This is a genomic window from Variovorax paradoxus (genome assembly GCF_009498455.1).
GTDB lineage: Bacteria > Pseudomonadota > Gammaproteobacteria > Burkholderiales > Burkholderiaceae_C > Variovorax > Variovorax paradoxus_H.
Map to the genome: position 1 here is coordinate 2520018 of NZ_CP045644.1, position 115343 is coordinate 2635360.

95 protein-coding genes, 1 tRNA gene and 2 pseudogenes (2 of these 98 cut by a window edge) are annotated in these 115343 nt (G+C 67.3%); 35 read left to right on the top strand and 63 right to left on the bottom strand.

Going from position 1 to position 115343, the window contains the following annotated elements; all coding sequences use genetic code 11:
* Positions 1–200 carry the 3' end of a Mur ligase gene (locus GFK26_RS11515; protein ID WP_153282083.1) on the top strand. The gene continues 1504 nt to the left of window position 1, outside the view, so the window shows 200 of its 1704 coding nt (coding positions 1505–1704); its start codon lies off the left edge, out of view; its stop codon occupies positions 198–200.
* A gap of 37 nt (positions 201–237) precedes the next feature.
* Here GFK26_RS11515 and GFK26_RS11520 read toward each other — a convergent pair whose 3' ends face one another.
* Positions 238–2328: a sensor histidine kinase gene (locus GFK26_RS11520; RefSeq protein ID WP_153282084.1), complete on the bottom strand. Its 2091-nt coding sequence runs from the start codon at positions 2326–2328 to the stop codon at positions 238–240.
* A 67-nt stretch (positions 2329–2395) separates the two neighbouring features.
* Here GFK26_RS11520 and GFK26_RS11525 point away from each other — a divergent pair, with 67 nt between their 5' ends.
* Entirely contained in the window at positions 2396–3070 is a 675-nt protein-coding gene (locus GFK26_RS11525) for a response regulator transcription factor (protein WP_265590130.1), read from the top strand.
* 121 nt (positions 3071–3191) lie between these two features.
* Positions 3192–4007 carry a DNA-binding response regulator gene (locus tag GFK26_RS11530; protein ID WP_153282086.1) on the top strand — a complete coding sequence of 272 codons (816 nt, stop codon included), beginning with the start codon at positions 3192–3194 and terminating at the stop codon, positions 4005–4007.
* A gap of 100 nt (positions 4008–4107) precedes the next feature.
* On the opposite strand, the gene GFK26_RS11535 is transcribed toward GFK26_RS11530, so the two are convergent.
* The 7 genes from GFK26_RS11535 to GFK26_RS11565 all read right to left on the bottom strand — a co-directional run bounded on the left by GFK26_RS11535 (position 4108) and on the right by GFK26_RS11565 (position 13320).
* A tRNA-Arg gene (locus GFK26_RS11535) sits at positions 4108–4182 on the bottom strand.
* A 61-nt stretch (positions 4183–4243) separates the two neighbouring features.
* Positions 4244–8350: a translocation/assembly module TamB domain-containing protein gene (locus GFK26_RS11540; protein WP_153282087.1), complete on the bottom strand. Its 4107-nt coding sequence runs from the start codon at positions 8348–8350 to the stop codon at positions 4244–4246.
* A gap of 8 nt (positions 8351–8358) precedes the next feature.
* A complete protein-coding gene (locus tag GFK26_RS11545) occupies positions 8359–10293 on the bottom strand; it encodes an autotransporter assembly complex protein TamA (RefSeq protein WP_153282088.1) in 1935 nt (644 codons plus the stop codon).
* Between the two features lie 57 nt (positions 10294–10350).
* Complete coding sequence (locus GFK26_RS11550; protein WP_099792873.1) at positions 10351–11538, bottom strand: vWA domain-containing protein; 1188 nt, start codon at positions 11536–11538, stop codon at positions 10351–10353.
* Between the two features lie 31 nt (positions 11539–11569).
* The gene (locus GFK26_RS11555; RefSeq protein ID WP_153282089.1) at positions 11570–12157 is read right to left on the bottom strand and encodes a GNAT family N-acetyltransferase; all 588 of its coding nucleotides are present in this window, start codon (positions 12155–12157) and stop codon (positions 11570–11572) included.
* Positions 12158–12206: 49 nt separating this feature from the next.
* Positions 12207–12461: a hypothetical protein gene (locus tag GFK26_RS11560; RefSeq protein ID WP_056577818.1), complete on the bottom strand. Its 255-nt coding sequence runs from the start codon at positions 12459–12461 to the stop codon at positions 12207–12209.
* 4 nt (positions 12462–12465) lie between these two features.
* Complete coding sequence (locus tag GFK26_RS11565) at positions 12466–13320, bottom strand: AAA family ATPase (RefSeq protein WP_056577821.1); 855 nt, start codon at positions 13318–13320, stop codon at positions 12466–12468.
* Between the two features lie 150 nt (positions 13321–13470).
* Between GFK26_RS11565 and GFK26_RS11570 the strand changes: the two genes are divergently transcribed.
* A complete protein-coding gene (locus tag GFK26_RS11570; RefSeq protein ID WP_153282090.1) occupies positions 13471–14163 on the top strand; it encodes a c-type cytochrome in 693 nt (230 codons plus the stop codon).
* Positions 14164–14244: 81 nt separating this feature from the next.
* On the opposite strand, the gene pcaG is transcribed toward GFK26_RS11570, so the two are convergent.
* Together pcaG and pcaH are read right to left on the bottom strand one after the other, a co-directional pair.
* Entirely contained in the window at positions 14245–14856 is a 612-nt protein-coding gene (gene pcaG, locus GFK26_RS11575; RefSeq protein WP_153282091.1) for a protocatechuate 3,4-dioxygenase subunit alpha, read from the bottom strand.
* An 11-nt stretch (positions 14857–14867) separates the two neighbouring features.
* Positions 14868–15590, bottom strand: coding sequence for a protocatechuate 3,4-dioxygenase subunit beta (gene pcaH / locus GFK26_RS11580; protein ID WP_153282092.1), 723 nt, complete (start codon positions 15588–15590; stop codon positions 14868–14870).
* A gap of 103 nt (positions 15591–15693) precedes the next feature.
* Here pcaH and GFK26_RS11585 point away from each other — a divergent pair, with 103 nt between their 5' ends.
* Complete coding sequence (locus GFK26_RS11585; protein ID WP_228121973.1) at positions 15694–16689, top strand: LysR substrate-binding domain-containing protein; 996 nt, start codon at positions 15694–15696, stop codon at positions 16687–16689.
* A 6-nt stretch (positions 16690–16695) separates the two neighbouring features.
* Here the strand turns inward: GFK26_RS11585 and GFK26_RS11590 are convergent, their stop codons facing one another.
* A complete protein-coding gene (locus GFK26_RS11590) occupies positions 16696–17130 on the bottom strand; it encodes a DUF1841 family protein (RefSeq protein WP_153282093.1) in 435 nt (144 codons plus the stop codon).
* Positions 17131–17439: 309 nt separating this feature from the next.
* On the opposite strand from GFK26_RS11590, the gene GFK26_RS11595 reads away from it, so the two are divergent.
* The 7 genes from GFK26_RS11595 (at position 17440) to GFK26_RS11625 (ending at position 30880) form a co-directional block, all read left to right on the top strand.
* A complete protein-coding gene (locus GFK26_RS11595; protein ID WP_228121974.1) occupies positions 17440–21885 on the top strand; it encodes a hypothetical protein in 4446 nt (1481 codons plus the stop codon).
* A 90-nt stretch (positions 21886–21975) separates the two neighbouring features.
* Entirely contained in the window at positions 21976–22473 is a 498-nt protein-coding gene (locus tag GFK26_RS11600; protein WP_153282094.1) for an OmpA family protein, read from the top strand.
* A 111-nt stretch (positions 22474–22584) separates the two neighbouring features.
* On the top strand, positions 22585–25689 hold the full coding sequence (locus GFK26_RS11605; protein ID WP_153282095.1) for a glutamate ligase domain-containing protein: 3105 nt from the start codon (positions 22585–22587) through the stop codon (positions 25687–25689).
* Positions 25686–25979, top strand: a complete 294-nt coding sequence (locus tag GFK26_RS11610; RefSeq protein ID WP_153282096.1) for a hypothetical protein — start codon at positions 25686–25688, stop codon at positions 25977–25979. The genes GFK26_RS11605 and GFK26_RS11610 overlap by 4 nt, the downstream gene beginning before the upstream one ends.
* A gap of 91 nt (positions 25980–26070) precedes the next feature.
* Positions 26071–27912 carry a peptidase domain-containing ABC transporter gene (locus GFK26_RS11615; protein WP_153282097.1) on the top strand — a complete coding sequence of 614 codons (1842 nt, stop codon included), beginning with the start codon at positions 26071–26073 and terminating at the stop codon, positions 27910–27912.
* Positions 27913–28016: 104 nt separating this feature from the next.
* The gene (locus GFK26_RS11620) at positions 28017–29312 is read left to right on the top strand and encodes an HlyD family type I secretion periplasmic adaptor subunit (RefSeq protein ID WP_228122061.1); all 1296 of its coding nucleotides are present in this window, start codon (positions 28017–28019) and stop codon (positions 29310–29312) included.
* Complete coding sequence (locus tag GFK26_RS11625; protein ID WP_153282099.1) at positions 29309–30880, top strand: TolC family protein; 1572 nt, start codon at positions 29309–29311, stop codon at positions 30878–30880. The genes GFK26_RS11620 and GFK26_RS11625 overlap by 4 nt, the downstream gene beginning before the upstream one ends.
* A 170-nt stretch (positions 30881–31050) precedes the next feature.
* Here the strand turns inward: GFK26_RS11625 and GFK26_RS11630 are convergent, their stop codons facing one another.
* From GFK26_RS11630 to GFK26_RS11705, 16 genes are all read right to left on the bottom strand, one after another.
* On the bottom strand, positions 31051–32466 hold the full coding sequence (locus GFK26_RS11630; protein ID WP_153282100.1) for a sigma 54-interacting transcriptional regulator: 1416 nt from the start codon (positions 32464–32466) through the stop codon (positions 31051–31053).
* Between the two features lie 16 nt (positions 32467–32482).
* Complete coding sequence (locus tag GFK26_RS11635; RefSeq protein ID WP_194274070.1) at positions 32483–34507, bottom strand: TadG family pilus assembly protein; 2025 nt, start codon at positions 34505–34507, stop codon at positions 32483–32485.
* A gap of 13 nt (positions 34508–34520) precedes the next feature.
* Positions 34521–34991 (bottom strand): TadE/TadG family type IV pilus assembly protein, encoded by a 471-nt coding sequence (locus GFK26_RS11640; protein WP_153282102.1) that lies wholly within the window; start codon positions 34989–34991, stop codon positions 34521–34523.
* A gap of 5 nt (positions 34992–34996) precedes the next feature.
* Positions 34997–35473: a TadE/TadG family type IV pilus assembly protein gene (locus GFK26_RS11645; RefSeq protein WP_153282103.1), complete on the bottom strand. Its 477-nt coding sequence runs from the start codon at positions 35471–35473 to the stop codon at positions 34997–34999.
* 48 nt (positions 35474–35521) lie between these two features.
* Entirely contained in the window at positions 35522–35950 is a 429-nt protein-coding gene (locus GFK26_RS11650) for a DUF3613 domain-containing protein (protein WP_153282104.1), read from the bottom strand.
* Complete coding sequence (locus GFK26_RS11655; protein ID WP_153282105.1) at positions 35947–36873, bottom strand: tetratricopeptide repeat protein; 927 nt, start codon at positions 36871–36873, stop codon at positions 35947–35949. Before GFK26_RS11655 ends, GFK26_RS11650 begins: the two co-directional genes overlap by 4 nt.
* Entirely contained in the window at positions 36870–37829 is a 960-nt protein-coding gene (locus GFK26_RS11660; protein ID WP_153282106.1) for a type II secretion system F family protein, read from the bottom strand. The genes GFK26_RS11655 and GFK26_RS11660 overlap by 4 nt, the downstream gene beginning before the upstream one ends.
* Positions 37826–38839 carry a type II secretion system F family protein gene (locus GFK26_RS11665; RefSeq protein ID WP_153282107.1) on the bottom strand — a complete coding sequence of 338 codons (1014 nt, stop codon included), beginning with the start codon at positions 38837–38839 and terminating at the stop codon, positions 37826–37828. The genes GFK26_RS11660 and GFK26_RS11665 overlap by 4 nt, the downstream gene beginning before the upstream one ends.
* A complete protein-coding gene (locus GFK26_RS11670; protein WP_153282108.1) occupies positions 38832–40148 on the bottom strand; it encodes a CpaF family protein in 1317 nt (438 codons plus the stop codon). Before GFK26_RS11670 ends, GFK26_RS11665 begins: the two co-directional genes overlap by 8 nt.
* A 7-nt stretch (positions 40149–40155) precedes the next feature.
* A complete protein-coding gene (locus tag GFK26_RS11675) occupies positions 40156–41451 on the bottom strand; it encodes an AAA family ATPase (protein ID WP_153282109.1) in 1296 nt (431 codons plus the stop codon).
* Positions 41452–41486: 35 nt separating this feature from the next.
* A complete protein-coding gene (locus tag GFK26_RS11680; RefSeq protein ID WP_153282110.1) occupies positions 41487–42851 on the bottom strand; it encodes a type II and III secretion system protein family protein in 1365 nt (454 codons plus the stop codon).
* Positions 42852–42892: 41 nt separating this feature from the next.
* A complete protein-coding gene (cpaB, locus tag GFK26_RS11685) occupies positions 42893–43882 on the bottom strand; it encodes a Flp pilus assembly protein CpaB (protein ID WP_153282111.1) in 990 nt (329 codons plus the stop codon).
* 78 nt (positions 43883–43960) lie between these two features.
* Entirely contained in the window at positions 43961–44455 is a 495-nt protein-coding gene (locus GFK26_RS11690) for an A24 family peptidase (RefSeq protein ID WP_153282112.1), read from the bottom strand.
* A gap of 22 nt (positions 44456–44477) precedes the next feature.
* The gene (locus GFK26_RS11695) at positions 44478–44651 is read right to left on the bottom strand and encodes a Flp family type IVb pilin (protein WP_153282113.1); all 174 of its coding nucleotides are present in this window, start codon (positions 44649–44651) and stop codon (positions 44478–44480) included.
* A gap of 412 nt (positions 44652–45063) precedes the next feature.
* Positions 45064–46449 (bottom strand): L,D-transpeptidase family protein, encoded by a 1386-nt coding sequence (locus GFK26_RS11700; protein WP_228121976.1) that lies wholly within the window; start codon positions 46447–46449, stop codon positions 45064–45066.
* A gap of 77 nt (positions 46450–46526) precedes the next feature.
* A complete protein-coding gene (locus GFK26_RS11705; RefSeq protein ID WP_153282115.1) occupies positions 46527–47705 on the bottom strand; it encodes a nuclear transport factor 2 family protein in 1179 nt (392 codons plus the stop codon).
* Between the two features lie 206 nt (positions 47706–47911).
* Between GFK26_RS11705 and GFK26_RS11710 the strand changes: the two genes are divergently transcribed.
* Positions 47912–48916 carry a Bug family tripartite tricarboxylate transporter substrate binding protein gene (locus GFK26_RS11710; RefSeq protein WP_153282116.1) on the top strand — a complete coding sequence of 335 codons (1005 nt, stop codon included), beginning with the start codon at positions 47912–47914 and terminating at the stop codon, positions 48914–48916.
* Positions 48917–48995: 79 nt separating this feature from the next.
* On the opposite strand, the gene GFK26_RS11715 is transcribed toward GFK26_RS11710, so the two are convergent.
* Entirely contained in the window at positions 48996–49793 is a 798-nt protein-coding gene (locus GFK26_RS11715) for an IclR family transcriptional regulator domain-containing protein (RefSeq protein WP_153282117.1), read from the bottom strand.
* A 137-nt stretch (positions 49794–49930) separates the two neighbouring features.
* Between GFK26_RS11715 and GFK26_RS11720 the strand changes: the two genes are divergently transcribed.
* From GFK26_RS11720 to GFK26_RS34215, 7 genes and pseudogenes are all read left to right on the top strand, one after another.
* A complete protein-coding gene (locus tag GFK26_RS11720) occupies positions 49931–50632 on the top strand; it encodes a 3-oxoacid CoA-transferase subunit A (RefSeq protein WP_119552256.1) in 702 nt (233 codons plus the stop codon).
* Entirely contained in the window at positions 50629–51276 is a 648-nt protein-coding gene (locus GFK26_RS11725; RefSeq protein WP_153282118.1) for a 3-oxoacid CoA-transferase subunit B, read from the top strand. Before GFK26_RS11720 ends, GFK26_RS11725 begins: the two co-directional genes overlap by 4 nt.
* A gap of 28 nt (positions 51277–51304) precedes the next feature.
* Positions 51305–52510: a 3-oxoadipyl-CoA thiolase gene (gene pcaF / locus GFK26_RS11730; protein ID WP_153282119.1), complete on the top strand. Its 1206-nt coding sequence runs from the start codon at positions 51305–51307 to the stop codon at positions 52508–52510.
* Positions 52510–53487, top strand: coding sequence for a Bug family tripartite tricarboxylate transporter substrate binding protein (locus tag GFK26_RS11735; protein WP_153282120.1), 978 nt, complete (start codon positions 52510–52512; stop codon positions 53485–53487). The genes pcaF and GFK26_RS11735 overlap by 1 nt, the downstream gene beginning before the upstream one ends.
* A gap of 58 nt (positions 53488–53545) precedes the next feature.
* Positions 53546–54559 carry a Bug family tripartite tricarboxylate transporter substrate binding protein gene (locus GFK26_RS11740; protein WP_153282121.1) on the top strand — a complete coding sequence of 338 codons (1014 nt, stop codon included), beginning with the start codon at positions 53546–53548 and terminating at the stop codon, positions 54557–54559.
* Positions 54560–54920: 361 nt separating this feature from the next.
* Positions 54921–55007: pseudogene (locus GFK26_RS34465) on the top strand (ESPR domain-containing protein); the annotation flags it as partial.
* Positions 55008–56058: 1051 nt separating this feature from the next.
* A complete protein-coding gene (locus GFK26_RS34215) occupies positions 56059–58020 on the top strand; it encodes an autotransporter outer membrane beta-barrel domain-containing protein (RefSeq protein ID WP_228121977.1) in 1962 nt (653 codons plus the stop codon).
* 20 nt (positions 58021–58040) lie between these two features.
* On the opposite strand, the gene GFK26_RS11750 is transcribed toward GFK26_RS34215, so the two are convergent.
* From GFK26_RS11750 to GFK26_RS11770, 5 genes are all read right to left on the bottom strand, one after another.
* Positions 58041–58463: a ribbon-helix-helix domain-containing protein gene (locus GFK26_RS11750; RefSeq protein WP_225616799.1), complete on the bottom strand. Its 423-nt coding sequence runs from the start codon at positions 58461–58463 to the stop codon at positions 58041–58043.
* Between the two features lie 75 nt (positions 58464–58538).
* A complete protein-coding gene (locus GFK26_RS11755) occupies positions 58539–59117 on the bottom strand; it encodes a DJ-1/PfpI family protein (protein WP_153282122.1) in 579 nt (192 codons plus the stop codon).
* Between the two features lie 127 nt (positions 59118–59244).
* Positions 59245–60099, bottom strand: a complete 855-nt coding sequence (locus GFK26_RS11760) for a carbohydrate ABC transporter permease (protein ID WP_153282123.1) — start codon at positions 60097–60099, stop codon at positions 59245–59247.
* Entirely contained in the window at positions 60096–60986 is an 891-nt protein-coding gene (locus GFK26_RS11765) for a carbohydrate ABC transporter permease (protein ID WP_153282124.1), read from the bottom strand. Before GFK26_RS11765 ends, GFK26_RS11760 begins: the two co-directional genes overlap by 4 nt.
* 92 nt (positions 60987–61078) lie before the next feature.
* Positions 61079–62302: an ABC transporter substrate-binding protein gene (locus GFK26_RS11770; protein ID WP_228121978.1), complete on the bottom strand. Its 1224-nt coding sequence runs from the start codon at positions 62300–62302 to the stop codon at positions 61079–61081.
* A gap of 330 nt (positions 62303–62632) precedes the next feature.
* Here GFK26_RS11770 and GFK26_RS11775 point away from each other — a divergent pair, with 330 nt between their 5' ends.
* Genes GFK26_RS11775 through GFK26_RS11785 form a run of 3 tightly spaced genes read left to right on the top strand, consistent with a single transcriptional unit; the run spans position 62633 to position 66115 of the window.
* On the top strand, positions 62633–63421 hold the full coding sequence (locus GFK26_RS11775) for an SDR family oxidoreductase (RefSeq protein ID WP_416222551.1): 789 nt from the start codon (positions 62633–62635) through the stop codon (positions 63419–63421).
* 36 nt (positions 63422–63457) lie between these two features.
* Complete coding sequence (locus tag GFK26_RS11780) at positions 63458–64654, top strand: ABC transporter ATP-binding protein (protein ID WP_153282125.1); 1197 nt, start codon at positions 63458–63460, stop codon at positions 64652–64654.
* Between the two features lie 18 nt (positions 64655–64672).
* Positions 64673–66115, top strand: a complete 1443-nt coding sequence (locus GFK26_RS11785) for an aldehyde dehydrogenase family protein (RefSeq protein ID WP_228121979.1) — start codon at positions 64673–64675, stop codon at positions 66113–66115.
* A gap of 33 nt (positions 66116–66148) precedes the next feature.
* On the opposite strand, the gene GFK26_RS11790 is transcribed toward GFK26_RS11785, so the two are convergent.
* From GFK26_RS11790 to GFK26_RS11825, 8 genes are all read right to left on the bottom strand, one after another.
* Complete coding sequence (locus GFK26_RS11790) at positions 66149–67087, bottom strand: LysR family transcriptional regulator (RefSeq protein ID WP_153282126.1); 939 nt, start codon at positions 67085–67087, stop codon at positions 66149–66151.
* Positions 67088–67129: 42 nt separating this feature from the next.
* Positions 67130–68614, bottom strand: coding sequence for an N-acyl-D-amino-acid deacylase family protein (locus GFK26_RS11795; RefSeq protein WP_153282127.1), 1485 nt, complete (start codon positions 68612–68614; stop codon positions 67130–67132).
* A gap of 19 nt (positions 68615–68633) precedes the next feature.
* On the bottom strand, positions 68634–69929 hold the full coding sequence (locus GFK26_RS11800; protein ID WP_153282128.1) for an amino acid deaminase: 1296 nt from the start codon (positions 69927–69929) through the stop codon (positions 68634–68636).
* On the bottom strand, positions 69926–70903 hold the full coding sequence (locus tag GFK26_RS11805) for an ABC transporter ATP-binding protein (RefSeq protein ID WP_153282129.1): 978 nt from the start codon (positions 70901–70903) through the stop codon (positions 69926–69928). The genes GFK26_RS11800 and GFK26_RS11805 overlap by 4 nt, the downstream gene beginning before the upstream one ends.
* A 160-nt stretch (positions 70904–71063) precedes the next feature.
* On the bottom strand, positions 71064–72101 hold the full coding sequence (locus GFK26_RS11810; protein WP_153280375.1) for an ABC transporter ATP-binding protein: 1038 nt from the start codon (positions 72099–72101) through the stop codon (positions 71064–71066).
* Positions 72101–72940 carry an ABC transporter permease gene (locus GFK26_RS11815; protein WP_153282130.1) on the bottom strand — a complete coding sequence of 280 codons (840 nt, stop codon included), beginning with the start codon at positions 72938–72940 and terminating at the stop codon, positions 72101–72103. Before GFK26_RS11815 ends, GFK26_RS11810 begins: the two co-directional genes overlap by 1 nt.
* A 3-nt stretch (positions 72941–72943) precedes the next feature.
* Positions 72944–73885, bottom strand: coding sequence for an ABC transporter permease (locus GFK26_RS11820; RefSeq protein ID WP_153282131.1), 942 nt, complete (start codon positions 73883–73885; stop codon positions 72944–72946).
* Positions 73886–73894: 9 nt separating this feature from the next.
* Positions 73895–75481, bottom strand: a complete 1587-nt coding sequence (locus GFK26_RS11825) for an ABC transporter substrate-binding protein (RefSeq protein WP_153282132.1) — start codon at positions 75479–75481, stop codon at positions 73895–73897.
* A 227-nt stretch (positions 75482–75708) separates the two neighbouring features.
* Between GFK26_RS11825 and GFK26_RS11830 the strand changes: the two genes are divergently transcribed.
* From GFK26_RS11830 to GFK26_RS11845, 4 genes are all read left to right on the top strand, one after another.
* Positions 75709–80430, top strand: coding sequence for an RICIN domain-containing protein (locus GFK26_RS11830; RefSeq protein ID WP_153282133.1), 4722 nt, complete (start codon positions 75709–75711; stop codon positions 80428–80430).
* Between the two features lie 66 nt (positions 80431–80496).
* Entirely contained in the window at positions 80497–81249 is a 753-nt protein-coding gene (locus GFK26_RS11835; protein ID WP_153282134.1) for a hypothetical protein, read from the top strand.
* A gap of 38 nt (positions 81250–81287) precedes the next feature.
* Positions 81288–82319, top strand: coding sequence for a TRAP transporter substrate-binding protein (locus GFK26_RS11840; RefSeq protein WP_153282135.1), 1032 nt, complete (start codon positions 81288–81290; stop codon positions 82317–82319).
* Between the two features lie 32 nt (positions 82320–82351).
* Positions 82352–83221 carry a fumarylacetoacetate hydrolase family protein gene (locus GFK26_RS11845; protein WP_153282136.1) on the top strand — a complete coding sequence of 290 codons (870 nt, stop codon included), beginning with the start codon at positions 82352–82354 and terminating at the stop codon, positions 83219–83221.
* Between the two features lie 33 nt (positions 83222–83254).
* Here the strand turns inward: GFK26_RS11845 and GFK26_RS11850 are convergent, their stop codons facing one another.
* On the bottom strand, positions 83255–83695 hold the full coding sequence (locus tag GFK26_RS11850; RefSeq protein ID WP_153282137.1) for a JAB domain-containing protein: 441 nt from the start codon (positions 83693–83695) through the stop codon (positions 83255–83257).
* Positions 83696–83804: 109 nt separating this feature from the next.
* Positions 83805–84074: a hypothetical protein gene (locus tag GFK26_RS11855; protein WP_153282138.1), complete on the bottom strand. Its 270-nt coding sequence runs from the start codon at positions 84072–84074 to the stop codon at positions 83805–83807.
* 307 nt (positions 84075–84381) lie between these two features.
* Between GFK26_RS11855 and GFK26_RS11860 the strand changes: the two genes are divergently transcribed.
* Entirely contained in the window at positions 84382–86595 is a 2214-nt protein-coding gene (locus GFK26_RS11860; protein WP_153282139.1) for a TonB-dependent receptor domain-containing protein, read from the top strand.
* Positions 86596–86618: 23 nt separating this feature from the next.
* On the opposite strand, the gene GFK26_RS11865 is transcribed toward GFK26_RS11860, so the two are convergent.
* The 4 genes from GFK26_RS11865 to rtcR all read right to left on the bottom strand — a co-directional run bounded on the left by GFK26_RS11865 (position 86619) and on the right by rtcR (position 90400).
* Positions 86619–87569 carry an ornithine cyclodeaminase family protein gene (locus tag GFK26_RS11865; RefSeq protein ID WP_153282140.1) on the bottom strand — a complete coding sequence of 317 codons (951 nt, stop codon included), beginning with the start codon at positions 87567–87569 and terminating at the stop codon, positions 86619–86621.
* A gap of 79 nt (positions 87570–87648) precedes the next feature.
* Entirely contained in the window at positions 87649–88221 is a 573-nt protein-coding gene (locus tag GFK26_RS11870; protein ID WP_153282141.1) for an exonuclease, read from the bottom strand.
* Positions 88218–88757, bottom strand: a complete 540-nt coding sequence (locus tag GFK26_RS11875; protein WP_153282142.1) for a 2'-5' RNA ligase family protein — start codon at positions 88755–88757, stop codon at positions 88218–88220. Before GFK26_RS11875 ends, GFK26_RS11870 begins: the two co-directional genes overlap by 4 nt.
* 23 nt (positions 88758–88780) lie before the next feature.
* Positions 88781–90400, bottom strand: a complete 1620-nt coding sequence (gene rtcR, locus GFK26_RS11880) for an RNA repair transcriptional activator RtcR (protein ID WP_153282143.1) — start codon at positions 90398–90400, stop codon at positions 88781–88783.
* 693 nt (positions 90401–91093) lie between these two features.
* Here rtcR and GFK26_RS11885 point away from each other — a divergent pair.
* Genes GFK26_RS11885 through rtcA form a run of 4 tightly spaced genes read left to right on the top strand, consistent with a single transcriptional unit; the run spans position 91094 to position 95056 of the window.
* Positions 91094–92245 carry a slipin family protein gene (locus tag GFK26_RS11885; RefSeq protein WP_153282144.1) on the top strand — a complete coding sequence of 384 codons (1152 nt, stop codon included), beginning with the start codon at positions 91094–91096 and terminating at the stop codon, positions 92243–92245.
* A 48-nt stretch (positions 92246–92293) separates the two neighbouring features.
* Complete coding sequence (locus GFK26_RS11890; protein ID WP_153282145.1) at positions 92294–93523, top strand: RtcB family protein; 1230 nt, start codon at positions 92294–92296, stop codon at positions 93521–93523.
* Between the two features lie 49 nt (positions 93524–93572).
* Positions 93573–93926 (top strand): zinc-ribbon domain-containing protein, encoded by a 354-nt coding sequence (locus GFK26_RS11895; RefSeq protein ID WP_153282146.1) that lies wholly within the window; start codon positions 93573–93575, stop codon positions 93924–93926.
* Positions 93927–93949: 23 nt separating this feature from the next.
* Positions 93950–95056 (top strand): RNA 3'-terminal phosphate cyclase, encoded by a 1107-nt coding sequence (rtcA, locus tag GFK26_RS11900; RefSeq protein ID WP_153282147.1) that lies wholly within the window; start codon positions 93950–93952, stop codon positions 95054–95056.
* 4 nt (positions 95057–95060) lie between these two features.
* Here the strand turns inward: rtcA and GFK26_RS11905 are convergent, their stop codons facing one another.
* Positions 95061–95420, bottom strand: a complete 360-nt coding sequence (locus GFK26_RS11905) for an alpha/beta hydrolase (RefSeq protein WP_099792768.1) — start codon at positions 95418–95420, stop codon at positions 95061–95063.
* A gap of 120 nt (positions 95421–95540) precedes the next feature.
* Positions 95541–97199, bottom strand: a complete 1659-nt coding sequence (locus GFK26_RS11910; RefSeq protein WP_153282148.1) for an adenylate/guanylate cyclase domain-containing protein — start codon at positions 97197–97199, stop codon at positions 95541–95543.
* Between the two features lie 55 nt (positions 97200–97254).
* Between GFK26_RS11910 and GFK26_RS11915 the strand changes: the two genes are divergently transcribed.
* Positions 97255–97965, top strand: coding sequence for a Crp/Fnr family transcriptional regulator (locus GFK26_RS11915; protein WP_153282149.1), 711 nt, complete (start codon positions 97255–97257; stop codon positions 97963–97965).
* Between the two features lies 1 nt (position 97966).
* On the opposite strand, the gene GFK26_RS11920 is transcribed toward GFK26_RS11915, so the two are convergent.
* The 5 genes from GFK26_RS11920 to GFK26_RS11940 all read right to left on the bottom strand — a co-directional run bounded on the left by GFK26_RS11920 (position 97967) and on the right by GFK26_RS11940 (position 102263).
* A complete protein-coding gene (locus tag GFK26_RS11920) occupies positions 97967–98434 on the bottom strand; it encodes a DoxX family protein (protein WP_153282150.1) in 468 nt (155 codons plus the stop codon).
* Between the two features lie 134 nt (positions 98435–98568).
* Positions 98569–99573: a Bug family tripartite tricarboxylate transporter substrate binding protein gene (locus GFK26_RS11925; protein ID WP_153282151.1), complete on the bottom strand. Its 1005-nt coding sequence runs from the start codon at positions 99571–99573 to the stop codon at positions 98569–98571.
* 46 nt (positions 99574–99619) lie between these two features.
* Entirely contained in the window at positions 99620–101032 is a 1413-nt protein-coding gene (locus GFK26_RS11930; protein WP_153282152.1) for an amidase family protein, read from the bottom strand.
* A 121-nt stretch (positions 101033–101153) separates the two neighbouring features.
* Positions 101154–101936: a FadR/GntR family transcriptional regulator gene (locus GFK26_RS11935; protein WP_153282153.1), complete on the bottom strand. Its 783-nt coding sequence runs from the start codon at positions 101934–101936 to the stop codon at positions 101154–101156.
* A gap of 126 nt (positions 101937–102062) precedes the next feature.
* On the bottom strand, positions 102063–102263 hold the full coding sequence (locus tag GFK26_RS11940; protein WP_153282154.1) for a hypothetical protein: 201 nt from the start codon (positions 102261–102263) through the stop codon (positions 102063–102065).
* A 312-nt stretch (positions 102264–102575) separates the two neighbouring features.
* On the opposite strand from GFK26_RS11940, the gene GFK26_RS11945 reads away from it, so the two are divergent.
* On the top strand, positions 102576–103238 hold the full coding sequence (locus GFK26_RS11945) for a hypothetical protein (RefSeq protein ID WP_153282155.1): 663 nt from the start codon (positions 102576–102578) through the stop codon (positions 103236–103238).
* Here GFK26_RS11945 and GFK26_RS11950 read toward each other — a convergent pair.
* From GFK26_RS11950 to GFK26_RS34560, 6 genes and pseudogenes are all read right to left on the bottom strand, one after another.
* Entirely contained in the window at positions 103235–104311 is a 1077-nt protein-coding gene (locus GFK26_RS11950) for a DUF6708 domain-containing protein (protein ID WP_153282156.1), read from the bottom strand. The two genes, GFK26_RS11945 and GFK26_RS11950, sit on opposite strands and share 4 nt — an antisense overlap.
* Positions 104312–104331: 20 nt before the next feature.
* Positions 104332–105396: a DUF6708 domain-containing protein gene (locus GFK26_RS11955; protein ID WP_153282157.1), complete on the bottom strand. Its 1065-nt coding sequence runs from the start codon at positions 105394–105396 to the stop codon at positions 104332–104334.
* A complete protein-coding gene (locus tag GFK26_RS11960) occupies positions 105389–108382 on the bottom strand; it encodes a T6SS effector BTH_I2691 family protein (protein WP_153282158.1) in 2994 nt (997 codons plus the stop codon). Before GFK26_RS11960 ends, GFK26_RS11955 begins: the two co-directional genes overlap by 8 nt.
* On the bottom strand, positions 108379–109380 hold the full coding sequence (locus GFK26_RS11965; protein WP_153282159.1) for a hypothetical protein: 1002 nt from the start codon (positions 109378–109380) through the stop codon (positions 108379–108381). The genes GFK26_RS11960 and GFK26_RS11965 overlap by 4 nt, the downstream gene beginning before the upstream one ends.
* Positions 109377–110492, bottom strand: coding sequence for a type VI secretion system Vgr family protein (locus GFK26_RS34555; protein WP_322745837.1), 1116 nt, complete (start codon positions 110490–110492; stop codon positions 109377–109379). Before GFK26_RS34555 ends, GFK26_RS11965 begins: the two co-directional genes overlap by 4 nt.
* 154 nt (positions 110493–110646) lie before the next feature.
* Positions 110647–112332 (bottom strand): annotated as a pseudogene (locus tag GFK26_RS34560) (type VI secretion system Vgr family protein); the annotation flags it as partial.
* A 248-nt stretch (positions 112333–112580) separates the two neighbouring features.
* Here GFK26_RS34560 and GFK26_RS11975 point away from each other — a divergent pair.
* Entirely contained in the window at positions 112581–113339 is a 759-nt protein-coding gene (locus GFK26_RS11975) for a sulfite exporter TauE/SafE family protein (RefSeq protein ID WP_153282160.1), read from the top strand.
* A gap of 7 nt (positions 113340–113346) precedes the next feature.
* On the opposite strand, the gene GFK26_RS11980 is transcribed toward GFK26_RS11975, so the two are convergent.
* The 3 genes from GFK26_RS11980 to GFK26_RS11990 form a co-directional block, all read right to left on the bottom strand.
* Positions 113347–113709: a DUF1428 domain-containing protein gene (locus tag GFK26_RS11980; protein ID WP_153282161.1), complete on the bottom strand. Its 363-nt coding sequence runs from the start codon at positions 113707–113709 to the stop codon at positions 113347–113349.
* Between the two features lie 67 nt (positions 113710–113776).
* On the bottom strand, positions 113777–115252 hold the full coding sequence (locus tag GFK26_RS11985; RefSeq protein ID WP_153282162.1) for a DHA2 family efflux MFS transporter permease subunit: 1476 nt from the start codon (positions 115250–115252) through the stop codon (positions 113777–113779).
* 49 nt (positions 115253–115301) lie between these two features.
* On the bottom strand, positions 115302–115343 hold the final stretch of the coding sequence (locus GFK26_RS11990) for a VOC family protein (protein ID WP_153282163.1). 378 nt of this gene lie beyond the right edge of the window; 42 of the gene's 420 nt are visible here — the last part of the coding sequence; its start codon lies beyond the right edge, outside the window; it ends in the stop codon at positions 115302–115304.

Consider the following 115343-nt stretch of genomic DNA (forward strand, 5'->3'; position numbering starts at 1 on the left):
TGACGGGGCATTTCTTTCCCGAGCTGGCGATGTTCTTCAAGAACCCGGGGCGGGTGGTGGGGAGCTTTTTTATCCGGCACCACAGCTTCCGGGTCCGGATCGATGACGTGGAGCACTACCTTTCCGGCTACGTGGCGTATCGGAAGTATTTGCAGCGTGTCGGGTCGGTGGTTCGACAGGAATCGAAAATCAAGCGGTAGGGCGCATGGATGCTGTTTCCGCACGCCGTGCGACGGGTCATGTGCCTTGCTCGAGCGGCGCAGCCGGAAGCGAAAGGCGGAATGTCGACCCGCTGGTGCCAGTTTCGTGCAGTGTCACGTCGCCGCCATGGCGCACCGCGATCTCGCGCGACAGGTGAAGCCCCAGCCCGGTGCCGGGCACTGCACTCGCGGTTTCGGCACGGAAATACTTCTCGAAGATGCGGGCCTTGTCGGCCATTGCGACGCCGGGTCCGCGGTCGATCACGTCGACCTGCACGATGTCGCCCACCTGCCGCAGCACGACATGCACCGGTTGCTCCGGCGGCGAGTACTTCAATGCGTTCTGTATCAGGTTCTGCAGCGCGATCTCGAGCAGCGCCCGATCGCCGCGCACCTGGGACAGGGGTTCGCACACGTCGATCAACAGGCGCGGAGCGACGGGAAAGTGGAAGCTCTCGCACAGCCCCCGCGCGAGCGCCGCCATGTCGAAGACTTCGTGGCGCAACACCCGGTTCTCAGGCTGGAGGCGGTCGGCCAGCAGGATGTTCTCGATGAGCATGGTCAGGCGCTGCACGGCGCGCCGGATCCGCTCGGTGCGCTGCTTCACCACGGGCTCCGCGCCGAGCTTCGAGATGTCGAGCGATTGCGCCGCGCCGTCGATCACCGTCAAGGGCGTGCGGAACTCGTGCGACACCATCGAGACGAACTCGCGCTGCTGCACGATCGCCTGGCGCTCGACCTCGAGCGACTCGCGCAGCCGGGCTTCCAGACGGGCGCGGGCCGCGATCTCCTCATGCAGCGCGGCATTGGTCTGCTGAAGTTCGGCGGTGCGCCGCACGACCGTGCCTTCGAGCGCCTGTTCGGCTTCCAGCCGCACTGCGAGCACGCGCTCGCGCTCGGTGCGGTAATCGCGCTCGGCGCGCCGCGTCCGGTCGGCCACGGCCACATTCAGCAGGATGAGGTGGAACATGCTGCCCAGCCAATAGATGCGGTCAGGTGGCACGCCGGGCACGCTGTCGCCGAGCCAGAGCTTCAACAGCCCATAGAGCCCCAGCACCGTTCCCACCGCGAAGGCCGAGGCCGGGAGCAGGTATTGGAACTGCCGCCGCACGAAGAGCAGGTAGCAGACGAAGACCGCGCCGAACACCGTGGACGCGGTGCTGCCCGCGCTGACCCAGGTCGCCATGGCGGCGTGATGGCCGGCCAGGACCAGGACGAACGCAACGAAGTTGAACACCACGACCGCATGGAAGAAATATGCCGCGGGCGGCCAATGGCGTCGGAACTGGAAGATGCGCGACATGAACGCGGTACCCACCATGTTGAAGAAGCAATTGACGGCAAGCAGCGTTTGAGCAACGCGTTCGGGGCGAGCGTCGAGAAACCACTGCGCTGCGAACCCCTGGCGGTTGGCCGACAGCGCTGCGATGCAGAGCACGTAGAGCGCGTAATGGGCGTAGAGCCTGTCCCGCAGCCAGGCCCCGAAGATCAGGTTCATGCAGACGGCGAGCAGGGCGGCGCCAAGCAGCACGCCCATGATGGTGTAGTCGGCCGTGCGGTCACGCTCGAAGCCCGCAGGCTGCCACAGGTCCAGTTCGGCCCGCAGCGACGGCCCGTCGTTGCGCACCCTCAGGAAATAGACAGCGGGCTCGGTCGAAATGTCGAGCGGGAAGACGAAGTTGTGGTCGGGGATCTCGCGTGCCGCGAACGGGCGGGCGTCGCCCAGCGGCGTCTCGACGAATCCGCCGCGCCCGTCCGGCGCATACAAGGTGGCTTCGTGGATGCGCGGCGGTCGCACGCGCAGCAGCCATCGTGCGGGCGCGTCGACCGTGCGCGCGAGCGAGAAGCGCAGCCACACGGCGTCGCGGCTGAAGCCTTCCTGCACCGGCCCTTCGAGCGGCGCGAAGCCGCTGTGCTGCGCACCGCGCGCGACGTCGGCGATACGCCACCGGCCCAAGGGGTCGCGCTGGATCTCGAGGCTCCCGGAGAGTTGGACGCCGCCGCTGAGGCCATCGGAAGCCGACAGTACCAGCGCCCTGGCGGGCATTGCAAAGCACCACAGCAGCAGGAACACAAGAGCGAGCAGGCGGCCCGGACCTGCCCGGGTGGTTTCGACGTCGAGGCGCATTGGGACGCGACTTTATACTTTCCGCGCCATGCCATCCCCGAGCCAGCGCACCGGTTTTCGCATCCATGTGATCGAGGACGACGAAGACATCCGTGCAGAAACCATCTTCGCATTGGGAGAGCTCGGCTTCGACGCGCAGGGCTTCGGCGACGCCGCGTCCTTCTACAAGGCGTTCGCGGTCCAGCCCTGCGACATCGTCGTGGTGGACATCGGCTTGCCAGGCGAGAGCGGCCTTGCGGTCGTTGCACATCTGCGCGCAGTGCAGCGACGGCTCGGGCTGGTGCTGGTGACCGCGCGCGGCGAACTCGAAGATCGGCTGCTGGGGCTGCGCGAAGGTGCAGACGCCTACCTGGTCAAGCCGGTGAACATGCGGGAATTGGCCGAGACGCTGAACGCCGTCGGTCGCAGGCTCACGGCCGCACCGCCGGAGAACGCAGCGCCCGCGCCCCCCGCAGCGGCCACCTGGCGTCTGCTCGAGAGCGACTGGATCCTCGGCGACCCCGAAGGCCGTCAGATGGCGCTCACCACCAGCGAGCGCGCGTTCCTCGCCTGCCTTTTCAGGCAGCGCGGCACAGAGGCGAGCCGCGACGACCTGATCCGCGCGCTCGGTGGCGACGTGTTCGATTTCGACGAGCACCGCATCGATGCGATCGCCAGCCGGCTGCGGCGCAAGGCCGCGAAGCTCGGCATGCGCCTGCCGCTTCATGCGGTGCGCGGCAAAGGGTACGTGCTCGCGAACTGAGGCTGCCGGGCATGCGGGGGCCAGGCGCTTGGTCAGGAACCGTCAGGAAAGGTCAGGAAGGGCGCATGAAACAAAAGATCGGGACTTGCACCATGCGGCACGCGCAACGCGCCGCATCTTCATGTCCTACTGGTTCCAATCTTCCGCGCCTGCGCACATCATGGTCATCGACGACAGCGTCGAGGAGCTCCAAGTGCTGCTTACCGCGCTGCAGCGCGCCGGCCATCGCATCAGCCTTGCCTTCGACGCGCTCGAGGGCTACCGCCGCGCCGGAGTGCTGCAGCCGGACTTGATCCTGCTCGACGTGCACTTGGGGGCCACCAGCGGCTTCGAGACGTGCCGGCTGCTGAAGGCGGACCACGCCACCGCGCACATCCCGGTGATTTTTCTCACGGCCGGTGCGACGCTCGAGGAGCGGCTGACCGGTCTACGGGCCGGCGCGGTCGACTACATCCTCAAGCCCTTCGAACCCGAAGAGGTGCTGGTTCGCATCTCGGTCCATCTCACGCTCGCAGGCGGTGGCGCGCAACCGCCCGGCGGTGTCGCCGAGGCGCCTCGCAGGCCGCTGAAATCCGGGGACGAAGCACCCCACGACCTGGACCGCGTGATAGCCAGGGCCGCGCAGCGGCTCATCGAGAACGACCTTGCGAACATTCCACCGCTGCCGGCGCTCGCCGCACGTGTGGGCACGCACGAGAAGCGGCTGACGCGGGCGTTTCGGATCCACACGGGGCGCACCGTGCTCGAATTCGCGCGCGAGGAGCGGCTCTTGCGCGCGCAGCATCTGCTCGTCCAAACGCCGCTCGGCATCGAAGAGGTGGCGCATGCGATCGGGTTCTCGGGTGCCGCGAACTTCACGACGGCATTCAAGGAACGCTTCGGCAGTACGCCTGCGGCGTACCGGCAACTCAGTCGCGACTGCGCGTGCGGCGCCTGAAAAGCAGCGTTCTGCTCAGCAACGCATGGTTGCGTTCGATGTGATGCCGCACCCCCATTTTCGGCAGCAATCAACAGTGAGACGTTGTGATGTCTGTATTTGGTGCCTTCGACAGGAATCGAACCTGTATCTGAGTCTTAGGAGGACCCCGTTCTATCCATTGAACTACGAAGACGGTGCGCGCTGCGGCTGCTGCTGCGCGGCCCGCACTTTACCAGTTTGGGGTGTCCGCACCCTCAGTCGTACTTCACCGTATAGATCAGGTCGACCCCGCTCGTCTGCCCCGCCTGCCCCCGCAGCGTGAGGCGCTTGGTCAGGTCGTAGAAGATGAAGAGGGTGCCGAAGGTGCCGCCCAAGCTGCGTTCGTAGGTGATGTAGAAGTCTTTGGACAGCCGCTTGCCGAGCGTCACGGCCGATTCGCGCAGGTCGCCGCCGTTGCCGGGGCCCTTGAAGCCGAGTTCGTCCAGGCCGAAGCGGCTGGCCAGGCTGCCGCCGGTGTTGGTGCCGCCGATCTTGCCGAGCAGCGACAGGGCGGCCTGCTGCAAGAGGGCCGATTCGCCGCCGCTGGTGGCCGAAGCGCGGCCCAGGATGACCCATGACAGCGTTTCGGCGTCGGACAGCGCGGGCTCGGCGTAGAGCTTCACGCGGGGCGACTGCGCGGAGCCGGTGATCTGCACGCCGGCGCGCTGCGCGATGTTCGGGCGGATGGCCAGGATGTCGAGCGCGGGGTTGTCGAAGGGGCCGTTGAAGCGCGCGATGCCGGTCTCGACGTCGAGCTGCTGGCCGTAGGCGCGGTACTGGCCCTTCACGGTCTTCACTTCGCCGGTGATGCGCGGCGGAGCATCGAGGCGGGTGCTGCGGATTTCGAGTTCGCCCTCGAGCCGCGTGGTGATGCCGCGGCCCTGCACGGCGAAGTCGTCGCCGAGGTCGAAGGTGACGACGATGTCGGGCGGCTTGGCGGTCTGGGGTTTGGCGGCCTTGGCCGCCTGGGCGTCGGCCTTGGCGGCTTCGCGCTGTGCGGCTTCGGCGTCTGCCTTGTCCTTGGCGGCCGAGCGCACGACGACGTCGCTGCCCAGGCTGGGCGCGGTTTCGTCGGGCAGGATGATGACGGCGCGGTCGGTCTTGAGCTTGCCGCGCACGTTGAACTGGCCGTTGTCCAGCCGCGCCTGCAGGTTGCCCGACAGCGACACCTGGCGGTCGGTGCGCACCAGCACGCGCAGGGCGCGCAGCTCGGCCTGCAGGGCCATGCGGATGCCGGTGCTGGTCGCGCTGTTGTTGCTGCCCCAGCTGAGGTCGCCGCGCGCAGTGAGCGAGCCGCCGTCGGTGCGCGCCTCGCTGGCGGCGGTGCTGCGGTTGCCGCTCTGTCCGCCGATGCGGGCGTTGCTGCCGGCGCCGCCCTTGAGCGTGAACTCGGCAATTTCGAGGCGGTCGCCGGTGAGCGAGGCGCGCAGGCGGCCGTCGCGCAGGTCGAGCCCTTCGACGGGCGCGCGCAGCGCAAGCTGGTCGGCGCCGAGCGTGCCGTTCCAGCGTGGCGCGGTGCGGCTGCCCGACAGGGTGGCGTTGGCGTCGAGCGTGCCGGCGATGCGCCAGCCGGGCGGCGCGAGCATCGACCACACACCGAGGTTGGGCAGCGCGGCGCGCAGGGTGCCGTTGAGCGGCGCGTCGGGCGCCCACTGCCAGCCGCCGCTGCGCTGCTGCATGCGGGTGCCGAGTTCGGCGTCGAGGCGGCCGGCGCGTTCGCTGTCCCAGGCCAGGGTGGCGCGCACGGCGTCGCCTTGCGCGTCGAGCTGCAGTTCGGCGCGGCGCAGGCCGGCCGGGGTGGCGGTGAGATCGACGCCGTTGACGTCGTTCTTGCCGCTGCCCGAACTCATGGTGCGTTCGCTCGCGGTGCCGGTTCCCGTGCTGGTGATGCGGGTGACGAGCGCGGCCTCGCCGGCCTGCACGCGGATGTCGCCGCTCTGGCGCGCAAGGCGGGCCTTGGCGCGCAGGGTGTCGCCGGCGTCGATGTCCCAGTCGCCGTTGAACAGGAGGTCTCCGCTGATGCCGAGTTCGCTCAGCGTGGCATTGGCACCGAAGGCGCCGGCCCAGGCCATGGGCAGGCCCTGCATCTGGCCCTTGGACTGCAGGCGGAACACGCGGTTGGGTGCGGCGCCGCTTTGGTTGAAGCGCAGCGGCTGCCAGTCGATGCGCACGGTGCCGGGCAGCGGGCCGCGCAGGGTGGCCTCGGCGGCGGAAGCTTCGACGTCGAGGCGGTTGTCGGCGGCGCGCACAGTGGCCGTGACTTCACGGCCCAGCTCCAGCACCCAGGGCCCTTGGCCGGGGCGCGCGGTGGCGGTGTCTTGTGCCTGCAGGCGCAGGCTGGCGAGGGTGGCGCGCCACTGGTTGGCGCTGGCGAGGCCGCCGCTGGCGCGCGTGTCGAGCGCCAGCTTCTGCGTGCCGGTGGTGGCTTCGCCCTTGAGCGTCAGCGTGGCCTGGGCAATGCTGCCGGCAAGGTCGGCCTGCAGCTCGCGCAACTGCACGGAGGTGGCCGTGCCGCCAGGCTGTGCGGCGGGCAGGCTCAGATCGAGGCGCGGCACGGCAAGCGCGGCCTTGAGGCTGGGCTCGGCGCTGCTGCCGCGCGCGGTGGGCGCGCCGGGGTTCTCGATGCGGCGCTGCACGGTCTGCCAGCCGCCTTGCCAGCTGGCGTCGAGGCGGGCGCTGCCCTTGGCGCTGGCGTTCGCGAACACGCCCGAGAGGCCCGGCAGGCCTTGCACCCAGCGCTGCATCGCTTCGGCGTCGTCGATGCGCGCCTTGAGGTCGCCGCCGCCGGTGCTGGGCGCGATGCGGCCGTCGAGCTGCGCGCTGCCGCCCGGCAGCGAGAGGTCGAGCTTGCCGCTGGCGGCCTGGTCGGCCACGCGCACCTGCAGCTTGCCGTCGATGCTGGCGCGCATCGCTTCGACGCGCAGGGTGCGCAGGTCGAGCACCTGGTCTTTCCACTGGCCCTGCGCGAGTGCGCGGTCGAGGCCGAAGCCGGGCAATGCCTTGCTGCCGGCGCCGCCGTTGCCTTCGGCCTTGAGGGCCACGTCGAAGACGAGGGTGTCGGAGTCTTCGGCCTGCCGTGCACTGATCTGCCCGCCGAAGGGCGCGCCCGACAGCTCGCTGTACAGCGCGCCGGGCCGCACGCCGCGCACGGTGGCGCGCACCTGCCAGGGCGAGGGCGCGGGGCTCCAGCTGCCTTCGGCGTCGATGCGGCCGCCGCCGGCGCGCACGGTGGCTTCGGGCACGGTCCAGGTCGTGCCATCGAAGCCGACCTGCGCTTCGACCTGCTCGACCGGCAGCTTCTGTTCGTCCCACGGGCCGGCGACGGCGTTGCGGATGTCGGCCGAGGCCTTCCACGCAGCGGGCCCGGTGGCGGCGTCGGGTGCGAGTTCGACGGTGCCGGTGAGCCGGGTCTGCGGCGCGCCGGGCCAGAGGCTGGCGGCGTCGACGTTGCGCAGGTCGGCCTTGGCATCGACCACGGGCTGCGGCAGCCAGGGTGCGATCTGCGCGCGCAGTTTGGCTTCCATCGGCGCTTCGGCGTTGGGCTCGGTGGGTTGCAGGTCGGCGGCGACCTGCAGGCGCGCCTCGGGGCCGGCCAGCGTGCCCTTCACAGACGCCTTGGCCTGCACCTCGATGTGGCGGTCTTCGGCGAGCGGGGCTTTCACGCGGCCGTCGAGCGTGGCGTCGAGCGCCATCGGCGCCGGGCCCTGCAGCCGCACGCGGGCGCTGTAGTGGCCGTCGGCGATGTCTACGCCTTCGATGTCCAGCGCGTGCTGCGCGCCGAGGTAGCTGTAGCGCCCGGCGAGGCCGGTGGCCTGCAGCGGAGGCGGGCCGGCCCAGCGCAGTTCGTCGATGCGGAAGGGCACCTCGGCCACCTCGACGGGCAGCGCGACCTGCGCGAGCGGCTCGGTCGGCGTGTCGCTGGGCGGGCCGCGGCGTTCGATCGACAGGCGCGCGGCGTGGATCTCACCGAGCTGCACCTTGCGCTGGAACAGCGGCGCGAGCTGCCAGCCGAGCGTGGCGTCGTTCACCTCGACCGCGAGGGTTTCGCTTTGCCATTTGAGCCAGCCGATGCGCCCGCCGGTGCGCAGCGAGCCGGTCACGTCGCGGCTTTCGAGCGTCTGGCCCGCGGGCAGGCGTTGCGCGGCCTGTGCGAGCGCGAAGGCCAGCGAGGTGTTCGAGCCGAGCCACCACCAGGTGCCGGCGGCGAGCAGCAGCACGACGAGCAACAGGCCCGCCAGCGTCCAGCCCAGCGCGCGCAGCACGCGACGGCTGCGCGAGCGGGGACGGGGACTGGGCGGGGCTGCGGCGGGCGTGGTCGGCATGAAGCGGGTCAGAAGGTGAAGCCGAGACGGAAGTGCAGGCGGAATTTCTTCGAGTCGACGCCGTAGGCCAGGTCGGCCTGCACGGGGCCGACGGGGCTGCGCCAGCGTGCACCGACGCCCACGCCGACCTTGGGCTTGAGCTCGCCGGGCTTGTCGGCCACGGCGCCGGCATCGACGAACACCACGCTCTCCCATTCGGTGAGCTTGTCCTTGTAGACGAAGGGGCGCTGCCATTCGAGGCTGGCCACGCCGAGGTAGCGGCCCGCCACGGTCTGGCCGTCGGCGCGCACGGTGCCGATCTGCTTGTAGCTGTAGCCGCGCACGGTGGTGTCGCCGCCGGTCAGGAACATCAGCGTGGACGGGATCTGCGCGATGTCCTTGGCGGCGACGGCGCCGGCCTCCAGGCGCATCTGCAGCCGGCTACGGCGCGCGCGGGCGTTCTTGTCGTCGGCCGCGCCCAGCGGCAGCACGCCGAGAAAGCGCGCGTAGGTGCGGGTGAAGGGCAGCTGTTGGCCCGTGAGCGTGTAGCCCGCGGCCATTTCGAGCGCCAGGCCGTAGCCGCGCGAGGGCGCCGCGTTGTCGTCGAAGTAGCGACCGGTCCAGCCCCAGTTGGCGGTGACGGCCGAGGCCGAGGGCGGCGCGTCGATGCCGCGGTTGTGCGCGTAGTCGTACTGCAGGAAGTAGCTGCGGTCGATGTGGTCGCTCGACTTGTTGCGCCCGCCGCGCAGCCGGCCGCTGTCGACCACGTAGCTGCCCGACTGCTCGCTCTTGAGTTCGCCGCCGGCAAACCAGCGCCAGCCGCGGTCGTTGGGCACGGCGTTCCACTCGGTGCCCAGCGACTGGATGTCGTTGTCGAGCGAGAGCCGCGACACCGCGCGCCAGCCGAGCAGCGGCATGCGGTTGTGGGTGTGGTCGATCGACAGGCGCGGGCCGTTGTCGGTGGTGAAGCCGACGCCCATCACCACCTTCTGCAGCGGCGCCTCGCGCAGCTGGGCGATCACGGGCGCGGCCAGCGGCGTGTTGTTGTCGGTGTCGAGCGTGAGGAACACCGAGTCGTAGTAGCCGCTGCTGGCCAGGCGCTGCTGCGCGTCGAGCAGCTTCTGCTGGTCGTAGTCGGTGCCGGTGGGCAGGCGCGCGATGCGGCGCGCGGCGTCGGCGTCGTAGCGCTCCACGCCGCGCAGCACGAGCGGGCCGAACTTGTAGGCCGGGCCCGACTGGTAGGTCACGCCGAGCCGGGCCTCGTGGCGATCGGCGTCGATCTCGGCGCGGCTGACTTCCACGCTGCCGGTGGGAAAGCGCCTGGCCGTGAGGCTGCGCAGCGCGGTGGTCTTGGCGTCGTCCCACGCGCCCTGGGTGAAGGGCTCGCCGGCGCGCAGCGCCCAGCCGGTGCGGATGGCGTCGCGCTGCGCTTCGGCGGTGGGGTCGTCGGCGATCTGGCCGGCGTAGCGGATCTGCACGGTCGACACCTTGGTGCGCTCGCCGGGCGCGACGGTGATGACGACCTCGCGCGGGGCCTCGGTGCCGTCGGGCGTTTCCTTGAGCTCGAGCGTGAGCGTGGGCGTGAAGTAGCCCAGCGTGCCCAGCAGCTCGCGTGCATTGGCCTCGGCCGCGACCATGAGGCGCGAGACCTCGGTCACGCCCAGGTCGTCGAGCTCGCGGTAGCGCTGGATTTCGAGGTGGCGCGTGAGGTAGTCGCGCTCGGTCTCCGGGCCGCGCACATCGACGGTGAAGGCGCGACGCCGGCCGTCGGCCTTGGCCTTGCCGTCGTCGTCCTTGGCGGTGTCGCCTTTGCTGTCGCCACTGCGCACCACGCCGACCGTGGACGCGCCCGTGTCCGCCGCCTCTTTTTTAGGCAGCAGGCTGCAGCCTTGCAAGAGCAGGACGCCGGAAAAAAGCAAAGCCGGCCACAACGCCGGCGAAAGAACGAATGCCACCCTGACCATGGAGGCATTCTGACAGCACACGTGTGACGCGTGCCCCCGCCTGTGCGGGGCCGCGGGTTACTTGGACAGCATGCGCATCGCCTCTTCGAGGCCGCGCAGCGTGAGCGGATACATGCGGTTGGACATCAGTTGCTGCATCACCGCGATGCTCTGGCGGTACTGCCACACGCCCTGGGGCTCGGGGTTGATCCAGGCGAACTTGGGGAAGGTGTGCGTGAGGCGCTGGATCCATTCGGCGCCGGCCTCTTCGTTGTTGTATTCGACGCTGCCGCCAGGTTGCAAAATTTCGTAAGGACTCATCGTGGCGTCGCCCACGAAGATCAATTTGTAGTCTTTGTTGTACTTGCGCAGGATGTCCCAGGTCGCGAACTTCTCGGAGAAGCGGCGCTTGTTGTTCTTCCACATGAAGTCGTAGACGCAGTTGTGGAAGTAATAGAACTCCAGGTGCTTGAACTCGGTCTTCACGGCCGAGAACAGCTCTTCGACGCGCTGGATGTGCTCGTCCATCGTGCCGCCCACGTCCATCAGCAGCAGCACCTTGACGTTGTTGTGGCGCTCGGGCCGCATCTTGATGTCGAGGTAGCCGGCGTTGGCCGCGGTCGAGTGGATGGTGTTGTCCAGGTCCAGCTCTTCCACGTTGCCTTCGCGCGCGAACTTGCGCAGCCGGCGCAGCGCGACCTTGATGTTGCGCGTGCCCAGTTCCTGCGTGTCGTCGTAGTCCTTGTAGGCGCGCTGGTCCCACACCTTCACGGCGCTCTTGTTCTTGCCCGCGCCGCCGATGCGGATGCCCTGTGGGTTGTAGCCGCCGTTGCCGAAGGGCGAGGTGCCGCCGGTGCCGATCCACTTGCTGCCGCCTTCGTGGCGCTCTTTCTGCTCTTCGAAGCGCTTCTTGAGCGTTTCCATGAGCTCGTCCCAGCCCATCTTCTCGATCTTGGCTTTCTCTTCGGCCGTGAACTCGCGTTCGAGCGTCTTCTTGAGCCAGTCGAGCGGCACTTCCTTGGTGAAGTCGGTGAGCATCTCGACGCCCTTGAAGTAGGCGGCGAAGGCGCGGTCGAACTTGTCGTAGTGCTTCTCGTCCTTCACGAGCGCGGTGCGCGAGAGGTAGTAGAAGTCGTCGATGCCGTAGGCGCCGTCGGAGTTCGGGCCCACCACGTCGGCCTTGAGCGCCTCGAGCAGCGTGAGGTATTCCTTGACCGACACCGGCAGCTTGGCCGAACGCAGCGTGTAGAAGAAGTCGATGAGCATGGGGTGCGCTCCTTGTGTGTCGTCGCCGGCGTCAGTCGCGCGGCCGGTCGAGCAGGTACTGCAGCTGGGCCTTCACCTCGGGCCATTCGCCCGCGCGCAGGCTGTACATGACGGTGTCGCGGATGGTGCCGTCGCGGCGCATCACGTGGCCGCGGATCACGCCGTCTTTCTTCGCGCCCAGGCGCTCGATGGCGCGCTGCGAGGCGAAGTTGAAGTTGTCGGTGCGCCAGCCCACCACGTGGCAGCCGAGCGTGTCGAATGCGTGCGTGAGCATCAGCAGCTTGCAGGTGGTGTTGACGTGGGTGCGGTGGCAGCGCGCGGCGTACCAGGTGTAGCCAATTTCGACGCGCTTCACGCCCGGCAGGATGTCGTGAAAGCTCGTGCTGCCGAGCACCGTGCCGGTGGCCTCGTCGGTCACGGCGAAGGCGAAGCGGTCGGCCGTTTTGAGGGCGGTCTCGATGTAGGCGCGCGTGTCCTGCGGCTCGGGCACGGAGGTGACGCGCAGCTTCCACAGCTCGCCGTCGGCGGCCGCGGCGCGCAGGCCGTCTTCGTGGGGGAGTGCGAGCGGCACCAGCGCGATGCCGCGGGCCTTCAGGGTGACAGGTTCGACGAACGCCATATCAAAGACTCTCTCGTGAGCTGGGGCTCGGCTTGCGGCTTGTTTGTGCTCAGCCGCGCGGGTTGCCGTACTTGCGTGTGTACCAGGCACGCGCCAGTTGCACGCCGGCACCGCCGCCCAGGCCGATCAGCAGGATGCCGAAGATTTCCTTGTTGCCGTAGCCGCCGGCGCCGAAGGCGTCGAGGCCCAGCAGCAGGCCGATGCCGCGGCCGAGCAGGGCGCCCGCCACGAACAGCACCGCCTGGGCAATGCCCAGCTTCATCAACTGGCCGGTGGAATGCGGCGGTGGCTGTTGCTGGCTCATGGGCTCAGCGGTTGTTGCGTTGCATGAAGACGAGCTTCTCGAACAGCGTCACGTCTTGCTCGTTCTTGAGCAGCGCGCCCACCAGCGGCGGCACGGCGACCTTGTCGTCCTTGCTTTGCAGGGCTTCGAGCGGAATGTCTTCGGCCACGAGCAGCTTGAGCCAGTCGAGCAACTCGGAGGTCGAGGGCTTCTTCTTCAGGCCGGGCAGGTTGCGCACGTCGTAGAAGGTTTTCATTGCCGACGTGAGCAGCTCCTGCTTCAGGTTCGGGAAGTGCACGGCGACGATGTGCTTCATCGTCTCGGCATCGGGGAACTTGATGTAGTGGAAGAAGCAGCGGCGCAGGAACGCGTCGGGCAGTTCCTTCTCGTTGTTCGAGGTGATGAACACCAGCGGACGGTGCTTGGCACGAATGAGTTCGCGCGTCTCGTAGCAGTAGAACTCCATGCGGTCGATTTCGCGCAGCAGGTCGTTCGGGAATTCGATGTCGGCCTTGTCGATCTCGTCGATCAGCAGCGCGACCGGCTGGTCGGCCGTGAAGGCCTGCCAGAGCACGCCCTTGATGATGTAGTTCTGGATGTCCTTCACGCGCTGGCCGCCGTCCACGTCGGCGAGCTGCGAGTCGCGCAGGCGGCTCACGGCGTCGTATTCATACAGGCCCTGTTGCGCCTTGGTGGTCGACTTGATGTGCCACTGCAGCAGCGGCATGTCGAGCGCTTGCGCCACTTCCTCGGCCAGCATGGTCTTGCCGGTGCCGGGCTCGCCCTTGACGAGCAGCGGGCGCTGGAGTGTGATGGCCGCGTTGACCGCCAGCATCAGGTCCTGAGTGGCGACGTAGTTGTCTGAGCCCTTGAATTTCATGAGTGGAGCGGAGGCAGGGTGGAGAAAAGAACACACTCGAACTGCATTGCGCAGCCTCTTGTGCAGCTCGCGCGAGGTTCCCGTGGGACCCTTGCATATAATCGAATGTTGATTCGAAAAACTGTATCTCCACGAGATTGTGCGCGCAAAATGAACAAGTTGTTGACCACGATGTTTGCCCTTGCTGTCGCTTGCGTGACGCTCTCGGCACAAGCCCAGCAAGTCACTGGCAAGCCCCAGGACGGCGCCAAGAAGGTCCAGATGTGCGTGGGTTGCCACGGCATCATCGGCTACCAGGCGAGCTTCCCCGAGATCCACAAGGTCCCGATGATTGCGGGCCAGAGCGCCACCTACATCTCGGCCGCGCTCACCGCGTACAAGGGTGGTGACCGCAAGCACCCGACGATGCGCGCCATCGCCGACAGCCTCACCGAACAAGACATCGCCGACCTCTCGGCCTACTACAGCCAGCTCGGCGTGAAGGAAGGCGATGCACCGCCGGCTGCACCGGCCAAGGCCGCATCCGAGAACGTCCAGGCGCTCATCGCGCGCGACAAGGACAACAGCTGCACCAAGTGCCACGGCGCCAACTTCAACACGCCGAACGACGGCACCGTGCCCAAGCTGGCCGGCCAGCACGCCGACTACCTGTTCGTCGCGCTCAAGTCGTACCGCGTGAAGAACAACCCGCACCTCGGCCGTTCGAACGCCGTGATGGCCGCGCAGGTCGAGCCCAAGAAGTTCACCAACGCCGAACTGAAGACCCTGGCCACCTACATCAGCTCGCTGCCTGGCGAACTGAAGATCGTGCCGGAGTCGCGCCTGCATCACGCGCCTCAGTAAGCAAGACGGGCACTGAGGCCCGCTGCGCCCAAGAGAAAGCCCGCAGATGCGGGCTTTTTTGCGTCCGGATTTTCCCGGAGGTCAGACGTCGAAGAAGGCCGTCTCGTCCGCGCCCTGCATGCGGATGTCGAAGCGGTACGTCACCGCGCCGCCTTGTTCGATGCGCTCGGCGATCAGCGTGTGGCGGCGATCGGCCGGCACGCTCTGCAGCACCGCGTCCTTCGCGTTGGCTTCGGCCTCGTCGCTGAAGTACACGCGCGTGAACGCATGCAGCAGCAGGCCGCGCATCAGCACGATCACGTTGATGTGCGGCGCTTCGCCGGGCGCTTGTGCGCCGGGCTTGACGGTGTGGAACACGAAGCGGTGCTGCGCGTCGGTGCCCGTGCCGACGCGGCCGAAGGCGCGAAAGCCCAGGGCGCGGGCCTCGTCGGGCGTCTGCGGGTAGCGGCCTTCGCCGTCGGGCTGGCTGATCTCGATCAGTGCGTCATGGATCGTGTTGCCGTCGCCGTCGATCACGCGGCCTTCGAGGCGGATGCGCTGGCCGCTGGCGGTGTCCAGCGCCAGCACGGCGTCGAAGGGTTGGTTGAAGTTGTAGCCGTACTGCGTGGCGGTGAGACCGTACGCAAAGTAGGGGCCCACGGTCTGGGACGGGGTCTGGCCGAAGTCGGCTGCCTGGGCGGTCATCAATGGCATGGGGAATCCTTTCAGCGGTTCTCGAACGGCGTTTCATCGGCGCCGCGCAGCACCATGTCGAACTGGTAGCCCAGGGCATAGCCTTCCTCGGTGATGTCGAGGCTGAAGTCGGCAATCAGGCGGTTGCGGTAGCGCTCGGGCGTGCCGGTGACCATCGGGTCGTACTGCAGCAGCGGGTCGCCGGGGAAGTACATCTGCGTCACGAGGCGGCTCGCGAAGCTCTGGCCGAACAGCGACAGGTGGATGTGCTGCGGACGCCAGGCGTTCGGGTGGTTGCCCCAGGGGTAGGCGCCGGGCTTGATGGTGAGGAAGCGGTAGCGGCCTTCGCTGTCGGTCAGGCAGCGGCCCGCGCCCAGAAAGTTGGGGTCGAGCGGGGCGTCGTGCTGGTCGACCTTGTGCACGTAGCGGCCCGAGGCATTGGCCTGCCACAGCTCGACCAGCGTGTTGGCGACCGGGCGGCGGCGCTCGTCGAGCACCTGGCCCGTGAGGATCATGCGTTCGCCCAGCGGCTCGCCGTTGACGCGCGCGTTGCGCGTGAGGTCGTGGTCGAACGCGCCGATGCTGTCGTGGCCGTACACGGGCTGCTGCAGTTCGCCGAGCGAGGCCTTCAGCGGAATGAGCGGCTTCTGCGGGCCGCGCTTGCCGGTCGACTTGTAGCCGGGGTAGATGTAGCTGGGGTGGGCTTCCCAGTCGCGCGGGGTGAGGACGGGCTGGGCGCCGGGGGTCTTGGTCATGTACGTTGTCTCCTGTCGTGGGACGAATCCGGAGCCCGCACTGTAGAAGTCGCAATCAATGATGTAAATTGAAGATTTTTCCAGTTTCAATAACCAGAAGGCATTGAAAAAGTCTCCCGCCGAGCTTCGCCAGGATTTCGTGCGCAACGTGCAGCTGCGGCACCTGCGCGCCTTTGTCGCGGTCGCGCAGGAGCGCCACCTGGCGCGCGCGGCCGAGCGGCTGGCACTGAGCCAGCCGGCGGTGTCGAAGACGCTGTCGGAACTCGAGGCCGTGGTCGGCACCCGGCTGGTGGAGCGCAGCCAGGCCGGACGCCGCGGTGTGCAGGGCCTCACGCCGGCCGGCGAACAGCTGCTGGCCCACGCTCTGCGCGTGCTCGAAGCGATGGACGCCAGCGCGCAGGCCGTGGCGCCGGCGGCGGGCGGGCGCATCGAGCGCCTGCGCATCGGCGCCTTGCCGAGCGTGGCGCCCGCGCTGCTGCCGGTGGCGCTGGCGCGGCTGCGCGAGGGCTGGCCGGCGGTGCAGATCCTGGTGAAGAGCGCGGCCAACGCCGTGCTGCTCGACGAGCTGCGCGCCGGCGAGCTTGATCTGGTGGTCGGCCGCATGAGCGATCCGCGCCTCATGGGCGGCCTGAGCTTCGAGCTGCTGCACACCGAGCCGCTGGTGTTCGCCGTGCGCGCCGGCCATCCGCTTGCACTCAAGCCGGCGCCGGTGCAGGCGGTGCTCGACTATCCGCTGGTCGTGTACGGCGAGGGCACGGCGCCGCGCCACAACACCGAGAGCTTCCTGTCGGCGCGCGGCCTGGCGCTGCCGCCCAATGCCTTGCAGACGCTCGACGTGGCGGTGGCGCGTGCGCTGGTGGCGGTGTCGGATGCGGTGTGGATCACGCCGCTGGGTGCCGCGCGCAGCGAACTGGCCGACGGCCGCCTGGTGCGCCTGCCGATCGACACCACCGGCACCGAGGAGCCCGTCGGCCTGTTGCAGCGCAGCGAGGCCGAGCCGTCGCCGTTGCGCGCCGCGATGGCGGGGCTGCTGCGCGAGGCGGCGAAGGCGCAGGGCGCGTTGCCGTCGCGAAAAGGAACGCCGCGCGTTTCCGGCTGAGCCGGGTCAGTCCTTCGTGGCGCGGCGCTGCACGCAGGCCACGTAGCCATCGCCATCCGGCGGACGCCCCGCGCGCTGGCTCTCCCACATCATCTGACCCAGGCAATCCATCGCCTCGTGATGCGCGTGCAATAGCGAGCCGCGGCGCGCGGCCAGCAGCTCGACGGCCTGGCGGATGCCGCGCGGCTGGTCGATGGAGCACTGCTCGCTGATCGACAGGTGCATCGACAAGTGAAGGAACGGGTTCTCGCGGCCGTTCGATCCGTCATAGACCCGCGCCACCGCTGCGTCGGCGTCGATCAGGTCCTCGTGGTACTCGGGGTGCTCGTCGATCCAGCCGGCCGCGATGCTTTCCAGCGGCTCCATCGGCAGGCCCTGCCGGTGCTTGGCGTACACGTCGCAGAAGAAGCGGCGCACGTCTTCCTGGGAGGGATTGAACATATAGATAGAGGAGAGAGGAAGGGAGAAGAAGAGAAAGAAAAAACAGGCGGCGCGGTGTGCATCGCGGCCCGGTGGAAAGTGCGAGAGACGTGTCCGGCGTTCCGGGTACGTGGCGTTACATCGTTACGTAACGAATCGCGAAATGAGGTCTTCGTGAGCGGTTTCGGCGGCCGGCATGCGACGCGGTTTTCAGAAAAATTCTCATACAAATCAATCACTTGAAGCGCCAGCGAGGCCTTGTTGGCACGGCGGCGGAAAAGCGGCACGCAAGTTGCCCCTGTAGATGCATCTTTTGTCACAGAGGCTGCCATGACCGCTCCACAAGCATCGACCGTTTCGACCGAAGGGCTCTCCGCCAATGGCGCTGCGCCCGTGCTTCTTGCCCAAGCCACCGTCACGCCGCTGGGCGCGCCGGGTATGAGCGCCGGCGCCTCCGCCGCGCCTGCGGCCGTGGCGTCTTCCAGCGTGGGCACATTGTCCAATGCTACGCCCGGCGTTGCAGTGATGCGCGAGGGTGTCCGCATTCCGGTGGACGGCAATCAGACCCTGATGGCCGGCGACCGCGTGATCGTGCCGGACGGCGGCCAGGCCAACGTGCTGTTCCCCGGATCGGCCTCCAACAAGGCGCCGCTGGCCGGCGTCTTCACCGGCGGCACCGATGCCACCATCGGCTCGACCAAGCTGCCCGGCGGCCTCGAACAAGTGAATGTGGACGTCGCCTCGGGCGACCTGCAAGTGACCCCGCCGGACAGCGACGCCGATGCGGCCGCTCTGGCAGTGACCAAGAAGACCGCGGCCGGCAGCGGCATCGGCCTCGGTGAATTCGCGCTGGGCGCCCTGGGCGCCGCGGCGCTGGGTGCTGCGCTCAGCGGCGGTGGCAGCGACGGTGGCACCACCGGCTTCCCGCTGTTCGTGGGCGGCCCGGGCGGTGAGTCCGATGCGGACGCTGATTCGGACTCGGATTCCGACTCGGACTCGGACAGCGATTCGGACTCCGACTCGGATTCGGATTCGGATTCGGATTCGGATTCGGATTCGGATAGCGACTCGGATTCCGACAGCGATTCGGACAGCGACTCTGACTCTGACTCGGACAGCGACTCCGACAGCGACAGCGACTCGGACTCCGACTCCGACTCCGACTCCGACTCGGACAGTGACTCCGACTCTGACTCGGACAGTGACTCCGACTCTGACTCGGACAGTGACTCCGACTCTGACTCGGACAGTGACTCTGACTCGGACAGTGACTCTGACAGCGATAGCGACTCTGATTCGGACAGCGACTCGGATAGTGACTCGGACAGCGACAGCGACAGCGACTCTGATTCGGACTCCGACTCGGACAGCGACGCAGACGCGGACAGCGATGCCGACGCAGACGGCGACAGTTTGCTCAACCCCGCGGACGGCATCCTGGGTGGCGCTGTCGGTGGCCTGGATGACGCGCTCGGCCTCGGCGGCTCGCTCACCCCGGTGTCGGAGACGGTCGACAACCTGACCGACGTCGTCGACGACGTGCTGGCTCCGCTGCTCGGCGAAGAGTTCCAGGCCAACGACCCGAACCAGTTCGACCCGATCGACGACACCGTCGGCAGCATCACCGACCCGCTCGGCGGCGTGCTGAGCCCGGTGCTCGATCCGCTGCTCGGTGCCGGCGCCGCCGGTGCCATCACGGACGGCCTGCTCAACCAGGTCGACTACGTGACCGACGCGCTCAACAACGGGCTCGAGAACCTCGTCGGCGACAACGGCATCGTCAGCGGCCTCACCGACGCCCTCGGCCTCGGCGGCGTCACCGACGAACTGCTGGGCGACGACGGCGCGCTCGGCGGCCTGCTTGAGAACGTGCTCGGCGAAGGCAGCCTCGTGGAAGGTGTGCTGGCCGAAGACGGCCTGGTCGGTGGCCTGCTGGCACCGGACGGCCTGGTCGGCGGCCTGCTGGGTGAAGACACCGCCGTCGGCGGCCTGCTCGACACCGTGCTCGGCGACGACGGCCTCGTCGGCGGCCTGCTCGGCGATGGCGCTGTCGGCAACCTGACCGGCGGCCTGCTCGGCGCGGAAGGTCTGCTGGGCGGCCTGCTCGGCGACGAAGGTGCGGTCGGCGGCCTGCTGGGTGACGACGGCCTCGTGGGTGGCCTGCTCGGCGGCGACGGCGCACTGGCCGGCCTTGCCGGCTCGGAAGGCCTCACCGGCGAACTGCTGGGCCAGGGCGGCCTCGTCGACAACCTGCTCGGCCAGGACGGCGCGATCTCCGGCCTGCTCGCAGACAGCCCGCTGGGCGGCCTGCTCGGCGGCGACGACGGTCTGCTGGGCGGCGTGCTCGGCGGTGTCATCGGCGAAGGCGGCCCCATCGGCGGCCTGCTCGGCAACGACGGCCTGGTCGGCGGTCTGCTGAGCGACGACGGCCTGCTGGGTGGTGTGCTCGGCAGCGACGGCCCGCTGGGCGGCCTGCTGGGTGACGACGGCCTGGTCGGTGGTCTGCTCGGCGATGCCGGCCCCATCGGCGGCCTGCTCGGCGGCGACGGCGTGCTGGGCGGTGTGCTCGGCGACAACGGCCTGGTCGGCGGTCTGCTCGGCGGCACCGGCCCCATCGGTGGTCTGCTCGGTGACGACGGCCTGCTCGGCGGCCTGCTGGGCGACAACGGCCCGCTGGGCGGCCTGCTCGGCGGCGACGGCGTCGGCGGCCTGCTCGGACCCGACGGCGTGGTCGGCGGCCTCCTCGGCGAAGACGGCCCTGTGGGCGGTCTGCTCGGTGAAGAAGGCCTGCTCGGCGGTCTGCTGGGTGGTGTGGTCGGCGGCATCGGCGGTGGCGGCACCCCCGGCACCGGCGCGGCACTGCTCGACCCGACCGACAGCGTGGTCGCCGGTCTGGTGGACGGCCTGAACGAAGGCGTGCTCGGTGACCTCGGCCTGGGCGACGTCCTGGCCCCGGTCTCGCAACTGACCGACAGCGTGACCGACACCGTCGGCGGCCTGCTGGCCCCGGTGCTTGGTTCCAGCTTCACGCCGAACGACCCGAACGTGCTCGACCCGGCCGACGGTCTCGTCGATGACGTCACCGACGGCGTGGCCGACCTGGCCAGCCCGGTGGTCGACCAGCTGCTCGGCGCCGGCGCAACGAGCGGCCTGCTGACCGCGGTGGACACGCAGGTCGACTTCGTGACCGACGGCGTGGCCAACCTGATCGGTGGCGACGGCCTGCTGGGTGGTGTCCTCGGCGGCGACGGTGGTCTGCTCGGCGGTGTGCTGGGTGACGACGGTTTGCTGGGCGGCTTGCTCGGCGGCGAAGGCGGTCTGCTCGGCGGCGTGCTGGGTGACGACGGCCTGCTGGGCGGCGTTCTCGGCGGCGAAGGCGGTCTGCTCGGCGGCGTGCTGGGTGACGACGGTCTGCTGGGTGGCGTCCTCGGCGGCGAAGGCGGTCTGCTCGGCGGCGTGTTGGGTGACGACGGCCTGCTGGGTGGCGTGCTCGGCGGCGAAGGCGGTCTGCTCGGCGGCGTGCTGGGTGACGACGGCCTCCTGGGCGGCGTCCTCGGCGGCGAAGGTGGCCTGCTTGGCGGCGTGTTGGGTGACGACGGCCTCTTGGGCGGTGTCCTCGGCGGCGACGGTGGCCTGCTCGGCGGCGTGTTGGGTGAAGACGGTCTCTTGGGCGGCGTCCTCGGCGGCGAAGGCGGTCTGCTCGGTGGCGTGTTGGGTGACGACGGCCTGTTGGGCGGCGTTCTTGGCGGCGAAGGTGGCCTGCTCGGCGGCGTGTTGGGTGACGACGGCCTGTTGGGCGGCGTCCTCGGCGGTGACGGTGGTCTGCTTGGCGGCGTGTTGGGTGACGACGGCCTCTTGGGCGGTGTCCTCGGCGGTGACGGCGGTCTGCTTGGTGGCATCCTGGGTGACGACGGCCTGCTGGGCGGTGTCCTCGGCGGCGTGACCGGCGGCGACGCTGGCGGCCTGCTCGGCGGCATCCTCGGCGACGACGGCCTGCTCGGCGGTGTCCTCGGCGGCGTGACCGGCGGCGACGCGGGCGGCCTGCTCGACGGCATCCTCGGCGACGACGGCCTGCTGGGTGGTGTCCTCGGCGGCGTGACCGGCGGCGACGCTGGCGGCCTGCTCGGCGGCATCCTCGGCGACGACGGCCTGCTGGGCGGTGTCCTCGGCGGCGTGACCGGCGGCGATGCTGGCGGCCTGCTCGACGGCGTGCTGGGTGACGACGGCCTGCTCGGTGGTGTCCTCGGCGGCGTGGCTGGCGGCGACGCTGGCGGCTTGCTCGACGGCGTGCTGGGTGACGACGGCCTGCTCGGTGGCGTCCTTGGCGGTGACGGCGGCCTTCTGGGCGGCGTCCTCGGCGGCAGCGAAGGTGGCCTGCTCGGCGGCGTCCTCGGTGACGACGGCCTGGTCGGCAGCCTGCTCGGTGCGGACGGCCTCGTGGGCGGCCTGCTCGGCGGCCTGACGGGTGGTGCGGAACCGGTGGCCGGCATCCTGGAACCGGTGACGAGCCTGCTCGACGGCTCGGCCGGCTCGGTGGTCTCGACGGTGGTCGAAACGGTGACGACCGCGGTCGAACCGGTGACCGACATCCTCGCCGGCACGCCGTTGACGGCGCCGGTCGGCGACGTGGTGGCCGGTGTGCTGGACACCGTCGAACACACGGTGGCCCCGGTGCTCGACAACGTGCTCGCCCCGATCTCCAGCCTGGTCGATCAGAGCCCGACCGGCGGTGCCCTGGCCCCCGTGACCAACATCCTGCACGGCCTGCTGGGCTGATCCAAGGGATACGAAGAGGGAGGAAGGGAAACCTCGATAGCAAGCAGACAGGGACAGGCCGGCAGCGGCCTGTCCCGCGAAAGGACCGTCATGAACAAGAATTTCCGGATACTGGCCCTCGTGGCAATGAGCGCAAGCCTCGTTGGGTGCGGTGTGGCCTCCAAGACGGGTCGCGACGACGCGACCTACTACTACTCCAACAAGAGCCTGCGCGAAGTGCCCAAGGTGGAGCCGGCGCCCCCGGCGCCGCCGCCGAACACGCCGGCCAAGATCGTCTACTTCGACTTCGACAAATACGACGTCAGGGCGGGCGACCGCAGCATCGTCGAGGCGCACGCGGGCTACATGCGCAACCGGCCGGCGAGCCGCGTCGTGATCGAAGGCCACACCGACCTGCGCGGCGGCCGCGAGTACAACCTTGCGCTCGGCCAGCGCCGCGCCGAGGCCGTGCAACGCATGCTCACGCAGATGGGCGTGCCGGGCGAACGCATCGAAGCCGTCAGCTGGGGCATTGAAAAGCCCGCATCGCTTGCCACCACCGAGGAGGGCCATCAGCTCAATCGCCGCGCCGAATTCAGCTACCGCTGAACCGGGTCCCCGCGATGATTCCGAGGGCAGTGTCCGGCTCGCGATCACGTCATCCAGGCGAGAGCAGATGACGGACGCGACCGGTCGCCGCCCGCATTCGACCGGAGCCGAATGATGTCCTTCTCAGACCAGCTCCACGCCTGCCACGAGCGCCTGGTGTCCGTGTGCGCGGCACTGCCCGCGCCGTACCCGGCCTTCACGCTCTTCTTCTCGGTGAGCGACGGCGCCCAGCGTGCACACGTGGTGCATGCACGGGCCGACGACTTCGAAACCGCCTGGCGCGAAGGCGCCGACCTCGTCGAGCAATGGGTGCGCGAGCGCGGCATCGTCTCGCCCTGGCTGCGCATCGACTGGGTCGAAGGCGCCAGCCCCATGGACTGGACGCAGTTCAAGACCCAGCTCACCGCGGTCAAGCGCAACTACTTCCGGCTCGGCCTGGCCTTCGACCAGGACTTCGGCTTTGCCTTCACCGAGCAGGAGCTCAACGCCAACGCCATGCTGTGCGGCGATTCGACCATCGCGCATTCGGTGGTGAACGTGCGCAACTTCGATGTGTATGCGCAGGCCCGCTTCGAGCACACGCTGCCGCTGGAAGCGTCGTCGGATCGCACCGTCTATCTGCTGGCCACGGTCGGCGTGTTCTGCCAGCCCGACGGCGTGGTGCACAAGCTCGTGGGCACGGGGCTCGACGCGGGCCGGCGCCAGCTGCCGGCGCTCAACCCGCAGTCGGTGCTCGAGCTGGTGCGCAGCGGCTCTTCGTACCTGGCGCGCCAGATGCAGAGCGACGGCCTGTTCGTGTACGGCTACTTTCCGTGCTTCGACCGCCGCATTCCGACCTACGACGCGATGCGCCACGCGGGCACCGTGCACGCCATGCTCGAGGCCTGGGAACTCACGCGCGACGACACGCTGCGCGCGGCCATCGACCGCGCCATCGACCACCTCGCCGACGCGCTGATCCGCGACTACACGCTGCCCGACGGCCGCGAGGTCGCGTACCTGGTCGACACCGGCGGCGAGATCCGCCTGGGCGGCAACGCGGCCTGTGTGCGCATGCTCGTGCGCTACTGCGAGCTGATGGAAACGCGCCACTGGCTGCCGCTGCTCGAGAAGCTCGCGCTCGGCATGGTCGCTTTGCAAGACCCCGCCAGCGGGCGCTTCGACCACGTGCTGCACGCGGCCGACCTGACGCTCAAGCAGGCCTCGCGCGTCATCTTCTACGACGGCGAGGCGGCCTTCGGGCTCATGCGCCTGTACGGCCTCACGCGCGATCCGCGCTGGCTGGCCTCGGTCGAGAAAGCCTTCGACCATTTCATTGCGAGCCAGCACTGGCAGTCGCACGACCACTGGCTCAGCGGCTGCGTGAACGAGCTCACGCAGTGGAGCCCGCAGGAGCGCTACTTCCGCTTCGGGCTGCAGAACGTGGCGGGCTACCTGGACTTCGTGCTCGACCGCAAGACCACCTTTCCCACGCTGCTCAGCCTCATGCTGGCGGCGCAGCAGATGCTGCAGCGCCTCGAAAGCATGCCCGCCATGCGACACCTGCTCGACGAGCTGGACACCGAGAAGTTCTACCGCGCGCTCGACTACCGCGCGCACTACCTGCTCAACGGCTTCTTCTGGCCCGAGATGGCGATGTACTTCCGTCGGCCGTCCACGGTCGTCGGCGCGTTCTTCGTGCGACACCACTCGTTCCGCGTGCGCATCGACGACGTCGAGCAGTACGTGACGGGCTTCGCGGCCTACCACCGCTACCTGCTCGACCGGCGCAGCCAGCCTGGCGGTCCCGGCCCCGGAAGCGGTGGCAGTGGGGGCGGCGGCGGCGTGCGCGACGACGGCGCCGTCTGGACCGCGAGCGAGATGGCGCGCGTCACCGGCGGCGAATGGGTCGTCAAGCCCGACGACGGCTGGCGCGCCACCGGCGTGACCCAGCGCACCTTCATGCGCAAGGGCCGCGTCGTGTTCGAACACCAGGCCCGGCCCTCGAAGACGCCGCTGGCCGCCGTCACGCTCAAGGGCGTGCTGCAGCCGGCCGCGGCCGTGCTGTGCACCGACCCGAAGCCGCACCTGGACAAGCGCGTGCCCGTGCTGCAGGTGGCCAACGTGCTGCAGGCCGTGCTCGAGCTGGGCGACCACGCGCGCACCGAGTTCACCGGCCGCGTGTGCGGCGTGCTCGGCAGCGGCGCGGGCAGCAGCACCGTGGCCGCCATGCTGGCCGGCGCGCTCACCGTGTGGGGCGAAGTGGCGCAGCCCGAAGGCAACATCAGCCTGCCGTCGGGCATCGCGTGGAACCTCACCTGCATGCCGCGCCATGCCGCCTACTGGGTGCTCGAGATGGGCACCTCGCACATGCCCGCATCGGCGCAGCTCATGCGGCCGTCGCTCATCGTGGTGACGGGCATCTCGGCCGCCTCGCAGAAGCACCGCGGCCCGTCGGAGGCCGCCGCGCGGCTCGACTGCCGCATGTTCCAGGCCATGGCCCCGGGCGACCGCGTGGTGCTCAACCGCGACATGCCCGAGTTCGCCACCTTCGCCGAAGCGGCCATGGCGCACCAGCTGCAGATCGTGACCTACGGCGAGCACAAGGACGCCGACGTGCGCCTGCTCGCCTTCGACCACGGCGAGGTGCAGGCCGAGGTGGCCGGCGAGCCTTTTCAGCTGCGCCTGAATGCGCCGGGCCGCCACATGGGCGCGAGCGCTGTCGCCGCGCTGGCCGCGCTGCAGGCGCTGCGCCTGCCGCTGGCCGCGGCCGTCGAACCCTTTGCGCACTTCGAGCCGCCGGGCGGACGCGGGGCGCTGCACACCATTCACATCGGCGGCGGGAGCTTCAAGCTGATCGATGAAACCTACGACGCCAACCCGAGTTCGATGCGGGCGGCGCTTGAGTTGCTGTCACAAGCCCCCTGCGAGCCTGCGCGCCGGGTGGCCATCCTGGGCGACATGCAGGAGCTGGGGCCCGCGGCGCAACGCCACCACCTCGACTTGGAGGCCGAGTTGCTGGCGTCGCAACCTGACCGCGTGCTCCTTTGCGGACCCTTGATGCGGGCGCTTCACACGCGCATCCGCACCAAGGTCCGCTCCCATTGGTTTGTCGATGTGTCCGACCTCTCCACCGCACTCGGCGGGCTGCTGCAACCAGGCGACTGGGTGCTGGCCAAAAGCTCCGCCGGTGTCGGTCTTTCCCGGCTCGCCCGGGTTCTGAAAGCACTGCCATGAGATGGAACGCACTGGTCCACATCCCCTATGAATCCGAACGCGAGGTACCCCCGCGGCGCTGGTGGCTGGGCTGGCTGCAGCTGCTGTGCGCCTGGGTGCTGCTGATGCTGCTGTGCGCCAACATCGCCCTCGCGTTTGCCGACAACCTGCCGTCCCCGTCCGGCCGCAGCGCGACCCGCACGTACGCCCATCCAGCGGTGAATTGCACGTCCAGGGACAGCGCCGCGCCGCAAGGAACGCACGGTGCGCAAGCGACCGGTCCGGCGCAGGTTCGCGCGCACCGATGCTGAGAGGCGTCAGAGGCGAATTTCTGCCTTGTAACGATCGGGTAACAGTTGATAATGGTGCCGGCGTCGTTGCCCGACGGATCGGTGTTTCTCCATGATCAAGTTCCTCTTGCCCAGCCAGCTGGTTGCCGACAGGCCGGACGCGCCTGGTGCCAGTCCGTATGCCGGTGCGCTGAACGATGCGTTTCGCGCGGCCTACCCCCTCGTCAAGAGCGCGGCCTGGCTGTCGCTGCCCATCAGCCTGTTCGGGCTGCTGCCTTCGATCTTCCTGCTCCAGGTGTATGACCGCGTGCTCTCGCGCAGCGGCGTCTCCACGCTCGCCGCGCTGGTGTGCGGCATCCTGTTCTTCCTGTGCATCGAGTTCTGGCTGCGCACGCGGCGCTCGCGCCTGCTGCGCAACGCGGGCGCCACCGTCGACCACGGCGTGTCGGGCGCGCTGTTGCACTCCATGCTCGGTCGCCCGCTGCGCGCGCTCGAGGCGCGGCCGGCCTCGTCCTGGCAGCTGTTCTTTCGCGACGTGGGCTCGGTGCGCGGCACCGTCACCGGCGGGCTCGCGCAGTCGATCTTCGACCTGCCGATGGCGATCTTTGCGCTGATCGTGATCGGCATCGTCGCGCTGCCGGTGCTGCCCGTGGTGGCGGCCTTCCTGGCCATCATGGCGTTCCTGGCCTGGTGGTGGGCCGACGAAGTGCGCGCCGGCCGCGTCGAAGAAGTGCTGCGCGGGCGCGGCCTGGACCGCATCACCTCCGAGATCTGCCATGCGCGCGAGACGCTCAAGGCGCAGTCGAACGACGGCCCGACCATCGAGGTCTGGCAGCAGACCTACAACGCCTGGCTCAGCGAGAGCTTCGGCAAGAACGGCCAGATCGAAACCGCGCGCGACGGCACCACCGTGCTGCTCACCGTGTTCTCGGTGATCGTGGTCACCGTTGGCGCCATCGCCGTCATGCAGCAGTGGATGACGGTGGGCGGCCTCGTCGCCTCCAACATGCTCGCGCTGAAAGCGCTGCAGCCGGTGGCCGGGCTGGTGTCGAACTGGCGCGCGCTGGCCACCGCCAAGGAAGCCGCCAAGCGCCTGGAAACCGTGCTCGGCGAGCCCGTCGAGAAGGCGCCCACCGGCATGGCGCTGCCGCAGCCGCTGGGCCGCGTCACGCTGAAGGACGTGAGCTTCAGCTTCACCGAAGACGCGCCGCAGCCCGTGCTTGAAAACGTCGACCTCGACATCGGCCCCGGCGGCCTGCATGTGATCGTCGGGCGCAACGGCGCGGGCAAGTCGACGCTCGTGAAGCTGCTGTCGGGCCTGTACACGCCCACGCACGGCGTGGTGAGCATCGGCGAGTACGACCTGTCGCAGTTCGGCCGCGAAGAGCTGTCGCGCTGGATCAGCTACCTCTCGCAAGAGGTGTACTGGTTCGGCGGCCCGCTGGTCGACACCATGCGCCGCGGCGCGCCGGGCCAGAGCGACGAGCAGATCGTCGCGGCCTGCAAGCTCTCGGGCGCGCACGACTTCATTTCGCGACTGCCCGACGGTTATCGCACCGTGGTGGGCGAGGGCGGCACCGGCTTCTCGGTGGGCGAGCGGCGCAAGCTCGCGCTCGCCATGAGCTTCCTGCGCAAGCCCTCGGTGCTGGTGCTCGACGAGCCCAGCAACGACCTCGATTTTCAGAGCGAGCGCAACCTGCTCGCGACCATGCTCGCGGTGGCCAAGGTGCGCACCGTGGTCGTGGTCACGCACTCGCTGCGCATCGTGTCGGCGGCCACCGCCGTCTATCACGTCACCGGCCAGGGCAACGTGGAAATCGGCTCGGCCGCCGTCATGGTGCCCAAGCTCTTCGGCGTGAAGAAGCCGCTGGTGGCGCTGGGCGACACGGACGACGGCAGTGGCGGCAACAGCAACCATGCAGGCGCCCCGGCCGCCTCGCGCTCGATGGCGTGAGCAGGGCCATCGCGGCATGTGATGCGTGATTCGTGAGTGACACGGATCGACCGACTGACAGACAGAGACAGGGGTACGGGATTTTGAAACCAGACTTGCCGCAGGTGCTTCAGGGCGAGAGCGAGAAACAGGCGGCGCAGACCACGCCGCAAGGCCGGCGGCGCCAGTGGATCATCGGCGGCGCGGTCGCGGTGCTGGCGGTGGTCGGCTTGGGCTTTCCGATGGAAACCGTCGTCGTCGCGCCGGGCCGCGTGATTCCCTCCGACCGCGTGAAGTCGATCCAGCATCTGGAAGGCGGCATCGTCAGCAACGTGCTCGTGAAAGACGGCGACAAGGTCAAGCAGGGCCAGTCGCTCGTCGAGATCGACCTGGGCGGCAGCGGCCTGAACTTCGAAGAACTCACCGCGCGTTACGCCGCCACGCAGGCCACGCGCGTGCGCCTCATTGCCGAGAGCCGCGGCCAGCCGCTCAAGCGCGATTCGTTCGATGCCGACATCGACGAAGCCGTGCTCGAAGGCGAGGTCGGCGCCTACCAGGCGCGCGCGCTCGAACAGCGCGGCGTCATGGCCGGCGCCGTGTCCGCCCTGGAACAGGCGCGCAGCAAGCAGCTCGAGCAGCAGGCCAAGGCCAAGGGCCTGGCCGACCGGCTCGAACTGATGCAGAAAGAGCAGGAAATTTCGGAGCAACTGCTCAGCGAGAAACTCGTCGGCCAGGTCGAGGTGCTCGAGAAGCGCCGCCAGGCCGAAGCCGTGCGCAGCGAACTCGCCGTGGCGCGCCAGGGCATCATCTCGGCACAGGCTGCCATCACCGAAGCGCAGGCCAAGATGGCCGAGGCCGAAGGGCGCTTTCGCCGCCGCGCCTCGGACGAACTTGCAACGGTCGAACGCCAGTTCGCGAGCCTGAGCGAAGACCTCGCGCGCGCGCGCACCCAGCGCTCGCGCACGGTGGTGAAGGCGCCGGCCGACGGCATCGTGAAGGGCCTGCGCAGCTCCAGCGCCGGCTGGGTCGTGAAGCCCGGCGAATCCATCCTGGAGGTCGTGCCCGACGAGGACGAGATCATGGTCGAGGCGCGCCTCAACCCCAACGACCGCGGCTTCGTCGAAGTGGACCAGCTGGCGCGCGTGAAGATCACCGCTTACGACTACCTGCGCTACGGCGCCGTCGACGGCAAGGTCAAGCTCGTGGCGGCCGACGCCGACCGCGACGCCGCCATTTCCAACGGCGCGCCGTACTACCGGCTGCTCATCAGCATGTCGCAGTCGCACGTAGGGCGGCCCGAAAACCGCGTCACCGCCGGCATGGAAGCCGAAGTCGACCTGCGCGTGGGCACCGATCCGTTCATCTGGTACATCCTGCGGCCTGTGCTCAAACTGCGGCGCGAAGCCTTCCGCGAACCATGAGCAAGCCCGTGTTGCCGGGCCGGCGCGCGCGCATCGCCCCGGGTGTGCTCTGCGCGACCTTGTGCGTCAGCATGGCGCTGCCGCCCACCGCGTATGCCCAAGCCTCCGAGCCCGAGGTGCCGCCGGCATCGCTCGCGCTGTCGCGCCGCCTGTCGCCGCCGTCGCTCGGCGCTGCGAGCTACGCGCAGCGCGTGAAGCAGGCGCTCATCGTGCTGTCGCAGGAATACCCCGAGGTGCTGACCGCGCAGGCCGCCGCCAACACCAGCAGCTTCGGCGTCGACGCGGCCCGCATGGCGCGCTACCCGCGCTTCAAGGTCGGCACGTCGTCGGGCACCTACAGCAGCGGCGCCAGGGATGCGAAGAGCGAGAACTACACCGTGCTCACCGCCGAAGCGCGCGTGAGCCTGATCGACGGGGGTGCCATGAGCGCCGCGCAGCGCGCCGCCGAATTCGGCAACCAGGCCGACGACGAAGCCGTCACCACCACTTCGCAGAAAGTGGTGCTCGATGCACTCACCGCCTACCTGCAGGTGCAGCGCTTTGACCTGAAAAAGCAGATTGCACGCCGCGCCACCGAGGTCGTGGCGGAGCTGTCGAAGGCCGAGGCGCGCCGCGTGGCCCTCGGCGTGAGCGGCGACAACGACCTCAACATGGCCGCCTCGCGCCGCGCCCTCGTCGCCGCGCGCGAGTCCGACTTCGAGGCCCAGCGCGACGAGGCGCTGGCCAAGTTCCGCAACTACTTCAAGTTCTCGCCCGCGCCTGAATCGTTGCCCGTGCTCGCTGCGCCATCGCACTGGCGCATCGCCTCGCAGGAAGAAGCGCTGCGCCGCGCCGAAGCGCGCAGCACCGAACTGGCCGAAGCCCAGGGCCGCGTGGCGCGTGCGCGCGCGCTGGTCGACCAGACCGAATCCAGCCTGTACCCCACGCTCGACGCCGTCGTCGTGAAGAGCAAGGACCCGCGCGGCGTGTCGCCGCAAGACCCCACGCGCGCTGCGTTTGAATTGAACTGGAACTTCGGCAACGGCTTCGATCGCCAGCTCAAACTCAAGGGCGCCCTGGCCGAAGTCGCGAACCAGGAAGCCAAGATGGAGGGCGTGAAGCTCAACCTGATGGAGCTCACCGCGTCGTCGTGGTCCCGCACCGTGGCCGGCCGCGAACGCGAGCGCCAGCTGATGGAAGCCGTCAGCACCTCGGGCCAGGCCTTCCGCGGCCGTCGCCGCCTCATGGAGTTCGGCCGCGAGACCCTGCCCCAGGTGCTCGACGCGCAGCTCGACTACTACACCCTGCTGTTCGACTACATCGACGGCGTGTTCGATCTGCGCATTTCGGAACTGCGCCTGGCGCGCACCACCGGCGAACTGCGCGTCGACCCCCTCGGCGCCAACAACTGGATCGACCGCATCTTCGGGCCCCCGAGCCGCAACGTCCTGACCGAGGATGGTTTGCTGGGCGTGCTGTGCATCTCGAGCAATACGACGTGTGCGAGCGAACCGCTGGTTGATCGCGCCCCGGGCGCAGCGATTGCGAACCCGCCGCTGCGCAGGTCGACGCGCCTCGGAACTCAATAGCCTTCAGCGGCAAGCGAAGCGAAGCCCCTTCGCGAAACACCATGGAACCGGCTTTGCCGGGCCGTAGGTGTTGCCCCCGGTAGGGGGTTGGCGAAGCGACACGAAGTGCGCGCAGGCTGGGGGCGAGCCCAGTGCTCGACACGAAGTGCCGCGCAGCCTGGGGGCGAGCCTTATTCTGTTTCGGGGATGCCGGGCTCGCCGTCGAGGATCTGGTACTTGCGCATCTTTTCCCACAGCACCTTGCGGCTGATGCCCAGATGCTGCGCCGTGTCCTGGCGCTTCCAGTCGTTGATTTCGAGCGCCGCGATGATGCGGTTGCGCTCGCCGCTGTTCCAGCCCTTGCGATCGCCGTTCGCATCGAGTGCCACACCGTTGCCGTTGCGGTCGGTGGCCAATGCAGCCGGTGCCGGCGTGCCACGCGTGAGAGCGATCGCGCGCTGGATCAGGTTCTGGTCCCAGGCGTGCAACTGCCGCGCGATCACGCCCACCCGCTCCGCGAGGTTGCGCAGCTGCCGCACGTTGCCGGGAAAGTAGGTTTCGGCCACCGCATCGCTGAGCCAGTGCGGCGTTTCGCCCAGGGCTTCGAGCTCGTCACCGAGCACGTTCGTCAGCAGCGCCTTGAAGATCGCGATCTTGTCGATCTCGCCGCGCTCTTCGAGGCTCGGCACATGCAGCTCGATGACCGCGAGCCGGTAAAACAGATCGGCCCGAAACTCGCCACTCGCCACCATCTCGCGCAGGTTGCGGTTCGTCGCCGCCACGAGCCGGAAGTCCACGCGAATCGGCGACGTCGCGCCCAGCCGCGTGACCGCGCTGTCTTCGAGCACGCGCAGCAACTTCACCTGCTGGTAGCGCGGCAAGTCACCGATCTCGTCGAGGAACAACGTGCCGCCCGTGGCCTGCTCGAAGTACCCGCGGTGCGCATGCACGGCGCCGGTGAACGAACCTTTTGTGTGGCCGAAGAACAGCGACTCGAACAACCCATCGGGAATCGCGCCGCAGTTCACCGCCACGAACGCGCCCTTGCCGTATTGCTGGTGCCCGATGTGAAGTTGTTGTGCGATGCGTTCCTTGCCGACCCCGGTCTCGCCGCGCACCAGCACCGGATGGTTGCAGTCGGCGAAGGCATTCACTTCGGCGAGCAGTCCCTTCATCGCATCGGAATGCGCCACCAGCATGTCGGGCGCCTGCGGCGCGACATCGCGCGCGCGCAGCTGGCGCACAAGCTTGGCCACCATCGTGCGCAGCTCGGCGCAGGTGAAGTCGTAGGGAAGAACGTGCAGGTACTCGGGCGGATACGTGCGCGAATCGCGCTCGCGCGAAGCCGCAGCCACCCAGATCACGGGCATGCCTTGCAGCAGCTCGGTCGCGTGCGGCAACCCACCGCCGTCGATCACGGTGACGCTGATGATCGCGACGGAAGGGCGCAGTGCGACACCACGGTCCTGCGAAGGCGGCGGCAGGCCATCGGCCCGGATGACTTCCACGTCGAAGCTCGCCATGCACCGCGCAATGCGGTCGAGGATGTCGGCTTTGCCTTCCCAGACAAAGAGGTCGAGTTCGTCGAAGTTGGAGGAGGCGCTCATCTAGGGAATCAGCATTTCAATAAACAAGCTCCGCGCTCCCGTCGCATGTGAGTCGCCCGCCGACTTCCGTCTGAGCGAGATTGGCACCGAGCACGTCGCGGATCAAAGTGTTCACGAGAGGGTCGAGCAGCGGCGCGAGAACGCCGCCGACAACGTCCTGGAGGACGCCGATAACGGTGCCCAGGGTATTCGTCAGGGCGGTGAGCACGTTCTGCAGTCCTCCGTTGGGACTGCCCGTCGGCGTGATGACGCTCAGCATGTTGAGTCCGTCGAGCGTCGAAGTCAGGCTATTGATGATGTTCAGCGAAGTGACGGGGAGGAAGGGTGTTTCCTGTTCAAGGTCGGCAAGATCGGGCGGATTGACGAAGGTCTGCGATGCACCGGACTTGGCGACTGGCACGTCGGCCTTGAGGCCCAGGCCGCCACCGTAGAAGGCCTTGCGATGCGCCTCGTCGCACTCGACGGGGATCAGTCCGAGCAGCAGGCGCGTGCATTTGAGTAAACCGATGTCGATCACGGGTACGGGAGCAACCGCAGGTGGCGCGTTCGAGGCGAACACCTTGCTCTTCGCATCGGCCATGGAGGTCCCCATCTTGCCGATTCGCAGTTGAGCGGCTGCGGTAGAGGTCTGTACCGACAGGGTCTTCGCGTCCGCCGGGCAACTGAAGTTGTTCACGCGCGATTCGCCGCCGCCCGCATCGAGATTGATGTCGAGACGAATCGGGGCGGGTAGGATGTCCACGTCGGTGACATCCTTCGTACAGGCGATCACGCAACCCAGAACGTCGCTGAGAAGATCCAGCTTGAAGCTCAGCAGATTGTTGAGAAGAGTGGTCACCGGCGACACCAGTGTTGTTACGGCATTGAGCAGGCTAGTTACCCCGTTCAACGCCGGCAGTTCCACGGAGATCAAGGTCCGGATCTGCGCGGTGCGCACGTAGATCTGGTTGGGCCCGGTCGGATCGAGCTTGGCCAGCCTCGGATCGCCGACGGCGGAAATCTGCGGAGGCTCGATGACCTGGATGTTCGCCGTGACTGACAGCGCGCCGGGAACCGTGAGCGGGACGCTAGCGACCAGTGCGTTCTTGCCGTTCGCTACCTGGACCACGCCCTGTAGCAGCTGGAACAGCTGAAGATCGAGGTTCAGTCCCGCCGCATCCGATCCGGTCTGGACGCCGAGCAGATCGCCCAGCTTCACGACGGTCGGCGAGATCTCCGCGGCCGTCTGTATCAAGCCCAGTGCCTGGATGGCGGCAGTGGCAGTCGCCCCGCTTTTCTGCAGCGCGTTGATCATGGCCTGGATCAATACCCCGACACTGACGTCGGTTTCCAGCACCTGGTCGTACTTCCCGGCCCCTATCCCCAGGTCGATGCCGAGCTGGTCGAGGAAGCTGAGCAGCTTGATGTTGGTGTTGACGAGCCCCCGCCAGCCCGCGATATCGAGCGACAGCGAGCCGCCGAGCAGCCCGCCAAAGACGGCATTCAACAGGGACACCTGAGTCGGGTCGACTGTCAGCAGCGTGCTGCGTATCGTCAGTGACGCTAGGGGCTGCCGTTGAGCCGCAACTGCTTGAACACATATCGTCCGATTGCCTGCAAAGAAAGGAAGCAAAGTAGAAGACGGCGGCTTGATTCGCACGCGAAATGCGTTCTCTGGCGGGGCAAGGGGAGAAAAGTGGTCATCGGTGCCAGCAAAGCAGTCCGTGCTGACTGGCGTGACTTTCGTCGGGTCCCAGTGCCCGCATATTGCTTCTGTAAGAACAATGCCCGCGAAGTTCTTTACTGCGTTTGCGCGCGCGGCTAGCTCTGCAGAGTCGCATGCACTGGTTCCCCCTGGCTGCCCCAGCTTCTGCGCTCCAGCAAGGGCGGCGAGGTCTGCGGTTTTCTGAAGCTCTCGCTTCAGGTAGAACTGGTATCCCAGTTCCGCGCCCACAAGCGTGATCACGATGAGGCTTAGCGCGATGGCCGTATTGATGATGATCGACCCGCGCGCAAGCCGTCGCACGGGGGATCGAATGGGGCGTGTCGGTGTCGTGTTCATGCCGAGAGCCATTTCATGAAGCCTTGAGCGCCACAGTTGCGCGGCTTTGCAACTTGGGCGGAACCCAACTGGTATCGAACAACGACACCAAAGGTAGGATGGGGTTGTCCCCGTAGCGATAGGTGACGGTCACTGCGCAACTTGCGTCAGTCGATGAGCATCCGGTGAGCGAGACGGAGGTCAGGTCTGAGGCGCTGCTTGGGCAGGTGAGCGGTGGCACAACCGAGCTTGCCAGCGAGTTGGAAACGGCTTGGCACACGCTGGCCAGCGACGGCGGTTGCGGCAGCAACCTGGCCGCCCGAGCCCCATCCTCTGCCGCACGCGAGATGGCTTGCTGCGTATAAAAAACTGCACCGAAGGTCACCACGCCGTACATCGCAATGAACAGCAGCAAGAAGACAAAAGCGAACTCAATGGAGGCGATGCCGCGTTGACGTCGGCCTGCATGGGGGGGGCGCCGCGGCTGGGTGTTGAGGACGAACATGGTTCTTACCTCAGTTCCAGCAGCATGCTTGCCTTGCCGGCGATCTGGTCGGGAACGGCAAAGCCCGGCAAGGGGGGCAACAGCGATCCAAGGTTCTCGGCTTCAACGACGACGTGGACCTGGCACCGTTGGCTCCATGCGGGGCCACAGCTGACTGCTGGACACAGCGGAACCCCCGCTGCGCCCTCTACCCGGCAGATGGAAACATCTGCCGGCAGTTTCACTTGAGGCATCCATTCGCTTCGAATTTTTGCGACATCCTGTGCGCGGAGTACGCGAGCGCCGAGATTGCTCTGGTACTGCAGCGCCGCCCGCGCCCCATCTTCCGCCGCGTTCTGCAACCCCAGCCGAAACGCGAACAGCATGCCGTAGCAGATGACCGCGTAGAGGAGAGTGAAAAAAATCAGGAACACCATGGCGAACTCGATCACATACACACCGCGCTGGCAGCGCGGCGAAGGGAGTGCATGGGTCGTCCGCATGGTGTGGTGTGCGCCGGCGCGATGTGTCGAGAGCGGCTGTGTCTCGTCTTACTTGCTGCCGCCGCCGGTCGACGTCTTGACCGTCGAACTCATGTGCTCTGGAATGGGATGCTCGAAGCTCTTCAGATAGCGCTCGTAGCTGCGGCTGGCGACACTTCCCGCGATAGGTCGGGGTGTATTCGACGCGATCTCTCCGCTTCGCTGCCAAGCGAAAAGGTTTGACGTCGCATCGCCAACCTGAAGCGGGAGGCTGTAGGTTTCTTCTTCCTCTGCCACAACGGCCGGGGCCTCCATGGCCGGCTTCGCAGCGGCGGCGGCAGGATCCGCGGCCGGTGCTGTGGTGCTGCTGGTGCCGCCCTGCGCGGGATTTGAACTGACGGTCTGCGCAGAGGCTGCCGTCGTCACGAAGAAAAAGGCCGCGGCTAGCGCGCAGGCGGGCAGCGTGGAGAACCGGTGGGCAAGCTCGTTGTTGTTCATGGTGTCCCTCGTGGTGAAGTCGGGTTCGGTGAAAGACGTGCGTCTGCGGCCGAGGCGGACGGGTTCAACTGGGCGGCGGTGCGCACGCCACCCATTCCAGCCCAGCGGGTGGGCTTGAGTGCGAGCGGCAAGGGTGCCGTCGGCTCATCGCGCTGCAGCGTTGCGGACGCAGGGGCCGAGGCGGCCGAGCTGCCTGCGGCGGCGCGCATCTGCAACGCAGCTGCGCGCACGGCTGCGCGCGTGGCTTCGGGCATGCGGTTCGCATCCATCAGGGCCGTGGCTTGTTCGGGCTGATGCGTGGCCTCGAGGTAGAGCGCCACGTTGGCCTGTGCCTGCTTGCTGTCGGGCTGCAATTGCAGGGCCTGCATCAGGGGCAGCCGTGCTTCCTCAAGCTGGCCGGCGCGCAGGCTCGCATAACCCAGATCGCTCAGCAGCAACGCATCCGTCGGCGTTCGGCGCTGTGCCTGCTTGAACAATTGCACTGCCTCTGCGTAGTGGCCGCGTGCACCGGCTAGCAGGCCCAACCCCCTGTAGCCCGCGCTCTCCTGCGGCGTGTTCAGCAAGCGTTTGTAGGCGGCTTCGGCAGGCTCAGCTTGGCCAGTCTGGCGCAGCGCGTCGGCGCGTACACGGGTGGAGTCGGGCGTGATGCCCCAGCGCTGCTCCAGGGCGTCGATGTGCGCAAGCGACGCGAACCACAGGCCCTGTTGCTGCATCTGGCCGACGACCTTGAGATAGGTCGCCTGAGTGTCGATATTGGCGCCAGTCTTCATTTCGCTGGCGGCCTCGAAGGCTTGCCGCTGCTGGGCGTCTTCGCCGGCGGCATAGTGGTCCTTGGTGGCTGCACAGCCGGAAACTGCGAGAACCAACCCCGCGGTCACGGAGGTCCATGCGACGCGTACAAGTGGATTGAAGGTTGCTTTCATTTACCGACGTTCCCCAAAGCACGAATGATGGCCATAACACCAGGGCCCGCCGTCACTATCACCAGTGCGGGAAGCAGCGTGGTGACCATGACCGCTGTCATCTTTACCGTGATCTTTCCGATGCGTTCCTTCATTTCCGAGCGACGATGCTCGCGAAGGCGATCGCTGAAAGCCCGCAGCGGCTCCTGGACCGCGCCGCCATGGCGGTCGACCTGCACCAGCAGTGCAACTAGGCTGCCCAGGTTTTCGTTCTTATGCAGCGTGGCGAGGCGGTGCAGCGAATGTTCTCGGGTGCGGCCTTGGGCGTATTGCCGATTGGCTAACGTCAATTCGTGCCCCAGAACGCGCAGTACATGTGAGAAGTCACTCGCCATGACCTGCAAACCCTGGTCCAGGCTCATCCCGACGCCTTGCAGCAACTTCAAGAGATCCACGAAGAGTGGCAGTTCTCTAGCGACTTGCGTTCGTCGACCCGCGGCGATTCGGCCCAGCACCCATTTCGGCCCCATGAAACCGATCACGAAGAGGACGGCAAGCACGAGGATGACGGTGCTTTGCTTGTGCCCTCCGCTCCAGAAAGCAAACGCCAGCAAGGGCAGCAAGATCGCCAGCAGCACGCGCGTGACGAGAAATATCAACTGAGCACGCTGGGAAGGCAGCCCGCATTGATCAATAAGGTTGCGGTCTTCGTCGGCAACGAAGGCCCGTCCGAGGCGCGAATCCAGCCAGTGGAATGGCAACTCGACGTCGGGCTTGTACGGTCCTCCGAACGCCGTGTCGACTTCGGTGGTGCCCGTGGCCGCAGCCACTGTGCCTTGGTGAATCGCCTTGCCGATCGCCTGGCCGCTGCGTGCACGGCGCAGCTCCGACGCAATCAACGTCCCGGCCGCCACGAGCAGCCCGAGCGCCAGCAGCCCCAGGCTGATGGCCGTCAATACGTTGGTTGTCAGCATCATGCGATCCTCGCAAGCCGGTACAGCAGCAGGCCGCCCAATGCCTGAAGTCCAACGCCCGTGAGGACGAGCATCCGGCCGCTGTCATCGTTCCACATCCCCAGGAAGTAGCCGGGGTTTTTCATGATCATGAAGGCGCACACCGCGATTGGAAGCAGACCGAGAATCCAGGCCGACAGCCGCGTCTCCGACGACATCGCCACCAGCTCGTGCTCGGCTTGTTCGCGATCGCGCATGAAGTTGCTCACGCGCTCGAGCAACAGGTCGGCGCGTCCGCCGTAGCGCACGCCCAGCCCGAGGATCGCGGCCAGAAGAAACATCTCCTCGACGCGCACGGTGGTGGCGGTCTGGTGCAGTGCCTTGTCCAGGTCCACGCCCGCACGCACCAAGGAGGCTGAGCGTTCCAGATGGCCGCGCAGCGGCTCCTGCGTGCTGCCGATGGCAAGCTGGAAGGCGGCCTGCGTCGAATTGCCGATGGTGATCAGGCGAACCATGGCGTCGATGTACCCGGGCAATTGGCTCACCAGCTTGCGACGCATCTTTTGCAACCGAAGCCAGACGCCGAAAGTGCCGGCCAGCGCGAGCAGCACCAGCGCGGCGAACGCGGCGAGCCAGCCACCGAACAAGCCGGCGACGAGCGATAGCGCCGCAATGGCGACCAAGCCGAGAGCGAGCAATCTAGCTTCGACCACACCCACCAGCCAGCCGGGCAACGCCCGGTCAAGCCAGCGCTTGGGCCGAGCGGCCGCTGCGGCCGTGGCCTCGGTCTCGAGCCAGGGGTCGGTGGTCAGGCCGGAGACGCCGCTGCCCATCGGCTCGGCCTCCCGCGCGGGCGGCATCGCGGAGAAGGTCGCTGGTGCCGATGCGGCCGTTCCCGCTCGGATCTGTTGGTCGAGATGCCGCCCCACGGTGAGTTGTGTCTGGCGCTTCTTTGCCCATTGCCACAGGAACAGCCCGCACGCCGCCAGCAGCAGCGCGGCCACTGCAACGCCGAGCAGCACGACCTCACGCACGGGGCTCTCCCTGCTGCGAGCGTGCGAGCGACTGGCGGAACCGCGTGATCTTCGGCGAGTGCGGCGCGATGCCCAGCGACACCCAGCGGTCGCGCTCCTCGCCGTCGGGCGAAACAACCGGCTCATAGCGATACAGCTCCTGCATCGCCACCACGTTGTCGTTCACTCCCGTCACTTCGCTCAGCGAGATGATGCGGCGCTGACCGTTCGACATCCGTCCGATCTGCACGATGAAGTCGATGGCGCTGGCAATCTGGCGTCGCAGGCTCACTTCGCTGCCTTGATAGCCGGCAAAGCCCGCCAGCATTTCAAGGCGATAGAGGCACTCACGCGGCGAGCTGGCGTGGATCGTTCCCATCGAGCCTTCGTGGCCAGTGTTCATGGCCTGCAGCATCTCGATGACCTCCGCGCCGCGCACCTCGCCCACGATGATCCGGTCGGGTCGCATGCGCAGGCTGTTGCGCAGCAGGTCGCGAATCGACACCACGCCTGTACCGTCGAAGCCTCCGGGGCGGCTTTCGAGCCTCACCACGTGGCTGGTGCTCAGCGAGAGTTCGGCCGTGTCTTCGATGGTGATCACGCGCTCGCGCGAGGGAATGAAGCTGGCCAGCGCGTTGAGCAGCGATGTCTTGCCCGAGCTGGTGCCGCCGCTCACGAGCACGTTGCACCGTGCGCGCACGGCAATCTCGAGCAGCTGCGCCATGCCGGCATCGAAGGTGCCAAGCTTCACCAAGTCTGCGGGAGTCAGGGGCTCCTTGCGGAACTTTCGGATCGAAACGGAGAGTCCGTCAATCGCCAGCGGTTCGATGATCACGTTGATTCGGCCGCCATCGGGCAACCGTGCATCGACCATCGGGTTGGCCTCGTCAAGCCGGCGCCCCAGCGGAGCCAGGATGCGCCGCACGATCCGCATCACGTGCTCGGAATCGGCAAAGCGCAGCGTCTCGCGCTCCAGCATGCCGTGGCGCGACACATAGACGTTCTGGTAGCCGTTGATCAGGATGTCTTCGACCGCCGGATCGTTCAACAGATCCTCAAGGGGGCCGAAGCCGGCCAGTTCCTTGGTCAGCGCATTGGAGATGAGCTGCATCTCGCGGTCGTTGATCGGCACGCGGCGCAAGCGTACGAAGCTGTCGACCTCCAGTTCGACGAACTGCTGGATCGACGCACGCGACCAGCGGCCGAACTCCGCACCCAGCTCTTCGATGCGGCTCAGCAGATGATCGTGCGTCCAGCTCTTGATGTCCTGGAACTGCTGGGAGTTGATGAACGCCTGGTCGTCGTCGGCAAATTCGATATCGGTGGACATGGGCTGTTCAACCTTGGGTAGAGCTCTTCCGGAGGCCGGTGATCTTCGACATCAGCGTCGAGGTCCAGCGCGTGGCCCCGGCTGGCGCCGGCACCGAGCCTGTCGTGCACTCCTCGTGCAGGCTGCGCGCGAGGCCGACCACGGCTTGCGAATAGGGGTCGTTGCGTGCAATGCGCACCAGCATCTCGCCGCGGCTTGCGGCGCCGAGCAATGGGGCGCTGCGCGCTGGCAACACGTGGCGAAGCGGCAGTTCGAGCCGCTCAGCGATGTCCTTGGCCGACAGCCCCACATGGCTGTCGAACTTGTTGACCACGAGCGACAGCTGATTGGTCTCGATGCCGCGCGTACGCAACTCCTTGAGCATGGTCGCTGTGGACACGATGGCGCCGATGCTCTGGTCGCACACGACCCAGGAACGCTGGGCTTCTTTCACTGTCTGCGCCACGAAGTCGATGGTCGAGAAGCCACCGAGGTCGGCAATCTGGTAGTCGAAGAAGTCGCCCAGCCGCTTGATCAGTGCGACCGAGTCGGCGTGCGAGATCTCGCGCACCTGGGCGAGGCTTGCCGGTAACGGCAACACGGCGATGCCGCTGGCGTGATGCGCGAGGGCGGTGTGCAGCAATGTCTGGTCGAGACGGCGCAGGTTGCGCACGCCGTCGACGAAGCTGAAGCTGCTCTGCGTGTCGAGGTAGAGCAGGCCGTCGCGTGCAGGCAGGCCCAGGTCGAGCAGGGCCACACCGTGTCGCGCGCTGCGACCCGAGGCCTTTGCTGCCGCTTGCGTCGGCAGTGCCAGTTGGTCTTGGAGCACGGTCGACAAGCTGGCCGCAAGCGTGGTCACGCCGATGCCCGGCCGAGCACCGAGCAGCGCGATGGTGTTTCCGCGCGTGCCGCTCGACAGAGTGCTGCGGCGGTCGAGCAGCTTGCGCAGCGTATTGGCCGCATCGGTCTGCGGTGCGGCCATGTCGATGAAATCGTCCACACCGGCACGCAGCGCGGCGAGCATCGAAGCCGGTTCGGCCGAGACGCCCGTTGCCAACACCGGCAGCTCGGGCCAGTCGCGCTTGAGGTGTTGATGCAGCTCGCTCGCCGCCTGGGCGTGGTCGCCGGAGAAGTCGAGAAAGACGGCTGCGGGGCTGAGCAGGGCGATGCGCTCGCCGACCAGCTTGGTGTCGGGCGGGAGAACCACCACGGCGCCCTGCCTGCCGAGCGCATCGGTCAACCAGGTGATGTGGCCGTCGTGAGGCGAGGCGAAGAGATAGGTCTCTGCGCCAGTCTCTGGAAGCGGATCGCGTGGAGCATTCATGGCGTCGGCCACAGGTCGTGAATGGCTGGTGTCCATCAACGGGAGAAGCCCGGCACCGTCGTGCCAGAGGCCGGCCCCAGGAGATGGGCGCGCCACACGGGGCCATCGCGCTGCTCGGCGCCGCCGGGCAGATACGGGGCGAGGTCGGTGTTGCGCGCGATCGGCTTCACCAGGTGGGGTGTGACGAGAATGACCAGTTCTTTTTCGTTCATCTGGTACCTGTTCTGTTTGAAGAAAGTACCGAGCACTGGAATATCGCCGAGCAGCGGCACCTTGTCTGCGTTCGAGGTGGTGGTGCGGCTCACGAGGCCGCCGATGATGAAGCTCTCGCCGTCGCCGAGTTCGACCGTGGTGTCGGCGCGGCGCGTGGTGATGGCCGGCACGGCCACGCCGTTGATGCTCAGCGAGTTGGTGTAATCGAGATCGCTGGCTTCCGGTGCCACCTTGAGCACGATGCGCTCGTTCGACAGCACCGTGGGCGTGACCGTGAGGCCGATGCCGAAAGGCTTGTATTCGATGCTTGTCGTGCCCAGCCCCTGCGGCACGGGTACCGGTAATTCGCCGCCGGCCAGAAAGCTCGCACTTTGGCCCGACAGCGCCACCAGCGTGGGCTCGGCGAGCACGCGTGCCATGCCGTTGCCTTCGAGAAACCCGACGTTCAGCCCGATGCCGGCCTTGCCGAAGTTGAACAGCAGGCTGAAAGCTTGGGCGAGAGGGTTGTTGTATTCGCCGCTGATGCTTCCATCCGACGCGAAAGACGCGGACTTCAGCGACGACGGCGTGAAGGAGCCGAAGCTGAATCCGTTGGAATTGGCGCGCGTGCTGAAGATGTTGAGGCCTGCCTGCTTGAGCACGCTGCGGTTGAACTCGACAACCTTGACTTCGACCTGCACGGTGTTGCTGCGCACGTTGACGACGGAGCGATCGACCAGCGGGGATTTCTCTCCGCCAGCGGCAAGCGCCGTGTCTCGCGCGTCCTGGTGCGCAGTCATGCTGTCGAGCGAGCCGGTGAGTGTGGAGGCGCGCCGGCGTACTTCGAGCGTGTACACCGTGGCGGTCGACTGGCCCTTTTCCCAGAGCATCAGTGTGGTGCGGCCTGCAGCCTTGCCGGTCACGAGCAGACGTGCAGCCGGGGAGTTCGGCGTTTGGCGGGTGAGCGTCACCCCAGCCACCGCTTCGTCGGCAATGGCCATGCGCTCGATGCCCTTCGGAATCAGCAGCTCCTTCTGTGTGCCAGCATCGACCCGGAATGGGATCTGCGCCCCCGGAGCGACGGCCTGCGCGTTGGCCACCGAGGACGCAACGGGCCAGATCCCCGGTGCCAGCAGGCACAGCGCCACGAGGGTCGGACGCAGGGCATGAACCGGAACGTTGGGCTTCGCGCAAGGAGGATGCGTCATGGTGTGTTTTTCGTGCGGGGCATGCATGGACGTGGCGCCGATCAATAACGGATGGTTTCGCTGCGATCGCCGCGGATGACTTCGACCTGGAGTCCACCGCGGCTGGCGCCGGTGCCGGTAGCCGCGGGGGCGCGCACCGCGGCTGTGGGTGCGCGAAGGGCGCCGGGTTTTCCGCCGGTCACGAAGTCGGCGGCCGTCAGGCCGGCCTGGGCGCGGTCCAGGCCTTCGAGCGGCGCGCGCGGCAGTTCGCCGCGCTTCGGTGGTGCTGGCTGCAGGGCCGTGGGCAATTCGGCAAACAACTTCGGATCGGGCTCCGACATGTCGGTGGGATTGCGCAGGGCCAGCAGCAGGCGGCCGCTGTTCTCTGCGAGTGCCAGTCGATTGACATCGTCGACCGGTACCGCAAGCACGGCTGTGCGCGCGGCTTCGGCGCGCTGCTGTGATTGGGAGTTGCCGTTCTTGTCGGCTTTAGACGCCAGGCCGTCGACGGATGCACTGCCGAACGCCAGCACGCGCTTGCGCGACAGCAGCAGGCGCGCCTGGCTGCGGTCGATGTCCTTGCTGTCGGACTTCAGCATCAGGAACACGTCGACGAAGTCGCCGGGCTGGACCTTGTTGCCCACGCCCATGACCTCGTCGGCCTTGATCGCCACAGCGCGCTCGCCTTCGGCAACGCGCAAAGCGAGACCGGAAACCAACTGGCCTTCGAGCAGGGGCGAACCTTCGCTCAGATCAATCACCGGAACGCGGCCGGCGAGCGGCGCGGTGTCCTTGAAGGCCCCTGTCGGATTGATCGTCAGTTGTTCCACACGCAGCGCGTCTGCGGGGATCGCTTGGCCGGCCAGCAGTGCCTTGGTAGCGACGACCACGGGAAAGGTCTGCGCCTGTGAAGTTTTGACAGTCGCCGTGCCGGAGCTTGCTGCTGCTGGCGGCGGAGGCGGCGCCTTGCGGCTGAGAACCCATGCATAGCCTCCGAGCGCGAGGGCGAGAAGCACGAGGATGGCGGCGATGATTTTGGGGAGGTTGATCATGGGCGGCGAGCTGAAAGAAGGGGGCAAGCGATCAAGGGAAAGAAATGAAGGGCCTGCGAGACGAAGCAGAGTTGGCTGCTAACTCTGTCGGCCCCAAACCATCCACGCCGCAGCGGTTAGGGCTAGGTAAGCCGCATAAGGAATGATGCGAATCCGGCGTGTCGGAACGCCGGATTCGGGTGTTCGCGACGGGCCGGCAAGCATCAAGGCGAGTCGCGGGAAAAAGGGCCAGCGCTTGAGCGCGAGCCAGAGGACGCTGTGGGCGCTGGCCAGCAGGCTGGCGCCGATCCATATCGGTATCAGGGCCGACAGGCCGACCCATAGTCCCAGGGCGCCAGCGAATTTCACGTCGCCTGCTCCCATCAGTCCAGTTGCGTAGAACGCGATGAGGAGAAAGCCAGCCAGCATGCCGAGCAGCGCGGCCCGCCAGTCAGTTCCGAAAGGCTGGGCTCCTAACACAAGCGCTGCAAGAGCTGTGAGGGCCCCTGCAAGCACAAGCCAGTTGGGAACGCGACGCTTCCGGCAGTCATAGACCGCAACAAGCACCAACCAGAACAGACAAGCTATCGCCATGCCGTTTCCCAGAAGGCGCGTGTTACGGCGTGATATCGAGTTTGCCTGCGACTTTTACAAAAATAGCGTTCAAATTGGTTCCGATGTCTGTGAGGGACACAAGGATTACAACGGAAATAAGACCTGCAATAAGACCGTACTCAATTGCGGTAGCACCCTCTTCATCGCGCAGAAACCGAGTAATAGAGCTAAGCATGGTGATCTCCTGAAAGGAAGTGTTAACAAAGGCTGGCACGGTGGATGTTATACAGCGTAACTCCGTGTATCAAGGGCGGAAACACATGGGATCGAGTCCCGGATGTGCTACTCGGAGGGGTAAAGCAGGAAGACGGCCAGCCTCGTTCGGCCCCCACAACGGGGCAGAAAAGGTCACTTATTCACAGTGTGGAGATGTTCGTTTCCCTCTGTAAACCGCATGCACACTGGCATGGACGAGGGGAACGCGTTACGGGCGAGGGAACGTCCGAAAGTTGAGTGTTACGGGAACACACCCGTTACGTGTTACGTAGCGGGGTACCCAGTGGTGCAATTTGTAACACTCGACAAGGTGGCCCGGTTTGGGCAATAAATCACACTTTGGGGGTCGAGACCCCTTCGGTGATGGGGCCTCAGCCCAGGATTTCTTCGTGGAAGAGCTTCCACTCGCCCGCCTGACGGAGCCAGTACTGGCGGCGGGTTCGGCCGTTCTTCTCGCCCTCGAACACCTCGCCGAAGGTGGCGACCATGGTGTCCTCGGTGTCGCGCCAGTGGAGGTACGACACATCCTTGATTTGCACTCGTTTACCTTGTGCGTAGGTCAATTCGTCGCGGAGCACCGAATTGGCATCGACGGGTTTCCGGCTGGCGCGCTGGAAATCCGGCAAATAGAACTTCTTCAATTGCGCTTCATTGCCGCTGGCGCGTGCGTCTTTCCAGGCGGTAATTGAATCGGCGAATTTTTTTTCTTCTTTTTCGGCTTGTGGCTGCGAAATCCATTGCAGGCTGCGCGCGGTGACGACCGGCGTGGCGCCGATCTGCACCTTGCGCAGCAGCTGCTTCAAGTCGGGGTTGGCCATGACGACGCAGCCGTCGCTGGCGAGCGGTGCCCGCGCAAACTGCTGGGGCGGGGTGCCGTGCAGCCAGATGCCGCTGCCGGTCTTGCCGCGCCGCACGTCGTACGGGTTGGGGTAGTTGATGGGCAGGGCGCCAGCGCCGTAGAAGTCTTTGAGCGAGCGCGGGTCGAGGCTGCTGGTGATGTAGTACACGCCCAGCGGGGTGCGCGCGTCGCCCTCGACGGCCTTGTCGGTGCCCGACTTGCCGACGGAGATGTAGTAGTCAGCGACGAGCTTCATGCCCTTGTCGGAGTTCTCGAACAGGTACAGCCGCGAGCGCGAGGCGTCGACGGCAATGGCGAAGCGGCTGCGGGTCGAGAGCGTGAGGAACTGCGAAGGCACGGTGCCGGCGGGCGGGCGTTCGCGCAGGGCCTGCAGGCGGCGGCGCGATTCCTCGTGCAGCTCGACCATGGCCGGGTTGCCGCGCAGGCGCGCAATGCCGGCGGTGTCGGGCATGGCGTTCGACGGCGGCACCTGCGCTGCGAGCAGGTCGCCGTACACCAATTGCGCCAGCTGGAAGTTCGGATGGTCGCGCACGAGGGTCTGGGCCTTGGCCAGCGCCTCGCGGCTCTTGCCGCGGCCGAACAGCTCGTAGACGGCGATGAGGCGGGCCTCGGCGCCGTTGGCTTCCTGGAGCGGCGCGGCTGTTCTTGCGGACTTGCGGGCCGGGCGCGCGGCGCCTTGGCTGTCCGCCACGGCGGACCGCTTGCCCTTGGCTTGCAGCTGCGTCTTGCTGGCGCCGCTGCCGGCTTTGCTGGCCCGGGCTTCCTTGGCAGACGCCCGACTGCCACCGGCCTTGGCGCTCTTCGCGCTGCCGGCCTTGGCTGTCTTGCTGCTGGTGCTGTTGTTGTTGGCTGCGAGCGCCGCGCCGGGCGTGGCCAGCAGAAGCGCAGAGGCGGCCATCAAGGCCGCGAGCAGTTTCCCGCTCCTCTGCGGGAACGGGAGGGGCTGAAGCCGGCCTTGCCGGACGATGTCTGCCACTAGCCGCCGACGCTTTCCTTGCGAATGTGCCACTGGTTGCCAGAGCGTTGGAGCTCGAGCGTCTTACGGCTCGCGATGTTGAGGTTGTCGGCGCGGTAGACCTGGCGGAACTTGGCGGTGGCGGTCTGTCCGTCGACCTTGATCGCGAGGTTCTCGAGGTTCACGCTGATGCTGGACTTGCCGACGATGCGGGCGCGGCGGTCTTCTTCCCAGGCCTTGCGGCTTTGTCCGCCGGCGGGCACGAAGTCGCTGCCGTAGGCGGCGAGGTAGCGGTCCATGTCCTGGCCGGCCCAGGCCGCGGCCCAGCCGCGCACGACGGATTCGATCTCTGCGGTGGACGCCGCCGGCGCAGCGGCAGGTGCCGGAGCGGGTGCCGGTTCAGGCGTCTTGGCCACCGGTGCGGGCGCTGCGGCGACCTTGACGGGCGGTGCAACGGGCGCGGCAGCAGGTGCCGGCGCGGGCGCAGGAGGTGCCTTGGCGACGGGAGCAGGAGCGGGCACGGGGGCCGGAGCGGGGGCCTTGGCGACCGGAGTCGGCGCAGGCGCCGGAGCGGGCTTCGCAGCCGGAGCCGGTGCAGGCGTCGTCGTGGCCGAGGCCACGAGGGTCGAGCCCTTCGAGCCGCCGGCGGCCGGCGGGGCCGTGAAGAGCGTGCGGATCACGGCCAGCTTGGGCTGCACCGCGGTGTTGTTCTGGTCGAGCTGCAGCGCCTTGCTGTAGGCCTGGCTGGCCAGCCGCGCGTACACGTCGCCGAGGTTTTCCTGGGCGGTGGCGTAGCTGGGGTTGGTGCGAATCGCGCTTTCGAGGGCGTTGCGGGCCTTGTCGAACTGGTTCTGGCTCGCGTAGATGACGGCGAGGTTGTTGAACGGTTCGGGCAGCTCGGGCGCGTCTTGCGTGAGCTGGGTGAAGGCGGCGATGGCCTCGGCGCGCTTGCCGGTGTCGAGCTGGATCACGCCCTTCAGGAAGCGCATCTGCGGATCGCGCGGCTTGTCCTTGAGGAAGGCCTCGGCCTTGGTCATGGCCTCGTCGAGCTTGCCGGCCTGCATCAGGCGGTCGACGTCTTCATGCTCGGTGGCGGCCAGCGCGGGAAGCGTGGCGCCGCAGGCCGCAGCGGCCAGGAACAGGGCGCGCACGGTGGGGGAGAAGCTGAAGCGGGCGCGAGGCCGGGGGCTCTTGGGCATTGCGGACAAGACCTCGTGGTAGGGGAAGGGGAATGCGGCAGGCATTGTAAATGCGCTCGTCACCTCTGGATACCAAGCTGACAAGGCCCTGCGATGGCCCCATTCACAGTTGTGCCGAACTTGTGCAACGCAGCATCATCATGTAACTTCACGTAAGCAAAAATGCACGTGTTTACCCTGATTTTTCCAACCCTCCGGAGTCCGTCTTGAAGATCACCAAACGCCGCCTGCTCGAAGGCGGCGCTGCAGCCATTGCCACCTCGCTGTTCACCCCGGGCGCGTGGGCCCAGCGCGCCGCGGGCGGCGATGCCGCCTGGCCGACCAGGCCCGTGCGCATCCTCGTGGGCTTTCCGGCGGGCGCCTCGCCCGACCTGGCAGCGCGCGCCATCGCGGAGCCGCTCTCGAAGATCCTGCGCCAGCCGGTGACGGTGGAGAACAAGCCCGGCGCCAGCGGCAACCTCGTGGCCGCCGAAGTGGCCAAGGCCACGGACGACCACACGATCGGCGCGCTGATCAACGGCAACCTCACGATCGCCAAGCTGCTGAACCCGTCGCTGGGTTTCGACCCCGAAAAAGACTTCGCGCCCATCGGCCTGATCGGCACCGCGCCGCTGGTGCTGGTGGTGTCGGGCAACGCCACGGGCAAGTCTGCGGCCGACCTGCTGCTGTGGGTGCGCAACCTGGGCAGCGGCGGCAAGTACGGCACGCCGGGCGTGGGCACCGTCGGCCACCTGGGCATGGAGCTGCTCAAGAGCCGCGCCGCCATCACCGCGCAGCACAAGCCCTACACGGGCAACCCGCAGGTGATCGCCGGCATCCTCGCGGGCGAGATCCAGTTGGCGCTGCTGCCGCCGGGCCTGGCGATGCCGCACGTGAAGTCGGGCAAGCTCAAGGCCATCGGCGTGACCTCGCCCGAGCGCAGCCCGCTGGTCAACGAACTGCCGACGATCCGCGACGCCGACGTGCGCGGCGCCGACTTGGAGATCTGGACCGCGCTCGCCGCGCCTGTGAGCATGAAGCCGGCGGCCGTGGCCAGGCTCAATGCCGCGCTGGTCGAGGTGATCAGTTCGCCCGAGGTGAGCGAGGCTCTGCTGAAGACCGGCTGGCAAGCGCAGCCCGGTTCGCCCGACACGCTGGCCAAGCGCATGCGCGCCGACACCACCCGACTGGGCGGCGTGATCATCATGAAAGGCATCCGCTCCGAGGCGTGATGTCTTGTCCCCTCTCCCTCTGGGAGAGGGCTAGGGTGAGGGCACGACGGCCTTCACCCCATGTCGGCCTTGTTCTTTCCTACAGCAGCGCCGACACCTGCTTCGCCGCATCGATCAGCGCCGGCAGCATCGTCTCCTGCATCACCTTCGCGCTCGTGCGGTTCGCCTGCCCGCTGATGTTCAGCGCGGCCACCATGCGGCCCTGCCGGTTCACGATGGGCGCGGCCACGGAGATCAGGCCTTCTTCCAGTTCCTGGTTCACCAGGCACCACTGCTGCTTGCGCGCCTGGGCCACCTTGGCCATGAGCGCTTCGATGTCGGTCACGGTGTGCTTGGTCAGCAGCTCGAGGTTCGAGGCCTCGAGCCGTGCGCGCACCTCGTCGTCGCTCAAGTCGGCCAGCAGCAGGCGGCCCAGCGACGTGCAGTACGCCGGCAGCCGCGAGCCCACGCCCAGGCTGATGCGCATGATCTTCTGCGTCGGCACGCGCAGCACATAGACGATGTCGGTCGCGTCGAGCACGGCGGCCGAGCACGACTCCTGCACCTGCTGCACCAGCGCTTCCATCACCGGCTCGGCGCGGTTCCAGATCGGCATCGACGACAGGTAGGCAAAGCCCAGGTCGAGGATGCGCGGCGTGAGCGTGAACAGCTTGCCGTCGGTCACCACATAGCCCAGCGTCTGCAGCGTGAGAAGAATGCGCCGCGCCCCCGCACGCGTGAGGCCGCTGCCGGCCGCCACCTCGCTCAGCGTCTGGTGCGGCGCGCTCGCGCTGAATGAGCGGATCACCTGCAGGCCGCGCGCAAAAGACTGCACGTAGCTGTCGCCGGGGGCGGGCGTGTCGGTGGTCGAAGTAGCGGAAACGGGGCGGGTTGCCATGGCGAGCGATCCTCTCTAAAATTCATTATACGAACAAAAGTTCTTTAGACGAACAAATTGCAGTTCGCGAGGATTCGTGAATTCGGCAGGCTGTTCGGACCGTTCGGTTTCTTTCTTCACTCCCGGAGACAAGCTTCATGATCAACAAGATCGCGCGCTCGGTCGCCGATGCCCTGGCAGGCATCCAAGACGGCGCCACGGTGCTCATCGGCGGTTTCGGCACCGCCGGCATTCCAGGCGAACTCATCGACGGCCTCGTCGAGCAGGGCGCCAAGGACCTCACGGTCGTCAACAACAACGCAGGCAACGGCGAGACCGGCCTTGCGGCGCTGCTCAAGGCCGGCCGCGTGCGCAAGATCATCTGCAGTTTTCCGCGCCAGGCCGACAGCCAGGTGTTCGACGGCCTGTACCGCAGCGGCAAGCTCGAACTCGAACTGGTGCCCCAGGGCAACCTCGCCGAGCGCATCCGCGCCGCGGGTGCCGGCATCGGCGCCTTCTTCTGCCCCACCGGCTACGGCACGCAGCTCGCAGGCAACCGCGAGACCCGCGAGATCGACGGCAAGCAGTACGTGCTCGAGTACCCCATCCACGGCGACGTGGCGCTCATCAAGGCCGAGCGCGGCGACCGCTGGGGCAACCTGGTCTACCGCAAGGCCGCGCGCAACTTCGGCCCGGTGATGGCCATGGCGTCGAAGAAGACCATCGCCACCGTGCACGACATCGCCGAGCTCGGCACCCTGGACCCCGAGACCATCGTGACCCCGGGCATCTTCGTGCACCAGGTGGTGCGCATCGAACGCGTGGCGACCCAAGCCGGCGGCTTCAAGAAGGCAGCATGACCATGGCATATACACGTCGCACCAAGGACCAGCTCGCCGCGCGAGTGGCACAAGACATCTTCGACGGCGCCGTCGTCAACCTCGGCATCGGCCAGCCCACGCTCGTGGCCAACCACCTGCCGAAGGGCCGCGAGGTCATCCTGCAGAGCGAGAACGGCATCCTCGGCATGGGCCCCGCACCCGAGGCCGGCGAAGAAGACTACGACCTCATCAACGCCGGCAAGCAGCCCGTCACGCTGCTGCCGGGCGGCTCATTCTTTCACCATGCCGACAGCTTCGCGATGATGCGCGGCGGCCACCTCGACATCTGCGTGCTCGGCGCGTTCCAGGTGTCGGCCACCGGCGACCTCGCCAACTGGCACACGGGCGAGAAAGACGCCATTCCCGCCGTCGGCGGTGCGATGGACCTCGCCATCGGCGCCAAGCAGACGTGGGTCATGATGGATCTGCTCACCAAGCAGGGCGCGAGCAAGCTGGTGCAGGCATGCACCTATCCGCTCACCGGCATCGGCTGCGTCAAGCGCGTGTACTCCGACCTCGCCACGCTCGAATGCACACCGCAGGGCCTGAAGCTCGTCGACACCGTCGAGGGCCTCACCCGCGAAGAACTCGAGACGCTGGTCGGCCTGCCGATCGCCGCCTGATCCGTTCAACCATTCAGAGACAACAGACATGACCAATCAAGCCTTCATCTGCGACGCCGTGCGCACTCCCTTCGGCCGCTACGGCGGTTCGCTCAGCAGCGTGCGCACCGACGACCTCGGCGCCGTGCCGCTGCGCGCACTGATCGAGCGCAACAAGAACGTCGACTGGCAGGCCGTGAGCGACGTGCTTTACGGCTGCGCCAACCAGGCCGGCGAAGACAACCGCAACGTCGCTCGCATGTCGGCGCTGCTCGCGGGCCTGCCGATCGAAGTGGGCGGCGGCACCATCAACCGCCTGTGCGGTTCGGGCCTCGATGCACTGGGCACCGCCGCCCGCGCCATCCGCGCCGGTGAAGCCGGCCTGATGATTGCCGGCGGCGTCGAAAGCATGAGCCGCGCGCCCTTCGTCATGCCCAAGGCCGAGAGCGCCTTCAGCCGCAACAACGCGGTGTACGACACCACCATCGGCTGGCGCTTCGTCAACAAGCTCATGAAGGCGCAGTACGGCGTCGACTCGATGCCCGAGACGGCCGAGAACGTGGCCACCGACTACAAGATCGAGCGCGAGGCGCAAGACCTGATGGCGCTCAACTCGCAGCTGCGCGCCGTGGCCTCGCAGAAGTCCGGCTTCTTCGACGCCGAGATCGTGCCCGTGAGCGTGCCGCAGAAAAAGGGCGACGCCCTCATCGTCAACAAGGACGAGCATCCGCGTGACACCACGCTGGAGGCGCTGGCCAAGCTCAAGCCCATCGTGCGCCCCGACGGCACCGTCACCGCTGGCAACGCCAGCGGCGTGAACGACGGCGCCTGCGCGCTGCTGCTGGCCGACGAAGCCAGCGCCGCCAGGCACGGCCTCACGCCGCGCGCCCGCGTGGTCGGCATGGCCACGGCCGGCGTCGCGCCGCGCATCATGGGCATCGGCCCGGCGCCCGCCACGCAGAAGGTGCTGGCGCTCACCGGCCTCACGCTCGACCAGATCGACGTCATCGAACTCAACGAAGCCTTCGCCGCACAAGGCCTTGCCGTGCTGCGCCTGCTGGGCCTGAAGGACGACGACGCGCGCGTGAACATCAACGGCGGCGCCATCGCACTGGGCCACCCGCTCGGCGCCAGCGGCGCACGCCTGGCCACCACCGCGGTGAACCAGCTGCACAAGGGCGGCGGCCGCTACGCGCTGTGCACGATGTGCATCGGCGTGGGGCAGGGCATTGCCGTGATCCTGGAACGCGTCTGATGGGCCTCGCCCGACGCGACCTGCTGTTGGGCCTGCTGGCGGCGGCGGGCCTGCCCGCGCATGCGCAGCCGAGCGATGGCAAGCCGATCCGCATCGTCGTGCCCTTCGCGGCCGGCGGCGGCAACGACGTGTTCGCACGCCAGATGGCCAAGGGCCTGGGCGAGGTGCGCAAGTCGGGCGTCATCGTCGACAACAAGCCCGGCGCGGGCGGCAACCTCGGCACCGAGCAGGTGGTGCGCAGCACGCCCGACGGCAGCACGCTGCTGCTGGGCCACACGGGCACCGTGTCGATCAACCCGGCGCTGTACAAGGGCCTGAAGTTCGACGCCCGCAAAGACCTGCTGCCCGTGGCCATGTTCGCGTCGTCCGCGCTCGTGCTCGTGGCGCCCGCGGCCTCGAAGGTGCGCACCGTGGCCGACCTCGTCAACGAGGCGAAGTCGCGCCCGGGCCTGCTCGACTACGCGTCGAGCGGCAGCGGCACCGGCGGCCACCTCACGGGTGAACTCTTCGCGCAGCGCACCGGCACGAAGGTCAATCACATCCCCTACAAGGGCACCAACCCCGCGCTCACCGACCTCGCAGGCGGGCAGGTGCAGATGATGTTCAGCGTCATCCCGCCCGCGCTCGCGCTGGTCAAGGGCGGGCGTCTGCGCGCCATTGCCGTCACGGGTGCCAAGCGCCTGCCGTCGCTGCCCGACGTGCCCACCGTGGCCGAGTCGGGCCTGCGCGAACTCGCGGGCTTCGAGAGCACGCTCACCTACGGCATCCTCGCGCCGCGCGGCACGCCCGATGCGTTCGTGAAGACGCTGTCGGCGCAGATGCTGCAGGTGGCGGGTAGTGCCGAGTTCCAGTCGCGGCTCGACGTGGAAGGCGCCGTGCCGCTGCTCGGCGGGCCGGCCGACTACGCCGCGCTCATCGCGAAGGAAAGCGCGCTGTGGGCCGGCATCGTCAAGGCCTCGGGCGCGTCGGTCGACTGACCGAGCGGCTCCGCGCTGCACCAACCAATCAACGATTTTTAAACCGGAGACTTCCTTCATGTCCTTCTTCCGTTCGTCGCTCTCGCGTCGCGCCATTGCCGCGGCCGCGCTGGCCCTGACCGCCGGCGGCCTGTTGCCGCTGACCGCTTCGGCACAGCAACAAGCTGCGGCCTTCCCGACCAAGCCCGTGCGCATCATCACGCCGTTCCCGGTCGGCGGTGGTCCCGACGGCGTGGCCCGCCTCGTGGCCGACAAGCTCTCGCGCGCCTGGGGCCAGCCCGTGGTGGTCGAGAACCGCCCGGGCGGCAACGGCTTCATCGCGATCGACGCCTTCAAGCGCGGCGCCAAGGACGGCCACGACATCGTCGTGCTCGACAACGTGCACCTGGCCGCGTACCCGGCGCTGTTCAAGAAGCTGCCCTACGACGCATCGAAGGACTTCGACGCGCTGCTGCCGCTGTTCAAGACCTACTTCTTCTTCACCGTCGCCACCAACAGCAAGTACAAGACCGTGGGCGACCTCATCGCCGACGCCAAGGCCAACCCCGGCAAGCTCGACTACGGCTCGTGGTCGGTCGGCAACCCGGTGCACCTCGGCTCGGAGCTGTTCGAGTCGGCCACCGGCACGCAGATGGAGCACATCATCTACAAGGAAACCACGCAGCTGTACACCTCGGTCGCCACGGGCGAGCTGGCCTTTGCGTTGGGCAGCAGCGCCACCGCCGGCCCGCTGCAGCGCGCCAATAAGCTGCGCTTCCTGGCCGTGGCCGCGCCCCAGCGCAACGCCGCCTTCCCCGACGTGCCGACCGTGAGCGAATCGGGCGGCCCGAAGGGCTTCGAGGTGATCGGCTGGAACGCCATCGCCGTGCCGAAGGGCCTGCCCGCTTCGGTGACGGAGAAGATCAAGCGCGACATCGAAAAGGGCCTGGCCGAACCCGACGTGCTAGAGAAGTTCAAGAGCTTCGGCTACGAGCCGTTCCCGACCACGCGCCCGCAGTTCGACCAGTTCGTGGCGACGGAAACGAAGCGCTTCACCGACGTGATCCGCAAGGCGAACGTGTCGCTGGACTGATTGCTTGCGCTCGGCTCAGCAGCCGCAACGAACAAGGCACCCGCGAGGGTGCCTTTTCTTTTGGGCGCGTCGGTGCCGCGCGTGGCGTGAAAGAGTGTGCTGTGCGAATGTCACATGTTACGCACGGATACGCGCGTGGGTAGACCGCCTACCGCACGCACTGACAGAGGGGAAGCAACTCCTTGTCGGGTAGGCCGCTCCCATTTCAGGGTACCCCCTTGCAGGGATACGCGTAACCGCCACCCGTTCTTACATTTTTGACTTGCCAATCCGAAATCGTCGCCGTGTGGATGCGCAAGCCATTGCCGCTGCACACGGATTCCAACCTGCTCAGTCAGTGAACGAAGAGGGAGTTGAAGCCATGAATCAGATCTTCCGAACCTTGTGGAATCCCACTGCGGGCACCTGGGTGGCCGCGCCGGAAATCGCGCGCGGCCATGCGCGGTCGTGCGGCGGGGGCGGCGTGCGCGTGGTGGCGGCTGCGGTGTCAGCGGCGGCCCTGTGGGTCTGCGTCGTGCCGGTGCTCGCGGCCGGCGGCGCGGGCGGCCAGCCGGTCGGCGCCACGTCGCTGAACGCGGGCGCGGGCGGCAGCGACGGCACGGGGGGCAGCGGCGGGTTCAATGACAACACGGTCAATGCATTCGGCGGCGCGGGCGGATCGTCGACGCCGGGCGGCGTCACGGCAGGCGCCGACGCCAACATCGGCAGCTTCCCCGGTGCCACGCCGGGCACCGGCGGTGCGGCCGGCACCGCCAGCATGCCCACCGGTCCCGGCGCGTTCCAGGGCGACGCCGGTGGCGCGGGCCAGTCGCAAACCGGTGACGCGGCCAACGGCAACGGCTATGGCGGGGGCGGCGGCGGTGGCTTCCAGGGCGCGTCGATCGCCAACAACGTGGCCAACTCGTCCGACAGCTACACCGGCGGTGCCGGTGGCGCGGGCGGCAACGGGTACTGGGCGGCCGGCGGCGGGGGTGCCGGCGGCTACGGCTCGATCCTCATCGGGCCGCTCGGCAGCTACACGGCGACGGGGTCTTCCACGGGCGGCGCAGGCGGCAATGGCGGCGACGCCTTCTCGCAGGCCGGCGGCGGCGGCAGCGGGGGCGGCGGGTTCTACCTGAACGCGACCAACCCGGGGCTCAGCTTCAACAACTCCGGCTCGCTCACGGGCGGTGCCGGCGGCGCCGGCGGGGCCGAATTGCTGCCCGCCCGTTCCAACGCCTCGGGCGGCGGGGGCGGCGCAGGAGGCATCGGCGCGACGCTCGCGGGCGTTGCGGTCACCGTCGGCAACAGCGGTTCGATCACGGGCGGCGCCGGGGCGCTGGCGGCGCGGCCGGCGGCGGTGCGGGCGGCACCGGCTCACCGGGCGCCGGCGGCGACGGCGGGCGGGCCTCGCATCGACCGGCGCGGGCGCAACCATCACCAACACCGGCACCATCGCCGGTGGGGCGGGCGGCGTCGGCGGGGCCAGCAGCAACGGCGGCCCGAGCGGTGCCAATGGGGTGGGCGGCGTCGGGGTAACGGGCGCGAGCCTTGCCATCGTCAACGGCGGAACCATCGCGGGCGGCCTGGGCGGCGACGGCGTCACGCGCGCCGCGGCGGTCGCCTTCACGGGCGGCGCCAACAGCCTCACGCTGAACACCGGCTCGTCGATGACGGGCGCGATGTCGATCGGCGCGGGCGCGACCGCCAGCGTCGTCGCGGGCGCCGCTGGCCTCAGCGTCAACAACGCCCTGCTGCTGGGCGGCACGGGCACCATCGACACCAACGGGAACGATTTGGCGTGGACCGGTGCGATCTCTGGTGCCAGCGATCTCGTGAAGATCGGCGCGGGCGTGCTCACGCTGAGCGGTGCCGACACCCATGCGGGCGCGACCAACGTGGCGGCGGGCACTTTGCGCGCGGGCGCGGCCAACGTGCTCAGCAGCGTGAGCCCCTTCACCGTGGCCACCGGCGCGACGCTCGACCTGGCCGGCAACAACCAGACCCTCGCGTCGATGGCGAACAGCGGCACGGTGTCGCTGGTGGGCGCGGTGCCCGGCACCACGCTCACCGTCAACGGCCCGTGGGTGGGCAACGGCGGCACGCTGCGACTGGGTACCGCGCTGGGCACCAGCGCGAGCGCGAGCGACCGGCTGATCCTGAGCGGCGCCACCGCCGTCGCCAGCGGTACGACGAATGTGCAGATCACCAACCTGGGCGGCCTGGGCGCGCTCACCACCGGCAACGGCATCGAGGTGATCAGCGCGATCAACGGCGCGACCACCACCGCGCAGACGACCAAGAGCGCGTTCCTGCTGGCCGGCACGCACGTCGATGCGGGTGCCTACGAGTACCGGCTGCATGCGGCCGACGCCACCGGCGCGGGCGAGAACTGGTACCTGCGCTCGACCACCGCGCCCGTCCCGCCCGTGCCGCCCGGCACGCCGCCTGCCGGCGGTGGCGGCACAGGCACTGGCGGCACCGGCGGCGTGCCCGTGCTCCTCGTGCCCACCTACCGCGCCGAAGTGCCGCTCTACGCGGCGCTGCCCGAGCAGCTGCGCCAGTCCAGCCTCGCGATGCTCGGCAACCTGCACCAGCGCATGGGCGACAACCTGGTCACGGGCGCGAACACGGCCACGCCCGCGCAGGGCTACCGCCAGGCCTGGGGCCGCATCATCAGCACAGAGCGCACCATCGCGCAGGGCGGCACCGTGAGCCCCACGAGCAAGGGGCGCCTCACGGGCTTCCAGGCCGGCACCGACCTGTGGGCCAACCCAAACTGGCGCACGGGCGTGTACGTCGGCCAGCTCGACGGCGACATGCGCGTGAACGGTTTTGCCAGCGGCCTCGCAAACCTCGGCGTGGGCACCAACAACCAGAAGAGCGAATACCTGGGCGCCTATGCCACCTGGAAGCACGCCAGCGGCGTGTACGTCGATGGCGTGCTGCAGGCCGGCCGCCACCGCTACACGGCCTCGCCCGCAATGGGCTTCTCCCGGGGCGGCAAGGGCAACAGCCTGCTGGCGTCCATCGAGGTGGGGAAGCCGATTCCCATTGCGCCCAACTGGACCGTCGAGCCGCAGGTGCAGCTGGTGCACCAGCGGGTGAGCCTGGGTGACACGGGCATCTCCGGCGCCCTCGTGCAGCAGAAGAGCGACAACGGCTGGCGGGCACGCGCCGGCGTGCGCGTGAAGGGCGAGTTCGTCACCAGCGCCGGGCTGCTGCAGCCTTATGCGCGGGTCAACTTCTACCGCAGCAGCAGCGGCACCGACGTCACCCGCTTTGTCGGCCCGGCCGGTGTCACGGACATCGCGACGCGCACCGGCGGCAGCAGCACCGAGCTGGCGGCAGGGGCCACGCTGCAGGTGGCCGAGAACACGAGCGTGTATGTGGAGCTGGGCAAGCTGTGGGCGGGCTCCGGCGGCGACGCGCGCGTCAAGAGCGGGGTCAATGCGAGCGTCGGCGTGAAGATGCGCTGGTGATCTCGTGCGCCGGGCGGCGTCTACGCATGTCGCCGCACGACAGCGTGGAGCGTGCGCACGTGCGTCTCGCTCGACGGCTGCGCAGGCGACGGCCGTCCCCACCCCTGCGGCAGTTCATGCAGCACGGCGTTCGCATCGAGCGAGCGGATCGCGACCGACGTGTCGGCCGGAATCCGTCCCTGCGCCACCATCGCCTCGTAGCGCAACGCGCACACGCGCAGGAACGACGCGAAGTTGCCGACCTCGCCGCGCGCCGCCACCAGCTCGTCGTACAGCCGCTCGATGAGCTGCACCACGGCCATGCCGTCGCGCTGCGCGATCTCTTCGAGCACCTGCCAGAACAGGTTCTCGAGCCGGATGCTGGTGACCACGCCGTGCAGCCGCACCGAGCGCGTGCGCGCGTCGTAGCTTTGCGGATCGGCGCTGATGAAGACTTCGCACATGGGCCATCTCCTTTGCGAGCGTGGATGAGTCGGGGCGACGCGGCACTGTAGCGCCGCCCACGCGCTTTCGTCCGATCAGTGTTCGATGCGCGTGCCGAGCACCACCAGGAACTGCGACAGCCACGCCGGATGCGCCGGCCAGGCCGGTGCGGTGACGAGGTTGCGGTCGGTCACGGCCTGGTCGACCGGGATGCCCATGTACTCGGCACCGGCCAGTTCCACCTCGACCTGGCAGGCCGGATACGCCGACACCTTGCGGCCCTTGATGAGGCCCGTGGCCGCGAGCAGCTGTGCGCCGTGGCAGACGGCGGCCACCGGCTTGTCGGTCGCGAGGAAGTGGCGCGCGATCTCGACCACGCGGGGGTGCATGCGCAGGTACTCGGGCGCGCGGCCACCGGGGATCACGAGCGCGTCGTAGGCCTCGGGGCGCACGTCGTCGAAGGTCGCGTTCAGCGTGAAGCGGTGACCCGGCTTCTCGCTGTAGGTCTGCGCGCCCTCGAAATCGTGGATGGCGGTGTGCACCCAGTCGCCGGCCTTCTTGTCGGGCGCCACCGCATGCACGGTGTGGCCGACGGCCAGCAGGGTCTGGAACGGCACCATGGTTTCGTAGTCTTCGGCGTAGTCGCCGCAGAGCATCAGGATCTTGCGAGCCATCGGGTTTGTCTCCTTCGGATGAGGTGGTGCGAAACCGGCCGGCGCAGGGTGCGCGCCAGCCGTCGCCGCATTATTCGAAGGGGGAGGGCGCAGCGGGTAGCAGCGGGCTGTGATGCCGCTGCGGTCGCTACTTGACCGAGCCCGCGGTCAGGCCTTGCACCATGTAGCGCTGCATCCACGCAAACAAAATGGCGACCGGGACCACGGCGCAGATGGCGGCGGCCATGACCAGCTCCCACTGCACCACGTACTGTCCCGCGACCATGTTGGTGACGAGCACGGTCAGCGTCTGCTTTTCCGTGGAGCGGATCAGCGTGTAGACCACCGCGAACTCGTTCCAGGCATTGACGAAGGTGACGAGTGCGGTGACCGCCATGGCGGGCAATGCCAGCGGCAGGAACACCTTGAACACCGTGCGCACGGGCCCTGAGCCTTCGAGCCAGGCCGACTCTTCCAGGTCGCGCGGAATGGTCTCGAAGTACGAGGTCATCATCCAGACGGCAAAGGCAATCCCGAAGGCGCCATAAGCGATCACCACGGACAGGCGCGAGTCGGTCATGTTGCCGCCGTCGAACCACGGCAGGCTGGCCGCCATCTTGAACAGCCCCACCACCAGCAGCACGGGCGAGATCATCTGCGTGATGAGCAAGAACTGCCGGTAGCCGCCCTGGCCGCGAAATTTCAGGCGCGCCAGCGCGTAGGCGGAAGGCACGCTGACGGCAATCGTCAGCACCGTCGCACAGAGCGACACCAGCAGGCTGTTCAGCAGCGCGCGCCCGAAGCCGGTCTGGGTCCACATGGCGGAGAAGTTGCTCCACTGCCATTGCTGCGGCAACCAGCGGGCCGGATAGACGTAGATCTCGGAAGCCGGCTTGAGCGCCGTGAAGAACATCACCGCGAGCGGAAAGATGACCACGACCACCAGCGGCAGGAGCAGCAGCCAGCACCAGAGGCTGCGCACGAGTTTGTCGGAGCGGATCATGCGGCGGCCTTCGCGGACTGGCGCTTTTGCAGGCGCAGGTAGAACACGGTGAAGGCCAGCAGCAAGGCCAGCATCACGAGCGAGATGGCTGCCGCTTCGCCGGGGCGACCCATGCGAAAGCCCAGCTGGTAGAGCCAGGTGACGAGGATGTGCGTGGCGTTGTCCGGCCCGCCCTGCGTCATGATCCAGATGATGGGGAACGAGTTGAAGACGTAGATCACGTTCAGCACGATCGCCATGTGGATGAAGGGCTTGAGCAGCGGCAGCGTGAGCCGGCGAAACTGCCGCCAGCGCGACGCGCCTTCGATGTCGGCCGCTTCGTAGATGTCCTGCGACACCGATGACAGGCCGCCCAGAAAGATCGTGACGGTGAAGGGAATGGACACCAGGATGCCCACGCCCACTTCGACCCAGAACGCGAGCTGTCCGTCGGCCAGCCAGTTGATCGGCTCCTGGATGACCCCGACCATCGCCAGGCTCGCATTGACCATGCCGTACTGGCCGTTGAAGGACCAGGTCCAGACGATGGCCGTCATGGTCAGCGACACCGCCCACGGCAGCATCACGATCGTGCGCGCCACGCCCCGGCCATAGAAATCCTGCTGCAGGATGAGCGCGATCGGCACGGCACACAGCACCGCGCCGCCGACCACGCACACCGTCCACTGCACCGTGCGCCACACCACGTGGGCGAACACCGGGTCGGTGAACACGGTGCGAAAGTTGTCCAGGCCGTTGAAGGCCCGCAGCAGGCCGAAGCGCGAGATGTCGTGCACCGACTGGAACACCAGCGTGGACAGCGGGTAGGCCAGGATGAAGATCGTCAGCAACAGGCTCGGCGCAATCAGCCCCCAAGCCAGGGCCGGACCTCGAACGGGATTCTGCATAGGGCAATTCGATCGGAATGGGCGTGGTTAGGCGTGGTGCGACACGCGGAAAGCCGGCGCAGCCCCAGGGCTGTGCCCCGAGGCTGGCTTGCTTACTTCTTGTTGAGCTTGGTGTTGGCTTCGGCCGCGGCCTTGTCCAGCGCCGCCTTCGGTTCTGCCTTGCCCTGGTAGATGGCCTGCAGCGCATTGGTGACGGCCTGCGCCGAGTCTTCCCAGCCGGCGACCAGCGGCGCGAAGCGCGCGTTGGGCAGCAGGGTCACGAACTCGGAGAGCACCGGGTCGTCCTTGAACACGGGGTCGTTGGCCACCTCGCGCGTCACCGGCATGAAGCCTTCGCCCTGATCGAACTTCAGCCGCGCGTTCTTGGAGAACATGAAGCTCAGGAATTTCTGGGCGGTTTCCTTGTTCTTCGAGGTCTTGAACATCATGATCGAATCGGTCACGCCGAAGGTGATGTCCTTGCCGCCGTTGGGCACGCCGGCGATGCCGTATTTCAGTTGCGGCGCGTCCTTGGCGATTTCCTTGGCCAGCGGCGGCAGCGAAATGACCATGCCCAACCGGCCCTGCTTGAACAGGTTGTGCAGGTCGTAGCGCGTGTTGCCGGCCACGCCGGGCTCGGTCAGGCCCTGGTCGATCATGCTTTTGTAGAGCGTGGCGGCTTTCACACCGGTCGGCGAATTGAATGCGGCCTTGTTGCCCGCATCCAGCACGTCGCCCCCCATGCTCCACAGCGCGTAGTAGAAATAAGTGTCGGTATCCAGGTCTTTGCCCTGAATGCCGTAACCGTAGGCGCCCGTGGCCTTGATCTTTTTCGAGGCGGCAATCACGTCGTCCCAGGTCTTGGGGCCATTGGGAAAACCTGCCTTGCTCAGCATGTCCTTGTTATAGAACATGGCGCGCACGCTGGCCGCAATGGGCAGCGCATACGGTTTGCCTTTGATATTTCCGGCGTTCAGGAAGGCCGGAATAAAGCGCTCCTTGAACGCCGTATTGGCGTAATTGTCGACCGGTTCCACCAGGTCGTCGTTCACGAAATCGCCCACCCAACGGGTGGCCACGTGGGTCAGGTCGGGCGGGTTGTTGCTGGCGATTTCCGCCTGCAGTTTCTGCTGCATGTTCTCCCAGCTTCCCACCTCGACCTTGACCTTGTCTCCGGGGTTGGCCTTCTCATATTCCCGGGCCAGCGCCTCCAGCCAGGGGCGTGTGTTGTCGCTGTAGCTGGACATGGCGATGCGGATATTTCCCGCGTGGGCCGTGAGAGAAGAAAGGCCCAGAAGAATTGCACTGGCCAATAGAGTTGTATTTCGTTTTTTCATATTTAATTCCTCGTAAGATTATTGAAAATGAATTAAATCCACGCCTGCTTCTGCTGCGATCAATGCTTGCGCTTTTTTATCTTACGAGGCGGCCAGATGACGCCATAGATAGAGCTAACCCTCGATTTCTAAAAACTAGAACCCTGCGTGCGAAATATTGAAGGCCCAATGCCGATGACGTCCTGTACGCTCCAAAATTCGAGCTCGAATTGCGCGCGGTAATTCATTGCCGCCCGGTCGGGAGAGGTATTGGCAATTCACAGGGCGCATTGCGTGGACAAATTAATTTCGACCCCGTCTCCGGTTCATTCCCACGCGTCGCCCCGGCGCGTGACGCTGGTCACGGGCGCCGCGGGCGGTATCGGCCAGGCCCTGTGCCGCCGCGTGCTGCAGGCCGGCGACCGGCTGATCGCGCTGGACCACGATGCAGGCGCACTGGACCGACTGGCGGGCGTGTTGGCCGGGCAGGGCGTGAGCGCCGACGATCTGGCGCGGCTGCATCCCTTGGTGGCGGACGTCACCGACTGCGCAGGCCTGTGCGACAAGGTGGCCGGGGCCGCCGCGGTGGTCGGGCCGGTGGACGTGCTGGTGTCGAACGTGGGCGCCGCGCGCGGGCCGACGGTGCGCAAGACCACGCCGCAGGACTGGCAGGCCGACATCCAGCTCAACCTCAACGGCGCGTTCCATTGCGTGGAGGCGGTGCGCGAGGCCATGGTCGAGCGCCGCAGCGGGCAGCTCGTGCTCATCGGCTCGGTCAACGCGCTCACGACGCTCGGCCACCCGGCCTACAGCGCGGCCAAGGCGGCGCTCGTCAGCTACACCCGCTCGCTCGCCATGGAGCTGGGCGGCTATGGCATCCGCGCCAACATCGTGCTGCCGGGCACCGTCAAGACGCCCGCCTGGCAGGCGCGCGCCGACAAGAACCCGCAGGTGTTCGAGCAGCTGAAGAAGTGGTACCCGCTAGGCGACTTCGCGACACCGGACGACGTCGCCGATGCCGTGCTGTTTCTCGCGTCGCCCGCCGCGCGCGTCATCACGGGCGTGGCGTTGCCGGTGGATGCGGGGCTCATGTCGGGCGTCCTGCCGATGGCCCGTGAGATCACCGTCGAAGACTACTGAGCCAGCGACCCCCTTCCACAACTACAAGGAGACCCCATGGCTCAGGTTCAACTCAAGCAACTGCGCAAGGATTTCGCGGGCGTGCCCGTCGTGCACGGCATCGACCTGGACATCGCCCACGGCGAGTTCGTCGTGCTCGTCGGCCCCTCGGGCTGCGGCAAGTCGACACTGCTGCGCATGATCGCGGGGCTGGAGCCCATCAGCGGCGGCGAGCTGCGCATCGGCGGTGCGCGGGCCAACGACCTGTCGCCGCAGAAGCGCAACATCTCGATGGTGTTCCAGAGCTATGCGCTCTACCCGCACCTGTCGGTCTACGAGAACATCGCCTTCGGCCCGCGCACGCGCGGCGAGGCCGAAAGCGAATTCCGCCCGCGCATCGAAAAAGCCGCCGGCCTGCTCAACCTCACGCCCTACCTCGACCGCCTGCCGCGTGCGCTCTCGGGCGGACAGCGCCAGCGCGTCGCCATGGGCCGCGCCGTGGTGCGCGAGCCCGCGCTGTTTCTGTTCGACGAGCCGCTGTCCAACCTCGACGCGCAGCTGCGCGTGCAGATGCGCGCCGAGATCAAGGCCCTGCACCAGCGCCTGGGCAACACCATGGTCTACGTCACGCACGACCAGGTGGAAGCCATGACCATGGCCGACCGCATCGTCGTGATGCGCGCGGGCCGGGTGGAGCAGGTCGGCGCGCCGCTGGCGCTCTACGACCGCCCGGTCAACCGCTTCGTGGCGGGCTTCATCGGCTCGCCCGCGATGAACTTCACGCAAGGGCAGGTGCATCGCGAACACGGCCGCACCTGGCTCGCGCTGCCCGACGGGCAGACCTGGCATCTGCCCACTTCCGGGTGCACGCCCCTGCTGGCCGATGGACAGCACATCCTGCTGGGGCTGCGGCCCGAGCATCTGCAGTTGGCCCCCGAAGGGCTGGCGCTGCGCGTGATCCTCACGGAGTCGACGGGCGACAAGACGCAGATCTACGGCACCGTGGCGGGCAGCGAAACGCCCTGGTGCGTCTCCGTGCATGACCGCGTGGCGCTCAAGCCAGGCGACCTGGTGCGCCTGCAGGTCCGTGATGGCGCATCGACGCATTGCTTCGATGCGCAGACAGAGCGCCATGTAGGCGTCGCGGCCCCCGCGCCGGCCGGGCACAGGCCGTCCGTGTCCAGTGCGGACGCGCGTGCCAGCGGCAGCGAAGGTCAGCGCCATGCTGCGTCGATCGCGTATTCGTACGGCTAGGCCATGAGCAACCACTGCATGTCCGACGTCGAAACGGGAAACTGCATCGGCGGGCGCTGGTCGACCACCATCGACACGATGCCGGTGGTCAACCCGGCCTATGGTGAAACCATCGCCACCGTGCCCCGGTCAAGCCGCGAGACGGCGAACACGGCGATCGCCGCCGCCAAGGCCGCTGCGATCGATTGGGCCGCCACGCCGGTGTTCGAACGCGCTGCAATGTGCGTGGCGATCGCGACATCGATCGATGCCGCGCGCGGCGCCATCGCGCACACGCTGTCGTGCGAGCAAGGCAAGGTTTTGGCCGAGGCGCTCGGCGAAGTCGCCAAGGCCGCCGACGGCTTCCGGCTTGCCGCCGAACTCGTCAAGCAGATGGGCGGGAAGACGCTGCCGGCGGAAGACCCGAGCAAGCTCGTCCTCACCCTGCGGCAGCCGCGCGGCGTGTACGGCGTCATCACGCCCTGGAACTTCCCGGTCAACATCCCCGTGGAGTACCTCGCCCCCGGCATTGCCACCGGCAACACCATCGTCTGGGTGCCCGCACCGTCCACCGCGCTCGTGGCCTGCGCGCTGATGGCCGCCATCGAAAAGGCCGGCTTGCCCGCCGGCGTTCTCAACCTGGTGGTCGGGGAGGGCGCGACCGTGGGCGATGCGGTGGTCGTGCACCCGGACGTGACCGCCATCGCCTTCACCGGCAGCACCGCGACGGGCCAGCGCATCGCCGAACGAGGCGCCGGAAAGCCCCTGCTGCTCGAGCTCGGAGGCAATGGGCCTCTGATCGTTTGCGAGGATGCAGACCTCGATGCAGCCGCCGCTGCAGCAGCCGGCGGCGCGTTCTTCAATGCAGGGCAAGTCTGTGCGGCCACAGGCGTTGTGCTGGCCCATGCCAGCGTGGTCGATCGCCTCTGCGACAAGCTGGTCGCCAAGGCGGCCGATCAGGTCCTGGGCGATCCTTTGCATCCCGCGACGACCATGGGCCCGCTCAACAACGCCAAGGTGGCGGCCAAGGTGCGCGCGCATGTGGACGAGGCCATCGCGCAGGGTGCGCGCCTGCTGCACGGCGGCCGGGCGCGGCCGGACCTGGGCAGCGACCTCTTCTTCGAGCCGACCGTGGTGCGCGACGTGACCCCGACCATGCGGCTGTGCCGGGAAGAAACCTTCGGCCCCGTCGTGCCGGTCATCGCCTTCCAGGACGAAGCGCAGGCCCTGACCCTGGCCTTGCAGAACGACTACGGACTCTCGGTGGGCGTTTTCACGCAAGACATCGGCCGCGGCATCGCCATGGCCAAGGCGATCCCCGCCGGCATCGTCAACATCAACGCGGGCACGACCTGGTGGGAGCTTCACCTGCCGTTCGGCGGCGGCTCCGGCAAGAAAAGCGGCATCGGCCGGCTGGGCGGCATGCACACACTGGAGGCGATGACCGAGATCAAGATGATCACGGTCACGCTGCCGGGTTGAGCCTCTCGACGCCGAAGCTTTGGCGCGCCGGGACTATTCCGACTTTCCCCTCGCGCGCCCCGGCTTCACGGGCCGCTGCCACCCTTGCATGTACGCGATCAGCGACTGCGACAGGTGGTTGGCTGCGAGCGACAGGCGCCGGGAATAGCTCGCGACCAGCGTGGCGCGCGCCGAGCGCAGCGACGCATCGGTGAGCGGAATGGCCACCACCTTGCCGGCCTCGATCAGCGGCGCGACCACGTCGCTCGGCTGGAAGGTGATGAGGTCCGACTCCGCGACCAGCCGGCTCGCAAAGGACAGCGAGTTCGTCTCGACCGCGATGTTCAACTTGAACTTGCCCTTGGAGCTGACGCGGTCGACCAGCTGGCGCAGGCCGAAGGAGCGGTCGGGCAACGCAAGCGGCGCATCGGCGACCTGCGCGAGCGTGCAGCTGCGCAGTTGTGCCAGCGGATGCTGCGGCGACGCGATCACGCACAGCGGCTGCTCGATCTTCTGCAGCTCGATGAGGTCGGGCCGCGGCGAAGCGCCGAACAGAATGCCCAGGTCGTACTTGTGCTCCGCCACCGACTCGCCGACCGCATGCGACCCCATGAGGTCGAGCGAGAAGGTGATGCCCGGGTGCGTGCGGATGAAGTTCGGCATGAAGCTCGTGAGCAGGCCGTGCAGGATGCCTTCCACGCACCCCACGCGCACATGGCCCTTGGCCAGTGTTTCGTACTCGTGGATCTGGCCCTTCAGGTCGGCCAGCTGCGTCTTGTTGTCCTGTGCATAGCGCAGCAGCAGCTCTCCGGCCGCGGTCAGTGCCATGCCGCGTGCGTGGCGCTCGAACACGGGCACCCCCAGTTCGTCTTCGAGCAGCGCGATCTGCCGGCTGACGGCGCTCTGGGCGACGAAGAGCTTTTCCGCCGCCACGCGCACCGAGCCAAAGGCCGCGACCTCGTAGAAGTACCGAAGGGTTGTGGATTCGATCATGCGTGCACTCTACGGGATGGCAGGGACGAGGCGCGGCGACGCTCAGTTCGCAGCGCGCGCCTGCCGTGTCAGCATGCGCCCCGCACGCGCGAGCACCCGCGCCTCGCTCGCACCTCGGTACGCGAGCACGCCGTTCACGAACACGCGTTCGATCCCTTCGCTCACGCCCAGTGGCTGGTCGTAGGTCGCGGTGTCGGTGATGGTCTCGGGGTCGAACACCACCACGTCGGCCATCGCGCCGACACGCAGCAGGCCGCGATCCGCGATGCGCAGGTTGCGCGCCGTCATGCCCGTCATCTTGTGCACCGCCTGCTCCAGCGTGAAGAGCTTGCGCTGGCGCCAGTAGCGCGCAAACACGCGGGGGAACGCACCCCAAAGCCGCGGATGCGGATGGCGGTCATGCGGCAGGCCGTCGCTGCCGATCATGGTGCGCGGATGCGCAATGACGCGCTCCACGTCTTCTTCCTGCATCAGGAAATAGCACGCACCGCCGGGCTTCAGGCGCAGGCTGGCCTCCTTCTCGGTGGTGCCCCATTCGCGCGCGATGTCGGCGATGAGGCGGCCGGCCATCTCGGGGTGGGGCTCGGACCAGGTCAGCAGCACGTCGATCACGCCATCGACCATGTCCTCGCGCAGCACGGTGGAGCCGGCCACGTAGGGGTACACGTCCATCGCGATCTCCTGGCGCTGCGACAGGGCGTCAATCAGCGGCAGCGTTTCTTTGGTGCGGCCCCAGTTGGCCGGGCTTGCGCATTTGTGGTGCGAGATGATCAAGGGAACACCGGCTTCAAAAGCGGAGTCGCCGGCCTCATGCATCGCTTCGATGATCTGCTGCATCTCGCTGCGCAGGTGCGTGGCGTACACGCCGCCATGGCGCGCGACGACACGCGCGAGCGCGGTGACCTCTTCGGCCGGTGCGGCAAACGCTTCTTCATAGAACAGGCCTGACGACAGGCCGTGCGCGCCTGCGGCCATGCAGTCGTCGAGCAGCGCGGCCATGTGTGCCAGTTCATCGCCGTTCGCGGGCCGGTCGAGCGCCTGCATCGCCGCGAAGCGCAGTGTGGTGTGGCCGATCAGTGCCGCCACGTTGAGCGCGGGCTGCACCGCATCGACCGCGGCGCGGTACTCGGCCATGGTCGCGTGCTTGAAGGAGTCGGCGCCCAGCAGCGTGAGCGGCGGCTTCGACTGCGGCGTGCGGTACGGCGCGAGCGAAATGCCGCAGTTGCCCGTGACCACGGTGGTGATGCCTTGCGACACCTTGGGCAGGCACAACGGGTCGCGCAACACGATGGCATCGTCGTGCGTGTGCGCGTCGATGAAGCCGGGCGCGATGACCTTGCCGCGGCAATCGATCACGTCGATGTCCGCAATGTTCAGCCCCGCGGGCAACCGCGCGCGCAGGCCTTCGCCGAGCGCGACGATGCGGTCGCCCTGGAGCAGCACGTCGCCGGGCCACGAAGGGCCGCCCGAGCCGTCGACCACGAGGCCGCCTTCGAGCAGCGTCGCGCCGTTCTTCTGTGTGTTCATGGGGGATGCGTCGCCTTGCTCAGAAATGGATCACGACTGCATCGCTCACGCGGTAGTCGTTCTCGACCACGGGCATCCAGTGCCACTTGTCGAAGGTGGTGCAGGGGTGCGAGATGCCCAGGCCGACACGGTCGCCGACGACCGGGGCTTGCGCTTCGTCGTTCGCGTCCCAGCGCAGGTAGGCGTGCTGGTCGTTCAGTGCCGTGACCTTCCAGCTGGCGGGCACCGCGTGCGACTGCAATGCACCGCGTGCTGCGTGTGCAATGGGGATGGGCATGGACATGTCGAAAGAGATGTCGCGCTTGCCCACCGACAGGATCGCCAGGCCCGGCTCGGGTCGCGACTGCACGTTGGCCCAGACCTCCATCGCCGGTGTCAGCCCTTCGCCGCACTCGCACCCCATGCGCTCGTCGGCCACATTCACCATGCGCTTGTAGAAGCCGTGGTCGTGCGTGACGTAGCAGCCCGAACGCAACAGGCCGCGCACCGGCGAGCCCAGTGCGGGCTTCAGGCGCCCGGCCACGAGATCGAAGATGGCCGAGCCGCCGGCCGAGACCAGCACCTCGTCGGTCTCGAAGAGTTGCTGCGTGTCGCAGTGGCGCGCCACGGCTTCGATCCGGTCCATCAATGCCTTGGCAAAGGCCGTGTCCTGCTCGGTGGACCCGGTGGCATTCAGGCCTTCGTAGCTCTCGATGCCCACCAGCTTCGCGGCGCTGCTGGCACGCACTGCACTGGCCACGGCGATCGCTTCGTCGTGCGTGCGGCAACCGGTGCGTCCGCCGTCGATGCCGATCTCGAGCATCACCTCGAAGGGCACACTCGCGGGGTTGCGCTTGGACCAGTCTTCGATGAGCGCCAGCTGTGCGATCGAATCGATCAGGAACACGACGCGCAGGCCGGCATGCGCGCGCAGCAGCATCTGGATGCCGGCCAGGTCTTCGTCGCTCACCACCTGGTTGGCGATGAGCGTGCGACGCACGCCGGCAGCCACGCCTACCGCGAGCTGCGTGACGGTGGCAAAGGTCAGGCCCCAGGCGCCCGCATCCAGCTGGCGCTGGAAGAGCTGCGGCGACATGGTGGTCTTGCCGTGCGGCGCAAGGTCGATGCCCCATTCGCGCACGCGCGCCTGCATCCATTGGAGGTTGTGTTCGAGCGCTTCGCGCTTGAGCACGGCCAGCGGCAGCGGAAGGTCACCGGCCAGCACGTTCCAGCCGGCGGCGCCGATTTCACTGCGTCGGCGCGGTGCCTGGGTGCGCGGATAGCCCTTGAAGTTGCTGCCCAGCAGCGGATCGTTGAGGTTGTCGGTCATGGTCATGCAGCGATGTTGGAGAGCAGATCTTTTCGGAGGCAGGCGCGATAGTGGCCCGCCGAGATTTCTTCGAGGGCGGGCACGGTCTGCGCGCACGCCTCGATGGCATGTGTGCAGCGCGTGCGGAACACGCAGCCCGAGGGCGGCGATATCGGGCTGGGGATGTCGCCCTTCAGGGCAATGCGTTCGGTGGCGAGCGTGGGGTCGGGCCTCGGGCTCGCGGCCAGCAGCGCCTGCGTGTAGGGGTGCAAAGGCCGCGCGAACAGCTCGTCGGTGGTCGCCACTTCCATCACCTTGCCCAGATAGAGCACCACCACGCGGTCGCACAGGTACTCGACCACGTCCAGGTCGTGCGAGATGAAGAGCATGGTGAGACCGAGGCGCTCGCGCAGGTCGGCCAGCAGGTTGATGACCTGCGACTGGATGGACACATCGAGCGCCGACAGCGGCTCGTCGGCCACAATGAACTCGGGCTCCACGGCCAGTGCACGCGCCACGCCGATGCGCTGGCGCTGGCCGCCAGAGAACTCGTGCGGGAAGCGGCTGGCATGCTCGGGGCGCAGGCCCACCGTTTCGAGCAGCTCGGCGATGCGCTTGTCGCGTGCCGCCGCGCCCTTGTGCAGCCCGTGCGTGGACAGCGCCTCGCCGAGGATCGCGCTGATGCGCATCTTCGGGTTCAGGCTCGCGTACGGGTCCTGGAAGATGATCTGCAGCTTGCTGCGCAGCTTGCGCATGCGTTCGCCCGAGAGGCCGCCGATGTCGTCGCCGCGGTACAGCACCTGGCCCTCGGTGCGTTCGACGAGGCGCAGCACGGTGCGGCCGATGGTGCTCTTGCCCGAGCCCGATTCGCCGACGAGGCCGAGGGTCTCGCCGGGGTGGATGGCGAAGGACACGTCGTCCACCGCGCGCACGGGGCGGTCGCTGCTGCCGAAGTATTTTTTAAGTCCGCGGACTTCGATGAGGGGGACGGCGGTGGTCATCATCGTGGGCTTCTTGTATTAGCTCCCTCCCCTTCCGGGGGAGGGTTGGGGTGGGGGCACGACGGCACGGGATGAAGCACTGCGCCGAACGAACGCCGCTTGCCCCCATCCCAGCCTTCCCCCGGAAGGGGAAGGAGCAACACGCCAGGCGGTGCGCTTGTCATGCGACTCTCACCAAAGGCTGGTCCGGCTGCACGCGCACGCAGCGCGCCTGGCGGTCCTGGCGGATGTCGATCAGCGGCGGCATCGCACTGCGGCATTCCGGCAGCGCCTGGTCGCAGCGCGGCTCGAAGGCGCAGCCCGGCGGCGGCGCCAGCGGACTCGACACCTGCCCGCGAATGGCAAACAGCCGCTTGGGCTTGGGCTGCCCAGGAACCCGCGCCTTGCCCGGCAGACACGCCAGCAGGCCCTGCGTGTACGGATGCTCAGGCTGTGCAAAGAGTGGCCGCACGGGCGCTTGCTCGACCACGCGCCCCGAGTACAGCACCACCACGTCGTCGGCATGGTGCGCCACCACGCCCAGGTTGTGCGTGATGAACAGGATGCTCATGCCCGTCTCGGCCTGCAGCCGGCGCATCAGCTCCAGGATCTGCGCCTGGATGGTCACATCAAGTGCCGTGGTGGGTTCGTCGGCGATCAAGAGCGTCGGGTCACAGGCCATCGCGAGCGCGATCATCACGCGCTGGCGCATGCCGCCCGAGAGCTGGTGCGGGTACTCGTGAATGCGTTGGGCAGCAGCCGGAATCTCGACCAGCTCCAGCATGCGCAGCGCATGGACCAGCGCCGCCTTGCGATCGAGCCCCTTGTGCAGGCGCACGCTCTCGGCGATCTGCTCGCCGATGGTGAACACCGGGTTCAGGCTCGTCATGGGCTCCTGGAAGATCATCGACAGCTGGTTGCCGCGCAGCGAGCGCATCTCGCGTTCGCCGATCTGCAGCAGGTCGAGCGTCTTGCCTTCGCGGGTGACGAAAGAAGCCGATCCGCTGACCTGCGCGTTGGCGGTCTTGGGCAGCAGGCGCATCAGCGTGAGGCTGGTGACCGACTTGCCCGAGCCGGACTCTCCGACGAGTGCTGTGGTCTTGCCGGGTTGGATGGAGAAGCTCACATCGGCCACCGAACGGATCAGGCCGTCTTCGGTAGGGAAGCTGGTGCTCAGGTTGGTGACCGTGAGACGTGGGGTGGTGTTCGTGGTGTTCATCACGAGGTCTTCTTGAGCTTCGGATCGAGCAGGTCGCGCACGCCATCACCGAGCAATTGCAGCGACAGCGCCGTGAAGATGATCGCCAGCCCCGGGAACAGCACGACCCAGAAGGCCTGGTGCGCGTACTGCTGGCTGCCGGCGACCATCGTGCCCCAGGTGGGGATCTCGGGCGGCACGCCGACGCCGAGGAACGACAAACCCGCTTCGGCCAGGATCGCGTAGGCAAAGATGAACGACACCTGCACGAGGATCGGCGACATCAGGTTCGGCAGAATGTGGCGCCACAGGATGCGGGAGGTGCGAACACCCAGGGCGCGCACGGCTTCGACGAAGAGCAACTCGCGCACCACCAAGGTCGAAGCCCGCACCACGCGTGCCACGCGCGGCGTGTAGACCAGAACCAGTGCGAGCACGGTGTTCATCAGCGAGGGCCCCAGGATCGCCACCAGCGCGATGGCCAGCAGGATGTCGGGAAAGGACATCATGGCGTCGACCACGCGCATCAAGGGCGTGTCCAGGCGCCGGAAGAAGCCGGCCATGAGACCCAGCACCGTGCCGGCGATGACCGAGCCCAAGGCGGTGAGCGCCGCGATGGCCAGCGAGTAGCGCGCGCCGTGCACGATGCGCGCATACATGTCACGCCCCAGTTCGTCGGTGCCGAGCAGGTGTTCGGCACTGGGCGCCTTCAGGCGTTGCAGCACGGCCGTGTCGTTGGGGTCGGCCGAGGCGAACAGCGGCGCACCGACAGCGAGCACGGCAATCACCAGCAGCACCAGGGCGGAGACCATCACGATGCGGCGGTGCATCAGCTGGCGGAGCATTCTTGGCATCTGCACGACTCAGACCTTCACGCGAGGATCGACGACGGCATACAGCAGATCGATCGAGAAATTGATGAGCACATAGATCGCGGCAATCACGAGCAGCGCGCCCTGGATGACCGGATAGTCGCGCCGCAGCACGGCGTTGACCACGAGGTTGCCGACACCCGGCAGGCCGAAGACGGTCTCGGTGATGACGGCGCCGCCGATCATCAGCGCGACGGTCAGGCCGATCACGGTGACGATGGGCACCAGTGCGTTGCGCAGCGCGTGCTTCAAGACGACGGTGCTCTCGCTCAGGCCCTTGGAGCGCGCGGTGCGCACGTAGTCTTCGCCGAGCACGTCGAGCATCGAGGCGCGCGTGAAGCGGATGATGAGCGCGGAGTTCAAGAGGCCCAGCACGGTGGCCGGCAGCACCAGCGCATGCAGCCGCTCGGCGAAAGGGGCATCGGGCGCACCGTAGCCCGACACAGGGAACCAGCCGAAGGACACCGCGAAGATCTGGATCAGCACGATGCCCATCCAGAAGCTCGGAATGCTGGCACCCAGCATCGCAATGCCTGTGAAGAACTGGTCGACCACACGCCCGCGGAACACCGCAGAGACGATGCCGCAGGGCACGCCGATGAGTGCGGCGATGGCGACGGCCAGCAGCGCGAGCAAGGTGGTGGGCTCGGCCCGCTCCCACAGCGCCTGCGTGACCGGGCGCTGCAAAAAGATAGAGGTGCCCAGGTTGCCCTGCAGCACTTCGCGCAGCCAGTAGCCGAACTGCACGGGCAGGGGTTTGTCCAGGCCGTAGTCCTTCTGCACGCGGGCGATGTCGGCAGCGGTGGCCTGGTCGCCCAGCAGCACGGAGATCGGGTCGCCCGAGGCCGCGCGGGTGAGCACGAAGACGAGCACGGCGACCAGGGCCAGCACGGTGAGCATGCCGGCGAAGCGCGAGGCAATGAAACGGAACAAGCGCGCCTCCTACTTGATCTTCACATTCCAAAAGAAGGGCCAGTTCGTGGGTTGGTAGTTGTCCAGCGCGGGGCTCTTGGCCGAGAGCGCGTTGAACTTGCCGACGCTGATGTACGGCACCTCGTCGTACACCACCTGCTGCACCTTGCCCCACAACGCGCCGCGCTTGGCCGGGTCGCTCTCGGTGTTGAAGGCACTCAGCGATGCCTTCTTGGCGGGCGAGTCCCACCAACCTGGTGCACCGTCGCCCAGTTGGGGCGGCGACAGCATCGGCTCGGGGAACAGCCCCGAATGGGTGATGAAGATTTCCCACAGGCGCGGATCGTTGCGGCGCTGGGTGAGCGTGGCCCAGTCGACCACGTTGAGGTCGACCTTGAAGCCGGCGCGCTTGAGCTGCTCGGCCATCAAGAGCGACATGTTGTAGTGAAAGTCGTACTGGCGGCTGGTCAGCACACGGATCGGCTCGCCCTTGTAGCCAGCCTTGGCCGCAGCATCCTTCGCCTTGGTGGCGTTGCGTTGGTTGTACTGCTCGGTGCCGGCCGCCGAGTAGAACGGCGAGCTCTTGGGAAAGTGGTTCGCTTCCGCGATGAAGAAGCGTGTGTCGCCGAAACCGGCCGCGAGCATCTCGCCCTGGCCCATTGCCGTCTGCAGGGCTTGGCGCACGGCCTGGTTGGCGAGCGCGCCTTCCTTGGTGTTGAAGACCACCAGCGGAAAACCGAACGCGGGCGTGATGATCGGCAGCGTCTTGCCACTGGCCTTTTCCAGGCGCGGCAGGGCCTCCACGGGCAGCAGGTCGGCAAAGTCGTACTGGCCCGCGAGGGCACCCTCGACGCGCGTGCTGGCGTTGGGCACGGGCACGAAGCGCAGCTCTTCGATGACCGCTTCGCGCTTGCCGCCATAGCCGCTCGCAGCCTCCTTGCGTGCGCTGTACTTGTCGAAGCGCGTGAGCAGCACGAACTGGTCGGGGCGACGTTCCTTGAACTTGTAGGGGCCGGTGCCGACGAAGTCTTTCAGCGGCGAAGCCATCGATTCCTTGGCCATCATCGCGGCCGTGCCATTGCTGGGCAGTGCCAGTTGCGAGAGCAGCGGCGCATACGGCGCCTTCAGCACGATCTCCACGCCCAGCGGGCCCTTGGTCTTGAGCGTCTCGATTTCCTTGCTGACGGCCTTGCCACGCGGCGACTGGTCCATCCAGCGCTGCAGGCTGGCGACCACATCGTCGGCCGTGAGCTCGCGTCCGTTGTGCAGCGCCACGCCCTTGCGCAGCGTGATCGCGTAGGTCTTGCCGTCGGCGGAAATTTTCGGCATGCCCTCGGCCAGCATCGGCACCACGTTCCACTTGGCGTCGAAGGTGTAGAGCGTCTCGTACACGTGCTGCATGATGGTTCCGACCAGGTCGGCCGTGGAAGCCATCGGGTCGAGCGTCTGCGGCTCGGCCACCATCGCGAGCGTGGCGAAGTTGCGCGGACCTTGTGTCTGGGCCTGTGCACTCGGGTGGGGCAGCGCGGCACACAGCATCGCGAGCAAGGAAGCGCCCAGCAGGCTGCGCTTCGACAGACGGGGCAGGCGCTGGACAACAGGACCGGCGTGAGACATGGGGTGTTCCTTCATGGGCGATCGATGGGCAATGAATTCACTTTTTCAGGCCCGAACTTTGAAGCACAACCTATGCCAAAACATCACCATTTACCCTGATCACTGATCTAACTATTCGAACCCTCCCTTCGAAATTCAATGCCGTTCCCGCATCGATCCGCTGCTAGATTCCGATCGAATCTTTTCCCACCGAAAGATGGCGTCCGATCGAATTTGCGAGGATGACAATGAGCACCAAGAAAGTTCTTGCGGTAGGTTTTCTGTTCGGCTGTGCGTTGCTGACGCATGCGGCGATCACCGGGGTGAACCCCCTCGACACGATCAGGAAGGCCGCCACCAGCATGGCCTCCGCGGCCGCTGACCTGGTGGCCGATCCGCTGCCGCTGCAGGGCCCTGGCCTCGGCAACCTGACCTACGCGCAGGCCGAGCTGTTCAAGCCCATCTCGATGATCAAGGAAGAGGTGGACACCGGCGTCGGCGCTGGCACCGGCGCCGATGTGCCGAAGATCCCCGGTGGCAGTGTGACGCACCCCACCGCCGGGTACACCAAGTACCACTACGGCCAGAACGTGGGCCTCATGATCAACGGCTACTTCCTGACGACGTTCACGCCCGACGGCGGCTTGGGCCCGGGGGGCTTCTTGCTCTACAACGTGTCCGATCCGCGCAACCTCCAGCTCGTCAAGCGCATCTACGAGCCGGACGGCCGCACCAAGGAACTGAGGGAGCCGCACTCCATCGGCATCGCCACCATCGGCGGCAAGCAGTACGTTGCCGTTCCCAGCGTGTTCGGCATCGAGTTCTGGGACTTCACCGACATCAACAACATCCAGCAAGTGAAGAAGCTGGTGCTGCCCAACGTCAACAAGGGCGACTACAACAACGTGAGCTGGCAGCTCTGGTGGCAGGCGCCCTACCTGTACGTGGCGGCGGCGGAGCAGGGCGTGTTCGTCATCGACGCCGCAGACCCCGCGAACGCGCAGCTTGCGAACCGCGGCGCCGGCAAGCCCAACCCGATACCGACCGGCGAGCTCGGCGGCTTTCGCGTGGGGCCGATCTTCACCATGGGCAACCACATGGTGCTGACGTCCATGACCAACACCAGCGGCTTCGCCAGCCTGGACATTTCAGACCCGCTGAATCCCAAGGTGCTCGACACCGTCGCTGGCTCTACGGCCAGCTACTACTCCACCTGCTTCGACGGAAAGAAGGTCTACGCCTCCGCACAAGAGAGCGGCGGCAAGATGTACGGCTACGACCTCAGCGACCGATCGCGCTTCGTGGCCGAAGACAACCGGCTCGTGATCAACCAGCAGCTGTACTGCAGCACGCAGGACCACTTCGTTTTCCAGGGCGCGCAGAACTACATCCACAAGGTCGATGTGAGCAACCCGCTCAACCATGTCGAGGTCGGGCGCGGCGGATTGTTCGCGACGACGCACCCCGATTTCTCGAGTTCCGACCACGGCCAGGTGTCGCCGTTCGGCAACCTGATCTACGTCGGCAACGACCACGGCTCGGGCAGCGGTTTCATCGTGCATGCGGTGGACCCCGACCTCACCAAGCCCGAAGTGAAGCAGGTCTCGCCCGTGAACGGTGCGAAGCAACAAGCGCTCACCTCGCGCATCGGCCTGGGCATGACCGACAGCATCCTGCCGGAGAGCGTGAACGCCAACACCTTCATCGTGCGCGCGGTGGGCGGCAACACGCTGGCAGGCACCTACAGCGTGCAGTTGGGCATCGTCAACTTCCACCCCGTGCAGCCGCTGCAACCGGGCACCGCCTACGAGGTGTTCCTGCCCGCCAACGGCCTGAAGGACTATGCGGGCAACGCCATTGCCGCCGACTACCGCTCCACCTTCAACACCGGCAATGCCAACGACATCAACCTGATGCACCACTGGGCGCTGACGGGCAACCTGTCTGATCAGATCAGCGCCAACAACGGCACGCCTGCGACCGGCGATGCGTTCGAGAGCATCGGCCTGAACTTCGCGAACCGCACCACGGGCGTGCAACTGAAGAACGACAGCGTGTCCACCACGCTGGGCGGCACGGCCTCGCTGAGCTTCTACATGAAGACCACGCAGGCGGGCAGTGCCAGCTCGTGGACCGCGCCCGGCATCTTCGGCCGTGACCAGTCGCCGGGCACGGACGACGTGTTCTGGGGCTGGCTCGACAGCACCGGCAACATCAAGCTGTCGGTGGGCGACAACGCGGGCACGCGTTCGCAAAGCGCCGTGAACGACGGCAACTGGCACCACGTGGTGCTGACGCGCGACGCGGCTTCCGGCGCGCAGGCGGTGTACGTCGACGGCGTGAAGACCACGTCGACCGGCCCCACCGGCACCAAGGGCCTGTCGACCAAGTTCCAGCTGCTGGGCCAGATCCAGGGCAACGCCGCACTCTTCAAGGGCACGCTGGCCGAGGTGCGCGTGTACGGCCGCGTGCTCGGCGACACCGACGTGGCTGCGCTGCGTAGCCAGGCCGTGATCGGCGACCCCGGCATCGTGGGCGCACCGAAGCTCGTCAACGGCCAGCTGACGTTCAACCCGGCCACGCTCGGCGCCACGGGCGCGCAGTTCCGCTGGAACTTCGGCGACGGCACGCAGAGCGCGTACGCCTCGCAACCCGGCGTCACGCACACCTACAGCAGCCCCGGCCACTACACGGTGACGCTGACGGTGAAGGCCGCGAACAGCCAGGAGACCTTCTACACCTACAACCTCACGGTGATCGCACCCGTCACGGCGGCGGCGCCCACGCACACGACCAACATCGCGGGCGATGCGAACTCGGTGTATGCGGTGAACCCCGACAGCGGTACGGTGGCTGCCATCAACGCCGAGACCTTCGCCAAGCGCTGGGAAGTGCGCGTGGGCGACGAGCCGAAGACGCTGGCGGTGGGCCCTGACGGCCGCATCTGGGTGACGGTGCAGGGCGACGACAAGCTGGTGGCGCTCAACGCTGCCGACGGCACGCTGTCGACGACGGTGCCGCTGGCCTACGGCAGCGGCCCGTACGGTGTCGTCTTCACGCCCAATGGCACCAAGGGCCTGCTGACGCTGGAAAGCAAGTCGGCGCTGGTCAGCTTCGACCCGACCACCGGCGCCGCCACGGGCACGCTCGCCCTGGAAGGCAGCGTGCGCGGCATCGCGGTCGATGCGAGTTCGCAATCGGCCTACGTGACGCGCTTCAAGTCGAAGATGACGGGCGGGCAGCTGCACAAGGTGAACCTGCAGAGCTTCAGCAGCGCCACGCCGATCGCGCTGGCGGTCGACACGACCACGGTGGACACCGAGGCCGCCTCGCGTGGCGTGCCCAACTACCTGAGCCAGGTGGTGATCTCGCCGGACGGCGCGCGTGCGCTGCTGCCTTCGAAGAAGGACAACATCGTGCGCGGCACCTTCCGCGACGGCCTGCCGCTGGAGCACGACAAGACCGTGCGCTCCATCCTGTCGCAGGTGAACCTGCAGACGGCCGCGGAAGTGTTCAGTGAACAGCTCGACTTCAACGACCGCGCCCCCGCGCGCGCCGCGCTGTACTCGCCGGCCGGCGACTACATCTTCGTGGCGCAGATGGAAGGCAACCGCGTCGCCATCGTCGATGCGTACAACCGTTCGGTGCGCGGCGAGATCAACGCCAGCAGCGCGCCGCACGGCCTGTACCTGGATGCGGTGCGCAAGCGCCTGTACGTGAACAACTTCCTGGCGCGCTCGGTGTCGGTGCACGACGTGGCGCAGGTGCTGTCGTCGGAGTCGGCCGCACCGGCCTTCCTGCAGAACGTCACCACGGTCGCGCAGGAGCCGATGGCCGCCGCGGCGCTGCGCGGCAAGCAGGTGTTCTACAACGCGTCCGACCGGCGCATGAGCATGAACAACTACATGTCGTGCGCGAGCTGCCATGCCGATGGCAGCGACGACGGCATGGTGTGGGACTTCACGCAGCGCGGCGAAGGCCTGCGCCGCACCATCAGCCTGCAGGGCCGTCGCGGCACGGGCCACGGCAAGCTGCACTGGACCGCCAACTTCGACGAGGTGCAGGACTTCGAGCACGACATCCGCAACGAGTTCGGCGGCACGGGCTTCCTGACCAACGCCGACTTCTCGGCCACGGGCGACCCGCTCGGCGTGCCGAAGGCGGGCCGCAACGCGCAGCTCGACGACCTTGCGGCCTACCTGAACTCGCTGAACAAGTACATGCGCAGCCCGGCCCGCGCGGCGGACGGCAACCTCAGCGTGGACGCGGTGCGCGGCCAGACCGTGTTCAACACGGCCCAGTGCGCGACCTGCCACACGGCCGGCAGCCTGCGCGACGGGCTGCGGCACGACGTGGGCACGGTCCAACTGTCGTCGGGCAAGGGCAGCCACCAGCCGCTGGCCGGCGTGGGCTTCGACACACCGACGCTTTACGGCACCTGGAGCAACCCGAGCTTCTTCCACAACGGCCAGAAGGCCACGCTGCAGGACGTGCTCACAGGCGGCCACGGCAATGCATCGAGCCTGCCGGCGGCCGATGTGCTGGCACTCGGTGAGTACGTGAAGTCGTTCGACACCGCACCGGCGGTCGACACGCGCATCCGCTCGGAGGTCAGCAACCTGTGCGTCAACGTGTCGGGCGGCTCGACGGCCAGCGGCGCGACGGTGGTGCAGTGGGCCTGCGGCAACGGCAACAACGAGACCTTCACCGTCAACAGCAGCGGCGGCTACACGCAGTTCGTCGCGAAGCACAGCGGCCTGTGCCTGGCGCAGGGCAACACCAACGCGGGTGGTGGCCCGCTGGTGCAGCTGGCGTGCACGGCGGGCATGGCTACGCAGTGGAGCGTGGTCGGGGCGACGTTGCGCAACCGGGTGTCTTCCGGCGCGTGCCTCGATGTGCCGGGCTCGACCACCACGCAAGGAACGGCGCTGTCCACCTACACCTGCCATGGCGGGGCCAACCAGCGCTGAAGCCAGATTCCCTGAGCGCTTCTGCGCCTTCTCTTTTTTTCTCTCGCTCTCCAAAAAGGAAATCACGTGTCGGCACTCCAACTCTCCCTCCCAGGCGGCTATCGGTTCATTCCGGGCGTCCAGCAGTACTCGGCTGGCGTGGCCGCCGAACCTGGGTTTCGCATCGAGCGCGTGCGGTTCCTGGAGCCTCTGCCCTTGAAGCAGGGCTTTCAGCGCATCAAGGAAATCCTGGAGGAGGCCTCACGTCCGTTGGCCGCCTTCTGCGCGTGCGAACTGCGGTCCCCGGCGCCGTTCACCGAACAGGGCTTCGTCGAATTCAACAACCTCTACGTGGGAACGTTGAAGGAGTGGGGGATCTTCATCGGCGACCTGAATCCGGTGGCGCGAAGCAACGTGTGCCCTGCGGTATCGCCGCCATCGGAGCCCTCGTTCCATGCGTTCAGCTACACCGTGCCCGACGCCGAGGCGGCGGCTTCGTTCGTGGTGGCCGGCAGTGCCGAAGCGCCGGAAGGCAAGGGCCATTACCGCGACCATGCCGTGCGCCTGGGCGACACCTCGCCGCCCGCCATCCTGAAGAAGGCGCAGTGGGTGCTCGACGAAATGGAACGCCGCCTGGCATCGCTGGGCTTCACCTGGGCCAGCACCACGGGCTCGCAGCTGTACACGGTGCACGACATCCACCCCTTCATCGCGGACGAGATCGTCAAGCGCGGTGCGGCGCGGCACGGGCTGACCTGGCACTACAACCGCCCGCCGGTGGTCGATCTCGAGTACGAGATGGACTGCCGCAGCGTCCAGTTCGAACGCGTCGCGATCTGATCGCACGCGGGTCGCCACACCCTCTCACCGAGACACCCATGTCCAAAGCTCTGCCGCATCGCCTGCTCGCCACGTGCATCGTCCTGACCTCGTTCCTGGCGGCAGGCCTTGCCGGTGCGCAGAACATCCAGGAGCGCACCTTCAAGTTCGCCTTCGTCAACCAGAAGGAGCATCCGCAGGGCATGGGCGCGCAGCGCTTCTCGGAGATCGTCGAGAAGAAGAGCGGCGGCAAGATGAAGGTGAAGCTCTTTCCTTCGGGCGTGCTCGGAGGCGATGCCTCGGTCATTGCGTCGCTGCAGGGCGGCACGGTGGAAATGACGATGGCGATCCCCGGCCTGCTCTCGGGCATGGCCCGGGAGTTCTCGCTGTTCGACCTGCCGTTCCTGTTCAACAACGAGAAGGAAGCCGACTTCGTGCTCGATGGGCCGGTCGGCCGCAAGCTGCTGGACAAGCTGCCCGAGAAGGGGTTGATCGGCCTCACGTACTTCGAGCACGGCTTTCGCAACGTCACCAACAGCCGGCGCCCGATTGCGCGCCTGGAAGACCTGCAGGGCCTGAAGCTGCGCGTGATGCAGATCCCCGTGATGATCGATGCGTTCAGCGCGCTGGGTGCCAACCCGTCGCCGCTGCCGCTGCCCGAGGTCTACACCGCGCTGGAGCAACGGGCCGTCGACGGCCAGGAAAATCCGTACTCGCTGGTGGAAGCCTCGAAGTACTACGAGATCCAGAAGTACGGCTCCAACACGCGGCACGCGTTCAACCCCGTCGTGCTGCTGTTCAGCAAGAAGCGCTGGGAGCAGTTGTCGGAAGACGAACGCAAGATCCTGCTCGACGCGGCCAGAGAGACGCAGCCCTTCCAGCGCACCGCCAACCGCGACGTCAACGCCCGGGCCGCCGAGTTCCTGAAGAGCAAGGGCATGGTGTTGACCGAGTTCCCCGCCGCCGAGCGCGAGCGCCTGCGCGAGAAGCTCGTGCCGGTCACGGACAAGCACGTCAAGCAGATCGATCCGGCGCTGACGAAAGAGCTGTTCTCCGAGCTCGGCAAGGCACGCAGCAGTGCCGCCAGATAGCCAGCCAACAACAAACAACCAAGGAACGACGAATGAAGCTGTTGCGTTACGGGCCTGTCGGCCAGGAGAAGCCGGCAATGCTCGACGCGGACGGGCGCTTGCGCGACCTCTCCGCGCACGTGAACGACATCGCCCACGAGGTGCTGCTGCCCGCCGGCCTGGCGCGCATCGCCGCGCTCGACCCGCAGAGTCTTCCGCGGGTAGAAGGCACTCCGCGCATCGGCGCCTGCGTGGCCGGCTCGGGGAAGTTCATCTGCATCGGCCTGAACTACTCGGACCACGCGGCCGAGACGGGCGCCACGGTACCGCCCGAGCCCATCGTCTTCCTGAAGGCGACCTCGGCGATCGGCGGACCGAACGACGCGCTTGAAATTCCGCGCGGCTCCAGCAAGACCGATTGGGAGGTGGAGCTGGGCGTGGTGATCGGAAAGACCGCGAAGTACGTCAGCGAAGCGGACGCGATGGGCCACGTCGCGGGCTATTGCCTGATCAACGACGTGTCGGAGCGCGCGTTTCAAACCGAGCGCCAGGGCCAGTGGACCAAGGGCAAGTCGGCCGACACCTTCGGGCCGATCGGGCCCTGGCTCGTGACGCCCGATGAAGTGCCCGACCCGCAGCAGCTGGACATGTGGCTGGAGGTCAACGGCGTGCGCCGCCAGAGCGGCTCCACGGCCACCATGGTCTACGGCGTGCGTTACCTGATTGCTTACCTCTCGCAGTTCATGAGCTTGCGCCCGGGGGACATCATTTCCACGGGAACCCCACCCGGTGTGGGCATGGGATTCAAGCCGCCGGTCTACCTGAAGGGCGGCGATGTCGTCACGTTGGGCATCGAAGGGTTGGGCACGCAGCGGCAGGTTGCTGTGCAGTTCGATGAGGGCGGAGACCGCAGCGGGCTGTGATTCTGCGCAGGTGAGTGCAAGTCGGCCCGGGGCTTAGCGGAATCTCTTCTCTTCCCGAAAACTGCAGTACTCGTCGTCTCCGATGATGATGAAGTCCTGCAGCGGCATCCCGTGGATCACGCCCAGTTCGTGCAGCCGCATCGCGATGCTGATGTCCGCGTCCGAGGGCTGGCAATGGCCGGAGGGATGGTTGTGAACGACGATCAATGAACTGGCGCGCGCAAGCATCGCGTTGCGGTACAGCTCGACCGGTTCCATAAGCGTGGCCTTGGCCGAGCCGATGGAGGCGACCTCGTACGAGAGGATTTCAAGTTGCGGGTTGAGGTGCAGCACCACGACCTTTTCCTTGGCCTCGTTCTGCATGTCCTTGAACAGCGCATACACCTGCTCGGGGCTGTCCACTGGCCTGCTCAGCAAGTCGTCGTCCACCCGCTTGTGGGTGAAGGTCACCTTGAGCTCTTTCAGATAGGCCATCCTGCGTTCCTTCGTCGCGCGCTGTCCGCGTGTTCATGGTCTGCGCGATTGTGAGGCACCGCGCCGAGGGCCTCGATGAACGAAGTGGACCGCGTGTGAGGTGAAAGGCTCAGGCCTGCACCGCAGCCGACAGCTGCCGCAGCATCACTGACTGCCGCGCCTCTTCGGCGTCGCGCAGGCTCTTCGCGGCGCGCGCCGCGGCGTAGCTGACGTACAGGGTCTCGACGGCCCGTGCCCACTCGTGCGCCTTCTGCGACACGCCTTCCGCCTTGACCGGCGAGCCGGTCGCCATCGGCGTCGACAGGTCGTCGACCGGATGGGCCGGCACCTCGACGCCGGCCTTCCCGAGGATCACGGCTTTCTGAAGGATGGTGAGCATGGACGGACCTCTCTTTTTTCTTGTTCCAGAGTAACTGCGCCCTTCGCGGGTCGCTATTCGCCAGATGACGTATCCGCATCTGAATTCAAGTTGAACTTTCAGCTACATGGGGTTTGCCCGAGGCAGCCGAAAGCAGGACCTGCGCGAAACGCCATCGGCCTTGCGCAATGTCCCTTCGTTTGTTCTGGATGCAAATAATATTTGTTTGCATTCTCAATAGAATTGATGCCGATCAGTTGGTACGCAACAACAACAACGCATCCGAGAGCGGCCCTGTTTTTCCTGCCGTTTTCCGTGGAGTTTTTGCATGTTGTTCTCGCGTTGCGGCTTTCGGCCGCGTCCGTCCTTGCTGGCGCTGGCCGCCGCATCTCTTTTTTCCCCCGCCCTGTTCGCGCAGACGCCCGCTGACCAGCAACTGCGCGAGGTCGTCGTCAGCGCGACCGGCTTCGAGCAGGAGCTGAAGGACGCGCCCGCGTCCATTTCGGTGATCACGCGCCAGGAGCTGGAAACGCGCCAGTTCCGCGACCTGGCCGAGGCGCTGCAGAACGTCGAAGGCATCGACGTGGGCGGCTCCACCGGCAAGACCGGGGGCCTGGACATCTCGATCCGCGGCATGCCCAGCGACTACACGCTGATCCTCATCGACGGCCGCCGCCAGAACGTGGCCGGCGACGTGACGCCCAACGGCTTCGGCGCCGCGCACACCAGCTTCATGCCGCCGCTGGCGGCCATCGAGCGCATCGAGGTCATCCGCGGCCCGATGTCGACGCTGTACGGCTCCGACGCCATGGGCGGCGTGGTCAACATCATCACGCGCAAGGTGGCGCGCGAATGGGGCGGCCAGGTCACGATGGAAACCGGCATTCCGCAGGACAGCGAGTGGGGTTCGCAGACACGCTCCAGCGTCTACCTGAGCGGCCCCGTGGCCACCGACCTGCTGGGCCTGACCCTGCGCGGCAACATCTACCGCCGCGAAGCCGCCGACTGGGTGCTGGCACCCGGCCAGGCGCAGCCCGCGACGGCCCGCAACCCCGCGCCCGCCGAGAGCCGCCAGCACAGCGTGGGCGGCCGTTTGATGCTCACGCCCAACCGCCAGCACGACATCTGGCTCGACGTGGAATCGGGCCGCAGCTGGTACGACAACGAAGACGGCCGCCTGGGCACGCGCGACGCGGCCGCGCCCAACCGCACCGGCAACAACCCGCCGGGCTATCAGGATGCGCTGCGCTTCAACCGCGACCAGGTCGCCATCGGCCACACGGGGCGCCTGGGCTTCGGCACGGTCGAAAGCAGCCTGATGCACACCACCACCGAAACCGTCGGCCGCACGATTCCCGGCGGTGCCATTCCGCGCAATGCCGCGGCCCGCCGCACCGTGTACTGGCTGAGCGAAGCCGACCGTGGCCGCGAACGCGAACTCAAGACCACCAACCTCGTGCTCGACAGCAAGCTCGTCGCGCCGGTGGGCGATGCGCACGTGCTGACCGTCGGCGGCCAGTGGTGGGACGCCAAGCTGGTCGACGGCCTGTTGCCCACCTCGCAGAGCCAGACCATGTGGGCCCTGTTCGCCGAAGACGAATGGCGCCTCGCGCCCGGCCTCACCGCCACGTTGGGCGGTCGCTACGACCACCACAGCGCCTTCGGCGGCCACGTGAGCCCGCGCGGCTACCTGGTCTGGGACGCCACGCCGCAGTGGACCTTCAAGGGCGGCGTCAGCAAGGGCTTCCGCGCGCCGCGCCTGAACCAGCTGATCGACGGCATCAGCGGCGTCAGCGGCCAGGGCGCCACGCTCAACATCGGCAACCCGAACCTCAAGCCCGAGACCAGCACCAGCACCGAGCTGGCGGCGCTGTTCAACAACCAGAAGGGACTGACCGCCTCGGCGACCCTGTTCCACAACAAGGTGAAGGACAAGATCGCCAGCGGCGGCGACTGCAGCGTGGCGCGCATCTCCAGCTGCGTGGTCGACCCGACCGCCAACTACGTGGTCAACGTCGACCAGGCCAAGACCTGGGGCATGGAACTGAGCAGCCGCGTGCAACTGACCAAGGCCTGGGGCCTGAAGGCGGGCTACACCTGGACCGACAGCGAAGTGATCGAAGGCGGCGTGAAGAACGGCAAGCTGGCCGACACCGCGCGCCACCTGCTGCATGCGCAGGTCGACTGGAACCCCGACGCCAAGTGGCGCTTCTGGCTGCGCGGCGAATACCGCGGCAAGAGCCCGCGCTTCACCGGCGACCCGGCGCGCCTGACGGGCAACAACCTGGCGATCTACCGCGCGGTGGGTGACATCAAGGCGTACCACCTGTTCCACCTCGGCGGCTCTTATCAGGTGTCGAAGAACGTGCGCCTGAACGCCAATGTGAACAACCTGTTCAACAAGGACTTCCGCAAGTTCCAGCAGGTCAATCTGAGCGGCACCTCGGCCTGGGTCAACGAGTACTTCCAGGGCGGCGCGTCGGTGGCGGGCACCACGCCCGCGGGACGCACGATCTGGCTGTCGGCGAACGTGACGTTCTGAGGTTGATGGCGGGCGCGCGGGCCTCAGGGGGCCGTGCGGGCCTGCCACACCAGCGTCGCCGCGCTCAGGTCTTCGAGCGCGCTGCCCACGGCCTTGAACACCGTGCGCTCGGCATCGCCGGTGCGCCCGGGCCGCGCGCCGCGGCACAGGTCGGCGAGCGTGCCTTGCACTGCGTCGGCGCGCAACGTGCCGGCCGCGATCGCGTCGAGCAGGTCGCCGGCCTTCTGCAAGGCTTCGGGCGTGTCGATGAAGGTGCGCGTGCCATCGAAACATTGCACGTCGGCTTCGCGCATCGCGGGCGTGAAGCTGCCGATCAGGTCGAGGTGCGCGCCCGGCGCGAGCCATTCGCCACGCACCAGCGGCGTGGTCGCCAGCGTCGCGCAGCTCACGATGTCGGCCTGGCGCACGGCCGCTTCGAGGTCGGCGTCGACTGCTTGTGCATTCCAGCCTTCGGCACGCCATTGCTCGGCGAGCGCCTCGGCGCCTTCGGGCCGGTGGTTCCACACCCACACCTCGTCGATGGGGCGCACGCTCGCGTGCGCGGCGGGCAGCATGCGCGCGATGCGGCCGGTGCCCAGCACCAGCAGCTTGCGCGCATCGGCGCGGGCCAGGAACGAAGCGCCGAGCGCCGACGCGGCGGCCGTGCGCCGCGCGGTAATCTCGTTGCCATCCATCATCGCCAGCGGCACGCCGGTGCGCGCGTCGTACAGCACGTAGGTCGCGTGCAGCCCGGGCAGGCCGCGCGCGCCGTTGCCCGGAAAGATGTTGATCGTCTTGATGCCCAGAAAGCCCGCATCGCTCCACGCCGGCATGATCAGCACCGTGCCGCGCGTGGCCGCGTCGCCGCCGGTCTCGATGCTGTGCACATGGCGCGGCGGCACCTGCGCCTCGGCCGCGAACGCGGCGCGCAGCGCGGGCACGAGCCGCTCGAAGCGGAGGGGTGCGCCGGTGGCGGCTTCGTCGAAATGTTTCATGGGCGAGAAGGCAGCGCCGGGGCGCTGTCGAAGAAGGTGGTGAGGGCTTGCCGGTAGCGCGTGGATGTTGCGGTGCCAGTCATGCCTGCGGTCCGCCGGCCCGCCGGCTTTCGGCAAGCATGTTGCAGAAGAGCGCGCCTTGCTCGATGGCGTCGTCCAGCGCCACGTGCGTGTGCGGCAACCCGGCGTCGAACCAGCGGCGCGGCATCGCGCGCTTGGTGCTGTCGCGGTAGCCGGTCTTCAGCAGCGCCATCGCGAAGCTCTTCATGTCGAGCGCCGAATGGCTGAACGGGCTCTCGCCCGCAAAGCGCATCAGGTACCAGTAGACGAACAGGAAGTCGAAGCCCGCCGGGTACGCCACGAACACCGGTCGCGCCTTCAGGCCCTTGAGCCACGCGACGTAGTTCTTCATGGCATGCGTCGGGTCCTGCAGGTCGGTGCGGCACGCGGCCCAGGCCTCGGGCTGGGTCTGCCACCAGGCAGTAGTCTTCGGGTCGGCCTCGGCGCCGGGCAGCGTGTGCAGGTTGGCGCTGAAGGTGGACACCAGTTGCTTGTCGGCCGTGTAGGCGGCCGAGCCGAAGCTGAGCATCGAGTGCGGGCCGGGGATGGGGCCGTCGGTTTCGACGTCGGTGCTGATGTAGATCTCGGTCATGGGCGAAGGATCGTCGCGGGGTCCGCGAGCGGGAAGACGTGCATGTCCACCCACTGCCCCGACGCGTTCTCGATGAGCGCGATCTCTGTGCAGCGCGCCTGCACTGGCCCCGACGCAAGCAGCCGCGCCTGCAGCTCAACGGCCGTCTCCTGCGCATGCAGCGCGTTGCCATGCGCCACCGACAGATGCGGAACGATGTCGTCATGCAGGCCGTCGTACGGGGGGAACTCGGGAAACTCCTTCACCAGCGCACGCGTCATCTCGATGAACGGCGCGGCGGGCTCCGGTGCCAGGTAGGCGGTCTCGGGAAAGCGTCCGACCTTGCCGAGCACAAAGGTGAACGACGCCGTGCGTTGCAGCACGCGCCGCGCGCGGGCGAGCACCTCGTCGGTGATCAGCGCGGGGTCCATGAAGGGCACGAGCAGCGTGATGTGGGCGGGCACGCCGAGCGCCACGGTGGGGTCGAAACGGCGGCGAAGGTCAGCGGCGATGGGTTCGGCCGCGGGGACCTTCACAACGAATGCGGAGATGGGCATCGGGCGGAGGATAGCCCACGCCCTCAGGGGCGCGCATCGGCTGAAACGCGCGCCCAGTCCAGCCCCATCTTGGCCAGGTACTTGCGCAGCCGGTCCGCATCGTTCACCACGCTGCGCTGCGTCCGCGAGGCCTGGAACAACTGCCGCCCCGCCTCCGACAGCGTGCGTGACTGCCGGCACACGCGCACCACCGCTTCGAGCTGCAGGCGGTCGAACAGGTCGAGCGCGGCGAACTTCTCTTCACCGAGCAAGGCTTCCAGATCGACCTCATCGTCCGCCGTCACCGATGCGCCCGTGCCTTCGTGCTTCCACAGCCAGCGCAGCCGCGCGATCTCCGCCTCGACCAGCGCGACGGCGATGCGTCCGCCATCGGCCAGTGTCGCGAGCCGCGTCACGCTCGCCGACAGGTCGCGGAAGTTGCCGCGCCAGAGCGCCTCGCTGCTTTGCGCAAAGCGCAGGTAGGCCGTGCGCGCCTCGGCGTTGAAGCGCACCACTCGGTGGTTCTCGGCCGCATGCAGGGCCAGCAGGTGGTCGAGGTTGGGCTCGATGTCTTCGGGCCGCTGCGCGAGGCCGGGCAGGTCGTAGGTCCAGAGGTTGATGCGCGCAAACAGGTCTTCGCGAAAGCGCCCCTGCGCCACGTCGCGGCGCAGGTCGCGGTGGGTGCCGGCGATGAGCTGGAAGTCGCTCTCCACTTCCTTGTCGGCGCCCACGGGGAAGAAGCGCTTCTCCTCGATGGCCTTGAGCAGCATCGCCTGCTCGTCGAGGCCCAACTCGCCGATCTCGTCGAGAAACAGCGCGCCCTGGTGCGCGGTGCGCAGCAGCCCCGCGCGGTCGCTCGCCGCGCCGGTGAACGAGCCCTTCTTGTGCCCGAACAGCGTGGAGGCCGCGCCGTCGCCGCGCAGCGTGGCGCAGTTCACTTCGACGAACGGCCCCGTCACCTGGTGGCGCGCCTGCTTCAGCTCGAACATGCGGCGCGCCAGAAACGACTTGCCTGCGCCCGTCGGCCCCACGAGCAGGATGGGCGCGCGCGAGCGCACGGCCACGCGCTCGATCTCGTCGATGAGCGCGTTGAAGCGCGCATTGCGCGTGGCGATGCCGCTCTTCAAAAACGCGACCGCATCGCGCTGGTCGGCGTCGAAGCGGCGTGCAATCGGGTCGTAGCGCGACAGGTCGAGGTCGATCAGCGCGACCTTGCCGGCGTCGCCCTCGCGTTGCTTGCGCGGCGGCGAGGTCTGGGCCAGCACGCCCGGCACCACGCGCGATTCCGACAGCAGGAACATGCAGATCTGCGCCACGTGCGTGCCCGTGGTGATGTGCGTCCAGTACTGCTCGCGCTCGGGCTGGAAGGGGTAGGCGCGCGCCCAGTCGTACAGGCGCGTGTAGACCTCGCCGAAGTCCCACGGGTCTTCGAGGTCGAAGGGCACGAGGTTGACCGTGGTCTCGGGCGACACGGCGGCGATGTCGGCCTTCACCACCTCGGCCAGCGCCGTGTGCTTGCGCGTGTGCAGCAGTTCGATGCGCGCCACGACCATGTCGTCGTGCTGCGCGAGCGAGACCGTGGGGCGCCACTTGTTCCAGCGGCCCGCGCCCTGGCCGGCATCGAGCTGGGTGCCGAGGAATCCGATGACGACGATGGGCTTCATGGATAAAAGACTAGCTAAATTTCTAGAAATTATCGGAATGCTAGCAAGGGATGGGCGCCGTGTCACACGGAGCGAAGAAGAAATTTCCCTTGCCGGTCAATGACTTGCGTCGTCGTCGCCCTGTTTTCTGCCGGCGTGCGACCAAGTTGGCACGCTCGCTGCAATAGAGAAAGGGTCCGGATGCAGTTCATCCGCTCCCAGGTGCCGCATCACAGCGGCCCGGTGCCGCAGGCCAGACCTGTTCTTGGGTCCGCGGTATGCCGCTGTTGAACTGCGTTGGTCACTGGACTCGTTCCAGTCTGCTCATGGTGGAGCACCGTGCTAACCACGCGGCGTGGCGGGTTCGATTCCCGCAAACAACCTTCGGCGGTGTTCGCACCGCCGCTTTGATGGGGGCGAAAGCCCCACCGCCCCGGCACACCGGAGCGAGGCGCAGGGCAGGGCTCGGCCGAGCGACACCGTGCCAGTGCAGGCGGCTTGCGCATCGCGCGTTCTGCAAGGAACCACATGCAGCCATCGACGCAGAAGGAGGCGATGGCGCAGCCACCGCACCGACCCGTCGAGCGCTGTACTGCTTACCTCGCAAACCACGGTGCCCGCCGCCTGCCCTTCGTGGGCCCCTATGCCTGATATTGAAACGTAGACGAACAACAAACGACAACCGCAACGAAGAAGAAGAGAGAGGAAGAAAAAATGCTGGGATTCACCCCCTTCACCGTGAAGAAGAACGAGCGCGTGCTGCTGCTGCGCAATGGCGACTTCGATGGCCTCTATGCCGCTGGCAAGTACCGCGTGTTCACGGGTTTCGACACCGTGCAGCTCGAGCGCTTCTCGCTGGCCGAGCCGGCCTTCGAGCACGAGCTGGCCGACTACTTCCTGGCGCGTGAGCCGCAGCTGGTGCAGCGCGAGTTCGTGCAGGTGTCGCTGGGCGAGACCGAGGTCGGCCTGCGCCATGAAGACGGCGTGCTGGTGCAGATCCTGCCGCCCGCCACCCGCAAGCTCTACTGGCGCGGCCTGCGCGAGCAGCGCGTCGACGTGATCGACGTGGCCGCCGATGCACGCCTGCCGGCCGAGCTGCTGGCCAAGCTGCAGAGCGTGGCGCTGCGCCCGCGTGCGGTGCAGGGGCTCGAAGGCGTGCTGCTGGTGCAGGTACCCGAGTTCCACGCCGGCGTGCTCACGCTCGAAGGCCAGATGCAGGCGCTGCTGCCGCCGGGCAACCACGGCTTCTGGCGCTTCAACCGGCAGGTGGCCGTGACGAGCGTGGACCTGCGTTCGCAGATCGCCGAAGTGAGCGGCCAGGAAATACTCACCCGCGACAAGGTGGGGCTGCGGCTCAACCTGTCGGCGGTGTGGCGATTTGCCGATGTGCGGCACGCCCTGGCGCAGATGCCAAAGCCGGCCGAGCATGTGTACCGCGAGCTGCAGTTCGGCCTGCGCGCGGCGGTGGGCGAGCAGACGCTCGACGCCCTGCTGGAGAACAAGTCCGCCATTGACCAGACGGTGCTGGCGCAGGTGCGTGAGCGGCTCGAGGGTTCGGGCCTGGTGCTGGAGAGCGTGGGCGTGAAGGACATCATCCTGCCGGGCGAGATGAAGACCATCCTCGCGCAGGTGGTGGAGGCCGAGAAGTCGGCCCAGGCCAACGTGATCCGCCGCCGCGAAGAAACCGCGGCCACGCGCTCGCTGCTGAACACCGCGAAGGTGATGGAGGGCAACCCCGTCGCCTTGCGCATGAAGGAGCTCGAGACGCTGGAACGCGTGGCCGAACGCATCGACAAGATCTCGGTGATCGGCGGCCTGGACCAGGTGCTCAACGGACTCGTGACGCTGCGGCCGAACGGTTCCTGAGTGCTGAAAGAATGAAACTCGGAGAGAGAGAAAGAGAAGGAAAGAAAAATGGAACAGAAGACGAACTACAAGCTGCATGAAGTCGCCAACGGCGTCCCCGTGAAGATGTGGACCAACGGCGTGCCCGTGGAAGACGAGGCGCAGAAGCAGCTCGAGAACGCCGCGCGCCTGCCCATCGTGTTCAAGCACATCGCGGCCATGCCCGACGTGCACTACGGCATCGGTGCGACCGTGGGTTCGGTGATCCCGACCTTCAAGGCCATCATCCCCGCCGCGGTCGGCGTGGACATCGGCTGCGGAATGATGGCCTGCAAGACCACGCTCAACGCACGCGACCTGCCCGACAACCTGGGCCCGCTGCGTTCGGCGATCGAGAAGGCCGTGCCGCACGGAAGCAACCCCAAGCGCATGGGCCGCGACAAGGGTTCGTGGGAAACGCCGCCCGATGAAACCGACGCCGCCTGGGCGAAGCTGGTGGACGAGTTCGATGCCATCTGCGAGGACTACCCGCGCATCAAGAACACGAACAACCACAAGCACCTGGGAACGCTGGGTACCGGCAACCATTTCATCGAGGTGTGCCTCGATGAAGCGGGCGCCGTGTGGTTCATGCTGCACTCGGGTTCGCGTGGCGTGGGCAATGCCATCGGTACGCACTTCATCGAACTCGCGAAGAAGGACGCGCAGCTGCACCAGCGCAACCTGCCCGATCAGGACCTGGCGTACTTCGAGGAAGGCGCCCAGTACTTCGGTGACTACGTGCGTGCCGTGGGATGGGCCCAGAAGTTCGCACGGGCGAACCGCGAAGTGATGATGCAGCGCGTGGTCGCGGCCGCGCGCAAGGTCATCACCAAGCCTTTCGAGGCGCACGTGGAAGCGGTGAACTGCCACCACAACTACGTGAGCCGAGAGACGCACTTCGGGCAAGACGTGCTCGTGACCCGCAAGGGTGCGGTGAGCGCCAAGCTCGGCGAGCTGGGGATCATCCCCGGCAGCATGGGCGCCAAGAGCTACATCGTGCGCGGCAAGGGAAACCCCGAGAGCTTCATGAGCTGCAGCCACGGCGCGGGCCGGACGATGAGCCGGACGAAGGCGAAGAAACTCTTCACCGTCGCCGACCAGATCGCCGCGACCGAAGGCGTCGAATGCCGCAAGGACGCCGACGTGATCGACGAGATCCCGATGGCCTACAAGGACATCGACGCGGTGATGGATGCGCAGAAGGACCTGGTGGAGGTGGTTTACACGCTCAAGCAGGTTGTTTGCGTGAAGGGTTAGTCAAAGGCCGTTGGCGTGTGCCCCGGCCGATCGTTGGAGAAACAAGGCCATGAAAAGCAACAAACAACGCCGCGCCGAGATCAAGGCGCACCGCCTCGACCGCGCCGCGCGCGCCGTGGCATTGCAGCAGCGCCAGGCCGATGCACGCCTGCTGCGTGCCGAAGGCATGGTCGCTGCTGATACGGCCTTGCTGGCCGCGCACAACAACACCTACGGTCCGCTGCCCACCTTCTACGTCGACAAGGCGTTCACCTGCCGCGACTGCGGCGCGCTGGAGGTGTGGACGGCCAAGCAGCAGAAGTGGTGGTACGAGGTGGCGCTCGGCAGCATCCACAGCACGGCGGTGCGCTGTCGTGCATGCCGGCTCGGAACGCCGCGAACAAGAACAACGACCAACGACTGAACAAGAAAGAAAGACGTGTCCCGATGACGGAAGCACAAGAAGAACAACGAGCGCTCGATGCCGTCGAACTCGACGGCTCCCAAGGCGAAGGCGGTGGCCAGATCCTGCGCACCGGCCTCGCGCTGTCGATGGTCACGGGCCGGCCGCTCACCATCGCGAAGATCCGCGCGGGCCGCGCGAAGCCGGGCCTGATGCGCCAGCACCTGGCGTGCGTGCATGCGGCCGCGGAGATCAGCGGCGCGCAGGTCGACGGTGCCGAGCTGGGTTCGCAGTCGCTGCGCTTCGTGCCGGGACCGGTGCGCGCGGGCGACTACCGCTTCGCGATCGCCGGCGCGGGCAGTTGCATGCTGGTGCTGCAGACCGTGCTGCCGCCGCTGCTGCTGCAACCCGCGGGCCAGGTCAGCCGGCTGCGGCTGAGCGGTGGCACGCACAACCCGATGGCGCCGCCGTTCCATTTTCTGGAGCGTGCGTTCGCGCCGCTGGTGCGTCGCCTCGGCGGCGACCTGCAACTGGTGCTGCGCCGTTGCGGCTTCTATCCGGCCGGTGGCGGCGAGGTCGACGCGACGATCGTGCCGGCGGTGGAGGGTGCGCGGCTGCAAGCGTTTGATCTGCTCTCGCGCGGCGAACTGCTGGCGGGCCATGCCGAGTGCCTGGCGCCCGGCCTGCCGCGCCATGTGGCGGCGCGCGAACTCGAAACGGTGGGTGCGGCGATGGGCTGGTCGGCGGAAGCTGAGCAACTGCGCACGGTGCCGACGCGCCAGAACGAGGGCCCGGGCAATGCGCTGCTGGTGACGCTGGCCTACGCGCACCTCACCGAGGTGTTCACGGCCTTCGGCGAGAAGACGCTGAGCGCGGAGCAGGTGGCGCACGGTCTCGTGAAAGAGGTGCGCGCGTTCCAGAAGCACGAGGACGCGGCCGTGGGGCCGCACCTGGCCGATCAGCTCGCGCTGCTGCTGGCGCTCGCGGTGTTCCGGCAACCGGGGCAGTCGGGCGCGTTCACCTGCAGCGAAGTGACGCCGCACACGCGCACGAACTGCGAGGTGATCGAGCGCTTTCTGCCGGTGCGCTTCACGATCACCGAAGAAGCTGCGGGCCCGCGCGCGGCGCGGGTGCAGGTGGTGGCGTCGTGAAGGCTTACAGGCCGGCCTGGCGCGTGAAGCTCACGGCCGGCTTCTTGTAGGCGGAGGGCACTTCGTCGCGGTAGAAGGCGCGGCGGTCCAGGCTCTGCAGCGGGTTGTGGGCGGCGGCCACGGCCTGGTCGCGCACGGCCTGGCGGTCGAGCGTGGAGGTCACGGCGACGGTGCCTTCGGCAGCGGCGTCCGAGTATTCATTGCCATTGCGCGCAGCGGCAACGGCTTCGGTGCGCACGTCGGCACGGCTGGCGGCCGAGGTGAGGGCGTGCACGCCTTCGTAGGTTTCGGCGTGGGCCGCACCGGCGGTGCCCAGCAGGGCGAAAGCGGCGGCGGAAATGGCGAGGAGTTGCTTGCTGTTCATGATGCGTTTTCCCTTGAGTCTGTGGGCGGCGGACAGTCGTCGTTGCCACAGGCTGCAGTGTGAAACCGCATCACGGAAGGCGCTGTGCGTTTGCGCACCGAATCCGACAGGTGACGGCGCTCAGGGCGTTTGTGCAGCGCGCGAATACATCACGGCCAGCGGCTCGGAGCGCCCGCGCACCTCCAGCGTGTCGACCGGCCCCAACGTCTCTTCGGCACCGGCCTGCTGCGCCGCGAACTGCGAGACCACGAGCCGCGCCGAGGCGGTCTTGGAATGGTCCTGCAGGCGGCTCGCGGTGTTGACCACTTCGCCGATGGCGGTGAAGGTGGTGGTCTCGAGGTAGCCGACCTCGCCGACGGCCGCGCGCCCGGCGTGCAGGCCCATGCCGAAGTCCAGGTGCTGGCCGAACTGGGACTGGAAGTCAACGTTCCACGCCTCCATGCGCTCGCCGATGAGTTGGGTGGCGCGCAGTGCCTGCCGGCAGGCGGTGGGCAGGTCGCTCTCGAGGCCGAAGATGGCCATCACGCTGTCGCCGATGAACTGGTTGGGCACGCCGCCGCTCTCGCGCACGGCGGCGCCCACGATGGCGAAGTAGCGGTCGAGCACGTAGGCCAGGTCGAAGGGCCACTGCCGCTCCGACAGGCCCGACCAGCGCCGCAGGTCGACGAACAAAATCGCCACGTCGCGCTCGTGCCCGAAGCGGCCGACCGGCGCGGGTCGGCCTTCGCGTGGCAGTGGCGCGAACAGCGGCGTCACCTCGATGCTGCCGCGCGGGCGCAGCTGGCAGGCCAGCCGCACGTCGTCCGGGGCGCGCACGCGTTCGAGCGTGCGCTGCTCGTCGCGGCCCGGCGTGCCGATGTGTTCGGGGGCGCCGTTCACGCGCACGCGGCAGGTGGAGCAGCGCGCGCGTCCGCCGCAGATCGACACGTGCGCGATGCCGTGGGAGCGGCTGGCTTCGAGCACGCTCCAGCCGGGCGGCACGCGCACGGTGCGGTCGGGGTAGCGCAGCGCGACGGTGGTGCCGTTTGCACGTCGGGCGAGCCGGCTGCGCGCCGCGTAGGCCGCGAGCAGGGCCAGCAGCGCCAATGCGTAGTAGAGCTTGAGGTCGGTCTCGGCGGCGTTGAGTGCGCGGCCCTGTTCGGGCGTCGGCAAGGTGACGGGCGGCACGCCGGTCCACTGGAACTCGCGCCCCATCGAGACGAAGCCCATCGCGGCGGTCACCGGCAGCAGCACGGCGATGGCGAGCAGCGGCGCGAACAGGCGCCGGTAGAGCGGGCGCACACGCAGCGCGAAGTGCAGGCCGAGGCAGCCGTGGGCCCAGGCGGCGAGCATCATGCCCAGCTGCGCACCCGCGCCGGCCAGGTCCCACAGGCCCCACACCACGCGCACGTACGAGCCCTCGATGCCGTAGGCCAGCCAGGCGCCGCGCATGGCGGTGAGGTGGGTGGCCAGCAGCAGCGGCAGCGCAAAGCCGAGCAGCACGCGCAGGCCTTCGAGCGGCGGCATGCGCAGGGTGCGGCGCTCCCACAGCGCGGCCACGGCCAGCGCGAGGTGGGTGAGGGCGGCGCCGTACAGCAGCAGCGTGCCGGGCAGGCTGTGCCAGAACTTCTGCACGCCGCGCAGCACGGTTTCGGCCGCGGCGAAGGAGACGATGCCCAGCGAATGGTTCAGCAGGTGCGCCGTGATGTAGGCCATCAGCACCAGCCCGCTCGCCCAGCGGAGGTTGCGCCGAGTCGGCGTCCTCAGTGAAAAAGCGGGAGGTGGGGAACGTCTGTCCATGAACGGGTTCGAAGCGGCACCCGAGCATAATGCGCGCGCCTCAACGACCACCGGCATGGCCCTCCCGAACCCACCCCGCTCCAGCCTCGCGCTGCGCCGCATCGCGCTGCTCGAAGGCCTGTCCGACGACCGCTTCGACCAGCTGGCGCGCCAGTGCCTGTGGCACAGCGTGGCGGCCGGCAAGCCGCTGATGCTGCGCGCCGACCTGCAGGGCGAGGTGTTCCTGCTGGTGTCAGGCCGTGTGCGGGTGACGACCTATGCGGCGAACGGTCGGCAGGTGACTTTTCGCGATTCGGACGCCGGCGCGCATTTCGGTGACATCGCCGCTTTGGACGGCGGACCGCGCTCGGCCGACGTGGTCACGCTCGAACCCTGCGTGGTCGCCAGCCTGGACCGCGCGGCCTTCCTCGCGCTGCTGCGCGAGGAGCCGCTGGTGGCCGAGCGCGTGATGCAGCGGCTGGCCGCGCTGGTGCGACAGCTGTCGGAGCGGGTGATCGACCTGAGCACGCTCGGCGTGCAGAACCGCCTGCATGCCGAGCTGCTGCGCCTGGCGCGCGAGGCGGGCATCGACGGCAACGAGGCCTGGCTGGAGCCCGCGCCCAAGCACGCGGCGCTGGCCAGCCAGATCAGCACCAACCGCGAGCAGGTGACCCGCGAACTCAACACGCTGGTGCGCAGCGGCGTGCTGCGCAAGGACGGCAAGGCGCTGGTGGTGGCCGATGCCGAGCGCCTCGCGCAGATGGTGTCGCAGGTGCGCGGCGACTAGATCAGTTCCAGCGGCCGTTGGGTCCGGCGACGCTCAGGCGGCCCGCGCCCATCAACGCCACGCTCAGCGCGCCGAACAGGTACAGCCCCTGCAGTTCCAGCGCCCAGCCGCCCTGCTTGGTCAGCGCGAACAGGTCGGCCATGTGCACGAGGCCGAGGGCCACGAGCATGTTGATGACGACCACGGCGGCGGCGGCGCGCGTCCAGACGCCCGCGATCATCAGCAGCGGCGCGACGATTTCTCCCACGAACACGAGGTAGGCCAGCCCGCCCGGCAGGCCGGCCTTGGCCAGCATGCCGCTGATGAAGCCGACGCCGGCCGAGAGCTTGAAGATGCCGTGCAGCAGCATCAGCACGCCGACCGACACGCGCAGCACCAGCTTGCCGGCGTCGTCGCGGGCAGCCGGCGTGGCAAGGAACGAAGAAGACGCCGAAGCGGCGGAGGCGAGGGGAGCTGCCTGGGTGTTCATGGCGAATCCTTGAGTGAAAAGGAAGAAGGCCGCCACGGACTGCGGCGGTTGCCATGCCAGTGTGGCGACCCGGCCGCCGCGCGTCGGTGCGTTTACGCACACTTTTCGGCGGTTGGGTCGCGCCTCGCCTGGTTTCAGTCGCCCTTGTAGCCCGAAGCCTTGATCACCGGCAGCCAGCGCGCGGCCAGCGCGTCGGTGTAGCGCACGACGTCTTCGCTCGACGCGCCGGGCAGCAGGTCGTAGCCCACGCGGCTGAGCTTTTCGCGCACGTCGGGCATCGCCAGCACCTTGCGCACGGCCCGGTTCCACTGCGCCAGCGTGGCGGGTGCCGTGTTCGCGTGGGCGTAGAGCACGTAGCGCGACGAGGCCACCAGCGTCGGGTAGCCCGACTCGGCGAAGGTCGGCACGTCGGGCAGGCCGTCGGCGCGCTTGTCGCCGGCCACGGCCAGCACGCGCAGCTTGCCCGCGCGGTGGTACTCGGTGAGGGTGGTGGTGGCGTCCATGCCCGAGGCCACCTGGCCGCCGATCAGCTCGGTGACCATGGCCGCGCCGCCGCGGTAGGGCACCAGCGTGGCACCGCTGCGCGACAGGGCCACGAAGTCCATCGCCAGGAAGTGCAGCAGCGAGCCCACGGTGGTGATGCCGATCGAGCCCTGGTCGGGGTTGGCCTTGGCGGCCTGGACGAACTGGGCCAGCGTCTTCACCGGCGAGGTGGCGCTCACGGCCAGGCCGAACTGGATGCCGCTCACGTCGCTCACGGGCTTGAAGTCGGTGGCCGGGTTGAAGCGCATGTTGGCGTAGATGGCGGGGCCGATGAACATCGGGTCGACCGGTGCCAGCAGCATGGTGGTGCCGTCGGCGGGTGCGTTCTTCAGCACCTCGGCCGCCAGGCGCGTGCCGGCGCCGGGGCGGTTGTCGACCATGACCGGGCGGCCGAGTTCGTCCTTGAGCTTTTCAGACAGCAGCCGGCCCATGAAGTCGGCCGGGCCGCCGGCCGGGAAGGGCACGATCAGGCGATTAACCGCCGGCTGCGCGTTCGCGCTGTACGGCAGCAGGCCGCCCAAGCTGGTGGCCGCTGCCGCGCGGATGAGGCCACGCCGTGAGAGTGCGGGGCCGGTGGGGAAAGAGAAGGGGTTCATCGAAAGTCTCCGGGTGGTTGGAATCGTTGGAACAGGAAAAGAAAGCTCAGGCCTGCGCGACCAGCGGCGTGAAGCGGGCGGCGTCTTCGAGCACCTGGCCGGCCTCCAGCAGCAGGTCTTCGCGGAAGCGCCAGGCGAGCAGCTGCACGCCCATGGGCGCGCCGCCGGCCATGCCGGTGGGCACGGCGAGGCCGGGCATGCCCAGCGCGGCAGTCGCGAGCAGCGGGCTCTGGGCGTCGATGAGGGCGCGGGCGCGTTCGAGGCTCGCGATGTCTTCGTCCTGTGGGCAGGGGCGCTGCCACGACACGGGCATCAGCACCAGCGGATGGGTCTGCATGAACACCGACCAGCTGCGCAGCAGCGCCTGGCGCCGCGCGAGTGCGTCGAGAAAACCATCGCGGTCGGTCTCGGCCATGCCTTCGAGCATGTAGCGCTGGCTGCGCTGCATGACGTCGTCGCCGTGCTGCTCGACGCCGGCAATGATGTTGCGGCGGCTGTCGTCCACGGTCAGCGTGCGCCACAGGGCCGCGGCTTCGTGGAAGAAGGGAAGCTCGGCTTCGTCGACCTCGTAGCCCGCCTGCTGCAGCCAGCGCGCGGCGTCGTCCAGTGCCTGCGTGACGGCCGGGTCGACCGGAATGCCCGGCGTGCGCTTGAACAGCGCCACGCGCAGCGGACCGGCGGGGCGCGGCAGGTCGTGCGGCATCGGCACCCAGTTCGGGTCGCGCGCATCGGGGCGTGCCATGGCTTCGTAGCCCAGGCGCAGGTCGGCGATGCTGCGCGCCAGCGGCCCTTGCACCGACATGAGCTGCGGCGTGATGCCGCGCTCGCTCGTCGCGCTCGGGTTGAAGGCCGGCACGCGGCCGGCCGTGGGGCGCAGGCCGGCCACGCCGCAGGCGTACGCGGGGTAGCGGATCGAGCCGCCGATGTCGTTGCCGTGCGCCAGCGCGCCCATGCCGCTGGCCACCGCCGCCGCCGCGCCGCCGCTGGAGCCGCCGGGCGTGACGGCCGCGTCCCACGGGTTCAGCGTGCGGCCGTGCACGCCGTTGTCGGTGAACCAGCGCGACGAGTAGGTCGCGGTGTTGCTGCGACCCACGATGACGGCGCCCGCGCTGCGCCAGTGCGCGACCACCGGCGCGTCTTCGCGGGCGATGTGGTCCTTCAGCGGGATCACACCGTTGGTGGTGGCGTGGCCGGCCTGGTCCACGTTGACCTTGATGCTCACCGGCACGCCGTGCAGCGGGCCCAGCGTGTCGCCGCGCAGCGTGCGCGCGTCGGCGGCATCGGCGCTGGCCAGGGCCTCGTCGGCCAGCACCTCGGCCAGGGCATTGAGGCGCGGGTTGAGTGCGGCGATGCGCGCGAGCACGCTGGTCGTCACTTCGCGGCAGGACACCTCGCGGCGGCGCACGGCGTCGGCGATGTGGGCGGCACTGCGCTGCCAGAGGGCGGGAGATGAAGTCATGGGTGGTCTCAAGGAAAGTTCAGGCAAAGGAAACCCCGCACCCCGGCGCGACCGGGGTGAAGGCGAAAGAGAGCAGGGAAGAGGGTGGCGGCGACGCGGATCAGCGCGCGCCGCGCAGGCGTCAGCCGGTCGGTTTCTTCATGAGCAGGCTGCCGCGGTCGACGCGGGATTCGGCCTCCAGGGCCAGGGCTTCGGCGTGTTCCATGTGCACGCGCATGACTTCGCGCGCACGCACGGGGTCGCGGGCGCGCAGCGCGTCGAGCAGGTCGGTGTGGCTGTGCACGATTTCCTCGTCGAACTGGTCGAACTCCGTGAGCGCATTGCGCACGATGATCACGCGGCGGATCACATCGTTGAGCAGGCGGCAGACCAGCGCGAGAAAGGGGCTGCTGCAGGCTTCGGTGAGGCGGTCGTGAAAGAGCAGGTCGGCCTCGCGGCGCTCGTTCCAGTCCTCGCTGCCGCCGTGCGCCGGGTGGCTGTGGCCAATCAGCGCTTCCAGCGCGGCCAGGTCGGCCTCGCTCAGGCGCGTGGCCACGTTGGCGGCCAGCTCAGGCTCGACCACGCGCCGCAGCGCGTACAGCATCGTGATGTCGACCGGCTGGAAGTACAGGAAGTTCGACACCGCCTGCAGGCACTGGTCGTACGAGGCCTGCGTGAGCGTGGCGCCGCCGTTGGGGCCGGTGCTGATCGCGACCAGCCCCTGCACCTGCAGCGCGGCCAACGCCTCGCGCACCGTGCCGCGCGACACTCCGAGCTGCTCGATCAGCTCTTTCTCCTGCGGCAGCTTGTTGCCGACCTGCTGCTGGGTCTGGACGACCCAGCGCTTGATGTTGTCGACCACCTGGTCGGAGCGCTTCACGCGCTTGTCGCGCGTGAGCGAAGGCTTGGGTTGGGAAGGGGGCATCTGCGTTTCGGGTATTTATGATCATAAATGTCATAAATATGGAAAACGCTGTCAAGCGGGTTGTCCCGCGAGGCGTTTGAGGGCGGAGCCTCTCTTGATGAAAGGCTTGCGGAACTGCGCCCAGATTCAGCGCGGTGCCGCATCGCCCTCAGGACGCAGCCTGTGGGTCGGGTCGGCCTGCAGGTCTTCCTCAGTGATTGGCGCACCCAGGGCATTCAGGACCTGTTGCGGCCAGTGCACTGTGCGGGCTGTCCACACGACCAACCGGTTGACGAAGAAGAACGGGATGAACAGCGGGATGCACAGGTATAGCCAGAACTTCGGCATCCGCCACAGGCTGGGCAGGTTTCGCGATGCGCGGTCAGGCGGAGCGATTCGCAGAGCCGCCTCCAGCTGGATACTCTTCCGACATACAGCAAGAGCAAAGGTGTCTCCTTGAATGCGCCCTCAGATGCGGCTTTGCCGGCAGTGCTGCACAAAGTCAGCGACAACATCGTTCTCATAGGGCCTCCGCGAAACAGGTTGCAGACAGGCGCAGCATTCGCATCGATCTGCTCGCTTGTCTTGCTCTGCGTGTCATGCGCTCCCGTCGTCCTGTCCTCGAACGATATGGGGGATCAAGGGGCGTCAGACCTTCCCTTGTTTGGCATCGCCTTCTTTCTGCTGACGGTTGTTCTCACGCAGATTTTTCATCGTCGAAGCTTTCTGTTTCAGGGGACACCGACCTATGCGATTTTCGATCGCGAGGCGCAACTCGGCTATTGGGCAAAGGACGGTGAGTTGCAGCCGGTTGCATGGCAGAAGGTTCGTTTCAATCACGTCGAAACCATGCGCCGACTGAGCGCCGGGCAGTGGTTGCATCAACATTTTTTACGAATCAGAAACTCAAGATCGCCCGAGGGACACAGCGTCGAGGCGCCGATCGCTCAGACCTTTGACAGTGGGAGCGGCATCCAGATGGTTCTCAATGCCGGCAATGCTTTGTGTCACTTCATGGACGGCAGCAGTCCTGTTCGCGCAGACATCCTGGACCTTCGCGAGCAACCGCACAGAGGCTTTTTCCGGCTCCTTGTCTCCTGGGTAATTCCGCCAGACCCGTCCTCCAGAGCGTCCCCCTGGAGCGGTTTTTTCGGAGTTATTACCCTTCCATTGGTCATCCCGTTTTTCATCTTCAATGCCTTCTTCATGGGCGCTGTGACGGTCACCAGTTCGTCGGTCCGTTGGCCGGATGAACTGCTGTCCAGGATCGGGGAAGTTCCGGCGGGGTCTCAGCTGGAAGCCGTCATCTCGTCGAAGACTTAGCGAGATGCCGTGAGACACGCATCCGCACTGCGTGTGGCCTGCCCGATGCGCCGATGCACCTCGTCCGGCCAGATCGTCTTGCGCATGGTCATGTGGCTGATCCAGTTGCAGATGGCCCAAACAGTGAAGAACGGCAGTGTGAAAGGGAAGGCAACCAGGATCAGGACGACCGGAAACTTGCCGGCCTCCCACCACCAACCGAACTTCGGCCCGAAGGGGCTGACCACGCCCATGCTTTGCCACAGGTTCTTCGGGCGCTCGAAGTTCTGCAAGGGTTCGCCTTCGGGAACGCCGGGCCCTCTCTCTTCCATGAAGCGGCGGATGTGCTCCCACAGCATGGGCACGGTGTTCGGGCCCATGGCCATGCTGTTGCCGATGTTGAATTCCTCGGCAGTTTTGTCGGCGTCCTTGCCTCTGCCGCGAACGATCATCACGAGCCGGTGAATGCGGCTGACGGTCTTGCCGCTGGTCACCAGCTCGGCTCGGTACTCCGCACGGATGTCGTCCCAGTCATGCGTCGTCATCTGCAAGTGGATGGGCTTGAGTTTTTGCGACCACTTGTCGGCCGAGCCATCCAGCGGCGTGAACAGTCGGTACACCTTGCGGTGCTTGCGGTCAAAGATGGTCGGCTGGTTGTCGGCGGAGAACATGTCCAGGTGCCAGGCGGCGACTATCCAGTGGCGGGCTACAAAGAGAACAAACCCGACGGGCAAGGCCGTGAAAACAAAATCCAGCATCCCAAATTGACCATCAATGATTTGTTCTCCTGCCAACTTCAACAACCCATAGGTACCTGTGATGCACAGGCCGCTCATGAACAAGAACGCCATCAACCCCGCCCCCCTCAATTGCGCTGAGCTGGAAGGCTCCATCAACTGAATCGCATCGGGGTACACCGCGTACACGTTGCCCAGCGCCGAAGGCTTTCCGCTGGCACGCTCCTTTCGGCTGAAGCGTCGTTGCACGCCACTCAGCGGCGCTGCCGCCGCGTCGTCCTTCGCGGCCTGTCCGGCCGCGATGCCGGCCAGGATCGCAGCCTCTACATCGACGGGCTGCGCTTTTTTCTTACGCATCAGCTATCGAGTTGACAGCGCTATGCATCCGCACTGCGCGTCGCCTGCCCGATGCGTCGATGCACCTCATCCGGCCAGATCGTCTTGCGCATGGTCATGTGACTGATCCAGTTGCAGACCGACCAGGCCATGGCGAAGGGAAAGGAAAGCGGGAAGGCCAACAGAATCACACTGGTCAGGAACGGACTGGCCTCCCACCACCAGCCGAACTTCGGCCCGAAGGGGCTGACCACGCCCATGCTTTGCCACAGGTTCTTCGGGCGCTCGAAGTTCTGCAAGGGTTCTCCTTCGGGCACGCCAGGGCCCTTTTCTTCCATGAACCGGCGGATGTGCTCCCACAGCATGGGCACGGTGTTTGGGCCCATGGCCATGCTGTTGCCGATGTTGAATTCTTCGACAGTCTTGTCGGCATCTTTGCCCTTGCCGCGAACGATCATCACGAGTCGGTGAATGCGGCTGACGGTCTTGCCGCTGGTCACCAGCTCGGCGCGGTATTCCGCGCGGATGTCGTCCCAGTCATGGGTCGTCATCTGCAGGTGGATGGGCTTGAACTTTTGCGACCACTTGTCGGCCGAGCCATCCGGAGGCGTGAACAGCCGGTATACCTTGCGGTGCTTGCGGTCGAAGATAGTGGGCTGGTTGTCGGCGGAGAACATGTCCAAGCGCCAAGCAGCGGCCATCCAGTGGCGGACAACGAAGAAAAGAAACCAAAGGAAGAAGCCATCGACCAGCACGTCATAGAGGCCAAATCGCCCACGAGCAATTTCAGTTTGGGCGACCTCAAGTATTTTCGTCAACACCCAAATACCCATCCCACTCATGAACAAGAACGTCATCAACCCCGCCCCCCTTAACTGTGCCGAGCCAGAAGGTTCCATCAGTTGAATCGCATCGGGGTACACGGCATACACGTCGCCCAGCGCCGAAGGCTTGCTGCTGGCAGGTTCCTTTCGGTTGAACCGCCGTTGCACACCGCTCAGCGGCGCTACCGCCGCCTCGTCCTTCGCGGCTTGCCGGGCTGCAATGTCGACCAGGATCGCAGCCTCGACATCGACGGGTTGCGATTTTTCTTTCTTCTTACGCACGTGTGGTCTCCGTCAGCCAGTCGTTGATCTGCTTCTGCCTCTGCTTGTGCTTCTCGGCCTCGATCTCGGCTTCGGTCCTCATTTTTTTCTGCATCTCCTTGAGGGCTTCCTCTTCCTTGGCCCAACTGTCGCGCGTGGCCACGCCCGCCTCGGGCTTGCCGAAGTAGCAGCCCTTGAGCCATTGCTGGAGCGGGGTCGGGGTGGCCATAACCACGTAGATTGTGTGACCGACGGCGACACCGGTCAGCAACCAGCCCCAGCCGGGCAAGGAAACGAAGACCAGACGGCCGGCCAATTGCGCGCCGGCGCGCGCCACCATCGCTTCGCCGGCACCCCAGATCAGGCCGCGCTTGACGGCGGCTTCGGCGACGGAGTGAAGGGCCAACAGTCCGAGAGGAAATCCGCCTAGTGCAAAGAATATGCCCCCCTGATTCATCCAGTACGCCAACTCAAGATTCCCCTTCTCCTTTTGCGCCGCCGCCGCCTCGAACGCGATCAAGGCGTTGATCACGTTGCCCGCGGCACCTGCACCGTAGGCCAAGCCGCGCGCGAACGACAGCAGCGGGCTGGCCTTGGCCCCTGCTTCCCCCACGGTCATCATCAACCGCGTCTCCCACACCACGCCCGCAAGCTCGAGCGATCCCCCCAGGAAGCCGGCCGCGGCGTCGGCCAGCCCAAGCTGCGCCTCCAATATCTCGCGCGCGGTGCCCGTTTGCTTGGTCTGGCTGTAGCCGGCCAGCCCATGCACGAGGCCCAGCCCCTGGGCAATCATGCTGCCCACGGCCAAGCGCCCGTCCACCGACAGCACACCCCGGCCTACCGCACCCATCACCAGCGAAGGCGCGCGCTTCGCCTGCGCGCGGTGGGCTTCGTAGAGATCCCGGAACTTGTCCACGGGCATCACCATCACGCTGCCGGCGATGGCTCCCGCGTTCAGAGACTTCTTGAATGCCGGCGCCTGCGCCTGCAGATGCACCTGCTCGGCCTTGATCGCGAGTTCGCGTGTGGCCAGTTCGGGCTTGACGTTGAGCTTGGCCACGGTGTCGGCGTCGCTGAACACGCCGATGGCCACCCGGCCCTTCTTGGCCCACTCGCGGCGGGTTTTCTTGTTGATGGGCTGGCCCCGGCCCTTCATGATCTGCTGCGCGGTGTCGACGTCGAAGTAGGCGATGAAGAACACGGGCGCATTCGGCTTGCGGCCCGCCAGCGATGCAGCCAACGCCTCTTCGCTGGCACGGTGAATGAGCGCCGTGCTCTGCGCGGTCGACAGCCGCGCCAGCACCTTGGCGTCAAGGGGCTTTCCGTTGGCGTTCTGCATGGCCGTCGTCGCGCTTTGCGTGGCCGCTGCCGCGATGGCGCTCACGATCCCGGCCGAGAAGCCCAGCGTGACATTGGTCAACCATGCCACCCGCTTCGGACTGACGACGTCTTTCACTTCATTGAGCAACCCCTTGATGAAGTCGTAGACCTTGTCGCGCTTGCCGTTGCCATCGCCCGAGTCGGCCGCGAGCAGCTCCCACAGGTCGGACTGGTTGGCCATCACGGCGCGCAGCATCACGGCGCTGTCTTGCGTGATGTCGGCATCGAGCTGCGCTTCGAACAGGCCGTCGCACGCATTGGTTTGCGGTGGCGGCGAGTAGGCCAGCCATGCTTCTCGGCAATACACCTCGCCCGAGCAGCAACCCCGGCGCCCGACCTCGAGCACGTCGTTCTTGTCTTTCTCGTCGAAATGCATCGCAAAGTACGCAAGCACGCCATCCGTGAGAGCCGTGCCCCAATCCGCCTCGAAACTCTTGATTTCCTTGAGGTGCAAGTCTTCCATGCGCCGGGCGAATTCAGTCTTCCACTTGAGGCGCTGCCCTTCGTCGTAGTACTTCTCCATCTTGGGCCAGGTGACCTCTGTCTGCTTCCGGGCCCAGGCCTTGGCCCTCTCGGGCTGGTCTGGAAACGTCACCCGTCCCTTGCCGGGGCCATGCTTGAGAAGCTCGTCCCGGTCTTCGAGGGGCTCCCATTCCATGCCCTCGGGCCAGCCCCTGGGGTTGGGCTTCACACGCATGATGTCTTCGTAGGCGCCCCGGCTCATGACAGGCGACACGGCCTCCATGGACCGCTCGTCCAGATCGGCGATGAGGTTGCCCTTGAACAACTCGATGGCCTTGCTGACCTCCATGGGTTGGCGGTTCTCGGGCAGCGCCAGATACGCCTCGCTCACCCCCTGGCGCCGCCGTCTCATCGCATTCAACTCGACCGCCAGCCCCACAGGATCGCGCAACACGACGGCCAGTTCTTTTCCCTTGGTCTTTGGATGACACCCCGCGGCCTTCACCAGGTTGTCTGCCACGCCTTGCACGATCGGCGCCAGGGTGTTGAACTTGAAGTCCTGCTCCAGGCTCTTGTTGATGTGCAGGTTCATCAACGCGCATTCAAGAACCTTTTCCTGGAGCGCCGCCGCCGTCGGCTTGAAGGTGTTCGGCGAGCCACCGGCAAGGCTGACCTTCTGCATCACCCGGGGATTGGCGGCATTGGCCTTTTGCAGCTTGTCGTTCCACAGATTGGCGCTGTAGGCAATCCATACGGCATCGATCTGGTGCGCTTGCGGGATATGCAGCAGGTGCATGCCGGCCGCGTTGTGCTCCTTGCGGCCGCAAGGCTCGGGCTGCGGCATCTGCGCAAAGACCGGATGGCCTTGCGCGACGAGGTCGGCGTTGTCGGTGACCCGGTAGATCAACCAGTTCGTCACGCCGACGGGCGGATGCTCGACGTAGACGTGCACAAAGCCGGCACGCAGCAAGCGCAATGCATAGCGGCTCTGCGTCAAAGCCGTGCCAGGAACAACGCCCTTGATCAAGGCATCATCGGTTTTGACGGCTGCCGCGCCTACTGGCACCAGCGGGCCCTTCTTCGCAACCGGGCTGGGCCGCAGCAAGAGCAGCGACAGGCCGCTTCTGTTGCAGGTGTCGCAGCCAGCAGGGGAGGTTGTGCTCATGAGGGGATGCCCTTCAACATCAAAGCGCGCAAGGTGCCGCTCAGGGTGTGCAAGGTTTCGGCGGGTCCGCTCTCTTCGCCAGGCTGCGCCTGCAGAGCGGCTTGAACGCGGGCATCGCGTTCAAGCCCGGGGTGCAAAAGATCGAGTGCAGCCCACGCACTTCGGTCGCGGGCTTGGACAAAGCGCGCAGGCCACCGCTGCGCCGCCAGCTCGGCACGATCGAGGGATGCGGTGACCCGTGCGTAGATATGGTCGTCTTGCCGCACACGCTCCCACAGAGCGTGATCGTTCGATCGCGCGATTTCGCCGAGCCAACGCGCTGCAGTCACATGCATCCGCTCGCCTTGCATGAAGAGCGCCCATTCCTCGGCCGTCAGACGCAGCGGTTCGATCTCGTCTTGCGAATGCGTCAGCTGCTCGATTCGTCCGCGTGCATCCAGGTAGACCCAGCGCCGGAGGCGGCCAAACTGCGCTGCGACACGCGCATCTCCCACCACATGCCGCAACCAATCAATGACACGGCGATCCGCAAGCCGCATGTAGCGCGCGTCAGTCCAGGCCGACGTGTTCACGCGCAGCATCGACGCCAGCACCTCGGCAAGGTCTTCGGCAAACAGACTCGTTTGCAGCCAACTGATTCGGTGGATGCCGGTGCCGTCGGAGGCAAGTCCATCGGCTTGCGAGGCATCCCGCTCGGCCCAGGCCATGTCCAACGTATCGGCGAGCCACTCGTCGCCTGCACCTTGCAGTGTCACGAGGTAAGGGTGCTGCGAGTGTGCCAATGGCACGCGTGGATCGAGGGGCACGGCCGTGACTTGACGATCCCACGCTGTTTCGCGTGCCACTTGTTGCGCAGCGCGGTCAGCAGAGACATCCGTAGATACCAGGATGGGCTCTCCCTGCATCGGATCGACCAGCACGTAGAGAGACGTCGCGCTGTCGAATACTGCTTGCAATTGCGCCAGTGTTGCGGCGCCAGACAACGGCTGCACCGTCATATCGCACTGACGCCAGCTGCACCGGCACTCGCGAGCTTGAAGGGGCACCCTTGGAACTCACCTTGACCCACGCTGTTGCTACTGGTGTCCCCTTGCGGCCCCACAAAGGTATGCATCCCCCTGAACGTCACCTTCCCCGGCGCATGGATCTTGATGCTCGAGCCTTCCATCTTGATGTACGCCCCCGCGCTGGTCAGCAGCACGTGCTTCGGTGCTTCCACGGCCACGTCCTTCGTCGTGCTGGCGATCGTCACCTTCTTGTCCGCCGCGATCTTTGTGGCGCCCGTCTGGCTCTGCAGGCTCACCTTGCCGCTGGCCGCATGCAGTGCGATGCCGCGCTCCTGGTTCGGCTCGCTGCCTTCTCCGGCCTTTGCACCGACGGTGTACAGGCTCACCCCCTTGGCCACGCTTACCGCGATCTGCCCTTGCGCGGGAAGGTCGATGTCCTGGCTCGCGACGATGGCGGTGTGCTGGCCGCTCACGGCGATCACTTCCTTGGGCGTGACAAAGCCGATGCCCATCGGCGCGCTGAACTGCAGGTGCGGCTCGCTGTACGCAGTGACGCTGCCGTGGCCGCCTTCTGTGGCCTTGATGTCGCTGCCGCTTGATCCGTTGTTCGATCCGGCAGCGCCGCCTTCCTGCTTCGCCTCCAGCACTTCAGCCACGTGCTTCAGCGCAGCGATGGCCGGCAGATCACCAGGAGCACCTTCACCCTTGATCTGCGCCTTCTGCGTCTGCGCACTCTGCGCGAGCGACGTGGCAAGTTCTTCGGCCTGCTTCGTCTGCTGCTGCGCTTCGCGACTCGCCATGAACGCGCCCTTGGCGTTCGGCTGCGCATAGGCGCTCACGAGCAGCCCCGCGCCTGCACGGATGGCGCCTTGCGCGGTGGTGGCCAGCTCGGCGCCGTGACCGCGACCCTTGCCGCGTGCGTTGTCGTCCTGCTGCTTGTGGTGGCCCAGGTGCAGGCGGCTGCTGGCTTGCGTGGTGGCCAGGCTGGTGCTGCCCTGGCCCGGGGTGTCGTCGAAGACGAGCTGGTTGTAGCCCCCCGTCGCCGCTCTGGCTGGCGCTGAGCTCCTGGGTCTTGATGCCGCTGAAGACGGCGTTGTGCGCATGCTCCTTGGCGCCCTTGCCTTCGCCGGCGAACCACGCGGGCGCGTTGCCGGTGGACTGGGCGGCGCCTGCTGACTTCTGGTTGTGCTGGGCGTCGACCTGGCCGGCGCCGTTGTACAGCGCGGCGACGACGACGGGGCGGTCGATGTCGCCGTGATGGAACTCCACCAGCACTTCCTGGCCCACGCGTGGCAGGCTCATCTGGCCCCAGTTGTCGCCGGCGGCGCTGGCGGCCACGCGCACCCAGGCGCCGAGGCGGTCGGCGGCGGGGGCGTTGTCCTGGCCGTCGGTGCGCGACTGGCGTGCGCTGGACGCACTGCCGCGCTGCCAGTGGAATTGCACTTTGATGCGGTGGTCGCGGTCGGTGTGGACCGGGGCATCGGTGCCACCCACGCCGATGACGATGGCGCTCTGGCTGCCGTGCACGCTGGGCTTGGGGTGGATGCGCTGGCCATGGCCGTCCAGGCTCAGCGGCCGATAAGGGATGGCCGCGCGCACGGTGGTGAATTCGTTGCGGTAGTGGGTGACGGCGTCTGCTTTTGCATCGGCGTTGCCGCTGTCGACCTTTGCATCGAGCTCGGTGGCGATGTCGGGCAGGCCCAGTCGCTCGCCGATGCCGGTCTTCAGGTCTTCGTCGAAGTTGTTGCGTGCGATGTGGCGCACGGCGAGCACGGCGAAGCGGCGGTCCTGCTCGCTGTCCTTGTCGTGCTGCTCGTGGCCGCTCAGGGTGAAGGTGGTGGCGGGTGCCAGGGTGCGCACGGCGCTGCGGCCTTCGAAGCGCTTGTTGCGCAGCTCCAGTGCCTGCAGCGCGTTGGCCAGCAGGCGCTCACCTTGTGCACTGGTCTCCCAGCCGTAGGCGCCGGGGTCGTCGCTCCAGTGCAAGGTGCGCTGGCCCGCGGCGCGGCTTTGCTGTTGCACGGGGCGCGCGCTCACGCTCTTGTAGTCCCAGCTGTGCTGCGCGAGGCTGTTGGTCTGCAGCTGACGGTGGCCGCGCCACTGCTGGATGGTGTCTTCGCGCTCGCTGGCATCGGCGCGGTGGAAGCGGATGGTGGCTTGCGGGTTGGCACGGAAGGCGCCGGCGTGGTCGGCGATGACGAGCGTGTGGTTGCCCAGGGCGCCGTCTTTGCCGGTGGCGTGTTCGAACCAGTAGTACAGGCCTTCTTCGGCCAGCAGGCGCGCGACGAAGTCGAAGTCGCTCTCCTGGTACTGGGTGGTGATGCCGCGCACAGGGTAGATGTCGCGCTGCGCGATCTCCCAGCGCCACTGCGGCACGAGCTGGCCCTGGCTCTGGTAGCGCCCGAACACGGCATCGACGATGTCGAACACGCTCTGGTGCTGGAACAGGCAACTGTCCTGCCGATACCTCAGGAAGGCCATCCACGGTTCGATGACGAGCCGGTAGCGCGCCATGCCGCCGTTGCTCGACACGCACTCGGCCTCGCTCACATGGCCGTGGAAGGGGCGCAGTTCGGTGCGGCTTTGCGCGGTCTGCAGGTCCAGGCGCACGCCCTGGCCGATGAGGGTCTTGAGTTCGATGTGGGCGTCGTCGCTCAGCGCGGTGAGTTCGAAGCGAAAGCCACCGCTGTCGATGCGCTCGATGCCTTCGAGGCGTTCAGCCAGCAGTTTGTTCGCACCCAGTGGTGTGTGCAGCACCAGAAGCCGGTGATGCTGGGTCGTGCCCGCGCGCAGCTGCGCTGCGAACGCGTTCGCGCTGAAGATCGTCATGTTTTTTCTTCTCCCCCTGTGACGGCCGTTCCGCGGTGTCGCATCGCCTTGGCGGCGATGCAGCGGTCGGCCGCATCCGATCAATTCTGCGTGGGAGAGGGCTGGAAGTCGGTGCATTTCCGCATGGGAAGCACACGACTCGCGCCGGCTTTTTCACAGGTGTGGCGCGTCGGGCGCCGGGTGTGCGCTGTGCGCCATTGCGCCTTTGCATGTGTGCGTTGGCTTCGACTTCGCGCCCGGCCCGCAACAGCCATCGGCGGGCGTCTGGTTCCCGGCAGCCCGCCGGCAGGAATCAGGGCTTCCTGCTACGCTCCCGCACGGCCCGCCTGCCCCTGGCGGGCTTTTTTCTGCGCTCGCACTTTCCCATGGTTTTTCCCCTCATCACCGACCCGTCGTTCTACGCGGTCGCCGTTCCCGCCGTGCTGCTGCTCGGCATCAGCAAGAGCGGCTTCGGCGCCGGTTTCGGGTCGCTGGCCGTGCCGATGATGGCGCTGGCCGTCACCGTGCCGCAGGCGGCGGCCATCCTGATGCCGCTGTTGCTGCTCATGGACCTGCTCGGCCTGGCCGCGTTCCGGCGCGACTTCGACCGCTCGCTGCTGAAGTTTCTGATTCCGTTCGGGCTGGTCGGCACGGTGATCGGCACGCTGCTGTTTCGCGTGCTGTCGGCCCACACGGTGGCGGGCATCGTGGGTGTGTTCACGCTGGTGTTTCTGGCGCAGCGACTGGCGTTCCCGCCCAAGCCCAACGACCCGCTGCCGTCGCGCGCGGTGGGTGCGGTGCTCACGGCGGTGTCGGGCTTCACCAGCTTCATCGCGCATGCGGGCGGGCCGCCGATCAATGCCTACGTGATCCCGTTGAAGCTCAAGCCGGTGGTGTTCACGGCGACGATGGCCTACTTCTTCTTCGTGGTGAATCTCAGCAAGTGGATTCCCTACGCGTGGCTCGGCCTGCTCGACTTTCGCACGATGGCCACCTCGCTCGTGCTGATGCCGATCGCACCGCTGGGCGTGTGGATCGGCATCCGCATTGCACGCCGCATCGATGCGACGTGGTTCTATCGCTTCGTCTATCTGGGCATGCTGCTCACGGGCCTCAAGCTCGTCTACGACGGCTTCCTGGCCTGAGAAAGCATCAAAGTTCCACGATCGATTTGAAGCCGCCGAAGATCATCCGTTTGCCGTCGAACGGCAGGTTCTTCATGTCCATCATGGCCTCCAGGCGCGGGTCGGCCATGACCTTCTTGTTGATCGTGTCACGTTGCTTGCGCGACTTGTAGGTGATCCACGAGAAGGCCACGGTCTCGTCGGCCTTGAGCTTCACGCTTTGAGGGAACGACGTGAGCTTGCCGGGCTTCACGTCGTCGGCGATGCACTCCACGTACTCGAGCGCGCCGTACTCCATCCAGACCTTGCCGGCCTTGCGTGCCAGCTTGCGGTAGGCCTCGACGTTCTTGGTGGGAATGGCAACGATGAATCCGTCTACATAGCGAGCCATGAGTGATCTCCTGAACAAGGGATAGAAACGTTGAAAAAGAAAAAGCGGGGGCTGCATGGCGCCGTCGTCACGACGACGCCGTCTTGCCCGCCGCGCCCGAGGCCGACGCTGCTTCGTTGTTGTTCTGGGTGTGTCCCGGCGCGGCCGGGCGAAGCAGCAAGACCCCGATCAGACCCGCCGCCGCCGCGAACACGGCGCCGACAAGGAATGCCAGGTTGTAGCCACCGTTGAGCGCCAGCGGCATCGCCGCGCCCGCGGTGGCCATGGCGGTGGTGCGTGCCGCCGCGGCGCTGGCCAGCACGGCCAGGCCCAGGGCGCCGCCCATCATGAAGGCTGTGTTGACCACGCCCGAGGCCAGGCCCGAGTCGCTTGGGTCGACCTCGCTCATGGCCGCCAGCAGCACCGGGTTGAAGGCCATGCCCGCGCCCAGACCGAGCAGCACCATGCCGGGCAGCACGTCGAGCACGAAGCTGCCGTTGACCGGTGCGCGTGCGAACAGCGCCAGCCCGATGGCCGCGAGCCACAGGCCCGCCGCCAGTGGCTTGCGGATGCCGAAGCGCATCACGATCTTGGCCGACAGGCCGAGCGAGAACACCGCCATGATCACGTTGGCCGGCAGGAAGGCCAGCCCGATCTGCATCGGCGTGTACTGCAGCACCAGCTGCATGTACAGCGCCGAGATGAAGAACCACGCGAACATGGCCGCGGCCCACAGCACGCCCACCACGTTGGCCACCGACACGCTGCGCAGCTTGAAGAGGCTCAGCGGCATCAGCGGATGCTTCACGCGTGCCTCGATGGCGATGAAGGCGGCCAGCAGCACCACGGCCGCACCGAGCAGCGCGATCGTCTGCGTGGAGCTCCAGCCCGCTTCATTGCCGTTGACCACGCCGTACACCGCGAGCATCAGCGACGCGGTGACGGTGATGGCACCGGCCACGTCGAGCTTTTCGCCGTGCGCATGGCCGCGTGCGTTCGGCAGCAGCGCCACGCACAGCGCGTACACCGCGACGCCGATCGGCAGGTTGACCAGGAAGATCCAGTGCCAGCTCAGCGTGCTCGTGAGCAGGCCGCCCAGCAGCACGCCGATGCTGCCGCCGCCTGCGCACACGAAGCCGTACACGCCCATCGCCTTGGCGCGGTCGGCCGGCTCGGTGAAGAGATTCATGATCAGCGAGAGCGCCACGGCCGACACCACCGCGCCGCCCAGGCCCTGCACCGCGCGCGCCGCCACCAGCAGGCCCTGCGAGGTCGAGATCCCGCAGGCCAGCGAGGCCAGCGTGAACAGCACCAGGCCCGCGAGGAACACGCGGCGGTGGCCGTACAGGTCGCCCAGCCGACCGCCCAGCAGCAGGAAGCCGCCGAAGGTCAGCATGTAGGCGTTCACCACCCAGACCAATGACGTCTCTGAGAAGCCGAGGTCGGTGCGGATCGAAGGCAGCGCCACGTTCACGATCGTGGTGTCGAGCACGATCATCAGCACGCCCAGGCACAGCACCATCAGGGCGAGCCAGCGCTTTCGGTTGTCGAGAGGTTCGGTCATGGAAGGTGCTTCCTGCGAAGAAGAAAAAAGGACAGAGGGGCGGCTCCGCTCAGACCAGCGCCTTGCCGCCGTTGATGAGCCAGGGCGTGCC

Bases quoted from the DNA above. Each gene is read 5' to 3' on its own strand.
- GFK26_RS11930 (WP_153282152.1), bottom strand. From the start codon at position 101,032: ATGACTTCATCTCCCGCCCTCTGGCAGCGCAGTGCCGCCCACATCGCC.
- GFK26_RS11540 (WP_153282087.1), bottom strand. From the start codon at position 8,350: ATGCCGACCACGCCCGCCGCAGCCCCGCCCAGTCCCCGTCCCCGCTCG.
- GFK26_RS11750 (WP_225616799.1), bottom strand. From the start codon at position 58,463: ATGTGCGAAGTCTTCATCAGCGCCGATCCGCAAAGCTACGACGCGCGC.
- GFK26_RS11920 (WP_153282150.1), bottom strand. From the start codon at position 98,434: ATGAACACCCAGGCAGCTCCCCTCGCCTCCGCCGCTTCGGCGTCTTCT.
- GFK26_RS11660 (WP_153282106.1), bottom strand. From the start codon at position 37,829: ATGATGCTGACAACCAACGTATTGACGGCCATCAGCCTGGGGCTGCTG.
- GFK26_RS11905 (WP_099792768.1), bottom strand. From the start codon at position 95,420: ATGAACAGCAAGCAACTCCTCGCCATTTCCGCCGCCGCTTTCGCCCTG.
- GFK26_RS11550 (WP_099792873.1), bottom strand. From the start codon at position 11,538: ATGCTCATCGACTTCTTCTACACGCTGCGTTCGGCCAAGCTGCCGGTG.
- rtcR (WP_153282143.1), bottom strand. From the start codon at position 90,400: ATGAAGCCCATCGTCGTCATCGGATTCCTCGGCACCCAGCTCGATGCC.
- GFK26_RS11635 (WP_194274070.1), bottom strand. From the start codon at position 34,507: ATGAACACGACACCGACACGCCCCATTCGATCCCCCGTGCGACGGCTT.
- GFK26_RS11805 (WP_153282129.1), bottom strand. From the start codon at position 70,903: ATGACCACCGCCGTCCCCCTCATCGAAGTCCGCGGACTTAAAAAATAC.
- GFK26_RS11530 (WP_153282086.1), top strand. From the start codon at position 3,192: ATGTCCTACTGGTTCCAATCTTCCGCGCCTGCGCACATCATGGTCATC.
- GFK26_RS11735 (WP_153282120.1), top strand. From the start codon at position 52,510: ATGGGCCTCGCCCGACGCGACCTGCTGTTGGGCCTGCTGGCGGCGGCG.
- GFK26_RS11625 (WP_153282099.1), top strand. From the start codon at position 29,309: ATGAGCAAGCCCGTGTTGCCGGGCCGGCGCGCGCGCATCGCCCCGGGT.
- GFK26_RS11555 (WP_153282089.1), bottom strand. From the start codon at position 12,157: ATGGCGTTCGTCGAACCTGTCACCCTGAAGGCCCGCGGCATCGCGCTG.
- GFK26_RS11890 (WP_153282145.1), top strand. From the start codon at position 92,294: ATGGAACAGAAGACGAACTACAAGCTGCATGAAGTCGCCAACGGCGTC.
- cpaB (WP_153282111.1), bottom strand. From the start codon at position 43,882: ATGATCAACCTCCCCAAAATCATCGCCGCCATCCTCGTGCTTCTCGCC.
- pcaG (WP_153282091.1), bottom strand. From the start codon at position 14,856: ATGCCATTGATGACCGCCCAGGCAGCCGACTTCGGCCAGACCCCGTCC.
- GFK26_RS11565 (WP_056577821.1), bottom strand. From the start codon at position 13,320: ATGAAATTCAAGGGCTCAGACAACTACGTCGCCACTCAGGACCTGATG.
- GFK26_RS11940 (WP_153282154.1), bottom strand. From the start codon at position 102,263: ATGCCGAAGTTCTGGCTATACCTGTGCATCCCGCTGTTCATCCCGTTC.
- GFK26_RS11695 (WP_153282113.1), bottom strand. From the start codon at position 44,651: ATGCTTAGCTCTATTACTCGGTTTCTGCGCGATGAAGAGGGTGCTACC.
- GFK26_RS11895 (WP_153282146.1), top strand. From the start codon at position 93,573: ATGAAAAGCAACAAACAACGCCGCGCCGAGATCAAGGCGCACCGCCTC.
- GFK26_RS11595 (WP_228121974.1), top strand. From the start codon at position 17,440: ATGACCGCTCCACAAGCATCGACCGTTTCGACCGAAGGGCTCTCCGCC.
- GFK26_RS11765 (WP_153282124.1), bottom strand. From the start codon at position 60,986: ATGCAGAATCCCGTTCGAGGTCCGGCCCTGGCTTGGGGGCTGATTGCG.
- GFK26_RS11780 (WP_153282125.1), top strand. From the start codon at position 63,458: ATGGCTCAGGTTCAACTCAAGCAACTGCGCAAGGATTTCGCGGGCGTG.
- GFK26_RS11545 (WP_153282088.1), bottom strand. From the start codon at position 10,293: ATGGTCAGGGTGGCATTCGTTCTTTCGCCGGCGTTGTGGCCGGCTTTG.
- GFK26_RS11785 (WP_228121979.1), top strand. From the start codon at position 64,673: ATGTCCGACGTCGAAACGGGAAACTGCATCGGCGGGCGCTGGTCGACC.
- GFK26_RS11875 (WP_153282142.1), bottom strand. From the start codon at position 88,757: ATGCCCATCTCCGCATTCGTTGTGAAGGTCCCCGCGGCCGAACCCATC.
- GFK26_RS11795 (WP_153282127.1), bottom strand. From the start codon at position 68,614: ATGAACACACAGAAGAACGGCGCGACGCTGCTCGAAGGCGGCCTCGTG.
- GFK26_RS11885 (WP_153282144.1), top strand. From the start codon at position 91,094: ATGCTGGGATTCACCCCCTTCACCGTGAAGAAGAACGAGCGCGTGCTG.
- GFK26_RS11870 (WP_153282141.1), bottom strand. From the start codon at position 88,221: ATGACCGAGATCTACATCAGCACCGACGTCGAAACCGACGGCCCCATC.
- GFK26_RS11570 (WP_153282090.1), top strand. From the start codon at position 13,471: ATGAACAAGTTGTTGACCACGATGTTTGCCCTTGCTGTCGCTTGCGTG.
- GFK26_RS11845 (WP_153282136.1), top strand. From the start codon at position 82,352: ATGAAGCTGTTGCGTTACGGGCCTGTCGGCCAGGAGAAGCCGGCAATG.
- GFK26_RS11985 (WP_153282162.1), bottom strand. From the start codon at position 115,252: ATGACCGAACCTCTCGACAACCGAAAGCGCTGGCTCGCCCTGATGGTG.
- GFK26_RS11645 (WP_153282103.1), bottom strand. From the start codon at position 35,473: ATGCGGACGACCCATGCACTCCCTTCGCCGCGCTGCCAGCGCGGTGTG.
- GFK26_RS11725 (WP_153282118.1), top strand. From the start codon at position 50,629: ATGACCATGGCATATACACGTCGCACCAAGGACCAGCTCGCCGCGCGA.
- pcaH (WP_153282092.1), bottom strand. From the start codon at position 15,590: ATGACCAAGACCCCCGGCGCCCAGCCCGTCCTCACCCCGCGCGACTGG.
- GFK26_RS11975 (WP_153282160.1), top strand. From the start codon at position 112,581: ATGGTTTTTCCCCTCATCACCGACCCGTCGTTCTACGCGGTCGCCGTT.
- GFK26_RS11690 (WP_153282112.1), bottom strand. From the start codon at position 44,455: ATGGCGATAGCTTGTCTGTTCTGGTTGGTGCTTGTTGCGGTCTATGAC.
- GFK26_RS11855 (WP_153282138.1), bottom strand. From the start codon at position 84,074: ATGCTCACCATCCTTCAGAAAGCCGTGATCCTCGGGAAGGCCGGCGTC.
- GFK26_RS11830 (WP_153282133.1), top strand. From the start codon at position 75,709: ATGAGCACCAAGAAAGTTCTTGCGGTAGGTTTTCTGTTCGGCTGTGCG.
- GFK26_RS11590 (WP_153282093.1), bottom strand. From the start codon at position 17,130: ATGTTCAATCCCTCCCAGGAAGACGTGCGCCGCTTCTTCTGCGACGTG.
- GFK26_RS11950 (WP_153282156.1), bottom strand. From the start codon at position 104,311: ATGCGTAAGAAAAAAGCGCAGCCCGTCGATGTAGAGGCTGCGATCCTG.
- GFK26_RS11630 (WP_153282100.1), bottom strand. From the start codon at position 32,466: ATGAGCGCCTCCTCCAACTTCGACGAACTCGACCTCTTTGTCTGGGAA.
- GFK26_RS11960 (WP_153282158.1), bottom strand. From the start codon at position 108,382: ATGAGCACAACCTCCCCTGCTGGCTGCGACACCTGCAACAGAAGCGGC.
- GFK26_RS11640 (WP_153282102.1), bottom strand. From the start codon at position 34,991: ATGTTCGTCCTCAACACCCAGCCGCGGCGCCCCCCCCATGCAGGCCGA.
- GFK26_RS11715 (WP_153282117.1), bottom strand. From the start codon at position 49,793: ATGGCAACCCGCCCCGTTTCCGCTACTTCGACCACCGACACGCCCGCC.
- GFK26_RS11700 (WP_228121976.1), bottom strand. From the start codon at position 46,449: ATGGCCGCCTCTGCGCTTCTGCTGGCCACGCCCGGCGCGGCGCTCGCA.
- GFK26_RS11680 (WP_153282110.1), bottom strand. From the start codon at position 42,851: ATGACGCATCCTCCTTGCGCGAAGCCCAACGTTCCGGTTCATGCCCTG.
- rtcA (WP_153282147.1), top strand. From the start codon at position 93,950: ATGACGGAAGCACAAGAAGAACAACGAGCGCTCGATGCCGTCGAACTC.
- GFK26_RS11910 (WP_153282148.1), bottom strand. From the start codon at position 97,199: ATGGACAGACGTTCCCCACCTCCCGCTTTTTCACTGAGGACGCCGACT.
- GFK26_RS11675 (WP_153282109.1), bottom strand. From the start codon at position 41,451: ATGAATGCTCCACGCGATCCGCTTCCAGAGACTGGCGCAGAGACCTAT.
- GFK26_RS11600 (WP_153282094.1), top strand. From the start codon at position 21,976: ATGAACAAGAATTTCCGGATACTGGCCCTCGTGGCAATGAGCGCAAGC.
- GFK26_RS11935 (WP_153282153.1), bottom strand. From the start codon at position 101,936: ATGCCCCCTTCCCAACCCAAGCCTTCGCTCACGCGCGACAAGCGCGTG.
- GFK26_RS11670 (WP_153282108.1), bottom strand. From the start codon at position 40,148: ATGTCCACCGATATCGAATTTGCCGACGACGACCAGGCGTTCATCAAC.
- GFK26_RS11605 (WP_153282095.1), top strand. From the start codon at position 22,585: ATGATGTCCTTCTCAGACCAGCTCCACGCCTGCCACGAGCGCCTGGTG.
- GFK26_RS11770 (WP_228121978.1), bottom strand. From the start codon at position 62,302: ATGAAAAAACGAAATACAACTCTATTGGCCAGTGCAATTCTTCTGGGC.
- GFK26_RS11840 (WP_153282135.1), top strand. From the start codon at position 81,288: ATGTCCAAAGCTCTGCCGCATCGCCTGCTCGCCACGTGCATCGTCCTG.
- GFK26_RS11800 (WP_153282128.1), bottom strand. From the start codon at position 69,929: ATGACCATGACCGACAACCTCAACGATCCGCTGCTGGGCAGCAACTTC.
- GFK26_RS11925 (WP_153282151.1), bottom strand. From the start codon at position 99,573: ATGAACCCCTTCTCTTTCCCCACCGGCCCCGCACTCTCACGGCGTGGC.
- GFK26_RS11965 (WP_153282159.1), bottom strand. From the start codon at position 109,380: ATGACGGTGCAGCCGTTGTCTGGCGCCGCAACACTGGCGCAATTGCAA.
- GFK26_RS11980 (WP_153282161.1), bottom strand. From the start codon at position 113,709: ATGGCTCGCTATGTAGACGGATTCATCGTTGCCATTCCCACCAAGAAC.
- GFK26_RS11650 (WP_153282104.1), bottom strand. From the start codon at position 35,950: ATGAACAACAACGAGCTTGCCCACCGGTTCTCCACGCTGCCCGCCTGC.
- GFK26_RS11760 (WP_153282123.1), bottom strand. From the start codon at position 60,099: ATGATCCGCTCCGACAAACTCGTGCGCAGCCTCTGGTGCTGGCTGCTG.
- GFK26_RS11610 (WP_153282096.1), top strand. From the start codon at position 25,686: ATGAGATGGAACGCACTGGTCCACATCCCCTATGAATCCGAACGCGAG.
- GFK26_RS34555 (WP_322745837.1), bottom strand. From the start codon at position 110,492: ATGCGCACAACGCCGTCTTCAGCGGCATCAAGACCCAGGAGCTCAGCG.
- GFK26_RS11755 (WP_153282122.1), bottom strand. From the start codon at position 59,117: ATGGCTCGCAAGATCCTGATGCTCTGCGGCGACTACGCCGAAGACTAC.
- pcaF (WP_153282119.1), top strand. From the start codon at position 51,305: ATGACCAATCAAGCCTTCATCTGCGACGCCGTGCGCACTCCCTTCGGC.
- GFK26_RS11825 (WP_153282132.1), bottom strand. From the start codon at position 75,481: ATGTCTCACGCCGGTCCTGTTGTCCAGCGCCTGCCCCGTCTGTCGAAG.
- GFK26_RS11810 (WP_153280375.1), bottom strand. From the start codon at position 72,101: ATGAACACCACGAACACCACCCCACGTCTCACGGTCACCAACCTGAGC.
- GFK26_RS11705 (WP_153282115.1), bottom strand. From the start codon at position 47,705: ATGCCCAAGAGCCCCCGGCCTCGCGCCCGCTTCAGCTTCTCCCCCACC.
- GFK26_RS11915 (WP_153282149.1), top strand. From the start codon at position 97,255: ATGGCCCTCCCGAACCCACCCCGCTCCAGCCTCGCGCTGCGCCGCATC.
- GFK26_RS11740 (WP_153282121.1), top strand. From the start codon at position 53,546: ATGTCCTTCTTCCGTTCGTCGCTCTCGCGTCGCGCCATTGCCGCGGCC.
- GFK26_RS11720 (WP_119552256.1), top strand. From the start codon at position 49,931: ATGATCAACAAGATCGCGCGCTCGGTCGCCGATGCCCTGGCAGGCATC.
- GFK26_RS11860 (WP_153282139.1), top strand. From the start codon at position 84,382: ATGTTGTTCTCGCGTTGCGGCTTTCGGCCGCGTCCGTCCTTGCTGGCG.
- GFK26_RS11850 (WP_153282137.1), bottom strand. From the start codon at position 83,695: ATGGCCTATCTGAAAGAGCTCAAGGTGACCTTCACCCACAAGCGGGTG.
- GFK26_RS11520 (WP_153282084.1), bottom strand. From the start codon at position 2,328: ATGCGCCTCGACGTCGAAACCACCCGGGCAGGTCCGGGCCGCCTGCTC.
- GFK26_RS11790 (WP_153282126.1), bottom strand. From the start codon at position 67,087: ATGATCGAATCCACAACCCTTCGGTACTTCTACGAGGTCGCGGCCTTT.
- GFK26_RS11655 (WP_153282105.1), bottom strand. From the start codon at position 36,873: ATGAAAGCAACCTTCAATCCACTTGTACGCGTCGCATGGACCTCCGTG.
- GFK26_RS11560 (WP_056577818.1), bottom strand. From the start codon at position 12,461: ATGAGCCAGCAACAGCCACCGCCGCATTCCACCGGCCAGTTGATGAAG.
- GFK26_RS11865 (WP_153282140.1), bottom strand. From the start codon at position 87,569: ATGAAACATTTCGACGAAGCCGCCACCGGCGCACCCCTCCGCTTCGAG.
- GFK26_RS11615 (WP_153282097.1), top strand. From the start codon at position 26,071: ATGATCAAGTTCCTCTTGCCCAGCCAGCTGGTTGCCGACAGGCCGGAC.